Source organism: Paraburkholderia sp. UCT70 (genome assembly GCF_050434085.1).
Lineage (GTDB): Bacteria > Pseudomonadota > Gammaproteobacteria > Burkholderiales > Burkholderiaceae > Paraburkholderia > Paraburkholderia tuberum.
Map to the genome: position 1 here is coordinate 512,809 of NZ_JBNPVZ010000002.1, position 115,343 is coordinate 628,151.

At 62.8% G+C, this 115,343-nt stretch carries 84 protein-coding genes, 6 tRNA genes, 6 rRNA genes, 12 pseudogenes and 1 other annotated feature (2 of these 109 only partly in view); of the genes and pseudogenes, 64 read left to right on the forward strand and 44 right to left on the reverse strand.

The features are described from left to right. Positions 1 to 1,022: pseudogene (locus OKW41_RS04630) on the reverse strand (porin); it reaches 114 nt to the left of the window's first position. Between the two features lie 271 nt (positions 1,023 to 1,293). Between OKW41_RS04630 and OKW41_RS04635 the strand changes: the two are divergent. Continuing rightward, positions 1,294 to 1,650: a transposase gene (locus OKW41_RS04635; protein ID WP_429445029.1), complete on the forward strand. Its 357-nt coding sequence runs from the start codon at positions 1,294 to 1,296 to the stop codon at positions 1,648 to 1,650. A gap of 18 nt (positions 1,651 to 1,668) precedes the next feature. Here the strand turns inward: OKW41_RS04635 and OKW41_RS04640 are convergent. After that, positions 1,669 to 2,016: pseudogene (locus OKW41_RS04640) on the reverse strand (Crp/Fnr family transcriptional regulator); the annotation flags it as partial. A 111-nt stretch (positions 2,017 to 2,127) separates the two neighbouring features. On the opposite strand from OKW41_RS04640, the gene OKW41_RS04645 reads away from it, so the two are divergent. Next, a complete protein-coding gene (locus OKW41_RS04645) occupies positions 2,128 to 3,762 on the forward strand; it encodes an acyl-CoA synthetase (RefSeq protein WP_429571711.1) in 1,635 nt (544 codons plus the stop codon). Positions 3,763 to 3,843: 81 nt separating this feature from the next. Here the strand turns inward: OKW41_RS04645 and OKW41_RS04650 are convergent, their stop codons facing one another. Next, positions 3,844 to 4,482: a LysE family translocator gene (locus tag OKW41_RS04650; protein WP_429571712.1), complete on the reverse strand. Its 639-nt coding sequence runs from the start codon at positions 4,480 to 4,482 to the stop codon at positions 3,844 to 3,846. Positions 4,483 to 4,971: 489 nt separating this feature from the next. On the opposite strand from OKW41_RS04650, the gene OKW41_RS04655 reads away from it, so the two are divergent. Next, on the forward strand, positions 4,972 to 5,238 hold the full coding sequence (locus OKW41_RS04655; protein WP_429445035.1) for an H-NS family nucleoid-associated regulatory protein: 267 nt from the start codon (positions 4,972 to 4,974) through the stop codon (positions 5,236 to 5,238). 94 nt (positions 5,239 to 5,332) lie between these two features. Here the strand turns inward: OKW41_RS04655 and pcaG are convergent, their stop codons facing one another. Continuing rightward, entirely contained in the window at positions 5,333 to 5,920 is a 588-nt protein-coding gene (gene pcaG / locus OKW41_RS04660; RefSeq protein ID WP_429445037.1) for a protocatechuate 3,4-dioxygenase subunit alpha, read from the reverse strand. 3 nt (positions 5,921 to 5,923) lie between these two features. Beyond that, complete coding sequence (pcaH, locus tag OKW41_RS04665; RefSeq protein WP_429571713.1) at positions 5,924 to 6,628, reverse strand: protocatechuate 3,4-dioxygenase subunit beta; 705 nt, start codon at positions 6,626 to 6,628, stop codon at positions 5,924 to 5,926. Between the two features lie 112 nt (positions 6,629 to 6,740). Here pcaH and pcaQ point away from each other — a divergent pair, with 112 nt between their 5' ends. Then, entirely contained in the window at positions 6,741 to 7,763 is a 1,023-nt protein-coding gene (pcaQ, locus tag OKW41_RS04670; protein ID WP_429571714.1) for a pca operon transcription factor PcaQ, read from the forward strand. 272 nt (positions 7,764 to 8,035) lie between these two features. Then, the gene (locus OKW41_RS04675) at positions 8,036 to 9,163 is read left to right on the forward strand and encodes a 4-hydroxyphenylpyruvate dioxygenase family protein (protein WP_429571715.1); all 1,128 of its coding nucleotides are present in this window, start codon (positions 8,036 to 8,038) and stop codon (positions 9,161 to 9,163) included. Positions 9,164 to 9,220: 57 nt separating this feature from the next. Here OKW41_RS04675 and OKW41_RS04680 read toward each other — a convergent pair whose 3' ends face one another. Continuing rightward, positions 9,221 to 10,153 carry a LysR substrate-binding domain-containing protein gene (locus OKW41_RS04680; RefSeq protein WP_429571716.1) on the reverse strand — a complete coding sequence of 311 codons (933 nt, stop codon included), beginning with the start codon at positions 10,151 to 10,153 and terminating at the stop codon, positions 9,221 to 9,223. Between the two features lie 125 nt (positions 10,154 to 10,278). On the opposite strand from OKW41_RS04680, the gene OKW41_RS04685 reads away from it, so the two are divergent. Both OKW41_RS04685 and OKW41_RS04690 read left to right on the forward strand, forming a co-directional pair. After that, positions 10,279 to 11,316, forward strand: coding sequence for a DUF1338 domain-containing protein (locus tag OKW41_RS04685; RefSeq protein ID WP_429571717.1), 1,038 nt, complete (start codon positions 10,279 to 10,281; stop codon positions 11,314 to 11,316). 102 nt (positions 11,317 to 11,418) lie between these two features. Beyond that, entirely contained in the window at positions 11,419 to 14,352 is a 2,934-nt protein-coding gene (locus tag OKW41_RS04690) for an FAD-binding and (Fe-S)-binding domain-containing protein (RefSeq protein ID WP_429571718.1), read from the forward strand. Positions 14,353 to 14,375: 23 nt separating this feature from the next. On the opposite strand, the gene OKW41_RS04695 is transcribed toward OKW41_RS04690, so the two are convergent. Both OKW41_RS04695 and OKW41_RS04700 read right to left on the reverse strand, forming a co-directional pair. Beyond that, a complete protein-coding gene (locus tag OKW41_RS04695) occupies positions 14,376 to 15,011 on the reverse strand; it encodes a helix-turn-helix domain-containing protein (protein ID WP_429571719.1) in 636 nt (211 codons plus the stop codon). 197 nt (positions 15,012 to 15,208) lie between these two features. After that, positions 15,209 to 16,030, reverse strand: a complete 822-nt coding sequence (locus tag OKW41_RS04700; protein ID WP_184036292.1) for an isocitrate lyase/PEP mutase family protein — start codon at positions 16,028 to 16,030, stop codon at positions 15,209 to 15,211. A 261-nt stretch (positions 16,031 to 16,291) separates the two neighbouring features. Between OKW41_RS04700 and OKW41_RS04705 the strand changes: the two genes are divergently transcribed. Then, positions 16,292 to 16,603, forward strand: a complete 312-nt coding sequence (locus OKW41_RS04705) for a hypothetical protein (protein ID WP_184036295.1) — start codon at positions 16,292 to 16,294, stop codon at positions 16,601 to 16,603. A gap of 188 nt (positions 16,604 to 16,791) precedes the next feature. Here OKW41_RS04705 and OKW41_RS04710 read toward each other — a convergent pair whose 3' ends face one another. The 3 genes from OKW41_RS04710 to OKW41_RS04720 all read right to left on the reverse strand — a co-directional run bounded on the left by OKW41_RS04710 (position 16,792) and on the right by OKW41_RS04720 (position 19,645). Next, positions 16,792 to 17,100: a DUF4148 domain-containing protein gene (locus tag OKW41_RS04710; RefSeq protein ID WP_184072160.1), complete on the reverse strand. Its 309-nt coding sequence runs from the start codon at positions 17,098 to 17,100 to the stop codon at positions 16,792 to 16,794. Positions 17,101 to 17,296: 196 nt separating this feature from the next. Beyond that, a complete protein-coding gene (locus OKW41_RS04715; protein ID WP_429571720.1) occupies positions 17,297 to 18,391 on the reverse strand; it encodes an aldose epimerase family protein in 1,095 nt (364 codons plus the stop codon). 33 nt (positions 18,392 to 18,424) lie between these two features. Next, positions 18,425 to 19,645 carry a XylR family transcriptional regulator gene (locus OKW41_RS04720; RefSeq protein WP_090808461.1) on the reverse strand — a complete coding sequence of 407 codons (1,221 nt, stop codon included), beginning with the start codon at positions 19,643 to 19,645 and terminating at the stop codon, positions 18,425 to 18,427. 270 nt (positions 19,646 to 19,915) lie between these two features. On the opposite strand from OKW41_RS04720, the gene xylA reads away from it, so the two are divergent. From xylA to OKW41_RS04750, 6 genes are all read left to right on the forward strand, one after another. Further along, positions 19,916 to 21,238: a xylose isomerase gene (xylA, locus tag OKW41_RS04725; RefSeq protein ID WP_429445058.1), complete on the forward strand. Its 1,323-nt coding sequence runs from the start codon at positions 19,916 to 19,918 to the stop codon at positions 21,236 to 21,238. 130 nt (positions 21,239 to 21,368) lie between these two features. Continuing rightward, on the forward strand, positions 21,369 to 22,397 hold the full coding sequence (gene xylF, locus OKW41_RS04730) for a D-xylose ABC transporter substrate-binding protein (protein ID WP_429445060.1): 1,029 nt from the start codon (positions 21,369 to 21,371) through the stop codon (positions 22,395 to 22,397). Positions 22,398 to 22,492: 95 nt separating this feature from the next. Continuing rightward, a complete protein-coding gene (gene xylG / locus OKW41_RS04735) occupies positions 22,493 to 24,052 on the forward strand; it encodes a D-xylose ABC transporter ATP-binding protein (protein ID WP_429445062.1) in 1,560 nt (519 codons plus the stop codon). Continuing rightward, complete coding sequence (locus OKW41_RS04740) at positions 24,049 to 25,248, forward strand: sugar ABC transporter permease (protein WP_429445064.1); 1,200 nt, start codon at positions 24,049 to 24,051, stop codon at positions 25,246 to 25,248. Before xylG ends, OKW41_RS04740 begins: the two co-directional genes overlap by 4 nt. Before the next feature lie 291 nt (positions 25,249 to 25,539). Beyond that, on the forward strand, positions 25,540 to 27,810 hold the full coding sequence (locus OKW41_RS04745) for a molybdopterin cofactor-binding domain-containing protein (protein ID WP_429571721.1): 2,271 nt from the start codon (positions 25,540 to 25,542) through the stop codon (positions 27,808 to 27,810). Positions 27,811 to 27,865: 55 nt separating this feature from the next. Then, complete coding sequence (locus OKW41_RS04750) at positions 27,866 to 28,327, forward strand: (2Fe-2S)-binding protein (RefSeq protein WP_429571722.1); 462 nt, start codon at positions 27,866 to 27,868, stop codon at positions 28,325 to 28,327. 214 nt (positions 28,328 to 28,541) lie between these two features. Here the strand turns inward: OKW41_RS04750 and OKW41_RS04755 are convergent, their stop codons facing one another. The 6 genes and pseudogenes from OKW41_RS04755 to OKW41_RS04780 form a co-directional block, all read right to left on the reverse strand. Beyond that, positions 28,542 to 30,119, reverse strand: coding sequence for an efflux transporter outer membrane subunit (locus tag OKW41_RS04755; RefSeq protein WP_429571723.1), 1,578 nt, complete (start codon positions 30,117 to 30,119; stop codon positions 28,542 to 28,544). Continuing rightward, positions 30,116 to 31,123 carry an efflux RND transporter periplasmic adaptor subunit gene (locus OKW41_RS04760; RefSeq protein ID WP_429571724.1) on the reverse strand — a complete coding sequence of 336 codons (1,008 nt, stop codon included), beginning with the start codon at positions 31,121 to 31,123 and terminating at the stop codon, positions 30,116 to 30,118. The genes OKW41_RS04755 and OKW41_RS04760 overlap by 4 nt, the downstream gene beginning before the upstream one ends. Next, positions 31,120 to 31,329, reverse strand: a complete 210-nt coding sequence (locus OKW41_RS04765; RefSeq protein ID WP_018424227.1) for a DUF1656 domain-containing protein — start codon at positions 31,327 to 31,329, stop codon at positions 31,120 to 31,122. The genes OKW41_RS04760 and OKW41_RS04765 overlap by 4 nt, the downstream gene beginning before the upstream one ends. Positions 31,330 to 31,398: 69 nt before the next feature. Then, positions 31,399 to 33,501, reverse strand: a complete 2,103-nt coding sequence (locus OKW41_RS04770; RefSeq protein ID WP_429571725.1) for an FUSC family protein — start codon at positions 33,499 to 33,501, stop codon at positions 31,399 to 31,401. Between the two features lie 6 nt (positions 33,502 to 33,507). Continuing rightward, positions 33,508 to 34,212, reverse strand: a complete 705-nt coding sequence (locus OKW41_RS04775) for a MarR family winged helix-turn-helix transcriptional regulator (protein WP_429571726.1) — start codon at positions 34,210 to 34,212, stop codon at positions 33,508 to 33,510. Between the two features lie 254 nt (positions 34,213 to 34,466). After that, positions 34,467 to 34,941: pseudogene (locus OKW41_RS04780) on the reverse strand (ATPase domain-containing protein); the annotation flags it as partial. Positions 34,942 to 35,168: 227 nt separating this feature from the next. Here OKW41_RS04780 and OKW41_RS04785 point away from each other — a divergent pair. Then, positions 35,169 to 35,609, forward strand: coding sequence for a hypothetical protein (locus OKW41_RS04785; protein ID WP_429445079.1), 441 nt, complete (start codon positions 35,169 to 35,171; stop codon positions 35,607 to 35,609). 13 nt (positions 35,610 to 35,622) lie between these two features. On the opposite strand, the gene OKW41_RS04790 is transcribed toward OKW41_RS04785, so the two are convergent. Further along, a complete protein-coding gene (locus OKW41_RS04790; RefSeq protein ID WP_429571727.1) occupies positions 35,623 to 36,240 on the reverse strand; it encodes a histidine phosphatase family protein in 618 nt (205 codons plus the stop codon). Between the two features lie 269 nt (positions 36,241 to 36,509). Between OKW41_RS04790 and OKW41_RS04795 the strand changes: the two genes are divergently transcribed. The 8 genes from OKW41_RS04795 (at position 36,510) to OKW41_RS04830 (ending at position 44,760) form a co-directional block, all read left to right on the forward strand. Further along, positions 36,510 to 36,731, forward strand: a complete 222-nt coding sequence (locus tag OKW41_RS04795) for a CbtB domain-containing protein (RefSeq protein WP_184011521.1) — start codon at positions 36,510 to 36,512, stop codon at positions 36,729 to 36,731. Positions 36,732 to 36,742: 11 nt separating this feature from the next. Beyond that, positions 36,743 to 37,483 carry a CbtA family protein gene (locus OKW41_RS04800; protein ID WP_429571728.1) on the forward strand — a complete coding sequence of 247 codons (741 nt, stop codon included), beginning with the start codon at positions 36,743 to 36,745 and terminating at the stop codon, positions 37,481 to 37,483. 601 nt (positions 37,484 to 38,084) lie between these two features. Then, positions 38,085 to 39,615: ribosomal RNA gene (locus OKW41_RS04805) — 16S ribosomal RNA — on the forward strand. A gap of 79 nt (positions 39,616 to 39,694) precedes the next feature. Next, positions 39,695 to 39,771 (forward strand) — tRNA-Ile (locus OKW41_RS04810). 53 nt (positions 39,772 to 39,824) lie between these two features. Continuing rightward, positions 39,825 to 39,900: transfer RNA gene (locus tag OKW41_RS04815), tRNA-Ala, on the forward strand. 366 nt (positions 39,901 to 40,266) lie between these two features. Continuing rightward, positions 40,267 to 43,148, forward strand: a 23S ribosomal RNA gene (locus OKW41_RS04820). A gap of 253 nt (positions 43,149 to 43,401) precedes the next feature. After that, positions 43,402 to 43,515: ribosomal RNA gene (gene rrf, locus OKW41_RS04825) — 5S ribosomal RNA — on the forward strand. The 16S, 23S and 5S rRNA genes sit together here with 2 tRNA genes alongside, the layout of an rRNA operon. A gap of 201 nt (positions 43,516 to 43,716) precedes the next feature. After that, positions 43,717 to 44,760 (forward strand): transporter, encoded by a 1,044-nt coding sequence (locus OKW41_RS04830; RefSeq protein WP_429571729.1) that lies wholly within the window; start codon positions 43,717 to 43,719, stop codon positions 44,758 to 44,760. A 132-nt stretch (positions 44,761 to 44,892) separates the two neighbouring features. On the opposite strand, the gene hmpA is transcribed toward OKW41_RS04830, so the two are convergent. Next, positions 44,893 to 46,074 (reverse strand): NO-inducible flavohemoprotein, encoded by a 1,182-nt coding sequence (hmpA, locus tag OKW41_RS04835; RefSeq protein WP_429571730.1) that lies wholly within the window; start codon positions 46,072 to 46,074, stop codon positions 44,893 to 44,895. A gap of 138 nt (positions 46,075 to 46,212) precedes the next feature. Here hmpA and norR point away from each other — a divergent pair, with 138 nt between their 5' ends. The 15 genes and pseudogenes from norR to OKW41_RS04910 all read left to right on the forward strand — a co-directional run bounded on the left by norR (position 46,213) and on the right by OKW41_RS04910 (position 65,814). Further along, complete coding sequence (gene norR, locus OKW41_RS04840) at positions 46,213 to 47,808, forward strand: nitric oxide reductase transcriptional regulator NorR (protein ID WP_429571731.1); 1,596 nt, start codon at positions 46,213 to 46,215, stop codon at positions 47,806 to 47,808. Between the two features lie 218 nt (positions 47,809 to 48,026). Beyond that, positions 48,027 to 48,869 carry an FAS1-like dehydratase domain-containing protein gene (locus OKW41_RS04845; protein ID WP_429571732.1) on the forward strand — a complete coding sequence of 281 codons (843 nt, stop codon included), beginning with the start codon at positions 48,027 to 48,029 and terminating at the stop codon, positions 48,867 to 48,869. A gap of 18 nt (positions 48,870 to 48,887) precedes the next feature. Next, positions 48,888 to 50,051 carry an acyl-CoA dehydrogenase family protein gene (locus tag OKW41_RS04850; RefSeq protein WP_429571733.1) on the forward strand — a complete coding sequence of 388 codons (1,164 nt, stop codon included), beginning with the start codon at positions 48,888 to 48,890 and terminating at the stop codon, positions 50,049 to 50,051. A gap of 16 nt (positions 50,052 to 50,067) precedes the next feature. Beyond that, positions 50,068 to 51,246 (forward strand): CaiB/BaiF CoA transferase family protein, encoded by a 1,179-nt coding sequence (locus tag OKW41_RS04855; RefSeq protein ID WP_429445093.1) that lies wholly within the window; start codon positions 50,068 to 50,070, stop codon positions 51,244 to 51,246. Positions 51,247 to 51,261: 15 nt separating this feature from the next. Then, positions 51,262 to 52,650, forward strand: a complete 1,389-nt coding sequence (locus OKW41_RS04860) for an MmgE/PrpD family protein (protein ID WP_429571734.1) — start codon at positions 51,262 to 51,264, stop codon at positions 52,648 to 52,650. After that, entirely contained in the window at positions 52,647 to 53,465 is an 819-nt protein-coding gene (locus OKW41_RS04865) for an HpcH/HpaI aldolase/citrate lyase family protein (RefSeq protein ID WP_429571735.1), read from the forward strand. The genes OKW41_RS04860 and OKW41_RS04865 overlap by 4 nt, the downstream gene beginning before the upstream one ends. A gap of 107 nt (positions 53,466 to 53,572) precedes the next feature. Beyond that, on the forward strand, positions 53,573 to 55,192 hold the full coding sequence (locus tag OKW41_RS04870; protein WP_429571736.1) for a glycoside hydrolase family 43 protein: 1,620 nt from the start codon (positions 53,573 to 53,575) through the stop codon (positions 55,190 to 55,192). A 48-nt stretch (positions 55,193 to 55,240) separates the two neighbouring features. Beyond that, entirely contained in the window at positions 55,241 to 56,539 is a 1,299-nt protein-coding gene (locus OKW41_RS04875; RefSeq protein WP_429571737.1) for an MFS transporter, read from the forward strand. 43 nt (positions 56,540 to 56,582) lie between these two features. Next, positions 56,583 to 57,013 (forward strand): annotated as a pseudogene (locus OKW41_RS04880) (LysR substrate-binding domain-containing protein); the annotation flags it as partial. A 298-nt stretch (positions 57,014 to 57,311) separates the two neighbouring features. Beyond that, positions 57,312 to 58,694 (forward strand): MFS transporter, encoded by a 1,383-nt coding sequence (locus OKW41_RS04885; protein ID WP_429571738.1) that lies wholly within the window; start codon positions 57,312 to 57,314, stop codon positions 58,692 to 58,694. A 114-nt stretch (positions 58,695 to 58,808) separates the two neighbouring features. Next, positions 58,809 to 59,720: a LysR family transcriptional regulator gene (locus OKW41_RS04890; RefSeq protein ID WP_429571739.1), complete on the forward strand. Its 912-nt coding sequence runs from the start codon at positions 58,809 to 58,811 to the stop codon at positions 59,718 to 59,720. Between the two features lie 172 nt (positions 59,721 to 59,892). After that, positions 59,893 to 61,392, forward strand: coding sequence for an L-piperidine-6-carboxylate dehydrogenase (gene amaB, locus OKW41_RS04895; RefSeq protein WP_429571740.1), 1,500 nt, complete (start codon positions 59,893 to 59,895; stop codon positions 61,390 to 61,392). Between the two features lie 156 nt (positions 61,393 to 61,548). Further along, complete coding sequence (locus tag OKW41_RS04900; protein WP_429571741.1) at positions 61,549 to 62,721, forward strand: NAD(P)/FAD-dependent oxidoreductase; 1,173 nt, start codon at positions 61,549 to 61,551, stop codon at positions 62,719 to 62,721. A gap of 152 nt (positions 62,722 to 62,873) precedes the next feature. Beyond that, positions 62,874 to 64,083, forward strand: a pseudogene (locus OKW41_RS04905) (PLP-dependent aminotransferase family protein). 627 nt (positions 64,084 to 64,710) lie between these two features. Next, a complete protein-coding gene (locus OKW41_RS04910) occupies positions 64,711 to 65,814 on the forward strand; it encodes a YjgN family protein (RefSeq protein WP_429445108.1) in 1,104 nt (367 codons plus the stop codon). 330 nt (positions 65,815 to 66,144) lie between these two features. Here OKW41_RS04910 and rpoD read toward each other — a convergent pair whose 3' ends face one another. Beyond that, positions 66,145 to 68,142, reverse strand: a complete 1,998-nt coding sequence (gene rpoD, locus OKW41_RS04915; RefSeq protein ID WP_429445109.1) for an RNA polymerase sigma factor RpoD — start codon at positions 68,140 to 68,142, stop codon at positions 66,145 to 66,147. Positions 68,143 to 68,876: 734 nt separating this feature from the next. Between rpoD and OKW41_RS04920 the strand changes: the two genes are divergently transcribed. The 5 genes from OKW41_RS04920 to rrf (OKW41_RS04940) all read left to right on the forward strand — a co-directional run bounded on the left by OKW41_RS04920 (position 68,877) and on the right by rrf (OKW41_RS04940) (position 74,306). Beyond that, positions 68,877 to 70,407: ribosomal RNA gene (locus tag OKW41_RS04920) — 16S ribosomal RNA — on the forward strand. 79 nt (positions 70,408 to 70,486) lie between these two features. After that, positions 70,487 to 70,563, forward strand: a tRNA-Ile gene (locus OKW41_RS04925). A 53-nt stretch (positions 70,564 to 70,616) separates the two neighbouring features. Further along, a tRNA-Ala gene (locus OKW41_RS04930) sits at positions 70,617 to 70,692 on the forward strand. A 366-nt stretch (positions 70,693 to 71,058) separates the two neighbouring features. Then, positions 71,059 to 73,940 (forward strand): 23S ribosomal RNA (locus OKW41_RS04935). A 252-nt stretch (positions 73,941 to 74,192) separates the two neighbouring features. Continuing rightward, positions 74,193 to 74,306: ribosomal RNA gene (rrf, locus tag OKW41_RS04940) — 5S ribosomal RNA — on the forward strand. Positions 74,307 to 74,478: 172 nt separating this feature from the next. On the opposite strand, the pseudogene OKW41_RS04945 reads toward rrf (OKW41_RS04940), so the two are convergent. Next, positions 74,479 to 75,691: pseudogene (locus OKW41_RS04945) on the reverse strand (IS3 family transposase). Positions 75,692 to 75,796: 105 nt separating this feature from the next. On the opposite strand from OKW41_RS04945, the gene tnpA reads away from it, so the two are divergent. The 5 genes from tnpA to OKW41_RS04970 all read left to right on the forward strand — a co-directional run bounded on the left by tnpA (position 75,797) and on the right by OKW41_RS04970 (position 79,037). Next, complete coding sequence (tnpA, locus tag OKW41_RS04950; RefSeq protein WP_429445113.1) at positions 75,797 to 76,207, forward strand: IS66 family insertion sequence element accessory protein TnpA; 411 nt, start codon at positions 75,797 to 75,799, stop codon at positions 76,205 to 76,207. Then, the gene (gene tnpB / locus OKW41_RS04955; RefSeq protein WP_429445115.1) at positions 76,201 to 76,548 is read left to right on the forward strand and encodes an IS66 family insertion sequence element accessory protein TnpB; all 348 of its coding nucleotides are present in this window, start codon (positions 76,201 to 76,203) and stop codon (positions 76,546 to 76,548) included. The genes tnpA and tnpB overlap by 7 nt, the downstream gene beginning before the upstream one ends. A gap of 65 nt (positions 76,549 to 76,613) precedes the next feature. Then, positions 76,614 to 78,134, forward strand: a complete 1,521-nt coding sequence (gene tnpC, locus OKW41_RS04960; protein ID WP_429571742.1) for an IS66 family transposase — start codon at positions 76,614 to 76,616, stop codon at positions 78,132 to 78,134. 14 nt (positions 78,135 to 78,148) lie between these two features. Further along, positions 78,149 to 78,637 (forward strand): hypothetical protein, encoded by a 489-nt coding sequence (locus tag OKW41_RS04965; protein WP_429445122.1) that lies wholly within the window; start codon positions 78,149 to 78,151, stop codon positions 78,635 to 78,637. A 31-nt stretch (positions 78,638 to 78,668) separates the two neighbouring features. Further along, on the forward strand, positions 78,669 to 79,037 hold the full coding sequence (locus tag OKW41_RS04970; protein ID WP_429571743.1) for a calcium-binding protein: 369 nt from the start codon (positions 78,669 to 78,671) through the stop codon (positions 79,035 to 79,037). 234 nt (positions 79,038 to 79,271) lie between these two features. Here OKW41_RS04970 and OKW41_RS04975 read toward each other — a convergent pair whose 3' ends face one another. Then, positions 79,272 to 79,733, reverse strand: a complete 462-nt coding sequence (locus tag OKW41_RS04975) for a hypothetical protein (protein ID WP_429446906.1) — start codon at positions 79,731 to 79,733, stop codon at positions 79,272 to 79,274. A gap of 44 nt (positions 79,734 to 79,777) precedes the next feature. Beyond that, positions 79,778 to 80,125 carry a hypothetical protein gene (locus OKW41_RS04980; protein WP_429573437.1) on the reverse strand — a complete coding sequence of 116 codons (348 nt, stop codon included), beginning with the start codon at positions 80,123 to 80,125 and terminating at the stop codon, positions 79,778 to 79,780. Here OKW41_RS04980 and OKW41_RS04985 point away from each other — a divergent pair. From OKW41_RS04985 to dhaL, 4 genes and pseudogenes are all read left to right on the forward strand, one after another. Beyond that, positions 80,076 to 80,420 (forward strand): annotated as a pseudogene (locus OKW41_RS04985) (M20/M25/M40 family metallo-hydrolase); the annotation flags it as partial. The gene OKW41_RS04980 and the pseudogene OKW41_RS04985 overlap by 50 nt on opposite strands. Beyond that, positions 80,417 to 81,907 (forward strand): M81 family metallopeptidase, encoded by a 1,491-nt coding sequence (locus OKW41_RS04990; protein WP_429445125.1) that lies wholly within the window; start codon positions 80,417 to 80,419, stop codon positions 81,905 to 81,907. The pseudogene OKW41_RS04985 and the gene OKW41_RS04990, both read left to right, overlap by 4 nt. Positions 81,908 to 81,985: 78 nt before the next feature. After that, positions 81,986 to 82,062: transfer RNA gene (locus tag OKW41_RS04995), tRNA-Val, on the forward strand. A 278-nt stretch (positions 82,063 to 82,340) separates the two neighbouring features. Next, positions 82,341 to 84,044 (forward strand): dihydroxyacetone kinase subunit DhaL, encoded by a 1,704-nt coding sequence (dhaL, locus tag OKW41_RS05000; RefSeq protein ID WP_429571744.1) that lies wholly within the window; start codon positions 82,341 to 82,343, stop codon positions 84,042 to 84,044. Positions 84,045 to 84,120: 76 nt separating this feature from the next. On the opposite strand, the gene OKW41_RS05005 is transcribed toward dhaL, so the two are convergent. The 5 genes from OKW41_RS05005 to OKW41_RS05025 form a co-directional block, all read right to left on the reverse strand. After that, a complete protein-coding gene (locus tag OKW41_RS05005; RefSeq protein WP_143037237.1) occupies positions 84,121 to 84,255 on the reverse strand; it encodes a hypothetical protein in 135 nt (44 codons plus the stop codon). A gap of 36 nt (positions 84,256 to 84,291) precedes the next feature. Further along, positions 84,292 to 85,347 carry a permease gene (locus tag OKW41_RS05010; protein WP_429571745.1) on the reverse strand — a complete coding sequence of 352 codons (1,056 nt, stop codon included), beginning with the start codon at positions 85,345 to 85,347 and terminating at the stop codon, positions 84,292 to 84,294. Positions 85,348 to 85,372: 25 nt separating this feature from the next. Beyond that, a complete protein-coding gene (mnmH, locus tag OKW41_RS05015) occupies positions 85,373 to 86,440 on the reverse strand; it encodes a tRNA 2-selenouridine(34) synthase MnmH (protein ID WP_429445131.1) in 1,068 nt (355 codons plus the stop codon). 117 nt (positions 86,441 to 86,557) lie between these two features. After that, positions 86,558 to 87,616: a selenide, water dikinase SelD gene (gene selD, locus OKW41_RS05020; protein WP_429571746.1), complete on the reverse strand. Its 1,059-nt coding sequence runs from the start codon at positions 87,614 to 87,616 to the stop codon at positions 86,558 to 86,560. Between the two features lie 280 nt (positions 87,617 to 87,896). Then, positions 87,897 to 88,334, reverse strand: a complete 438-nt coding sequence (locus OKW41_RS05025) for a beta-xylosidase (protein WP_429445134.1) — start codon at positions 88,332 to 88,334, stop codon at positions 87,897 to 87,899. Positions 88,335 to 88,439: 105 nt separating this feature from the next. On the opposite strand from OKW41_RS05025, the gene fdnG reads away from it, so the two are divergent. The 8 genes and pseudogenes from fdnG to OKW41_RS05065 all read left to right on the forward strand — a co-directional run bounded on the left by fdnG (position 88,440) and on the right by OKW41_RS05065 (position 99,215). After that, the gene (fdnG, locus tag OKW41_RS05030) at positions 88,440 to 91,508 is read left to right on the forward strand and encodes a formate dehydrogenase-N subunit alpha (RefSeq protein ID WP_429571747.1); all 3,069 of its coding nucleotides are present in this window, start codon (positions 88,440 to 88,442) and stop codon (positions 91,506 to 91,508) included. Between the two features lie 9 nt (positions 91,509 to 91,517). Continuing rightward, positions 91,518 to 92,441 (forward strand): formate dehydrogenase subunit beta, encoded by a 924-nt coding sequence (fdxH, locus tag OKW41_RS05035; protein WP_429445138.1) that lies wholly within the window; start codon positions 91,518 to 91,520, stop codon positions 92,439 to 92,441. After that, positions 92,438 to 93,094 (forward strand): formate dehydrogenase subunit gamma, encoded by a 657-nt coding sequence (locus tag OKW41_RS05040; RefSeq protein ID WP_429571748.1) that lies wholly within the window; start codon positions 92,438 to 92,440, stop codon positions 93,092 to 93,094. The genes fdxH and OKW41_RS05040 overlap by 4 nt, the downstream gene beginning before the upstream one ends. Positions 93,095 to 93,218: 124 nt before the next feature. Continuing rightward, a complete protein-coding gene (fdhE, locus tag OKW41_RS05045; protein ID WP_429571749.1) occupies positions 93,219 to 94,220 on the forward strand; it encodes a formate dehydrogenase accessory protein FdhE in 1,002 nt (333 codons plus the stop codon). Between the two features lie 44 nt (positions 94,221 to 94,264). After that, positions 94,265 to 95,713 (forward strand): L-seryl-tRNA(Sec) selenium transferase, encoded by a 1,449-nt coding sequence (gene selA, locus OKW41_RS05050; RefSeq protein WP_429571750.1) that lies wholly within the window; start codon positions 94,265 to 94,267, stop codon positions 95,711 to 95,713. Positions 95,714 to 95,726: 13 nt separating this feature from the next. Then, positions 95,727 to 97,640 (forward strand): selenocysteine-specific translation elongation factor, encoded by a 1,914-nt coding sequence (gene selB, locus OKW41_RS05055; RefSeq protein ID WP_429571751.1) that lies wholly within the window; start codon positions 95,727 to 95,729, stop codon positions 97,638 to 97,640. A gap of 59 nt (positions 97,641 to 97,699) precedes the next feature. Continuing rightward, positions 97,700 to 97,792: transfer RNA gene (locus tag OKW41_RS05060), tRNA-Sec, on the forward strand. A 168-nt stretch (positions 97,793 to 97,960) separates the two neighbouring features. Beyond that, positions 97,961 to 99,215, forward strand: a pseudogene (locus OKW41_RS05065) (tyrosine-type recombinase/integrase). Between the two features lie 735 nt (positions 99,216 to 99,950). Here the strand turns inward: OKW41_RS05065 and OKW41_RS05070 are convergent. The 14 genes and pseudogenes from OKW41_RS05070 to OKW41_RS05135 all read right to left on the reverse strand — a co-directional run bounded on the left by OKW41_RS05070 (position 99,951) and on the right by OKW41_RS05135 (position 111,247). Continuing rightward, complete coding sequence (locus OKW41_RS05070) at positions 99,951 to 100,124, reverse strand: hypothetical protein (protein ID WP_184062866.1); 174 nt, start codon at positions 100,122 to 100,124, stop codon at positions 99,951 to 99,953. Between the two features lie 49 nt (positions 100,125 to 100,173). Further along, positions 100,174 to 100,335: pseudogene (locus tag OKW41_RS05075) on the reverse strand (IS6 family transposase); the annotation flags it as partial. 72 nt (positions 100,336 to 100,407) lie between these two features. Beyond that, positions 100,408 to 100,788, reverse strand: coding sequence for a BON domain-containing protein (locus tag OKW41_RS05080; protein ID WP_429445153.1), 381 nt, complete (start codon positions 100,786 to 100,788; stop codon positions 100,408 to 100,410). 29 nt (positions 100,789 to 100,817) lie between these two features. Further along, the gene (locus OKW41_RS05085) at positions 100,818 to 101,951 is read right to left on the reverse strand and encodes a porin (protein ID WP_429571752.1); all 1,134 of its coding nucleotides are present in this window, start codon (positions 101,949 to 101,951) and stop codon (positions 100,818 to 100,820) included. Between the two features lie 201 nt (positions 101,952 to 102,152). After that, positions 102,153 to 102,647, reverse strand: a complete 495-nt coding sequence (locus OKW41_RS05090; protein WP_429571753.1) for a YbhB/YbcL family Raf kinase inhibitor-like protein — start codon at positions 102,645 to 102,647, stop codon at positions 102,153 to 102,155. A gap of 311 nt (positions 102,648 to 102,958) precedes the next feature. Beyond that, positions 102,959 to 103,635 (reverse strand): annotated as a pseudogene (locus OKW41_RS05095) (SDR family NAD(P)-dependent oxidoreductase); the annotation flags it as partial. Positions 103,636 to 103,775: 140 nt separating this feature from the next. Continuing rightward, positions 103,776 to 104,936, reverse strand: a complete 1,161-nt coding sequence (locus OKW41_RS05100; protein WP_429571754.1) for an acyl-CoA dehydrogenase family protein — start codon at positions 104,934 to 104,936, stop codon at positions 103,776 to 103,778. Next, on the reverse strand, positions 104,933 to 106,741 hold the full coding sequence (locus OKW41_RS05105) for an acyclic terpene utilization AtuA family protein (protein ID WP_429571755.1): 1,809 nt from the start codon (positions 106,739 to 106,741) through the stop codon (positions 104,933 to 104,935). Before OKW41_RS05105 ends, OKW41_RS05100 begins: the two co-directional genes overlap by 4 nt. Then, positions 106,726 to 107,490: an enoyl-CoA hydratase-related protein gene (locus tag OKW41_RS05110; protein ID WP_429445165.1), complete on the reverse strand. Its 765-nt coding sequence runs from the start codon at positions 107,488 to 107,490 to the stop codon at positions 106,726 to 106,728. The genes OKW41_RS05105 and OKW41_RS05110 overlap by 16 nt, the downstream gene beginning before the upstream one ends. Continuing rightward, entirely contained in the window at positions 107,487 to 108,734 is a 1,248-nt protein-coding gene (locus tag OKW41_RS05115) for a CaiB/BaiF CoA transferase family protein (RefSeq protein ID WP_429571756.1), read from the reverse strand. The genes OKW41_RS05110 and OKW41_RS05115 overlap by 4 nt, the downstream gene beginning before the upstream one ends. Positions 108,735 to 108,757: 23 nt before the next feature. Then, positions 108,758 to 109,306 (reverse strand): 2,4'-dihydroxyacetophenone dioxygenase family protein, encoded by a 549-nt coding sequence (locus tag OKW41_RS05120; protein WP_429571757.1) that lies wholly within the window; start codon positions 109,304 to 109,306, stop codon positions 108,758 to 108,760. Then, complete coding sequence (locus OKW41_RS05125) at positions 109,303 to 110,073, reverse strand: cupin domain-containing protein (RefSeq protein WP_429571758.1); 771 nt, start codon at positions 110,071 to 110,073, stop codon at positions 109,303 to 109,305. The genes OKW41_RS05120 and OKW41_RS05125 overlap by 4 nt, the downstream gene beginning before the upstream one ends. Then, a complete protein-coding gene (locus OKW41_RS05130) occupies positions 110,070 to 110,336 on the reverse strand; it encodes a hypothetical protein (RefSeq protein ID WP_429571759.1) in 267 nt (88 codons plus the stop codon). Before OKW41_RS05130 ends, OKW41_RS05125 begins: the two co-directional genes overlap by 4 nt. A gap of 98 nt (positions 110,337 to 110,434) precedes the next feature. Beyond that, a complete protein-coding gene (locus tag OKW41_RS05135) occupies positions 110,435 to 111,247 on the reverse strand; it encodes a GntR family transcriptional regulator (protein WP_429445173.1) in 813 nt (270 codons plus the stop codon). Positions 111,248 to 111,493: 246 nt separating this feature from the next. On the opposite strand from OKW41_RS05135, the gene OKW41_RS05140 reads away from it, so the two are divergent. The 4 genes from OKW41_RS05140 to OKW41_RS05155 all read left to right on the forward strand — a co-directional run bounded on the left by OKW41_RS05140 (position 111,494) and on the right by OKW41_RS05155 (position 113,797). Next, positions 111,494 to 111,886 carry a transposase gene (locus OKW41_RS05140; protein ID WP_429571760.1) on the forward strand — a complete coding sequence of 131 codons (393 nt, stop codon included), beginning with the start codon at positions 111,494 to 111,496 and terminating at the stop codon, positions 111,884 to 111,886. A 72-nt stretch (positions 111,887 to 111,958) separates the two neighbouring features. After that, positions 111,959 to 113,053, forward strand: coding sequence for an IS630 family transposase (locus tag OKW41_RS05145; protein WP_429573349.1), 1,095 nt, complete (start codon positions 111,959 to 111,961; stop codon positions 113,051 to 113,053). Continuing rightward, entirely contained in the window at positions 113,050 to 113,292 is a 243-nt protein-coding gene (locus OKW41_RS05150; RefSeq protein ID WP_429451353.1) for a DUF6429 family protein, read from the forward strand. The genes OKW41_RS05145 and OKW41_RS05150 overlap by 4 nt, the downstream gene beginning before the upstream one ends. Continuing rightward, the gene (locus OKW41_RS05155) at positions 113,234 to 113,797 is read left to right on the forward strand and encodes a transposase (RefSeq protein WP_429571761.1); all 564 of its coding nucleotides are present in this window, start codon (positions 113,234 to 113,236) and stop codon (positions 113,795 to 113,797) included. The genes OKW41_RS05150 and OKW41_RS05155 overlap by 59 nt, the downstream gene beginning before the upstream one ends. A gap of 203 nt (positions 113,798 to 114,000) precedes the next feature. Here OKW41_RS05155 and OKW41_RS05160 read toward each other — a convergent pair. Both OKW41_RS05160 and OKW41_RS05165 read right to left on the reverse strand, forming a co-directional pair. Then, positions 114,001 to 114,327: pseudogene (locus tag OKW41_RS05160) on the reverse strand (ATP-dependent helicase); the annotation flags it as partial. A gap of 235 nt (positions 114,328 to 114,562) precedes the next feature. Further along, positions 114,563 to 114,700, forward strand: a sequence feature (23S ribosomal RNA rRNA prediction is too short). 84 nt (positions 114,701 to 114,784) lie between these two features. Next, positions 114,785 to 115,343, reverse strand: a pseudogene (locus tag OKW41_RS05165) (porin) (it continues 623 nt past the right edge of the window).

Genomic DNA, 115,343 nt, shown 5'->3' on the forward strand with positions numbered 1-115,343 from the left:
GCGCTTCGACAGCGCGTACTCGGCCAGTGCGACGAACGTGTAGCGATAGCCACTGCCGAGCTGACCAGCGCCGATCGCCGCGTTCGACAGGTGGTCGTAGTACGCGGCGCCCGTCAGCGTCAGCGCGCGCGTGGCCTGCCACGTGACGCCGGCGAACGGTCCGTTGTCGATGCGGCCCGAGCCCTTGACGATATCGACGCCCGGCACGAGCGTCTGCTGCGCGAGCGCGCTGTCGACGAAGCCGGTGTCGTCCTTCGAATGCAGATAGCCGACGTACAGCTTCGTCGAGCTGAACGCATAGGCCGCGTTCGCGTTGAAGATGGTCTGCTTGTGATTGCTGTTGTCGCTGTTCTGCTGCACGCCGGCCGCGACCGCTAGCGGACACCCGTACGACAGCGTGAAGCCGTACATGTTGCCCGCGCCGAGATGGCCTGGCACCTGGCCCGAGAAGCCGCCGTCGCCGGTCGATTCCGAGTTCGTGCCGAATGAGTACATCGCGGCCACCGTCAGGCCTTTGAACGTGCCCGTGTACTTGATCGCGTTATCGGCGTAAAGCCCCGCGCCGAGCGCGCCAGGCAGCCACGAGTTCTCGTTGTAGTTGCCGACCGTGAGCGGGTCGTAGGTGTCGCCGAGCAGGTCGAACAGCGGCGTCTTCTGGCGACCGAGCGTCAGCATGCCGTACGGACTGCTGACACCGACGTACGCGTTGCGGTCGAAAATGCGCCGGCTATCCGAGGCCGAGCCGTCCTGCAGGTTGATGCCGCTTTCCAGATCGAAGATCGCCTTGAGACCGCCACCGAGGTCTGCCGAGCCGCGCAGACCCCAGCGGCTGTTGGTGATCGCGCCGTTCGTCATGTACAGACGATCGTCGTTTTTGGCGTTCGCGTCGTCAGATAGCGCACGCTGACGTCGGCGACGCCATACAGCGTGATCGAGCTTTGTGCCGAAGCTTGTTCGGACGTCACGGCAAGGGCGCCGCCGCCGACGAGCGCGGCGGTCTTGATAAAGCGGATGGGTCTCAAAGGATTTCCTGCGTGTGGAGAGATTTTCTAGTTCGGACGCGGCGCGCGCCGAGTGGGGCGGCGCCGGGCGCGCCGATGATAGATCACCGTCCGCGCGGCGCCATCGCCGCTATCGCGCAATAACCTGTCGCCATTTTTGACAATTGCGCCGTTCCTGGTGACAAAAATTGACTTTCTCCCAGGCAAGCTTCAAGTAGTCTCGAGCGAATTGACGTATCGACACGACTTTCGGAGCGACGCCGGCACGCGTTTTACGCGTGCGCTTTCACGCATGAATAGTCCATCTTCCGAATCCATCGCGACCTCGCCAGTCGTTCAGGAGCTGACCGACGAGCAATGGCAGCGGGTCGCGCCGCTGTTACCTGAAACCTTGCATGATGACGGCCCGCGCCGTGGTCGTCCGCCGATCGAAATTCGCCACGTGCTCAATAGCGTGATGTGGGTGCTGCACGCGCGCGCGCCGTGGAGCGCAATGCCCGAGCACTACGTTCCGTACCAGACCGCGCATCGCTACTATCTGCGCTGGAAAAAAACGGGCGTGTTGAGCGCGATCATGCTCGCGCTGTTCAAGACCGACGACGCTCTCGAAACGCGCGCGACGCGCAAGGGCGGCGTGCGCGCCGGGTAGCGAGCGCCAGTCGCGTCGCTAGATCTGTTCCCGCCCGTACGCAGCCAGCCGCTCGAGATCGAGCACCTCGATCCGGTTATACGACAGTCGCAAAATCCGCAGCTTCTCGAGGTTCTGCAGCGCCTGATTGATGCGCTGCCGCGACACTCCCGCGAGCAGACCGACTTCTTCCTGTGAAATCGCCAGTGTGCGACCCGTGTCCGGATACAGATTCGGATTGAACAGCTGCGCGAGCGATTGCGCGACGCGTGCGTCCACGTCGAGCAGCCGGGTGTTCTGGATCGACGCGATGAATTCCCCCATCCGGTTGTTCAATTGCCGGATCACGAAGCCCGTGAACGGCAGACTCGAATCGAGCAACGCATATTTGAATGACAGACAGTTCTTGACGACAATTGCTAGGCTAGGCCCCTGGTTCATTCATAGAACACGGTCACAACAATCGGCGGCGCGGCTCGCGCCTCAGGAGACGAAGCAATGACACAGCACATGTTCGACGAAGGCCTCGGGCGGCGCGAGGCCAATTACGTCCCGTTGACGCCGATCGATTTCCTCGTGCGCGCAGCGCAAGTGTATGGCGAGCGGCTCGCGATCGTCCATGGGGAGATCCGCCGCAACTGGCGCGAGACCTATGAGCGTGCGCGGCGGCTCGCGAGCGCGCTGCACGAGGCCGGCATCGGCCGCGGCGAGACGGTCGCCGCGCTGCTGCCGAACATCCCGCCAATGGTCGAGGCGCACTTCGGCGTGCCGATGGCCGGCGCCGTGCTGAATACACTGAACACGCGGCTCGACGTCGCGACGCTGCTGTTCATGCTGCGCCACGGTGAGGCGAAGGCGCTGATCGTCGACACCGAATACGGCGAGTTCGCGCATCGCGCGGCGCTAGAATTCCCGAAGCTCCGCGTGATCAGCGTGGCCGACGCGCAGCCCGCCGACGCCGCGCAGTTCATTCGCGCGACGGACTACGAGCAGTTCCTGCAAACCGGCGACCCTTCCTTCGAGTGGACTCCGCCCGCCGACGAATGGGACGCGATCGCGCTGAACTACACATCGGGCACGACCGGTGACCCGAAGGGCGTCGTCTACCATCACCGTGGCGCATATCTGAACGCGCTGAGCAACATCCTCGAATGGGACATGCCGAAGCACGCGGTCTATCTGTGGACGTTGCCGCTGTTCCACTGCAACGGCTGGTGCTTTCCGTGGACGGTGGCCGCCCGCGCGGGCGTCAACGTCTGTCTGCGCAAGTTCGACGCGAAGACCGTGTTCGAGTTGATTCGCCGCGAACACATCACGCATTACTGCGGAGCGCCGATCGTACAGAGTTCGCTCGTGAATGCGCCGGCCGAATGGCGCGGGGGCATCACGCATCGCGTGTCGACGATGGTCGCGGGCGCCGCGCCACCGCCCGCGGTGATCGCGAAGATGAAGCAGATCGGCTTCGATCTGACGCACGTGTACGGGCTCACCGAAACCTACGGGCCGGCGGCCGTCTGCGCGAAGCAGGACGAATGGGACGCGCTCGACGATCAAATCCGCGCCGACCTGACCGCGCGCCAGGGCGTGCGTTATCACCTGCAGGCGGCGGTCGCGGTGCTCGATGCGGACACGCTCGCGCCGGTGCCGGACGACGGCGAAACGATCGGCGAGATCATGTTTCGCGGCAACATCTGCATGAAGGGCTATCTGAAGAACGAGCGCGCGACCGAAGCGGTTTTCAAAGGCGGCTGGTTCCATACCGGCGATCTCGGCGTGCGGACGGCCGACGGCTATATCCGCATCCGCGACCGCAGCAAGGACATTATCATTTCGGGCGGAGAGAACATTTCGAGCATCGAGGTCGAGGACACGCTGTACCGGCATCCCGCGGTGTCGGTGGCGGCGGTGGTCGCGATGGCCGATCCGAAGTGGGGCGAGGTGCCGTGCGCGTTCATCGAGTTGAAGGAAGGCGCGCAGGTGACCGAGGAGGAAATCATCGCGCACTGCCGGCTGTTTCTGGCCGGCTACAAGTTGCCGAAGGCGGTGCGCTTTGGCGAGTTGCCCAAGACGTCGACGGGGAAGATCCAGAAGTTCGAGTTGCGCGCGCGGATCAAGGCGGAGGGGAAAGGGTAACGCGCCGCGACTACCGCTGATTCAGGGCGGCGCGAGTGGCGCGCATCGAGTCACGACGGTGCGCGCCGCTTCGTGTTGCCGTCAAATTCCCACCTTGTGCGCGTTAAAAATCAGCCGCAGGCCCAGCGCGGTCACCGCGCTCGCGGCGATGCGATCGATCCACGCCTTCCAGCGCAGATAGATTTCGCGCGGCCGTTGGCTCGAAAAGCACAGTGCGACGATCGTGTACCAGCCCGCCTCGATCGCGAAGATCGCCGGCGGCAGCGCGAAATAGCACCACACCGGCGGATGCTGCGGCAGCAGCGCAGCGAAGATACTGCCGTAATAGACAGCCGTTTTCGGATTGCTGAGCTGCGTGCTCAAGCCGATCCAGAACGACTTGCGCGGATTGCCGCCGGTGCCGGTTCGCGTTTCGCTGAACGCGAGCGGCTTCGCGGCGCCGCGCCAGATTTTCGACGCCAGATAGACCAGGTAGACGCCGCCGGCCACTTTCAGCCCGACGTAGAGCCATTCGACCGTCGCGAGCAGCGTATAGAGCCCGAGCAGCGCGATGCCGCTAAAAAACACACCGCCGATACCCATGCCGAGCGCTGTCGCGAGACCGTCGCCGCGCGACAGACCGATCGCATTGCGTGCGACGATGACGAAGCTGGGCCCCGGACTCATCGCGCCCAATAGCAGCGCGGCGAGGATCGTGAGGATGGCGGTCGAGGAGGGCATGGTCGTGTCTCCTGATGTCGGGCTGATGCCAGAAGTTCTGGCGAATACCGAGTCTCGCATTGTCCGCCAATCGCGCGGCGGAAGCCACGAATACCGAAAACTCGGAAGCCGCGCAATCAGTACAATTAGAAAAAGTTCTTTGCTGCGGCCAAAATACATCGAATGCTAGAATGACTTTCCATACGCGGAAGCTCCCTCGTCACGACGAAGCGACGCACGACGCGAAACACGGGCGCAATTCGAGCCACGCCGTTTTTTCGAGTAGCCGATTCGCTTGATCCCAGCGCTTCAACTCAGGCGCTTTACTTCAGGCGCTTTAATTCAGGATCTGACAGGCATCACTTGCAAATGCGGTTTTTCACGCATTTGCATGGATCGCGTGAATTCGTCGAATTGCTTCCATTCAAATTGAATTACGCACGAGCCTCGCGTTGTTATGCGAGTTGCCCGTTTGTCTAATGCCAGCAAGAGCTGCGACACCAATACGTTATGAAACAACGAGAAGGACAACAACGACTGTTCGAACGCGACGAGAACCTGCGTGAGCGCATGATCGCGTGGATCCGCCGACGCATGGACGACCACGGCATCACACTCGAAGCGCTGGCCGAATCGCTCGAAGCCGATGCGAACGCCGTGGCCGCAGTGCTGTATCGCGACGCGTTCGGTAACACGTGGGACGGTCGCGGCGATAAACCGACGTGGCTCGCGCGCGCGATTCACGCCGGACAAAGCATCGATCATTTCCGCTGCTGAGCGCGCAGGCGCACCGCGAAACGCCCGCGCGAAAAAAAGCCCGCGCAAGGCGGGCTCGATCTTTACTGCTCGGAGTCTCGCGACGAATCGCGCATCACAGGTCGAAAAACACGGTTTCCTGATCGCCCTGCATGTGGATGTCGAAGCGATACACGTTGGCCGTACCGGCAACGCGGCGCGCGATCAGCGTATTACGGCGCTCGGCCGGCACCGACGCCAGCACGGTGTCCTGCTCGTTCGCCTGCGCTTCGTCCTCGAAATAGATGCGGGTGAACGTGTGCAGCAGCATGCCGCGCATCGTCAGGATTACGTCGATGTGCGGCGCTTCGTGCGGATTCGAGCGGCCCGGCTTCACCGTCTCGACGATGAAGCGCTTGTGCGGATCCGTGCCCGTACCGACGCGCGCAAAGCCGTGAAAGCCGGTCTTCAGGATTTCTTCGCGCGATTCCGGATAGTGGCCGCTCGAGTCGACTTGCGACATCTCGATCATCGCGTCGCCGATCACCTTGCCGTCGCCGTCGAACACCTGACCGACGATCGTGATGTGCTCGCCGGCCGCTTCCATGTCGGCCAGAACGTTCGTGAACAGGCTCTTGAAGTCGAAATCGTATTGCTGCGGGCAAAGACCGTAGGCGAAGTACGGACCAACGGTTTGCGAAGGCGTTTGCTTGAGAGTCGTCATGGCTTAGCGCTCCATCGGGGTTTCGTTCGGGCCGCGCAGCACGATGTCGAAATCGTAGCCGAGTGCGTAGGCCTCTTGCGTGGTGTCGAGCGAGAACTTCGAGATCATGCGTTCACGGGCGCGCTCGGGCGTGCCCTGGTAGATCGGGTCGAATGCGAGCAGCGGATCGCCGGGAAAGTACATCTGCGTGACGAGACGCGAGCCGAAGTGGTCGCCGAACAGCGAGAAATGGATGTGCTGCGGACGCCAGGCGTTCGGATGGTTGCCCCACGGATACGCGCCCGGCTTGATGGTCATGAAGCGGTAACGACCTTCGTTGTCGGTGATGCAGCGGCCCGCGCCGAGGAAGTTCGGGTCGAGCGGCGCGTCGTGCTGGTCGGCCTTGTGCACATAGCGGCCGGCGGCGTTCGCTTGCCAGACTTCCACCAGCGTGTTGCGCACCGGGCGGCCGCCTTCGTCGAGCACACGGCCCGTCACGATGATGCGCTCGCCGAGCGGTTCGCCATTGCGCACCGCGTTGCGGGTCAGGTCGCTGTCGAGCGGGTCGAGGTCGTCGGTGCCGTAGACCGGCACGCGCTGGTCGCGCAGCCGTTCCTTCAGCGGAATCAGCGGACGCGACGGACCGCGTTTGACCGACGAACCGTACGGCAGATAGATGTACTCGGGATGGGACGCGAAATCTCGCGGCGAAAGAATTGAATCTTCCATGAGGTGTCTCCGTTGGAGGAATCGGGGGGATGCGACGTTATGACTCGCACTTTATACAAAGCGTGCGGTTATGAAAAATGACGTTTTTGCCCGTTTCGTATAACCTTCCGTTATGCAACGCAGTCTCGCGGATAGCCGCGTCAAATTCCGTCATCTCCAGTGCTTTCTGGCCGTCGCGCAGTTCGGCAGCGTCCAGCGGGCGGCGGACAGTTTGTCGATCACGCAGCCGGCGGTATCGAAGACGGTCGCCGAGCTGGAGACCATTCTCGGCGTGAAGCTGTTCGAGCGCGGCCGTCACGGCGCGGTGCCGACGCGCGAGGGGCAGCTTTTCATGCCGCACGCGAGCGCCTGCGTGAGCGCGCTGCGCCAGGGCGTCGATCTGCTTGCGCGGGCCGAGGGCGCCGCCGCCGCGACGCTCGAAGTCGGTGTGCTGCCCACTGTCGCCGCGGTGCTGGTACCGCCCGTGCTGAGACAGTTCGCGACGCAGTGGCCGCGCGTGATCGTGCGCCTCGCGACCGGCGCAAATCCGGAATTGCTCGAACGCCTGAAAGCGGGTTCGATCGAATTCGCGATCGGCCGCCTCGCGGACCCGGAGCGGATGGTCGGCCTGAGTTTCGAGCAACTGTTTACCGAGCCGCTGATCGCGGTCGTGCGCGCCGGGCATCCGCTGGCGCAAGGGAAGGCCTTGCCCGCCACGTCGCTGGAGGAATTTCCGGTCGTGCTGCCGCCGTTCGGCACGCTGATCCGCCAATCGGCCGAGAGCCTGCTCGGCGCGTGGGGCGTGCCGCCGTTGTCGGCGTTCGTCGAGGTGTTGTCGGTATCGACGGGGCGCGCGCTGACGCTCGAAAACGGCGCGGTGTGGTTCGTGCCGCAAAGCGCGGTCGAATACGAACTCGCGCACGGCATGCTGGTGCGCTTGCCGCTGCCGTTTGCGGGCACCGGCGAGCCGGTGGGGCTGATTCGTCGCTCGGATACGCAGCCGTCGACGGTGGGACGCGCGTTCATCGAGGCGGTGCGCGAGGTCGCGCGGGGCAGAATGGCGGCGATGCCGGGCAAGGATGCGGGCAAAGGCATCGGTAAAACCGTTGGCAAAACGGCGCGCAAAGGCAGCCCAGGGGACGCGCCGCTCGACTGATACGCGCGCCTCTCGCACGCCTGCCCGCGAGCACCAGTGGCGTGCCGTTCGGCATATGAACCAACCAGTACAAAAGGAAGGTTGCGGACGCCCCGCGACCCGGTGTAAAAACACGGTGCGAAAGCCGCCGCAGCCCGTTGTTCCTGCGGCACGCCGCGTGCACGCCACGAGCGAGCACGCACCACGCAGCCCCTCGCGAACGACCGGAACACGTCGCGCCGGAACCCGGAAAGACCGGCTTCCGCATCGAAAGACCGTACAAGGAGATTGCCATGCCCAGCGACTTGCCCACGCCAGAGGCCGCGCAGCGCGCCGTGTTGGCGCCGCAGCACAATCCGCTCGGCACGGCGGGCCTCGAGTTCGTGGAGTTCGCCGCGCGCGATCCGCAGGCGCTCGGCGAGACTTTCACGCGGCTCGGCTTCAAGGCGATCGCGCGTCATATCAGCAAGGATGTGACGCTGTATCGCCAGGGCGAGATGAATTTCCTGATCAACGCGGAGCCCGATTCGTTCGCAGCGCGCTACGCGGAAGAATACGGGGTCGGCATCTGCGCGATCGGGATTCGCGTCGCCGACGCACAGCGCGCGTTCGAACGCGCGGTGGAACTCGGCGCATGGGAGTTCGAGGGCGAACGCCTCGGTGCCGGCGAACTGCTGATTCCGGCCATTCAAGGCATCGGCGATTCGCACATCTATTTCGTCGATCGTTGGCGCGGGCGAGGCGGTCAGCGCGGCGGCCTCGGCGATATCTCGATCTTCGACATCGACTTCCGGCCCATCGAAATCGACACAGCCGAAGCCGATCTGAATCACGCGGGCAGCGGCCTGATCGCGGTCGACCATCTGACGCAAACCGTTGGCGAAGGCCGCATGCAGGAATGGATCGACTTCTATCGCGACCTGCTGAATTTCCGCGAGATCCACGAGCTGCACGCCAACTGGCATGTCTCGGCGGAATCGCGCGTGATGGTGTCGCCGTGCGGCGCGATCCGCGTGCCGCTGTACGAGGAAGGCACGGGCCGGACCAACCTGATGCACGAGTATCTGCCCGATCATCCGGGCGAAGGCGTGCAGCACATCGCGCTTGCCACCGACGACATCTTCGCGTGCGTCGAGCGTCTGCTCGCGAACGGCGTCGAATTCGTCGAGCCGCCGCCGCGCTACTACGAGCAGCTCGATGCACGTTTGCCGGGCCACGGGCTCGATGTCGAGCGACTGCGGCGCACGCATGTGCTCGTAGATGGCGAGATCGGCGCGGACGGCGTGCCGCTGCTGTTTTTCCAGACCTTCGTGCGCCGCCGCGCCGGCGAGATTTTCTTCGAGATCGTGCAACGCCAGGGACATCATGGCTTCGGCGAAGGCAATCTCGCCGCATTGGCCCAGGCGCGCACCGGCAGCTGAACACTGCGCGTAGTCGCATGCGTGATTGGATCACTCACGCATGCGGCTTTCGTCACCTCACGCCCCCTCGGGCCGCTCCACCAACTCCGGATAAATCGCGCCGTATGCGGCGGCTTCGCGCAGCAGCCACTCGCGGAAACTCGCGAGCGGCTTGCCGTGACTCAACTCGGTCGGATAGACAAGGTAGTACGCGGCCTCGGCGAGCGCGGGTGTGTCGAACGGAATCACGAGACCGAACTGCTGCAACTGCGTGTCGACGAAAAAGCGCGGCACCAGCGCGATGCCGAGTCCGGCCGCGGCAGCGCTGATCAGCATCGTGTGCAGTTCGTAGCGTACGCCCTGCATCGTGCGGTTGTCGTCGACGCCGAGATTCGAGAACCAGGTCGCCCAGCCGTCGGGTCGCGTCGTCGAATGCAGCAGCGGATAGTTGAGTAGTTCGGCGACGTTGCGGACCGGCCGCTTCAGCAGACTCGCTGCGCAGACCGGCACCACTTCCTCGCGGAACAGAAAATCGGCCGACGTACCCGGCCACGTCGGCTTGCCGTAGTGAATTGCCGCTTCGAAATGCGTCTCGGCGAACGGGAACGTCGCGGTACGCACGCCCATGTTCACGCGCACGTCCGGGTATTGTTCATTGAATGTGGCCATGCGCGGAATCAGCCATTGCGATGCGAACGTCGGCAATACCGCGAGTTCCAGATAGCCGCCGCCGCTGCCGTGCGCGATGATCGATAGCGTGTCGCGATCGAGGTGTTCGAGCGAGCGTCGCACCTGCGCGCTGTAGACCTTGCCCGCGCGCGTCAGCACCACGCGTTGCTTGACGCGCACGAACAGCCGCACGCCGAGATTGCTTTCGAGCGTATTGATCTGTCGCGACACCGCGCTTTCGGTGAGGAACAGTTCGCGCGCCGCATGCGTGAAGCTCTCGTGCCGCGCGGCGGCTTCGAATGCGAGCAGCGCGCCCATGTTGGGAATCTTGAACTTTCGCACGTTAATTCCAAAAACGCATCAAGTGGCGAGTTTATCTCGCTTTACGGGGGCGCAGCGCATTCTGAATAATCTCGCCCGTTAGGAGGCGCTCGTGCAGCGCTCAACGTATAGCGTGGAGAAGCCGGATGCGAAACTTGAAGAATGCGAACGTCGAACAACTGCTGGTGAAGCTGCTGGGCGCGGAGAAAGCCGCGCGCCTTTTTGCGACGCTGAATCATCCGCGTGTGTTGAACGAGTGGGAAAGCGGCAGCGTCACGCGCGCCGAACTCGCACAGGCGATGAACATGGCGCTGTTCGACGATCTGCTCGCGCGCTCGGAAAACGGCCGCCGCTATACGGAGGAAACCGTCGCCGCCGGCGGCAGTGTGTACTTCGATCATGGCGCGCTGCGCACCGTGCGCTGGCCGCACAGCGGCGCGCTGCCGCCCGGCGAGGCCGCGTTCGCGCGCATCCTGCGGCCGCTCGGCTTTCGGATCAACGGCCGTTACCCGCTCGATCGTCTCGGCATGACCGGCCGCGCGTGGGCGCATGAGGACGCCGCCGACGAGATCGCGCAGTTCTTCGTCAGCGAACTGCACCCGGAGCGTTTTTCCGCGGCGTTTCAGCAGGCGGTGACGAACGTGATCGGTGCCTCGCGCGATCCGTTGACGCCGCGCGCCCATGGCCTCTTGTGGGAACTCGAACGCGATGGCGTGCTGCCGCTCGATGCGGCGCAGGAGTTGCTACCGGTGATCGTCGGTGTGTTCGCGCGTCAGCACGAGATGCCACGCGAAGCCGATTACGAAGTATTGTTGAAAGAATCGGCGGAGATGGCGTGGATCGCGACCGAAGGTAACGCGTTCAATCACGCGACCGATCGCGTCGCGGACGTCTTCAAGCTGTCGGACGAACAGAAGGCGAAGGCTCGGCCGATGAAGCCCGAAGTCGAGCATTCGCGTTCCGGCCGCGTGTTCCAGACCGCGTATCGCGCGGATGTCGTGCAGCGTGAATTTCGCGCGGCCGACGGCAGCGTCGTCACGCGCGACGTGCCGGGCTCGTTCTACGAATTCATTACGCGCAAGCGCAGTTTCGATCAGGACGCGCGCCGCTGGGAAACGGACCTGCGTTTCGACGCGGGCAACGCACAGGGCATCTTCCGGATGACCGCGAGCCAGGCGGCCTGAGCGCATACGGCGGCGCGAGCGCCGGCATCGCAGACGAGGTGCGCAGTGGGGACGTCATTGTCATTGGATGAAGAGCGGCGGGTTGGCGCGCAGCGGGGCGCTTTGAATGAACCGCGTGTCGCCACGTCTTTCTCGGCCAGCGCGGAGCTATTGCAGGTGCTCGAAAGCGACCTGCGCCAGCACGTGCGCGGCGAGGTGCGATTCGATCAGGGTTCCAAAGCATTGTACGCATCGGATGCGTCGAACTATCGGCAAGTCCCGCTCGGTGTCGTGGTCCCGGCCGATCTCGACGATCTGCTCGCAACGCTCGCCGCATGCCGTCGCAACGACGTGCCGTTTCTCGCGCGCGGTGGCGGCACGTCGCAGAACGGCCAATGCGTAAACGTCGCGGTCGTGGCCGATGCGAGCAAGTATCTGAACCGCGTCGTCTCGATCGATCCGCTTGCGGGCGTCGCGGTCGTCGAGCCGGGCGTCGTGTGCGACTCCTTGCGCGATGCCGCCGAACAGCACGGCCTCACGTTCGCGCCCGATCCCGCCACGCATAGCCGCTGCACGCTCGGCGGCATGATCGCGAACAACTCGTGCGGCGCGCATTCGGTGATGGCCGGTAAGACCGTCGAGAACATCGAAGCGCTCGAAATCGCGACCTTCGACGGCGCGCGTTTCTGGGTCGGCCCGACCTCCGAGGAAGAACTCGAACGCATCATCGCGGCGGGTGGCCGTCAAGGCGAAATCTACGCGGCGCTCAAGCAACTGCGCGACACGTACGCCGAACGGATTCGCGCGAAATTCCCGCAGATCAAACGGCGCGTGTCGGGCTTCAATCTCGATCAACTGCTGCCGGAAAACGGCTTCAACGTCGCGCGTGCGCTCGTCGGCAGCGAAGGCACGTGCGCGGTCACGTTGCAGGCGAAAGTGAGGCTCGTGAAGAGTCCGGCCAGGCGCGTGATCGTCGTGGTCGGCTTCACCGACATCTATACGGCGGCGGACGCGGTGCCGCATTTCATGCGCTGCGGGCCGATCGCAGTCGAGGGACTCGACCGCGCGATCATTCGCGGCTTGCAGGTGCGCGGCCTGAAGAAGGACGAGATCGCACTGCTGCCCGAAGGCGATGCGTGGGTCGTGCTCGAATTCGGCGCGGACACGCAGGACGAGGTGCTGCAACAGGCACGCGACGCCGCCGCGTATTTCCAATCGGGCGCGGCCGGGCCGCAAATCTCGACGATGCTCGTCGAAGATCGCGCCTTGCAGGCGAAGGTGTGGTCGATTCGCGAGACGGGGGCGTCGGCGGTCGCGTTGTCAGTGGATCGCGACAAGCCCGATCCGGTGGTCGGCTGGGAAGACGCGGCGGTCGATCCGATGCGGCTCGGCGATTATCTGCGCGCGTTTCAGGCGCTCGTCGATCGCCATGGCTACGAGACGAGCCTGTACGGCCATTTCGGCGACGGCTGCGTGCACGCGCGCATCACGTTCAATCTGCGCAGCGCGGAAGGTATCGCGACGTGGCGCGGGTTCTTGCGCGAAGCGGCGGAACTGGTGGTCGAATTCGGCGGCTCGCTGTCGGGCGAACACGGCGATGGCCAGGCGAAGGCCGAGTTTCTGCCGATCATGTACGGCCCCGAGCTGATGCAGGCGATGGAGCAGTTCAAGGCGATCTGGGACCCGGCGAATCGTCTGAATCCGGGCAAAGTCGTGCATGCATACCGCGCCGACGAAAACCTGCGCATGGGCCCTACGTACAAGCCGGTGACGCTGCATACGAAGCTCGCGTTCGCGAGCCAGGAAGGCGACGGCTTTCAGCGTGCGATCGAACGCTGCATCGGCATGGGCAAATGCCGCTCGCTCGAAGGCGGCACGATGTGTCCGAGCTATCGCGGCACGCGCGAGGAAAAGTGCTCGACGCGCGGGCGCGCGCATCTGTTCTGGGAAATGCTGCAAGGCGACGTGATCGCCGATGGCTGGAACAGTCGCGAAGTGAAAGAAGCGCTCGATACCTGCCTCGCATGCAAGGGCTGCAAGTCCGATTGCCCGACGCATACGGATATGGCGTCGTACAAGGCGGAGTTCCTTTCTCACTACTATGAGAACAATCGTCGGCCGCGTCAGGCGCTGTTCATGGGACGGATCGGCGAATGGGCACCGTGGGCCGCGCGTTTTCCGCGCGTGACGAACTTTCTGACGACGGCGCCCGTTTTGTCCGCGCTCGGCAAATGGATCGCGGGTGTGGCGCAGACGCGTGCGTTGCCGCGGTTCGCCGCTGCAACTTATAGACGGAGTGCGTCGTCGCAAGCATCCGCGATTCATGCGTTCGGCGGCGACGCAAAGAAGGTGATCCTGTGGGTCGATACATTCAACGACCACTTCACGCCCGAGATCGCGCAGGCCGCCGCTGAGGTGCTCACGCGACTCGGCTGGCACGTCGTGTTACCGAAGAAACGTTTGTGTTGCGGGCGTCCGCTGTACGACTTCGGCCTGCTCGAACGCGCGCGCGAGCTGCTCACGCATATCGTCGACGACCTCGCGGACGACATCGCCGCCGGCGTGCCGCTCGTCGGTCTGGAGCCTGGCTGTCTATCGGTGTTCAAGGACGAGTTGCTGAAGCAACTCCCCGATCACGCGTTGGCGAAGAAGCTGTCCGCGCAAACGTATCTATTTGCCGATTTCGTCGCGCGTCAGCCGTTCGAGTGGCCGACGCTCGCGGCCGATGTGATCGTGCATGGCCATTGTCATCAGAAGGCGCTATTCGGCATGCAGGGCGATACGGCGTTGCTGAACAAGCTCGGCGTCAGATGGAAGCTGCTCGATACCGGCTGCTGCGGGATGGCGGGATCGTTCGGCTTCAACATCGAGCATCACGCGTTGTCGGAAAAGATCGGCGAGGACATGTTTGAGGCCGTGCGCGACGCTATGGCGGCGAATGCGGAAACGATCGTGCTGACCAACGGCTTCAGTTGTCGCGAGCAGATCGAACACGGCACAGGGCGACACGCACTGCATATCGCGCAACTCGCGCAACGGGCTCTGGCGGCGCGCTGAGTGCGCGCGCCGTGCAGGGCGCGCTATTTCTTCGCTGACTCGTTCGCGGCAGGCGGTGTATGCGGAAGGTCCGCATTGGTCGCCATCCACAACACTTCGGCGTCTTCCTCGCTGGTCGACACCGCCGCGTGACCCGTGCGGCTGTCGAAGTAGAGGCTGTCGCCCGCGTTCAGATGTGTCGGCGCGTACAGCTCCGAATAGAGGCACACGCTGCCGGTGATCACGTAGAGAAACTCCTCGCCTTCGTGGCGGCCCCAGTCGTCGAATGCATCAAGCGTGTGCGCCGAGATGCGGATGCGAAACGGCAGCATCGCCTTGTGGGCCAGGTCGGTGGCGAGCAACTCCATCTGATAGCCGCGATAAGCGTGGCGCTGGCCTTCGTTCTTGCGTGTCAGCGCGCGCCGGCCGCTCGCGCTGACTTTCGGCGTCGAGCCGAACAGTTCGCCAATTTCGATCTTCAGGCCCAGCACGATTTTTTGCAGCACGTCGAACGTGGGGGACATCAGGCCGTTTTCGACTTTCGACAGCGTCGAGCGCGAGACACCGCACAGGCGGCTCGCGGTTTCGAGCGTCAGATCCTGCGCTTGACGGGCGGCGCGCACGCGCCGGCCGAGATCGGTGGAGGACGTGTCGGCGGATTTGGTGAGGTGGGTGTCCATGAGGCTTGCTGCTGGTCGGGTATGCGCTTGATCGGGCGAATAATGTTTCCGATCATAACATTTGGCGTGACCGGGGCCTTTGTGCGCCGATTCAGGCGTTCGAGCGCTTTTCTCATCGGAAACGTCGTGGCATTTCCGATGAGTTCGACGCAGCGTGGCGATCTCACGTTGATGAGGCGTCCTTTGCGCGGCGTTTTTCACGCGCTGCGATTGAAAAGCTCATTGAGCTGCGTGCCCGCCGTCGCGCCGGTGAAGTCGAAGCGGCCATCGGCCAGCGCCTGAGCGGCGTGCATGAAGCCACCCCACGCCGCGCGCGCGAGCCCGCCGCCGACGCTGATCCGCCGCACGCCGAGCGCGGCCACGTCCTGCAACGTCAGGGTCGATGTCGAGCCGATCAGCAGATTGACGGGCTTCGGCGCGACGGCCGCGACCACCGCTTCGATCTGCTCGCGCGTCTGGATGCCCGGCGCATACAGGCAGTCGGCGCCCGCCGCCGCATAGGCCTTCAGACGCGCAATGGCATCGTCGAGATCGGGCTTGCCGGCGAAGAAATTCTCCGCGCGGCCGACGAGCAGCGTGTCGCCGCCGTTCTGATCGATCGCACGGCGGGCCGCGCTGAGCCGCTGCACGGCGACGTCGACCGGAAACAGCGGCGCGGCGGGGTTGCCAGTCGAGTCTTCGATCGACAGACCCGCGACGCCCGTTTCCACCGCGAGCGTCACACTCTCGGCGACTTCTTCCGGGTCGCGGCCGAAGCCGTTTTCGAAGTCGGCGTTGACCGGCAGATCGGTCGCGTCGACGATTGCGCGCAGGTGCGCGAGGATCGTTTCGCGCGGCAATGTGTTGTCCGCATGTCCGGTCGACCACGCAAAACCGGAACTCGTCGTCGCGAGCGCCTTGAAGCCTAGTGTATGCAGATAACGGGCGCTGCCCGCGTCCCACGGATTGGGCAGCACGAAACAGCCAGACGAGTGCAGCGCGCGGAAAGCGGCGCGTTTTTCAGCGGCGGTGCGGGGCATCGCATGTCTCCTTGGTGTGAGGGAGCGGCTCCCTCGTTGAGGGGAAAACGCCGCGCCAACTGTTGCGCAGGCGAATCGGCATTCACCAGGGGAAAGTCTATGTCCGTATCGAAACCGTGGTTGATGATATTGGTGGCGACTTTCACAGACGTTTCCAATAATTCAAAATGACGACAGGCGAAGAAGCCGGTTCAGAGATGCGAAGGGCCGCGTGGGAAGACGGCATTCGCGACGAGGTCATTTCCCCAAAGGAGGCACAACATGAACATCGCGACCCAGATGCGGTCGATCCCTGCCGTGTTGGTGCTCACGCTCGTTGGCTGCGCCGCGGGCGGCGGGAATGGCGGCGCGCAAACGCATCTGAGTGCAACGCAATGCCGCGATCTGACCGACCTCAGGAACAAGGCACCGGCCACGCACCAGCGGAGCATGAGCGAACTGACAGCGCTGCAGCAAGCGGGCTACCACCCTGAACGACGCTTTGATCCTGACTATCCGGCGAGTCTCGAGCGCGCGCAGAGGCAGGTGGACATCTGGTATCAGGCGGAATGCCCGCAGGCGCGGGCTGGGTGAATCTGCCGCGGCGTCAGAATTGGCGGTACGTTGTTAGTGCCGCATAAACGTAAAGAGCGGGCGCATGCCTTGAAAACATGCGCCCGCTTCATATCGGTTCGAAACGGCGAAAACCGCAAAGAGGGGAAAGGGCCGTTAACTCAAGAATCTTTCCTCGCTACGGACATTCGCCATACGTTCGCGACTCGTCACTGACCGTCCGGATTGACCCACATCGGATGATGGCCCGCTTGCGATGATCCGCCCATCGACGACCCATAGCCAGACGTGTCGCCTTGGCCCTTCGCTTTCATCGCGGAGACGCGTGCCTCGGCCGCCTGGATGTCCGCGGGATACTGGGCATCGAGCACGATGGCCGGGTTATAGCCAATCTGTTCGAGTTGCTGCACCTCTGCCTTGACTTCGGCCCGCGTGATCGGCTGTTCCGATTGCGCGAACGACGCGACCGGCGCAGCGATCAGGGCCGTAAGCGCAACTGCCTGGATAAGCGATTTCATGATGTTTCCCTCCGTAGTTGTCTGTCTATCCAGCACCGCTGCGATACCGGTGCCATAAGCGCAGTCTAGAGGGGGGCGAACTTGGGGAAAACCACTAGCCGACTAATTCAGTATTGCAAAGAACGGGTAGTCGGCGAGCTGTAATCTCGCCGTCGCTGGTTCTCGTAAAACAGCGCAAAAGCGGCCGTAAATCTGGTCACACACCTTTGCGCACATCGACGCGATAACTCGTGATTTGCCGATAAGTATCTCCGGGTCGCACGATCACTTCGTTCTGCCCGGTCATATTGACCTCGTTCGGGAAACCGCCCGCCTCGAGGCACAAGCCGGCGTGCCGTTGATAGCGGACACCGCCGCGTCCCGGGTTGCCGTTCAAAGCGTTGCCCGTGTAAAACTGCAAGCCCCGCTGATCGGTCGCGACGGTCAGTTCGCGTCCACTGCCCGGATCGTATGCACAGGCGACTTCGCGCAGCGGCGGCGCGTGGCCGTCGTTGCCCTTCATCGCGTTTGCCGGCGCCTCGCGCAGCACGTAGCAATGATCGAAGCCGCCGGCGCGCGCGAGTTGCGCGTGCGGCCAGTCGAGCCGGCCGCCGATCGGCGCGCTCTGCCGGAAGTCGAATGCGTTGCCCGCGACGTCGGCGAGCTTGCACGGAATCATCGTCGCGTCGACTTCGAAAAAGCGCTCGGCGTCGATCGACAGCACGTGGCCGCGAATGTCGGTACCCGCGCGCCCGGTCAGGTTGAAGTACGGATGGCTCGTCAGATTGAGCGGCGTCGGCGCGTCGGTGATCGCTTCGTAGCCGATCGTCAGCGTGCCGTCGTCGTCGAGCGAATAGCGTACTTGCACCTTCACGTTGCCCGGAAAACCGGCATCGCCTTCGGGCGACTCGAGCCGCATCAGCAACGCGCCGTCGTCCTCGGCGACCTCCCACAACGCCCGATGAAAACCGACCGTGCCGCCGTGCAGCAGATTCGGACCTTCGTTGCGATCGAGCGTGTACTCGATGCCGTCGAGCGAAAAGCGCGCGCCCGCAATGCGATTCGCCCAGCGGCCGATCAGTCCGCCCATGTAGGTCGAGGCCGCCACGTATTCGGCGGGCGTGTCGTGACCGAGCAGAATATCGCCGAGACGTCCGGCGCGGTCCGGTGCGTGCCACGAAACCAGCGTCGCGCCGAGGTCGCTGATGGCGACTTTCATGCCGTGCGCGTTGCGCAACGTGTAAAGCCGTACGCGATCGCCGCCCTGCAGCGTGCCCCACGGCTCGGAAGAGAGTTGTGCGATGCTGATCATGTGGTCAGTGCGAAGAAAAAATAGAAAGCATGCTCAGCCAGCGGTTTTGGTCTTCGGGCCCACGCGCTCCTGGTATTCGCGCGGCGTGCAGCCGAGTTCGCGGCGAAATACCGCGTACATGTATTGCAGCGACGTGAAGCCGCAACGGATCGCGACTTCCGCGCTCGACGCATCGCGTTTCGCGAGCAGCGACTTCGCGACGTCGAGCTTGTGGCGCAAGATCTCCTGATGCACGGTGCACTGACGCTCGCGCCGGAAATACTCTTCGAGCGACGAACGCGACACGCCCACATAGTCGGCCACCTGCTCGGTGCGGATGCCCTGGCACGCGTACTGGCGAATGAAATGGCGGGCGCGCATCACGTAAGGACTCGCGAGCGGCTGATGCCGCGTCGATTCGAGCACGTTGATGCCGACCGGCGGCACCAGAATGCGGCGCCCCGGAAAGCGCGCGCCGTGCAGCATCTGATGCAGGATGTGCGCGGCGGTACGGCCCATTTCCTCGGTGCCCTGGATCACCGACGACAGCGGAATGCGCGTCAGCGTACGCGTGAGCGGATCGTTGTCGATGCCGATGATCGCGACTTCCTCGGGCACCGGAATGCCCGCGATCAGACATGCCTGCAGCAAATGCCGCGCACGCGCGTCGGTCACCGCGATGATGCCGACCGGCTTCGGCAGTTGCCGCAGCCAGGTGGTCAGCTGTTCGATGGCCTGGTTCCAGGACGGCGCGCTCGTCGACAGACCGCGATAGATCTCGCTATCGATCTGCGCCGCGCTGCGTCCGTCGGCGCTGCGCAGATGCGCGAAGGCGAGTTCGCGCTGTTGCGCCCAACGGTTTTCCTGCGCCTGCGGCAGGCTGTACAGCGCGAAGTTTTCGAGGCCCGCGCCGATCAGGTGCGTGTACGCGAGCGACACGAGCTTGCTGTTGTCGGTCGCGATATAGGGTAAATCCGGGGGGTACTGCGTCGGATCCTCGTACGACGAACCGACCGCGACCACCGGTAGTGGACAGTCGCGCAGGGCTTCGTCGACGGCGGGATCGTCGAAGTCCGCGATGATGCCGTCGCCGTCGAAGCGCTGGATACCCGCGAGCCGGCAGCGGAAGTCTTCTTCGAGGAAGAGATCCCATGCGACGCGCGTCGACAGAAGGTAGTTGCCGATGCCGGTGATGATCTCGCGATCGTAGACCTTGTTCGCGTTGAACAGCAGCGCGATGCGATGGGTTGTCTGAGGTGCTTGTGGACGGGTCATGGCGGTGAGCGGCGGGTGGATCGATGGACCACGCGCCTTTGTCTCCATTGTGTCGGGTGCCTGGGAGCAACCCCGTTTTTAAGCGTCTGGTTATTCTAGGCGCCGAATCGCGCGACGGCAGTAAACAAACGCGCGGGCGGTAAGAAACATCAAGCGCGCTGCGCAATTTCGCAATTGCCGGCACATCGTGCAAGCGGCAGCATGGCGTCACTTTGTCGGCCTGCGCGGCTTCTCGCGTGGGTTGCAATGCAGCACACATTGGAGACGCCGATGTCCTACTTCGAACACATTCCAGAGATTCGTTACGAAGGCCCGCAATCGGACAACCCGCTCGCGTACCGTCACTACGACAAAACGAGGAAGGTACTCGGCAAGACGCTCGAGGAACATCTGCGTATCGCCGTCTGCTACTGGCATACCTTCGTATGGCCCGGCGTCGATATCTTCGGTCAGGGCACGTTCCGGCGGCCGTGGCAGCAACCCGGCGACGCAATGGAGCGGGCGCTGCAGAAGGCCGACGCCGCGTTCGAATTCTTCTCGAAGCTCGGCACGCCGTACTACACGTTCCACGATACCGACGTCGCGCCCGAAGGCGCGAGCGTGAAGGAATACAGCGAGAACTTCCTGCGCGTGTCCGACTACCTCGCGCGCAAGCAGCAGGATACCGGTGTCAAATTGCTGTGGGGCACCGCGAATCTGTTTTCGCATCCGCGTTACGCGGCCGGCGCCGCGACCAATCCGAATCCGGAGGTTTTCGCCTTTGCGGCGACCCAGGTGCGTCATGCGCTCGACGCGACGCTGCGCCTCGGCGGCGAAAACTACGTGTTGTGGGGCGGCCGCGAAGGCTACGACACACTGCTGAACACCGACCTCGTGCGCGAGCGCGAGCAGTTCGCGCGCTTCCTGCACATGGTGGTCGAACACAAGCATCAGATCGGTTTCAAGGGCGCGCTGCTGATCGAGCCGAAGCCGCAGGAGCCAACCAAACATCAGTACGACTACGACGTCGCGACCGTGCACGGCTTCCTGCTGCAGCACGGCCTCGACAAGGAGATTCGCGTCAACATCGAGGCGAATCACGCGACGCTCGCGGGGCACTCGTTCCATCACGAGATTGCGACCGCATTTGCGCTCGGCATCTTCGGTAGCGTCGATGCGAATCGCGGCGATCCGCAAAATGGCTGGGATACCGACCAATTTCCCAACAGCGTCGAGGAACTCACGCTGGCCTTCTACGAGATCCTGCGCCACGGCGGCTTCACGAGCGGCGGCATGAACTTCGATGCGAAGGTGCGGCGCCAGAGTGTCGATGCGGAAGACCTGTTTTATGGCCACGTCGGCGCGATCGACAACCTCGCGCTCGGCCTCGAACGCGCCGCGGTGCTGGTCGAAAACGAGCGCCTCGAGCAGTTCAAGCGGCAACGCTACGCGGGCTGGGATGGCGAGTTCGGCCGCAAGATCCTGTCCGGCGACTACTCGCTGTCGACGCTTGCGGCGGACACGCTGGCGCGCGATCTGAATCCGCGGCATGTGAGCGGGCAACAGGAACAGATGGAAAACATCGTAAATCAGGCGATTTATAGCGGACGTTGAATAAAGATCGCGCGGCCACGTCGACCGCGCGCACCAGCAAGCTGTGGGTTGTCGCTTGTCCGAGTCTGCGGCTCGCAGCGCAGACCGATACGTCCGGTATTCCGGCTATCACTACATAAAGGAGACATCAATGAAATTCGCAATGCGTCGTAACGTCCTGAGTTCGCTGTTGTGCGGCGCGGTACTCGCCAGCCTGTCGCTCGCCGCGCCGCTCGCGCACGCCAGCAAGGCTCATCCGGAAATCGGCTTCTGTATCGACGATCTGCGCGTCGAGCGCTGGTCGCGCGATCGCGACTATTTCGTCGCCGCGGCGGAAAAGCTCGGCGCGAAGGTGTCGGTGCAATCGGCCGATGCGAGCGAAGAGCGTCAGATCTCGCAGATCGAAAACCTGATCTCGCGCGGCGTCGACGTGATTGTGATCGTGCCGTTCAACTCGAAGACGCTCGGCAACGTCGTGGCCGAAGCGCGCAAAGCGGGCATCAAGGTAGTCTCGTATGACCGCCTGATTCTCGACGCCGATATCGACGCCTATATCTCGTTCGACAACGAGAAGGTCGGCGAGATGCAGGCGCAGGGCGTCTATGACGTGCGGCCGAAGGGCAACTACTTCCTGCTCGGCGGCGCACCGACCGACAACAACGCGAAGATGCTGCGCCAGGGCCAGCTGAAGGTGCTGCAACCGGCGATCGACAAGGGTGACATCAAGGTGGTCGGCCAGCAGTGGGTGCCGGAGTGGAGCGCATCGACCGCGCTGCGCATCATGGAAGACGCGCTGACCGCGAACAACAACAAGATCGACGCAGTCGTCGCGTCGAACGACGGCACCGCTGGCGGCGCGATCCAGGCGCTCGCCGCGCAGGGCCTCGCGGGCAAGGTACCGATCTCGGGTCAGGATGCCGACCTCGCTGCCGTGAAGCGCGTGGCGGCCGGCACGCAGACGATGACGGTCTACAAGCCGCTGAAGCTGATCGCGGGCGAAGCAGCGAAGCTGTCGGTCGCGCTTGCCAAGGGTGACAAGCCGGCGTTCAACGCGCAATACGACAACGGCAAGAAGAAGGTCGATACGGTGCTGCTGCAGCCGACCAAGCTGACGAAGGCGAACCTCGACACCGTCGTGAGGGACGGCTTCTACACGCAAGAGCAACTCGCGAGCAAATAACACGGAGACGGGCCCTATGTGAACGCCACGCTCCCGGGTCATGGCGCCCGGGAGCGTGATCGAACATCGGCCCAACTTGCAGCGAGACATAGCGAATGACGCAACCTCTTCTGACGATGCGCGGCATCGTCAAAGCTTTTTCCGGCGTGAAGGCGCTCGACGGCATCGATCTGACCGTATCGCCGGGCGAATGCGTGGGCCTGTGCGGCGAAAACGGCGCGGGCAAATCGACGCTGATGAAGGTGCTGTCCGGCGTGTATCCGCACGGTACGTGGGATGGCGAAATAACCTGGGAAGGCGAGACGCTGAAGGCCGCGAGCGTGCGCGACACCGAACGCGCGGGCATCATCATCATCCACCAGGAACTGATGCTCGTGCCGGAGTTGTCGGTCGCGGAAAACATCTTTCTCGGCAACGAAATCACGCTGCCCGGCGGCCGCATGAACTACGCGGCGATGTATCAGCGCGCCGACGAACTGTTGCGCGAACTCGGCATCAGCGGCATCAACGCCGCGCAGCCCGTGATGAACTACGGGGGCGGCCATCAGCAGCTGATCGAAATCGCGAAGGCGCTGAACAAGCGCGCGAAGCTGCTGATCCTCGACGAACCGTCGTCGTCGCTGACCGCCTCCGAAATCGCGATTCTGCTCGATATCGTGCGCGATCTGAAACGGCGCGGCATTGCCTGCGTGTACATTTCGCACAAGCTCGACGAAGTCGCCGCCGTCTGCGACACGATCAGCGTGATTCGCGACGGCCGTCATGTCGCGACCGAGCCGATGCACGCCCTGACGACCGAGCGGATCATCTCGCTGATGGTCGGCCGAGAGATCAAGAACCTGTTTCCGCGCGAGCCGCATCCGATCGGCGACGTGATCTTCGAAGCGCGCAACGTGACCTGTTTCGACGTGACGAATCCGCGCCGCAAGCGCGTGGACGACGTGTCGTTCTCGTTGCGGCGCGGCGAAATACTCGGTGTCGCCGGGCTCGTCGGCGCGGGCCGCACCGAACTGATGCAGGCGATTTTCGGCGCGTATGCAGGCATCAGCGAGGCGCACGTCATGCTCGACGGCAAGCCGCTGAAAATTCGCGCGCCAATCGACGCGATTCGCGCCGGCATCGCGATGGTGCCCGAGGATCGCAAACGCCACGGCATCGTGCCCGGCATGAGCGTCGGTCATAACATCACGCTTGCGGTGTTGCAGCGTTTCGCGTCGGGCGGACGTATCGATTCCGCGGCCGAACTCGACACGATCCAGACGGAAATGAAGCGGCTTTCCGTGCGCGCCGCGAATCCGATGTTATCGATTGCAAGTCTGTCGGGCGGCAATCAGCAGAAGGCCGTGCTCACGCGAATGCTGCTGACCAACCCGACCGTGCTGATTCTCGACGAACCGACACGCGGCGTCGACGTCGGCGCCAAATACGAGATCTACAAGCTGATCTTCCAGCTGGCGCAGCGCGGCATGTCGATCGTGATGGTGTCGTCCGAATTGCCGGAAGTGCTTGGCATCAGCGACCGAGTGCTCGTGATCGGCGAAGGCGAGTTGCGCGGCGACTTCATCAACGACGGTCTCACGCAGGAAGACATTCTCGGCGCCGCGATCCGCCCCGTGCACCTATCTTCGAACCCAACCGCAGCGAGTGCCGCATGACTCCCGAAGTAACTTCCCAACGCACCGACAACGCCGCGCCGCGAGGCGCATTCGGCGGCACGCAACGGATCCAGCAACTGTTCGCGCGCTACAAGATTCTCGCGCTGCTGATTGCCGTCGCCGTGATCTGGATTTTCTTTTCGGCGCTCACGCACGGCGCGTTCGTCACGCCGCGCAATCTGTCGAATCTACTGCGGCAGATGTCGATTACCGGCATGCTCGCGTGCGGCATGGTGTTCGTGATCATCGCCGGTGAAATCGATCTGTCGGTCGGTTCGCTGCTCGGTTTGCTCGGCGGCGTCGCGGCGATTCTCGACGTGAACCGGCACTGGCCGATCGGCGTGACGATTCCGGTCGTGTTGCTGCTCGGCATCGCGGTCGGCGTGTTCAACGGCTGGTGGTCGACGTATCGGCGCGTGCCGTCGTTTATCGTCGGGCTCGGCGGCATGCTCGCGTATCGCGGCATTCTGCTCGGCATTACCGGAGGGTCGACGATCGCGCCGGTGTCGGACAGCTTCGTGTTCGTCGGCCAGGGCTATCTGCCGCGGCTCGCCGGCGACACGCTCGCCGTCGTGCTGTTCCTGCTGCTGGCATTCCTGACGATCCGCCAGCGCGCGAATCGGCAGCGTTATCAGTTGCGCGTCGTGCCTTTCTGGCAGGACGTCGCGAAGGTGATCGGCGCAGGGGCGATTCTCGCCGGCTTCATCGCGATGCTCGACAATTACGGCGGCATTCCGGTGCCGGTGTTGCTGCTGCTCGCGCTGCTCGGGGTCTTCACATGGATCGCGACGCAGACCGTGTTCGGACGCCGCATCTACGCGGTCGGCTCGAACCTCGAAGCGACGCGGCTGTCGGGTGTCAACACCGACCGCGTGAAGCTCGCGATCTTCGCGCTGATGGGGCTGATGTGCGCGTTTGCCGGCATCGTCAACACGGCGCGGCTCGCGGCCGGTTCGCCGTCGGCGGGCTCGATGGGCGAACTCGACGCGATCGCCGCGTGCTTTATCGGCGGCACCTCGATGCGCGGCGGCTCCGGCACCGTGTATGGCGCGCTGATCGGCGCGCTCGTAATGGCGAGCCTCGACAACGGCATGTCCATGCTCGACGTCGACGCGTACTGGCAGATGATCGTGAAGGGCGGCATCCTCGTGCTGGCCGTGTGGATCGACGTGGTGTCGGGTTCGAACCGCCGTTGATCCGGTCGCATGATCGCCTGATTGAATCAAGCGCAGGGTTCGCGGTGTGCCGGCGGTGACTTACGCCGGCACACCGCCGCCTCTGCGCGGACGCAGTTAATGAAACACCCCACGACTTTCCCCCGCCGTTTTCAGTCCCCGCCTTCCCACGCCGCACGGCCGCTCGAGGTTCACGCGCGCATTTAAGTCTCACGCTCGCCGATTCGTCTTATTACTATTCGCAGACAAAGACGGGGTGCATCGGCGCTGTCGCCGCTTTCCTACCATCGAGCCAGCCGAGCGAGCCATGCCATGTTGACGCGCAGAACCTTTCTGCTTGGCGGCGCCAGTGCGTTGGGCGGGCTGCTGGTCGGCTGGGCCGTGCTGCCGCCGCGGCAGCGCCTGATGACGTCGACGCCGCTGCCGACGCAAGGCACTCAGGTTGGGCTAAACGGCTGGGTCAAGATCGACGCCGACAACCGCGTGACGATCATGGTGCCGAAGGCCGAAATGGGGCAGGGCATCCATACGGGGCTTGCGATGCTGCTCGCCGAGGAGCTCGACGCCGACTGGCCGCAGGTGCAAGTCGAAGCGGCGCCGATCGACCGGATCTACAACGCGGTGCAGGGTATCGTCGACGATCTGCCGTTTCGCCCCGACGACGACAGCTACATCCGCCGCGGCACCGTGTGGATCACGAGCAAGGCAGTGCGTGAGATCGGCACGATGATGACGGGCGGCTCCTCGAGCATGAACGATCTCTGGACGCCGATGCGCGAGGCCGGCGCGTCGGCGCGTGTGATGCTGATCGAGGCGGCGGCCGAACGCTGGGACGTGCCGGTCCGCGAATGCCGCGCGGAAAAGGGCTACGTGCTGCACCCGTGGGGGCACAAGGCGACGTTCGGCGAGTTGTCGTCGATGGCCGCGCGCCAGCCGCTGCCGCGCAGCGTCGTCCTGAAGCAGCCGGCCGACTTCAAGCTGATCGGCCAGCCCGTGCGGCGCATCGAAGCCGCGTCGAAAATCGACGGTGCGGCGCGCTTCGGCATCGACGTGTTGCCCGACGGTTTGGTCTATGCGAGCGTCGTGATGTGTCCGACGCTCGGCGGCACGGTCGCGCATTTCGACGCGACGCCCGCGCAAAAGATGCGGGGCTTCATCAAGGCGTTCGCCGTGCCGCCGTACGCGGGCGGCACCGGCGGCGTGGCCGTGATCGCGGACAACGCGTTTCGCGCGATGAGCGCGGTCGAGGCGATCAACGTGACCTGGCATGACGGCGCGGCCGCGAAGGTGTCGAGCGCGGCGGTAGACCGCCGCCTCGTCGAGACGCTCGACCATACGGACGGCCACGTGTATTACCACGTCGGCAACGTCGACAACGCGATGAGTCGCGCGGCGCGCACGATCGAAGCGGTCTATCACGCACCGTATCTCGCGCATGGCGCGGTCGAGCCGCTGAACTGCACGGTGCAGGTCGCGGACGGCGCAGCGACCGTCTGGGTGTCGACGCAGATGCCGCGGCTGGCGCGGCATCATGCGGCGAAAGTGCTCGGCCTCGACGTCGATCTCGTCGATGTACAGACGCAGCTGTTGGGCGGCGCGTTCGGCCGGCGCCTCGAACTCGATTTCGTCGCGCAGGCCGCGGCGATCGCGCGCGAGGCCGATGGCCGTCCGGTGCAAACCATCTGGTCGCGCGCGCAGGACTTCACGCACGACTTCTACCGGCCCGCATGCGCAGCATGGTTTCAGGCCGGCTTCGACGAGCACGGCAAGCTGGTCGCCTGGCACGCGAAGTCGGCGGGTCAGGCGATCGTGCCGGATGCGCTCGCGCGTTACTACGGCGTGCCGCACATCCCGATCGACAAGACCACCTGCGAAGGCGCGTTCGATCAGCCCTACGAGTGGCCGGCCGCGCGCGTGTCGCACAAGATAGTCGAATTACCGGTGCCGATCGGCTTCTGGCGTTCGGTCGGCCACTCGCATCAGGCCTTCTTCACCGAGAGCTTCACCGACGAAGCCGCCGCCGCGGCCGGCCAGGACCCGATCGCGTTTCGCGCGATGCTGCTCGCGCAGCATCCGCGTCATCTGGCGGTCCTGAAGCGTGTCGAGAAGTTGTCCGACTGGGGGCGTCCGCTAAAACCCGCCGCCGATGGCGCGCGTCGCGCTCGTGGCGTCGCGTTGCACGAGGCGTTCGGCAGCGTGGTCGCGCAGGTCACGGAGGTGTCGATCGGCGCGAACCGGCAGATTCGCGTGCATCGGGTGGTGTGCGTAATCGATTGCGGCTTGCCGGTGAATCCGAATCTGATCCGTCAGCAGATGGAAGGCGGCATCGTGTTCGGGCTGTCGAGCGCGTTGCAGAACGAGATCACAATCGTCAACGGCCAGGTGCAGCAGAAGAACTTCGTGGACTTTCCGGTCGTGCGGATGAACGGGTGCCCTGCGATCGAAGTCGACATCATGCCGAGCCAGTTGCACCCGCAAGGTGTCGGCGAGCCGGGCGTGCCGCCGATCGCGCCGGCGGTGGGCAATGCGGTGTTCGCACTGACGGGGCAGCGTTTGCGGACGCTGCCGTTGCGGCTTGCATGACGGACGGTGGATGAGCAAAAGCTTGCGGTGTAGCGCGGCGACTCAGGAGGCAAGCATGGCGGTACTGAATATCAACGGACGCAAGGTGAAGGTCGATGCCGATCCGGACATGCCGCTGCTATGGGTGCTGCGCTGCGATCTCGGCATGACCGGCACCAAGTTCGGCTGCGGCGTGGGCATCTGCGGCGCGTGCACGATCAATCTCGACGATGCCGCGTGCTTCGCGTGCCAGACGTTGATGTCGAGCCTGCATACGCAGAAGATCACGACGATCGAGGGTTTGCAGGGACGCGAATCGCAGGCGCTGAAGGCCGCGTGGATCGAACTCGATGTGGTGCAGTGCGGCTATTGCCAGAGCGCGCAATTGATGGCGGCTTGCGCGTTGCTGAAGCACAAGCCCGATCCGACCGATGCCGACATCGACGACGCGATGACGCCGGTGGTGTGCCGTTGCGGCACGTATCCGCGGGTACGGGCGGCGATACATCAGGCGGCGGCGAAAGTGCGGAACAGCTAGCCGCTCTTGCGCGCCGCCGCCCGCCCAACTCGATTAGCCAACATTTCGACCACCGCAACCACCGCGGTGAAGATACCGATGCATCCGCCCAACGTGACTACACCCTGCATGAATGGCGACATACGAGACCCCGTAGCGTGAAGTGGTGTCACGTATTTAACCGAAAGTGAAAGCAAAAAGAAAGATTCTAAAAAATAAATCGTAAGACGACCGATCAAGGCGCTTTCGCAGTTGCGGCCGTCGACGCTCCCGACTTCGCGGACGGCTTGGCCGCGACAGGTGTTGCCTTCAGCTGCGGCCGCGTTTCACCCGGCGTGCTTTGCCCGCCAACTTCCCACCCGCCGCCCAGCGACAGGAACAGATTGACCTGATCGATCGCCACCTGGCCCTCCGCCGCCGCGAGCTGCGACTTCGCGGCCGTCAGCGTGCGCGTCGCGTCGAGATCGGAGATGAACGACTCGCGCCCGGCGCGATACAGCCGATGCGTTTCATCCGCCGATTGCGCCGCCGACGTCAGCGCCGCGCGCAGCGATTCGGCGCGCGCGTAATCGGACGCGTAGGTCGCGAGGTTGGTCTCGGTTTCGCGCAGCGCGGTCAGCACCACGCCGTCGAACTTCGCGAGCGCGACCTGGCTCGACGCTTCGGCTTCGTGGACCCGTTGGCGCGCGCCATTGGTCGGGAAGGTCCAGCTGATCAGCGGACCGAAGGCCCAACGCGCTGTCGGCGAGGTGGGAATGTCTTCCAGAATGCCGGTGAAGCCCGCCGACGCGCCAATGCTGATGCTCGGATAAAGCGCTCCGGTCGCGACGCCGATGCGCGCCGTCGACGCCGCGAGCTGACGCTCGGCTTCGTGCACGTCCGGGCGTCGCCGCAGCAGCCCGGCGCCGTCGCCGATCGGAATCGGCTGGTGGATTTGCGGCAGCCGGTCGCAGGCGAGCACGGCCGGCGGCAATTGCGACGGCGCCTGGGCGAGCAGCATCGCGAGCCGGTATTGTGCGATCTTGCGGCGCGCGGTGTAGCGCGGAATGTCGGCCGTCAGAGTCTCGACCTGAGTCTGGCCGCTCGTGACCGCGGTCTGGTTTCCGCGTCCCGCGTCGCGCAGACGGCGCGACACGTCCACGCGCTCCTTCTGTAGCGCGAGCGATTGCTGCGCGATGCGCAGCTCCTCGGCCGCCGAGCATTGTTCGACGTACGAGCGCACCACGTCCGCGACGACAGTGATGCGCGCGAGGTCGCCCGCGGCTTCCACGGCCTCGGTGTCCGCCGCCGCCGCCTCGACGCCGCGGCGCAGCTTGCCGAACAGGTCGATTTCGTACGAGACGTTGATGCCCATGTCACCCAGGTTGGCGACCGGCAGTTTCTCGAAGAGCAGGAATTGCTCGGCCGATTCCTGCGCGCGCTGGATCGCCACCGACGCGTTGCCCGAAAAACCGCCCTGCGCTTGCGCTATGCCCAGCGCCTCGCGCGAGCGCGCGAGATTCGCGGTCGCGACGCGCAGGTCGGTATTCGATTTCAACGCCTGGTCGACCAGACCGTTCAGCACCGGATCGTCGTACAGCTTCCACCAGACGGTCGGCAGATTGAGGGTTGACGTCAGCTTGGGATCGGCGCCCTCGATCGCTCCGTTCGCGAGCGGGGCATTGACGAGCGCCTGTTTCGGCAGCGTGTAGTTCGGCCCGACGTTGATGCAGCCGTTCAGCGCGACGGTGAGCGGCAACAACGGCAGCAGCGGCAGCAGTGGCAGCAGCGGCAAGCGCGGCGCCAGCGAGGACAAGGTACGCACGAACTTCATTGCGACGCGCCCGACGGTGCGGTGCCCGACCCAGCGGACCCGGACGCCACCGACGAACCCGGCGCCACCGGCGCAGCCGAAGCGGCGACCGTGCCAGATGCGCCACCCGTGCCCGACACGGCTCGTCTCCTGAGCGGCGACAGGTCACGCACCGACACCGTCGCGGTACGCCCCGCGATCAGGCGGAAATCAGCCGGCACTTCATCGAGCGCGACCCGCACCGGAATGCGCTGCGCGAGCCGCACCCAGCTGAACGCCGGGTTCACGTTCGGCAGCAGATTGGCGCTTTGCGTGCGGTCGCGGTCTTCGATACCGGCGACGATGCTCTGCACGTGCCCGCGCAGCGGCTTCGGCTCGCCCATCACGATGATGTCGACCGGCTGGCCGATGTCGATGCCGCGCAGCTTGGTTTCCTCGAAGTAGCCGTCGACGCGGAACGAATGCATGTCGACCACCGCGACCACCGCGCGGCCGGCCGCGACGAATTCGCCGGCGCGCGGCGCGCGGTCGTTCAGATAGCCGTCGACCGGGCTTTTGATCCTCGAGCGCTCGAGGTTCAGCTTCGCGGTGTCGATCGCGACGTTCGCGTCGGCGAGCGCGGCTTCGCCCGCGTCGACGCGCGAACGGCTTTCTTCGAGTACTTCGGCGGCGACGAGGTTGCCGAGCTGACGATTGCGCGCGTATTCGCGGCGCGCCTGATCGAGCGTCGCGCGGCGCTGCTGCGCCGTTGCCTCGGCCTGTCGCAATGCGAGCGTGTAGCGCGCCTGATCGATCCTGAACAGCACCTGGCCCTCCTTGACCTGCTGGTTGTCCATGACCTCGACCGACGAAATCAGCCCCGACACGTCGGGCGCGACCTGGATCACATCGGCGCGTACGCGCCCGTCGCGCGTCCACGGCGCGAACAGGTAGTAGTCGACGAGTTTCCACAGCACGAATGCTGCGACCACTACGACGATCAGGGTCAGCAGGATCTGACCGACGGAGAACCAGGTTTTTTTCACGTTATTAGTCTGTGCGAAACGACGACGACAAGGCCCAGCACCAGCACATAGACACCGAGATCGAAGATGGAGCGATGCCAGACGAAGCGGTAAAAGCCGGTGTAATCGAGCGCGGTGCGAATGCCGAGGTTGATCAGATACGCAATCAACATCAGCACCAGCACGGCCGGTACGAACACGCCGAAGATATCGATTTCACCGATCATCGCGGGAACTGGGAAAAGGGGGGGCGGGGTGGGCAAGCGGGCGCAAGCAGGGGCGCAAGAATGGGTGCGTCACGCGGCGGCCTCCGGTTCGGTCGGCGTTGGTTTCGTGAGGGTCGCCGGAAACAGCGAAAGACGCAAGCCGACCAGCGCGTGCAGCGCATCGCGCAACTGACGCGCCGAGGTCTTCGAGGTCTCGGTCGGCGCCGCGGCGTTGGCGAGCCCCTGCGCGGTGACGCGCGCGACGGCCACGTCGATCAACGACATCAGGCTGTCCGGCACCGGCTCGCGGTGGCGTCGATCGATGCAGCTCTCGTAGTATGTACGCACTCCATCGAGGACATGGTCGATCGCGCCGGCCGTTTCGCCGCCGAGCTTGCGTGTGAGGCGGCGCAGGTCCAGCGCGTTGAACCCGATGCGCAGATCGCGGAAGCTCTCGATCGACGGATGGCGATAATCGTCGGTGGCCGCGAGGCGCGGGATCAATTGCATCAGCCGATCGAGCATGCGCGCGGCGAGATTGCGCGGATCTTCGATCGGCCGCGTCGACGCGGTCAGCGCGACGTCGGCCCAGCTCGAGCGCAACAGGCGCGCCGCGGCCAGCTCGGCGCCGAATGGGCGCGTTGCACGGGTCCACAGGTATGCATAGAGCAGGCCGGAGAGGCCCGCGAGGTTTGCGTTCAGGAACGTCAGGAAGTTCGCGTCGTACGCGTCCTGAATGCTGATGAAGGTGGCCGTGTTCACCGCGACCAGCACCGTCACCATGTTGAACTGCGGACGCGGAATCAGCGTGCCGACCAGAATGAACGGCGCGGCGAACAGGACTACCAGCATCGGGAAGTCGTGCACCTGTGGCAGCACGACGAACAGATAGAGACCCGCGGCCACGACGGCGACGCCAGTCGCGAGGAAGAAGCGGAACACGAACGGCGCGGGCTCGTCGAGCGCGGCGAAGAAGCAGCAGGCGACCGCCGCGAGCGTGACCGCGCTCGCGCCGTCGTTCCAGCCCGAGCCGATCCACAGCGCGCACGCGAGCACCACAGCCGCGGCCGCCGACACGGCCGCGAACAGCATCATGCCGCGATCGTAGAAGCGCGCGGTGCCGCCGAGTCGCCAGTGACGGAAATGCGGCCGCCACGAACCTTCCTCGCGCGTGATGATGATGCGCAGCGAGCGGCAGTCTTGCCACACGTCGATCACTTGCCCCAGGCGCCACAGTGCATTCGACAGCAGCGCGCCGTCCCAATGCGTGAGCGCGGCGGCGGGCGGGTGCATCGCGGCGACGCGCGCGCGCAGCGCGTTGGCGGTCTCGTCCGCGTGATAACCCTCGCTCGGCGCGGGCAGCGGTTGGTTGAACCACTTGATGACGTCGTCGATCAGCGTCTGAAGTCCTTCGGGCCAGTGTTGCGGGCCGTTGTTGTAGAGCGCGAGCAGCGGATCGGCGAGCGACGACATGATCGGCAGCAGCAGTTGCATGCGGCCACGTAGTTCATGCGCGCGCGCGAGGACGTCGGGCCGCGTGTGATCGTAGGCGAGCTGGCTCAGCAGCAGTTCGAGACCGTTGATCGTGCTCGCGAGTCGTTGCCGAGCGCCGGAAATCGCCGAGCTTGCGATGCGGCCCGACAGCGTTTCGGTCGCGTAGAACGCGGCGTCGCGAAACCATGCGTCGGTGCGCTCGATGATCGTCGGCGCGAGCCGGCTCGGAAACACCGCGCTGCCGACGATGCTCGCACAGACGATGCCGAGAATGATCTCCTCGGTCCGGCTCACGGCGAGATCGAAGACGCCGGTCGGATTCGTCACCGACGGCAGCGCGATGATCGGCATCGTATAGGCGGCCAGCATGAACACGTAGCTGCGCGCGGTGCGGTCGGACACCGCGAGGTAGAGCATCGTGCCGGTCCACGCCGCGACGATCACGCTGAACAGGTACGGCGATTCGACGAACGGCGGCACCAGCAGCACCGCGCCCGACGCGCCGAGCGCAGTGCCCAGCGCACGATAGATCGCCTTCGAGCGGGTCGCGCCGACGAACGGGTTCGACACGATGTAGACGGTCGCCATCGCCCAGTACGGCCGCGGCAGTTCGAACGCGAGGCCGATGTAAAGCGCGAGCATGGCCGCGGCGAACGTTTTGACGGAAAACAGCCAGTCGCGGAGAGTGGGATAGACCATAAACCGTTACGCGGAATCTGCGTTGTGCGGCGCGGTGGCTCGCGCGCCGCGCTTGGTGGACTTGCGCGCCTTGGCGGTGCCGCGTGATTTGCCGGCCGTTTTGGCAGCGCTTTTGCCGCTCGTCCGTTTGACCTTGCTGGCAAGCGCCTCGCCTTTGGCGGGCTCGCGCTTCGCCGACGAGGTGCGCTTCGTGGCCTCGTGCCTGACCGATTCCGGGCGCACGGGCTGCGCGCGTTCGTGACGCGTGTCGCGCTCGACGCTTCCCGGTTCGGCGCGTCCAGCGGCATCGGCCGTGAATGCGTCGAGCACGCGCAGGGCGGCTTCGAGATCGTCGCGCGATACGCCTTTGAGCGCCTGCGCGCGCAACTTGACCAGCTCCTCTTCCATCTTCGCGGTGACGGCGCGGCCTTCGTCGGTCAGTACGACGGTCTTCGCGCGGCGGTCTTCGGGATCTTCGTCGCGGCGCATCAGGCCGGCCGCGCACAACTGGTCGAGCAGCCGCACGAGGGACGGCCCCTCGATGCCGATGTGATCGGCGAGCGTGACCTGACGCACCGCCGAGCCGAGCCGGCTCGCGGTCAGAAGCGGCGTCGCGCACGCTTCGGATACGTTGAAGGCCGCGAGCACACCATGACTCGTGCGCCGCCACTTTCTGGCGGCGACGACCAGCGTGCTGCTGACGGTGCGGCGCAGGGCATCGAGATTCGACATGGCCGGTATTGTATTTCCAAAATATTCGTTAGCAAACTATTGAATTGGAAATCGTGGCCGAACCGGAGGAGTCTGCGGCGCGAATGCGACAGCGGCATTAAATCGGTGGCCAGGAGGTGGGTTTACAGAATCGTTGGGTGTGCAGTGCGCCGCGATTTAATGGGCATTTTGATGCAAGTGGTCTACTTGATTTACTTGAGCTTGATTCAGGCGAGCAGCCGAACGGTGCGAGGATGAGGACGCTGCTCCATCGCTCACTGTCCTGACGTATCGATCAGATGGTTCGTCGCGCCGAGCATCGCGGTGCTGCCGCGATACAAGGGCAGCCCCGACAGCACGCCCTCGAAGTCGCGCAGCGCTTCGCCGACCTCGACGCCTTCGGTGCCGAGGCGGAACTGGCGGATCGTGCGTTCATGATCGTTCGCGCGGCTCTTGACGGCGGTTATTGCCGTCAGCACTTCGCCGTGGTGCTCGAAATAGCGGAACAGGTATCGTGAAACGGCTCAGATCCCGACCATGGCTCGCGCCGATCGCGAGCAGTTCAGCACGGGTTTCGGACAGCGCGATATAAAGGCCGGTCTGCCCTTCGTGCAGGCCCTTGAGTAAGAATTGCAACGCGAGGGTGGTCTTACCCGTGCCTGGCACACCCTCCACGAGGTACATGCGGTTCGGCGTAAGACCACCGCCCAGGATGTCGTCGATGCCTTCGATGCCCGACGATATGCGGGCGGGGGTAGGGGCGGCGGTAGTGGTCGACATGATGGTTGAGATGACGTCGGCAGTGGCTTTGATCGAAACGGGCGCGATGTCACGGCCGGTATGGCGCTACGCAATTTGTGTGCCGTCGTGCATTGCCTGCGTGCTCGGGCCTCGCGCGCATGGGCATGAAGCGTGCTGTTAAAGGTGGCTCGCTGCGAGTTGTTCTTCAGCAGCACTTTGGAAGCTTCACGCACACCATGAAAACCTATCGACTTTCCGCTATCGCGCTTACCGCGGCATCGCTCGTTGCGCTGCTGCCGGTCAGTGCATCCGCCGACGATAGCCCCAGACCTTGCGGTGCGCTCAAACGGATCGTGGCCGCGGCGCCGGACGGCTTCGCCTCGCTGACACCCGACGACGGCAAAGGCGTTGCGCAACCTTATGGCGATGACGCGCAATGTTCGGCCGCGCATCGAAGTTTCCAGTGCACGTGGACGCCGCATCAGGCGGCGGGCTCGAACGCGGATGCATTGGAAGCGGTCGCGGCCGACGTCGCGTCCTGCCTGCCCGATGCAACGCACGATCAGAATTCGCCGGGACGTCAGCACTTTTATCTCGGCGCGAAGGATCGACGCACCGAAATCACGCTGACGCCCGAGGGGGCCAACCGGTTGCGGCTCGTGGTGTCGGGCAGGTAAGCGGCGGTGCCGTTCAGGCGGTGGCGGGCCACCACGACCAGCCGCGTCGCGAGTGGCGTAATTCGACGACCGACAGCGGCGCGATCTCGATGCGACAGAACACGGTTGGCGATGCGCCGAGGGCGTGCACGATTGCCGCTCGCAGCAGAGTCGCGTGGGTGATTGCGACGATGGTTCGACTGTGCGCAAAGGCCGCGAAGCTTGCTTCGTTGACGGCATTGCATGAACGCACATCTGCCTGCTGCGCGTCGAGCCATTCTCCAACCCGCTGCACGAGTTGACCGAACGATTCGCCGCCGGGCGGCGCGGCGTCGGGCTCGCGTATCCAGGCGGCGAGTTCGCGGGGCGTTTCGTCGGCAATGTCCGCGAGGCGCTGGCCGCGCCATTTGCCATAGTCGATATCCGCCAATGCGTCGGCAGGCGTGGCGCTCAGACCGAGAGCGGCGGCCGTTTCGCGCGCGCTGGCGGCGGGGCTGGTGAACACGGCGCCGTCGGCGGGAAGCGCGAGACGCGGTCGCGCCGCTTCGGCTTCGGCGCGACCGCGCGCGTCGAGCGGATCGTCGGCAGGGAAGCGGCCCGCGCGCTGCGCGGCCGTTGCCGCGTGGCTCACCAGTAGTAGTCGCGTATCCATTTTCTTTGCGTTGGCGCTCCATTTGCACTTGCCTGCGAGGTTTCATCGGTTCGCGGCGAGCGTTGCGAGGTAACCCTCGCCGTCACGGAAGCCGCAGTTTAGCGCGTAGAATGGTGGCACTGCGAAGCACGGAAGCCGGTGAGAGCCCGGCGCGGTCGCGCCACTGTAATCGGCATTGCAATCCACAAGAGCCGAAAGCCAGACCTGAGCTTCGCACCATTCCTCTGCAATCGACTTTCGGGGCGCGTCACCCCCAGGAGATGTCCATCATGACCGAAGCTGTTCTTGATCGCGCTGCGCAACCGGCGGCCCAACCCACTCCCATTCCTTTGCGCGAACTGCTGCCGTGGGTCGTGTTCGGCGGCTTGCTGCTGTTGCTCGCGCTTTACTTCGTTGGTGCGGAACAGGGCGCGACGTCGCTCGTGCCCGGCATGTACGTGCATGAGTTCGTGCACGACGGCCGCCATCTGCTCGGCTTTCCCTGCCACTAACGGAGTTCGACATGGTAGGTAAATTGTTGGTGCGCGGGATGCTCGCGGGCATCGTCGCGGGCTTGCTCACGTTCGCGTTCGCGCGAATCGTCGGCGAACCACAGGTCGATCATGCCATTTCATTCGAAGAAAAAGCGGCCGCCGCGCGCGGCGATGCGCCCGAGCCCGAAATCGTGAGCCGTCAGACGCAGGCTGGCCTCGGCCTGCTGACTGGCGTGGTCACGTATGGCGCGGCATTTGGCGGCCTGTTCTCGCTGGTGTTTGCGTATGCGTATGGACGCGCGGGTACGTTGAGCGTGCGCGCGCTGTCCGCGTGGCTCGCGCTTGGCGCGTTCATGACGCTCGTGATCGTGCCGAATATCAAGTATCCGGCTAATCCGCCGTCGATCGGTGATCCGGAGACGATCGGCACGCGCACGGGCCTGTTCTTTCTGATGATCGCGATTTCGCTCGCGACGATGGTGTTTTCGCTGAAGGTGCGGCGTCGCGCGGCGGCGAAGCTGGGTGCGTGGAACGGTTCGATCGTCGCGGGGCTCTTGTTCGTTGTGGTCATCGCGGCCGTGCAACTGTCGATGCCGGTCATCAATGAAGTGCCGGCCGCGTTCCCGGCTGTGCTGCTGTGGAAGTTCCGCGTCGCGGCGATCGGCATGCAGGTGGTCATGTGGACGACGATCGGGCTGCTGTTTGGCGCGATGGTCGAGCGCAGCGCTTTTATGCGTACGAATGCGCGGGTGACGATGAAGTCCGCCTGATTGTGACGGTGACACGTGGCCGCGCAAGCGGCCATGCTTCGCGCGCAACGCGCGAGAATGGTTTTGGATCAAGCACTTGCCGCGGTTGTGGAGCGGTTATCCACAGCCTTGCAAACATTTTCTGTGGAAAAGCTGCTTAACGGCTTTTCGCAACTCCACTCATCTCTTCCTTTCGCCGCGGCGCTCCGGAGAATTCAATTGGAAGCCTAACTAATTCAGGTTGCACGCGGCGCTGCTCAATTTTTAAGCTCTTCAACTTTTTAAAATAAATTGTGAGAAGGGTATTGACGCGTTGTCGACCGCTCTCCATAATCCCGCTTCTCTGCTGCAGACGCAGCGACGCAAACGAAGCAGTGCCGGGTAGTGGTGGTTCAGGCGCGGCGGGTTTGGCGGACCGATCTTTAAAAACTAACAGTCGATAAGTGTGGGCGCTTGATGCGGAATGCGGCGGCGGATTCTGTGGAATCTGCTGTCAGGCAGAAGTATCAGAAGCCTCACACAGTATTGGAGGAAGGTTTGTCTGTCGGAAGACGGATCAATCATCGTCAGTACGTTGAGTGAGCGACCGGGTTCGAGAGAGCCCGAAAACAGTAACAGGTTTGAACTGAAGAGTTTGATCCTGGCTCAGATTGAACGCTGGCGGCATGCCTTACACATGCAAGTCGAACGGCAGCACGGGGGCAACCCTGGTGGCGAGTGGCGAACGGGTGAGTAATACATCGGAACGTGTCCTGGAGTGGGGGATAGCCCGGCGAAAGCCGGATTAATACCGCATACGCTCGGGAGAGGAAAGCGGGGGATCGCAAGACCTCGCGCTCAAGGGGCGGCCGATGGCAGATTAGGTAGTTGGTGGGGTAAAGGCCTACCAAGCCGACGATCTGTAGCTGGTCTGAGAGGACGACCAGCCACACTGGGACTGAGACACGGCCCAGACTCCTACGGGAGGCAGCAGTGGGGAATTTTGGACAATGGGCGCAAGCCTGATCCAGCAATGCCGCGTGTGTGAAGAAGGCCTTCGGGTTGTAAAGCACTTTTGTCCGGAAAGAAAACCTCGTGGCTAATATCCGTGAGGGATGACGGTACCGGAAGAATAAGCACCGGCTAACTACGTGCCAGCAGCCGCGGTAATACGTAGGGTGCGAGCGTTAATCGGAATTACTGGGCGTAAAGCGTGCGCAGGCGGTGCTGTAAGACCGATGTGAAATCCCCGGGCTTAACCTGGGAACTGCATTGGTGACTGCAGCGCTGGAGTATGGCAGAGGGGGGTGGAATTCCACGTGTAGCAGTGAAATGCGTAGAGATGTGGAGGAACACCGATGGCGAAGGCAGCCCCCTGGGCCAATACTGACGCTCATGCACGAAAGCGTGGGGAGCAAACAGGATTAGATACCCTGGTAGTCCACGCCCTAAACGATGTCAACTGGTTGTCGGGCCTTCATTGGCTTGGTAACGTAGCTAACGCGTGAAGTTGACCGCCTGGGGAGTACGGTCGCAAGATTAAAACTCAAAGGAATTGACGGGGACCCGCACAAGCGGTGGATGATGTGGATTAATTCGATGCAACGCGAAAAACCTTACCTACCCTTGACATGTATGGAATCCTGCCGAGAGGCGGGAGTGCCCGAAAGGGAGCCGTAACACAGGTGCTGCATGGCTGTCGTCAGCTCGTGTCGTGAGATGTTGGGTTAAGTCCCGCAACGAGCGCAACCCTTGTCCCTAGTTGCTACGCAAGAGCACTCCAGGGAGACTGCCGGTGACAAACCGGAGGAAGGTGGGGATGACGTCAAGTCCTCATGGCCCTTATGGGTAGGGCTTCACACGTCATACAATGGTCGGAACAGAGGGTTGCCAAGCCGCGAGGTGGAGCCAATCCCGGAAAACCGATCGTAGTCCGGATCGCACTCTGCAACTCGGGTGCGTGAAGCTGGAATCGCTAGTAATCGCGGATCAGCATGCCGCGGTGAATACGTTCCCGGGTCTTGTACACACCGCCCGTCACACCATGGGAGTGGGTTTTACCAGAAGTGGCTAGTCTAACCGCAAGGAGGACGGTCACCACGGTAGGATTCATGACTGGGGTGAAGTCGTAACAAGGTAGCCGTATCGGAAGGTGCGGCTGGATCACCTCCTTTCCAGAGCTGTGCATTCACTGCACTCAAGTGCTCACGCTTATCGGCTGTGGTTAATGGAAGCAACGCAGACAGACATCAGGGGTCTGTAGCTCAGCCGGTTAGAGCACCGTCTTGATAAGGCGGGGGTCGATGGTTCGAATCCATCCAGACCCACCACGGTCTTGTCTGGTGAGCTGAAGGGCTGGGGCCGCTGGAATAGCTGTGGGACTGGGGGATTAGCTCAGCTGGGAGAGCACCTGCTTTGCAAGCAGGGGGTCGTCGGTTCGATCCCGTCATCCTCCACCAATCCTCAATGCGCAGGGTTCTGCCTGAAGGCAGAGCGTTGCGCATTGGCGATTGAGCCAGTCAGGGCGGTATGAGGCACAGGCTTCATACCGGCTGCCGTTCTTTAACAATCAGGAAGAAGTAGTAAAGAGATTCACGAAAGCATACCTGGAGATGGGTGTGTGAGTAGGTGAATCAGGGTTGTGATTGTATCGATGTATTTTAAAGGTGATCGAAAGATTGCCTTGGAATACGGCGCAACACGAATACTCAACCTGTAACGGAACGTGAATGGTCGACTCCTTTGGGAACCTGTCCCCTCCGGGGATGGGACCAGAGTAAGCGCTAAAGCGCTAACACTGGTCGACAGAGACACACCCGTTATAGGGTCAAGCGAACAAGTGCATGTGGTGGATGCCTTGGCGATCACAGGCGATGAAGGACGCGGTAGCCTGCGAAAAGCTCCGGGGAGCTGGCAAACGAGCATTGATCCGGAGATGTCCGAATGGGGAAACCCACTCCTAATGGAGTATCCGTAGCTGAATCCATAGGCTGCGTGAGGCGAACGCGGTGAACTGAAACATCTAAGTAACCGCAGGAAAAGAAATCAACCGAGATTCCCAGAGTAGTGGCGAGCGAAATGGGATCAGCCTGTACACGTTATCTGTATTGTTAGTCGAACGCTCTGGAAAGTGCGGCCATAGCAGGTGATAGCCCTGTAGACGAAAACAGCATGGAAGAACTGGGTGTACGAGAAGTAGGGCGGGACACGTGAAATCCTGTCTGAAGATGGGGGGACCATCCTCCAAGGCTAAATACTCGTGATCGACCGATAGTGAACCAGTACCGTGAGGGAAAGGCGAAAAGAACCCCGGGAGGGGAGTGAAACAGATCCTGAAACCGCATGCATACAAACAGTCGGAGCCTCTGCGAAGGGGTGACGGCGTACCTTTTGTATAATGGGTCAGCGACTTACATTCAGTGGCGAGCTTAACCGATTAGGGCAGGCGTAGCGAAAGCGAGTCCGAACAGGGCGTCCAGTCGCTGGGTGTAGACCCGAAACCAGGTGATCTATCCATGGCCAGGTTGAAGGCACGGTAACACGTGCTGGAGGACCGAACCCACTAACGTTGAAAAGTTAGGGGATGAGCTGTGGATAGGGGTGAAAGGCTAAACAAACCTGGAAATAGCTGGTTCTCTCCGAAAACTATTTAGGTAGTGCCTCGTGTATCACCTTCGGGGGTAGAGCACTGTCATGGTTGTGGGGTCCATTGCGGATTACTACGCCATAGCAAACTCCGAATACCGAAGAGTGCAATCACGGGAGACAGACATCGGGTGCTAACGTCCGGTGTCAAGAGGGAAACAACCCAGACCGCCAGCTAAGGTCCCCAAATATGGCTAAGTGGGAAACGAAGTGGGAAGGCTAAAACAGTCAGGAGGTTGGCTTAGAAGCAGCCACCCTTTAAAGAAAGCGTAATAGCTCACTGATCGAGTCGTCCTGCGCGGAAGATGTAACGGGGCTAAGCCATATACCGAAGCTGCGGATGCACAGCAATGTGCATGGTAGGAGAGCGTTCCGTAAGCCTGCGAAGGTGCACTGGAAAGTGTGCTGGAGGTATCGGAAGTGCGAATGCTGACATGAGTAGCGATAAAGGGGGTGAAAGGCCCCCTCGCCGTAAGCCCAAGGTTTCCTACGCAACGTTCATCGGCGTAGGGTGAGTCGGCCCCTAAGGCGAGGCAGAAATGCGTAGCTGATGGGAAGCAGATTAATATTTCTGCACCATTGTGAAATGCGATGGGGGGACGGATCGCGGAAGGTTGTCCGGGTGTTGGAAGTCCCGGTCCTTGCATTGGAGAAGGCGCTTTGGCAAATCCGGGCGCGGAATTCAAGGGTGCGAGGCGAGTCGCTCAGGCGACGAAGCAACTGGAAGGGGTTCCAGGAAAAGCCTCTAAGCTTCAGTTTCACAGTGACCGTACCGCAAACCGACACAGGTGGGCGAGATGAGTATTCTAAGGCGCTTGAGAGAACTCGGGAGAAGGAACTCGGCAAATTGGTACCGTAACTTCGGGATAAGGTACGCCCTCATAGCCTGACTGGCCTGCGCCAGAAGGGTGAAAGGGTTGCAATAAACTGGTGGCTGCGACTGTTTAATAAAAACACAGCACTCTGCAAACACGAAAGTGGACGTATAGGGTGTGACGCCTGCCCGGTGCCGGAAGATTAAATGATGGGGTGCAAGCTCCTGATTGAAGTCCCGGTAAACGGCGGCCGTAACTATAACGGTCCTAAGGTAGCGAAATTCCTTGTCGGGTAAGTTCCGACCTGCACGAATGGCGTAACGATGGCCACACTGTCTCCTCCCGAGACTCAGCGAAGTTGAAGTGTTTGTGATGATGCAATCTCCCCGCGGCTAGACGGAAAGACCCCATGAACCTTTACTGTAGCTTTGCATTGGACTTTGAACCGGTCTGTGTAGGATAGGTGGGAGGCTATGAAGCGTGGACGCCAGTCTGCGTGGAGCCGTCCTTGAAATACCACCCTGATCTGTTTGAGGTTCTAACCTTGGCCCGTGATCCGGGTCGGGGACAGTGCATGGTAGGCAGTTTGACTGGGGCGGTCTCCTCCCAAAGTGTAACGGAGGAGTACGAAGGTACGCTAGGTACGGTCGGAAATCGTGCTGATAGTGCAATGGCATAAGCGTGCTTGACTGTGAGACTGACAAGTCGAACAGGTGCGAAAGCAGGTCATAGTGATCCGGTGGTTCTGTATGGAAGGGCCATCGCTCAACGGATAAAAGGTACTCTGGGGATAACAGGCTGATACCGCCCAAGAGTTCATATCGACGGCGGTGTTTGGCACCTCGATGTCGGCTCATCTCATCCTGGGGCTGTAGCCGGTCCCAAGGGTATGGCTGTTCGCCATTTAAAGAGGTACGTGAGCTGGGTTTAAAACGTCGTGAGACAGTTTGGTCCCTATCTGCCGTGGGCGCTGGATATTTGAAGGGGGCTGCTCCTAGTACGAGAGGACCGGAGTGGACGAACCTCTGGTGTACCGGTTGTCACGCCAGTGGCATCGCCGGGTAGCTATGTTCGGAAGAGATAACCGCTGAAAGCATCTAAGCGGGAAACTCGCCTTAAGATGAGATATCCCCGGGGCTTCGAGCCCCTTGAAGGGTCGTTCAAGACCAGGACGTTGATAGGTCAGGTGTGCACGTACAGTAATGTACTGAGCTAACTGATACTAATTGCCCGTAAGGCTTGATCCTATAACCGGTGTGTTTTGCGGTCAGCGTGAGCGCTTCAGCTGTCGGCCGGAGTTAGTGCTTCAGCACTTACTCCGGGCCCATGCAAAGCGCTTACCCGGACCCCACCCCCGAAGGGGGCAGGAACACGCACACGGTTGAGATCGGTGTTGTGCCAGAAACAACACAACCCCCCACCCGAATCCTTTACGCTTCTTCCCGATTGGCTGTGGCGCAACCGGTTGACTCCAACCCTGCGACGCAGCAACCCGTCATGCCTGATGACCATAGCGAGTCGGTCCCACCCCTTCCCATCCCGAACAGGACCGTGAAACGACTCCACGCCGATGATAGTGCGGATTGCCCGTGTGAAAGTAGGTAATCGTCAGGCTCCTCCCCAGTCAGAAACCCCACCCGCCGCGGTGGGGTTTTTGCGCTTACGCGGCCGTCATCGGCAGAGATGACGTTTCGGAGACAATTCAGCCGCCACAATTCGACAATACGACGCCGGAAAGTGCGCGCGTCAACTCTCTTTCAATTGTTCGCGCTATGCTCACGTATTCCTTTCGGAAGCGCTGGCATCGAACGACCTATGAAATCAGATCTGGCAATGCAAACCTACGGCGCGGATTCGTCGGGTATGGTCTGCGATTTCCGGTTTTCGCCGACGCTCGCCGGGCGGCCGATCGACGCGGACGAAGTCATCGACCGGTTCCGCGAGCGCGAGGACGATGCCGGCACTAGCGCGACGGACGCTGGCGAGTTTCTATGGCTTCATTTCAATCTCGCGCATAGCGCGAGCGAGCGCTGGATGCGGTCACAACTCGATCTGCCCGAAACCTTTTTCGACGCCTTGCGCGAAGGCTCGCATTCGACGCGGATCGAGCACGCGGACGGCGCACTGCGCGCGGTCGTCAACGACGTCATGTTCAACCTCGAATTCATCCCGTCAGAAATCGCGACGCTGTGGATCTACGCACATAAGCGGCTCATCGTGACGGCGCGGCTGAAGCCGCTGCGCTCGGTTGACCGTTTGCGCGCGTCGGTGCGCGAAGGTGAAATATTCAGGTCACCTGCCGAACTGCTAGTTCATCTGATGCGCGACCAGGCCGACCTGCTCGTGCAGATCGTCCGCCGAACCAGTGCCGACGTCGATCGAATCGAGGATCGCTTTCTGTCGCAACGGCCGACGCAAAACCGCCTGGACCTCGGCGCGATGCGCCGCACGCTGACACGCCTGCAACGCATGCTGGCACCCGAACCGGGCGCGATTTTCCGCTTGCTGGCGAGGCCGCCTCGCTGGCTTCATGCGGAAGACGTGCAAGATCTGCGTGAATCGACGGAGGAGTTCTCGGTCGTGCTTTCGGACGTAGCGGGATTGATCGAGCGGGTCAGATTGCTGCAGGAAGAAATCACCTCGCGCCTCGAGGAGCAGAACAACCGGACGCTATTTACGCTGACGCTGGTCACGGTGCTGGTGATGCCGATCAATATCGTCGCCGGTTTCTTCGGCATGAACGTCGGTGGCATTCCGCTCGCCGAGAACAAGCGTGGCTTCTGGCTGATGGTAGTGCTGGTCGCCGGTTTTACCGGGCTGACGGGCTGGTGGGCGTTTCGCCGCAGGAGGGAGCGCTAGAAGGCGCAGCAGATTTGGCCCGCTTTTTACGAGGCCAAACCGCCGGCGTGATCGAAGCCCGAACATGCCCGTCTTCGAATGCGCTTCGCAGCGATTCAAAGAGGGCAAGTACTCGTCGATTACTCGAGTGCGTTATTCGAGCGCGGCAGCCGGCCCAAAGAACTCATAACGGCTCTGCGATTCCGGCACGCCGATCGTCTTCAGGCCTTTCTTGATCGCCTTCATGAACGCGACGGGCCCGAGGAAATACACGTCGACATCGCGCGTTTCCGGCAACCACTTCTTCAGATTCGCTTCGTCGACGTAACCGACCGCGTGCGCTTCGGCATCGCCATCACGGCGCTCCTCGTAGCAATAGAAGCGCTTCAGTTGCGGATGGCGTGCGGCCAATGCATCGATTGCGCCGCGGAATGCATGCACGCCACCATGACGGGCCGCGTGAATGAAATGCACCGTACGATTGGTCTTCAGCGCGGCCTCCAGCATCGCCATCGTCGGCGTAATGCCAACACCGCCGCTGATCAGCACCAACGGCTTGTCGCCAGGTTGCAGCGTAAATTCGCCGGACGGCGCGAACAGCTCGAGCGAGTCGTTTTCCTTGATCTGCTCGTGCAGATACTTCGACACGGTGCCATTCGGTTCACGCTTCACGCTGATGCGATATTCGCGGCCATCGCTCATTGCGGACAGCGAATAGTTGCGACGCACTTCTTCGCCGCCGATCACCAGACGCACGCCAATGTACTGACCCGGCTGAAACGCGAGCAATTCGCCGCCGTCATCGGGACGCAGATAGAACGACGTGATCTCGTCGCTTTCACGCACTTTGCGCGCGACGCGGAACAACCGCGTGCCGCGCCAGCCGCCGGGCGCTGCTGCGCTTTCGGCGTAGATCTTCTCTTCGAGGCCGATCAGCAGATCGGCGAGTTGTTGATACGCGGCGGCCCACGCTTCGATCACGGCGTCGGTTGCGACGTCCGCGCCGAGTACTTCGCGAATCGCGCGCAGCAGACACTTGCCGACGATCGGATAGTGCTCAGGCTGCACGTTCAGCGACACGTGCTTGTTGATGATCTGCGCGACTAGCCCGCCCAACTGCTCGAACTGATCGATATGGCGCGCATACATCAGCACGCCGTTGGCCAACGCGCGCGGTTGCGCGCCGCTTGCCTGATTGGCTTGATTGAACATCGGGCGCACTTCCGGATGCTCGCTGAGCATCAGATTGTAGAAGTGCGTGGTGAGCGCCTCGCCGCCGCTTTCCAGGAGCGGCACGGTTGCTTTGATGATGGCGCGGTGTTCGGCGGATAGCATGTTTTTAAGTCCTGGTGAGAGTCTGAGTGAGCGTCTGTCTATCAGCGAATGTCACAGCCGGTTTCGGCAGACTGCCTTTACGATCCACGATTCGTGCCAGGTATAAAATGCATTTAGATCAACGATCTGGCAATTAACATGGTTCATTCGACCCTAGTCGAAAAGACTCGACCCGCAGTCGATCTGACTACAGGGGCGGTCCTCGATGTTCTTACCCCGCTGATTCTCGACCTGTCGCGCGAGCTGTCCGAGCGCGAGCGTTATCGGCGGCTGCTCAGCGCGCTGCGCTCGCTATTTCCGGGCGACGCGGCGGCTCTGCTACGCCTCGAAGGCGATACGCTGGTGCCGCTCGCCATCGACGGCTTGAGCAGCGATACGCTCGGGCGGCGTTTTCGCGTCGCCGAGCATCCGCGCTTTCAGGAGCTGCTGGCCCAGCCAGGGCCGACGCGCTTCGCCGCCGATTCCGGTCTGCCCGATCCCTACGATGGCCTCGTCCAAGGCATGGCGGCCGGGCACCTCGAAGTGCACGACTGTCTGGGGTGCCCGCTGTTCATCCGAGGCGAGCCTTGGGGCTTGCTCACGCTCGACGCACTCGACCCGGCGCGCTTCGACACACTCGACATGGCCTCGCTGCAGGCGTTTCTCGGCCTCGCGGCCGCGACCGTGAGCGTCGTCGAACGCATCGACGCGTTGGCGCGCAATGGCGAGGAGGCGCAGCGCCGCGCGGAAGCGTATCGGCTGGCGAGCAGCGAGAGCCGGCGCGAGCTGATCGGCAGCAGCGACGCGCATCGCCGCATGATCAAGGACATCGAGGTGGTGGCCGCCAGCGATCTGACCGTGCTCGTCACCGGCGAGACCGGCGTCGGCAAGGAACTTGTCGCCAATGCGATCCACGCGCTGTCGCCGCGCGCGAACAAGCCGCTGATCAGCCTGAACTGCGCGGCGTTGCCCGATACGCTCGTCGAGAGCGAACTGTTCGGGCACGTGCGCGGCGCGTTTTCGGGAGCCTCGGCGGATCGACGCGGCAAGTTCGAACTCGCGGACGGCGGCACCATTTTCCTCGACGAAGTCGGTGAGTTGCCCCTCGCGGTGCAGGCAAAGCTGTTGCGCGTGCTGCAGAACGGCCAGTTGCAGCGCATCGGCTCGGACCACGAACACAGAGTCGACGTGCGGCTCATCGCCGCAACCAATCGCGACCTCGCCGAAGAAGTGCGCGCGGGCCGCTTTCGCGCCGACCTCTATCATCGCCTCAGCGTGTATCCGCTACGCGTACCGCCGTTGCGCGAGCGTGGCCGCGACGTGCTACTGCTGGCGGGCTTCTTCCTCGAAGACAATCGCTCCCGGCTCGGTTTGCTGAGCCTGCGCCTTGCGGCTGACGCGCAGGCCGCATTGCTGCACTACTCATGGCCCGGCAATGTGCGCGAACTGGAGCATCTGATCGGACGCAGTGCACTGAAGGCGTTGGCGGCCAATCGTGAGCGCCGCCGTATTCTGACGTTGACGGCCGCGGACTTCGCGTTGCCGGACGCACAAGATCATGAAGCCAATCAAATCGCCACGCAGAGCGAGGAAAGCGAGACGAAAGACTTTCGCAGCGCGGTCACCGAGTTCGAACGCAATCTCGTTCTCGAAGCGCTGATCCGCAACAGGCAGAACTGGGCGGCGGTCGCGCGCGAGCTGGGGCTGGACCGGGCGAATCTGAATCGGCTGGCTAAACGGCTCGGGCTCAAATAAGCGAACAGGCGCAGGGGTGCCGTCGCGGCCCGGCACTAAGGTCAAGCCACATCGAACCGCCGATCGCGCTGACAACAGATCGTCAGCGCCGCTCGCTGGGCTCAACGTCTTAACGAAAAACAAAGGCCCGCTTCGGAAAATCGAACTTCGCGGAACGCCGCGCGTCGGTCATAGTGGGCCCTCACGAGGATCAACACACTGAATCTGGAGACTCCGTCATGTCCGCTGCCCCAGAGAAACTCGACGATTGGCTCAACAAGCAGGCGGTGGCCGAAGACGACATCACCGCGTTTCCATTGAAGGCGCTTGCCGCCACGCTCGATCGGGAGGAAAACGGTAACACCGTGCCGCCGTTGTGGCACTGGCTGTACTTTCTGCCGGTCACGCCGCTATCCGAAGTCGGTCCCGACGGACATCCGAAGCGTGGCGGTTTTCTGCCGCCCGTGTCACTGCCGCGCCGCATGTGGGCTGGCGGCCGGCTCACGTTTCATGCGCCGCTGAAGATCGGCGAGCATGCGCGGCGCACGTCGACGATCGCCAATATCGAGGACAAGACCGGCCGCTCGGGCCGCCTCGTGTTCGTCACCGTGCAACATACGATCGAAGTCGATGGTGAGTTGAAGCTCGAAGAGGAGCACGACATCGTCTATCGCGACGCGCCGCAGGAGGGCACGCGGCCGCAACAGCCGGCGCCCGCGCCCGAAGACGAAACATGGCGCCGCACGATCGACGCCGATGCCGTGATGCTGTTGCGCTACTCGGCGCTGACTTTCAACGGCCATCGCATTCACTACGACCATCCTTATGTCACGCAGGTCGAAGGCTATCCGGGCCTCGTCGTGCATGGCCCGCTGATCGCGACGCTGCTGATCGATCTCGTGCGCCGAGAACTGCCGCAAGCGACGCTGCAAAGCTTCGCGTTTCGCGCGCTTCGCCCCACGTTCGCGGACCAGCCGTTCACGGTATGCGGCAAGCCCGCCGCCGACGGCAAGACCATCGACCTGTGGGCGAAGGACCACGAAGGTTATCTGACCATGCGCGCGACCGCCGCGCTCGCCTGAATTCCGCGAGACTCGACTATGCAAACCACGCAACACGATTCGTTCCAGGACATTCGCGAGGCCGTGCGCGATCTGTGTCAGCAGTTTTCCGGCGAGTACTTTCGCAAGATCGACGAGGCGCGCGGCTATCCGGAAGAGTTCGTCGACGCGCTGACGAAGGCCGGCTGGCTCGCCGCGCTGATTCCGCAGGACTTCGGCGGCTCGGGGCTCGGGCTCACGGAAGCGTCGGTGATCATGGAGGAGATCAATCGCGCGGGCGGCAACTCGGGCGCGTGCCACGGGCAGATGTACAACATGGGCACGCTGCTGCGGCACGGTTCGGAAGAACAGAAGCGCAAGTATCTGCCGAAGATCGCGAACGGCGACCTGCGTTTGCAATCGATGGGCGTGACCGAACCGACCACCGGCACCGATACGACGAAGATCAAGACGACCGCAGAGCGGCGCGGTGACCGTTACGTGATCAACGGTCAGAAGGTGTGGATCTCGCGCGTGCAACACTCGGACCTGATGATTCTGCTCGCACGCACCACTTCGCTCGCGGACGTGAAGAGGAAATCAGAGGGCATGTCGATCTTCATCGTCGATCTGCGCGAGGCGATCGGTCATGGCCTGACCGTGCAGCCGATTCTGAACATGGTCAATCACGAGACCAACGAGCTCTTTTTCGACAACCTCGAAATTCCGGCCGAGAATCTGATCGGCGAGGAAGGGCAAGGCTTCAAATACATTCTCGATGGCCTGAACGCGGAGCGCACGCTGATCGCCGCGGAATGCATCGGCGACGGTTACTGGTTTGTCGATAAAGTCACCGAATACGCGAAGGAGCGCGTCGTGTTCGGCCGGCCGATCGGACAGAACCAGGGCGTGCAGTTTCCGATCGCGCGCTCGTTCATCAACGTCGAGGCAGCGAGCCTGATGCGCTTCGAAGCGGCACGTCGTTTCGACGCACATCAACCGTGCGGTGCGCAGGCGAATATGGCGAAGTTGCTCGCGGCGGATGCGTCGTGGGAAGCGGCCAATGCGTGCCTGCAATTTCACGGCGGCTTCGGCTTCGCGTGCGAGTACGACATCGAGCGCAAGTTTCGTGAAACGCGTCTGTATCAAGTCGCGCCGATATCGACCAATCTGATTCTCTCGTACGTGGCCGAGCATATCCTCGGGCTGCCGCGTTCGTTCTGACCCGCTGGCGGACATCATGAGACCACTCGACGGTATCAAGGTCATCACGCTCGAACACGCGATTGCCGCGCCGTTCTGCACGCGTCAACTGGCCGATCTCGGGGCGCGCGTGATCAAGATCGAACGGCCCGGCGTCGGCGATTTCGCGCGCGGCTATGACGAACGTGTGCATGGGCTGTCGTCGCACTTCGTGTGGACCAATCGCTCGAAGGAGAGTCTTTCGCTAGACCTGAAGCAGCCAGCGGCGGCCGAGATTCTCGATGCGTTGGTTGCCGATGCCGACGTGCTCGTGCAGAACCTCGCGCCAGGCGCGGCCGAACGGCTTGGCCTCGGCTACGACACATTGAGCCACAAGTATCCGAAGTTGATCGTCTGCGATATTTCCGGCTACGGCGCGGACGGTCCGTATCGCGACAAGAAGGCGTACGACCTGCTGATTCAAAGCGAGTCCGGCTTCCTGTCGATCACCGGTTCGCCCGGCGCGCCAGCGAAAGCGGGCTGTTCGATCGCCGATATCGCGGCGGGCATGTACGCGTATTCGAACGTCCTGAGCGCGCTGTTGCAGCGTGGGCGCACAGGGCGCGGTTGCCGCATCGATGTATCGATGCTCGAGAGCATGGTCGAGTGGATGGGTTATCCGCTCTACTACGCGATCGACGGTCAGTCGCAGCCCGCGCTTGCGGGCGCCGCGCATGCAACGATCTATCCTTATGGCCCGTTTCCCGCTGGCGATGGCAAGACGGTCATGCTTGGCCTGCAGAACGAACGGGAATGGAAGCTGTTCTGCGAGCGCGTGCTCGAACAGCCTGAACTGGCAACCGACGAACGCTTTGCATCGAACTCGAAACGCACTGCGGCGCGCGACGCCTTGCGCGAGGTGATCGTCGCGGCGTTCGCGAAGCAGAGCGCGGCGCACGTGATCGATCGACTCGATGAGGCAGGCATCGCGAACGCGCAGATGAATACGCTCGCCGACGTGTGGGCGCATCCGCAACTGAAGGCGCGCGAGCGCTGGCAGGAAGTCGGCACGGCAACGGGGACGATACCCGCATTGCGGCCGCCCGGTCTGCCTTCCGACCTCGAGCCGCGAATGGACCCTGTGCCCACGCTTGGTCAACATACGGAAGCAATTCTGCGTGAGCTTGGCTACGACAATGGGCGTATCGACGCGCTGCGCGCGGCGGGCACGATCTGATTCGGTAACGACCCCATGAACGACCATCCCAGTCTCACGCTTGCCACTTTCGCCGCGCAACTCGACTTCCACCGCATCCCGCACGGGGTCGTCGAGCGTACCGTCAACCTGTACGTCGATTGGCTCGGCTCGGCGCTGGCAGGCAAAGGCGCGCGCCCGGTCGAGACGATCGCGCGGTTCGCACGCACGGCAGCGGGGGCGACGAACGAGGGCCTCTGCGAGGTGCTGATCGACCGCGGTCGCACCACGCCGTATTTCGCCGCGATGATCAACGGCGCGGCATCGCATTTCGCCGAACAGGACGACGTGCACAATGGCTCGGTGTTTCATCCGGCGACCGTGGTGTTTCCGGTTGCGCTCGCGTTGGCACAGGCAAAGCGAGCGTCGGGGCGCGACTTCATCGCGGCGGCGGTGGCGGGATACGAGGTCGGCATTCGCATCGGCGAATTTCTCGGGCGCTCGCACTACAAGGTGTTTCACACCACGGGCACGGTCGGCACGGTCGCGGCCGCGGCAACGGCAGGACGCTTGCTGGGTTTGTTGCCGTCGCGGATGCTCGATGCGTTCGGCTCGGCGGGCACGCAGGCGAGCGGCCTATGGGAATTTCTGCGCGACGCCGCCGACTCGAAGCAACTGCACACCGCGATGGCCGCCGCGAACGGCCTGATGGCCGCGCAACTCGCCGCCGACGGCTTCAAGGGCGCGACGCACATTCTCGAAGGCGCCCAGGGCATGGCCGCGGGCATGTCGAGCGACGCCGATCCGGCGCGCCTCGTCGATCGGCTTGGCAGCCGCTGGGCGACCGCGGAGACGTCGTTCAAGTATCACGCGGCGTGCCGCCATACGCATCCGGCCGCCGATGCGCTGCTCGCCGTCGTGCAGACGCATCGTTTCGCGCCGCGCGACATCGCGAAGGTCGTCGCGCACGTGCATCAAGGCGCGATCGATGTCCTCGGTCCCGTGGTCGCGCCGCGCAGCGTACATCAGGCGAAGTTCAACATGGGCACAGTGCTCGGGCTGGTCGCGCATCACGGCTATGCCGGCGTGACCGAATTCGAGCGGGGTTTCGACGCGAGCGAGATCGCCGCGTTTCGCGACAAGGTCACAATGGCGCTCGACGCTGAAGTCGACGCCGCCTATCCCGCACGCTGGATCGGCAAGGTCACGGTGACGACGACCGACGGCCGCGTGTTCGATGGGCGTGTCGATGAGCCGAAGGGCGATCCAGGCAATACCTTGTCGCGCGACGAGATTGCGACGAAGCTGCATCGGCTGGCGGCGTTTTCGGGTGCGGCTAGCGAAGAGGAGGCGGCGCAACTGCTTCGCCGCGCATGGCATATTGCCGAAGAGAAGCAGATTGGCTCGGTATTCGATGCAACTTCGCGCACGATGGTGGCGGCATGAGCGCGTTGCCCCGGTCGTATCTGTTCGTGCCTGGGAATCGGCCTGAGCGGTTTGACAAGGCCTATGCGGCCGGCGCGGATGCGGTGATTCTCGATCTGGAAGACGCGGTGCAGCCGGATCAGAAGGTGCCGGCGCGTGCGGCGGTTGTGGCCACGGTGTCGGCTAACGCATCGCGGGCCGCCTGGGTGCGTATCAATGGCTCGGATACGCCATGGTTTCCAGATGACGTTGCGGCGCTCGTTGGGCAGACCGGCGTCGCCGGAATCGTGCTGCCGAAGGCTGAGACGCGCGAACAGATCAACGCGGTGCTGGCGAACGCGCATCCGGCGTTGAGCGTGCTGCCGATTGTCGAAACTGCGCGCGGGTTCGCGAATCTTGCGGAGTTATGCAGCGCGCCGCGCGTGCTGCGTATCGTATTCGGTACGCTGGATTTTCAGATCGATCTCGGCATCGATGGGGATGGCGAGGAGTTGCATCTGTTTCGCTCGCAGATCGTGCTTGCGTCGAGGCTGGCTGGCATTGGTGCGCCGGTGGATGGCGTGTCGACGACCATTACCGATGCTGATGCGGTGCAAGCTGATGCGCGGCGCGGCCGGCGGTTCGGTTTCGGCGGCAAGCTTTGCATTCATCCGAAGCAGATCGAGCCGGTGCATCGCGCGTATGCATGGAGTGACGCCGAGGTGGAGTGGGCGCAACGGGTGCTTGCGGTTGTCGAGGCGAGCCATGGCGCCACGGTTGCCGTGGATGGGAGGATGGTCGATATGCCGGTGATTCTGCGGGCGCGGAGGGTTGTGGGCGATTCCGAAAGCTTCTGACAATGCGTTTTTCCGTCGCGCCTTCATTTCGACGGAAAGTCTCGGTGTCGCAACGTTGTCGATAAAGAAGATCTGTTCCTCTCAGCACGTCAAAAAATACCCTCCCGATGAGTACTATTCAAAATCCAGTTCTGCGCGGCTTCAACCCGGATCCTTGCGTGTGCCGTGGCAAGGATGCGTGGTATATCGCGGTTTCAACGTTTGAATGGTATCCGGGCGTTCTCATTTACGAATCAAAAGATTTCGTCAACTGGGAACTCAAGGCCACGCCTCTCGACAGGCTATCGCAATTGAACCTGATCGGAGAGCAGCCGTCCGGAGGCATATGGGCGCCAGCCCTCTCCTATCACGACGGTCTTTATTGGCTCGTCTATACCGACACCAAGGCATGGAAAGGCGAGCAGAAGATCTCCCCGCTTCGTGACATGCACAACTACCTCGTAACCGCCCCGGACATCACCGGACCCTGGTCGGAGCCCGTGCATCTCGTGTCCGGTGGATACGATCCATCCCTGTTCCACGACGAATCTGGCAAAAAGTGGCTCGCCTATATCCGGCGCGATTTCAGAGGTATCTACGAAGACCTGTTCGTCGGAATCGTTCTGCGGGAATACTCGGTGCAGGAGGAAAAGCTGATCGGCGAAGAGCACGTCATCTATAAAGGCGCCAACCTGAAGACCGATTACTTCATGAAATGTCAGATCTACGAGGCTCCGCATTTGCTGAAGAAGGGAGACCGGTACTACCTGACCACAGCGGAGGGGGGCACAGGCTATACACATGCAACGTGTGTATCCAGGTCCCGCGACATTTTCGGTCCATACGAGCTTCATCCTGATACGCCGATGCTCACGTCGCGCGACGCGAATGGACGGATTCAGCGGACCGGCCACGGCAATCTGGTCGAGGGTCCCAACGGCCAGTGGTACATGACGTACCTCGGATCGAGACCAATCGATGCGCACACGAAGCGCTCGCCGCTAGGCCGTGAAACCTGTGTCGCACCTATCGAATGGCATGCCGACTGGCCCCGCCTCGCCAGTGGCGGAGTGGTTCCCGCCGAATCTTTTGCGATCGGCTCGGATATCGAGCAAAGGCTCGACAGCAGTTGGACGATCGATTTCGGACAACGTGCCGCGCTGCCCCTGGAACTGCAGAGTCTGCGCATCCCCATCGGCGACGACTGGTGCAATCTTCACGAACGTCCGGGCTATCTGCGGATAAGGGGGCAAGAGTCGCCGACTTCGCGGTTCCATCAAAGCTTGTTGGCCTGTCGCATCCGTGACTGGCAGTTCGAAGTCGAAACCGCGCTGGAATTTTCACCCAAGTCATATTTGCACATGGCTGGGCTCATGGCGCGTTACGACGAGAACACCTTCTACTATCTGTTCGTCACGCGCGACGACGACGGCACAAAAATCCTGTCCTACATGGAAATGGATGCCGGCAGCTTCGCCTACAGCAATCGACTGGCGACGCTGCCCGAGGCCACCGGGATCGACCTGCGGATTCGCGTCGTGGACGCGAAACTGCGCTTCTTCTATCGCTTGACGCACGGTGACTGGAAGGACCTTGAACTGGAAAAGGATTTCACGAAACTCAGCGATGAATATGCAACCCCCATCGGCTTCACGGGGGCATTCGCAGGTATCACCGTCAACGACATGCTTGGCTTTCGCGAGCCTGCCGATTTCAAGTCGTTCTCTTACCGCCAATTGATCGGCTAAAGCTCGGATTTCGTGTCATCGCTGTCATTTAATAATAAGGAAGATCTCATGCGCTTTCGTTGGAGACATCGCTACCTCGTGCTGCTTATTTTGTTCGCAATTTATCTGCTCTGTTACATGGACAGAATGATCATGGCAGCGGCTATTCCATTCATTGCGTCCGAGTTTCATCTGTCCGCGATGGAAATGGGTGGAATCCTGAGCGCGTTCTTCTTCAGCTACGCGCTATGTCAGATCCCGGCTGGCCTGCTTGCAGACAGATTCGGTCCGCGGCTGATGACGACGATCGGCATCACCTGGTGGACGATTTTCACCGCGCTTACCGGGCTGTGCAATTCGCTCGCCTTGATGCTGGTGGTGCGGGTCGCGTTCGGCATCGGCGAAGCGCTCTTTCCTCCCGCCGCGTTCAAGGCACTGTCGGCGTGGTTCCCAAAGCGCGAAGTGGGACGGGCAACCGGGCTGATGATGACCACTAATGCGCTGGGACCCGCATTGGCGCCACTGTTCGTGGCGGCCGTGATGGCCGCGTGGGGATGGCGCGCGATTTTCACGAGTCTGTTCATACCCGGTGTCGCGATGGCCGTATTCGGCTGGATCTATATCAGAAACAGCCCGAAAGACAGCAAGCACGTTTCGAAGATCGAATTGGAGGAAATCGGTACCAGCGAAAAGTCTTTGTCTGCCTCTGCCGGCAAAGCGGATTTTGCTGGTTTGGTGAAAACGCCGCTGGTCTGGTGGTGCTTCGTCACCTTGTTCGTCTTCAGCATCGCCTCGTGGGGCATCATGAGCTGGTTCCCGACGTATCTGCTGAAAGCGCGCGGCCTTTCGACGGCCAGAATGGGCATTATGGCGTCGGTGCCATTTCTCGTCGGCACGATTGCCTATTGCATCACGGGCTTTCTTTCCGACAAGTTCTTCCGCAATCGTCGCGAATCGCTTGTCGTCCTCGGCTGCGTCGTGGCCGCCATCTTTGCCTATCTGACGGCCCATGCGGAGACCGCGGAAACGGCGGTATTCTTTCAGACGATCGGCTACTTCTTCTCAACCATGGCCGGCTGTTCGCTGTACACCATCCCGAACGTCGCGCTGCCGAACAAGGTCGTCGGGTCGGCAATCGGCTTTGTCAATGCGGCGGGTCAGCTGGCAGGATTTCTTTCCCCGCTGATCGTCGGTTACATCCTGACCAGGACGAATGACGACTTCAATGTCGTATTCCACCTCTTCGTCGGCTGCTTCTTGTTGGCTTCGGTTTCCGCCTGGTTCATCAATACGAGGACGGACCTCAGCGACTCTGCCACGCGGAGCGCCGGCGCAGAAGTGCCCGTGCAGAACCGGACAGCGGGATAAATGGCGCGACGGGGCTTGAGCCGGCGATAATTGCGGCTCAGTCACCGGCTTTGGGCAACGACTCGATCAGTTCATGGATGCGTATCCTGAACTCGAAATCGAGTTCATCGCGCGCGACCATTTCGACGATCTCGTTCTCGAGGGCTTTGACCTTGCGCTGCGGTTCGGCGAGCCGAGGACATCGACTCTCGTCGCACGCAAGCTGTTCGACACGGTCGTGGTGACGGTCGCCGCGCCGTCGTACATCGCGCGACTGGGGCGGCCGGCAAAGCAGGAAGTTCTCGAAGGCCCGAGCCACCGATGCCTGGAATTCCGTAATTCGGAGACAGGAAAGAGGGGCGGTTGATCAATCTCTTTCCCGACTGGGCTGACGAGCGCTATCCCCTCTACGCGTGCTATCGGTCACGGCATCACATGCCGGCGAAGACGCGTGCCTTTCTGGACTTAGTTGTCGAGTTGGCGAACGCTCACTAGCGAGCGGCCGTTACACAAACGGCTTGCATTAATCGACCTCGATGCGCTGCCGCCTTTCGGGTATGCAAATCGCTTCTTTACCATTCCCTTAATCAAACCGGAACACTCACCTCCAAAAAGCCCAATTCCCACCCCACGTCACCTGTCGCACTCTTGAAGCCAACGGCCCTGCACGATCCGACAACGGCCGTTCAGCGCTCTGCCCCGAGCCGCCGCATCGAACGAAGGCGGCCTCGCAGAACTATTCCGCGCTTGCACCTCTCGCCCGCGCGCAGCCTAAAAAGACAGGAGACACAATTTGCCAGCCCCCATCAACTCCGGCGCACGCCTCGACCGCCTGCCGATCACCCGCTTCCACTGGAACATCCTCGGCCTGATCGGCGCGGGTGCTTTCCTCGACGCCTTCGACATCTATCTCGCCAACGGCGCGCTCGCGGCGATGGTCAAAACCGGCTTCACCGATCTCCGCCTCGGCTCGTTCTTCATCTCCGCGACCTTCATGGGCATGATGATCGGCGCGGGGCTGGCAGGCTATCTCGGCGACCGCTTCGGTCGACGCTATTCGTATCAGGCCAATCTCGCGATCTTCGGCATCGCATCGCTCGCCGCCTGCTTCGCGCCGAACATCTACTGGCTGATCCTGCTGCGCTTCGTCATGGGCATCGGTCTTGGCGCCGAACTCGTGGTCGCGGCCGGCACGCTGTGTGAGTTCGTGCCACCCGCCACACGCGGCCGCTGGACCGCGCTGCTCGCGCTGATCATCAACTCCGGTCTGCTCGGCGCGACCGCAGTCGGCTATTGGGTAATTCCACATCTCGGCTGGCGCTACATGTTCGCGATCGCGGGGGTTGGCGCGATGGTCGTGTGGTTCCTGCGGCATCGGATGCCGGAGTCGCCGCGCTGGCTCGAAACGGTCAGCCGGCTCGAAGAGGCGGAGGCCACCGTCTCGGCAATCGAGCGACAGGTCGAGGCGCGCGTCGGCAAGCTGCCGCCGGTTTCGCGCGTGGTCAGTCACGAGGTGCCGGCCGCGCCGTTCTCGGCGCTGTTCGCGCGCGGCATGATCGGCCGCACGCTGCTCGCCGCGCTGACCTGCATGGCGATCAACATGTCGCTGTACGGTTTCGTCGCGTGGCTGCCGACGTTCTTCGTCAAGGAAGGTCTGACCATCGTGCAGTCGCTCGGCTTCGTGCTGCTGATGTCGTTCGGTGCGCCGGCCGGCGCTGTCGTCGGTTATTTCGTGACGGACCGCCTGGGGCGACGCAACGGCATCGTGCTGTTCTCGCTTGCAACGATCGTGCTCGGCTTCGTCTACGTGCAGATGCGCGCGCCAGTGCCGATCGCGGTCGTCGGTTTCGCGCTCGTCACGACGATCTACACGGTCTGCACGCTCGGCCTGTTCGGCTATATCCCCGAGCTGTTTCCGACCGCGCATCGCTTGCGCGGCACCGGCGTGGCCGGCACGTGCGGCCGCGCGGCGTCGATGTCGACACCCTACGTCGCGCTGCTGCTCTACACGGAGTTCGGCGTGACGGGTGTGCTGACGATGGTCGGTGGCGTGCTGTTGTTGCTGAGTATCGCGATTCTCGCGCTGCGCATCGAAACGAGTCAGCAGACGCTCGAAGAGATTTCGCTCGATGCCGAGCTGATACCGCAAGCGGAGATGATGCGAGAGTCGGCTTAAGCCGTGCGCGCATCAAGGTGATCTGTCGATTCGGATCTTTCCCCGGCTAAATTTTCACTGTACCCGGTTAAGATGAAAGTTTGCTTTGCGCATGCTTCGCTAGCAGCTTTCATCATGCACTTCGATTTCGTAGATTTACGCCTGCTCCTGCATATCGCCGACACGCGCAACCTCGCGCGTGCGGCGGAGCGTTCGCACCTGTCGGCGCCGGCCGCCAGCAACCGGGTCAAGAATCTCGAGGAGCAGCTCGGCATCAAGCTGCTCTATCGAACCAGCCAGGGCGTGACGCCGACACCCGCGGGCGAAGCCTTCGTGCATCACGCGCGGCTCGTGCTCGAACGCGTCGAGCATCTGGCCGGCGACATGCAGGAGTATGGCGAGGGCATCAAGGGCCACGTGCGCATCTGGGCCAACACGACCGCGATCAGCGAGTTTCTGCCGGCCGTGCTGAGCCGTTTCCTGCGCGATCACCCGGACGTGAACATCGATCTGCGCGAAGTGCTGAGCGGCGAGATCGTCAAGGGCGTCGCCGACAGCGCGACCGATATCGGGATCGTCGCGGGCAATGTGCATGCCGAGCATCTGCAGATGCTGCCATATCGCGACGATCGGCTCGTGCTGGTTACGTCGTGCGAGCATCCGTTCGCGAGACAAGCGTCGATCGATTTTTCGCAGGTGCTGAACGCGAACTTCGTGAGCCTGCCGACGTCGAGCGCGATTCACGCGTTCATCACGAGTGCCGCCGATGCGCTCGGCGCGCGTCTCAAACTTCGCATCCAGGTCGGCAACTTCGAGGCCGCGTGCCGGATGATCGAGGCCGGTGTCGGAATCGGCATCGTGCCGGAGTCGGTCGCGCTGCGGCACAGAAAGACGATGCAGATCGCGATCGTCGGCCTGAACGATCCGTGGGCCGTGCGCAAGCTGAAGATCTGCGTGCGCAGTCTGAAGGACTTGCCGCCGTTCGCGCGTGTGCTCGTCGACCGGTTGATGGCGGTGCTGGAGGAGGATGGCGGGCCAGATGCTTGACGCGCGAGCGTGACACCCGCCCGAAGTCTGACGAAGTTTCCTTCTGGAAACAGCGCCCCCCCTTTTGTCAACCGGTATTTCACTCCCCAAGCATCTTCTTGCCGCCACAAAAACCCGCGTGTATAGTTTCCGAACTTACTCTTGTTTCGTATCGGAAATTAAAGGGGTTCACATGGACGCGTCCACTATCCTCGCCCATCTCGGCATTGCCCAAGCCTCGCAAGCCGGCGATATCGCCGTTCATTCGCCGATCACCGGCGAGCTCATCGGCCGTGTGGCCAGCCAGACGGCGGTCGAGGTCGACGCGGCGCTCGCCCGGGCCAAAGACGCGTTTGCCGTGTGGCGTAACGTGCCGGCGCCGCGCCGCGGCGAGCTGGTGCGGCTGCTCGGTAATCGGCTGCGCGAACAGAAGCAGGCGCTCGGCAGCCTCGTCTCGCTGGAGACGGGCAAGATCCTGCAGGAAGGCATGGGCGAAGTGCAGGAAATGATCGACATCTGCGATTTCGCGGTCGGTCTGTCGCGTCAGTTGTACGGTTTGACGATCGCGTCCGAGCGCCCGGGTCATCGGATGGCGGAGTCGTGGCATCCGCTCGGCACCTGCGTCGTGATTTCGGCGTTCAATTTCCCGGTGGCGGTCTGGTCATGGAATGCGGCGCTCGCGCTGGTGTGCGGCAACGCGGTGATCTGGAAGCCGTCGGAAAAGACACCACTCTCGGCGCTGGCCGTGAACAGGATTCTCGAAGACGCGCTGAAGGAATTCGGCGACACGCCAGCCGGCCTGGCCGCGTTGATCAACGGCGGACGCGACGTGGGCGAAAAGCTCGTGGCCGATCCGCGCGCGTCGATCGTCAGCGCGACGGGCAGCACGGAAATGGGTCGCAAGGTTGGCGTCGAAGTGGCGAAGCGCTTCGGCCGCTCGCTGCTCGAACTCGGTGGCAACAACGCCGGCATCGTCACGCAGACGGCCGACCATGAACTCGCGATGCGCGGCATCCTGTTCTCGGCGGTCGGTACGGCCGGTCAGCGCTGCACGACGTTGCGGCGTCTGTTCGTGCACGACAGCGTGTACGAGAAGACCGTCGAGCGTCTGAAGCAGTTGTATAGCCGCGTGCCGATCGGCAATCCGCTCGAAAAGGGCACGCTGATGGGGCCGCTGATCGACCGTCAATCGTTCGACCGCATGCAGGAAGCGCTGCAGCAGGCGAAGGCCGAGGGCGGCAAGGTGTTCGGCGGCGAGCGAGTCGAAGTGAAGGGTTATGAGGGCGGCTACTACGTGCGTCCGGCCATCGTCGAGATGCCGTCGCAAACGTCGGTCGTGCTGAAGGAAACGTTCGCGCCAATTCTGTACGTGCTGCGCTATGCCGATTTCGCCGATGCGGTCGAGGCGAACAATGCAGCGCATCACGGCTTGTCGTCGTGCGTGTTCACGAGCGACCTGCGCGAAGCGGAACGCTTCCTGTCCGCTTCGGGTAGCGACTGCGGCATCGCGAACGTCAATATCGGACCGAGCGGCGCGGAGATCGGCGGTGCGTTTGGCGGCGAAAAGGAAACGGGCGGCGGGCGCGAGTCGGGTTCGGATGCATGGAAGGCTTATATGCGTCGCGCGACCAATACCGTGAACTACTCGTCGGCGTTGCCGCTTGCGCAGGGTATCGACTTCAATCTCGACTGAGCGCGCAAGTGTGACGTCGTGAACGATGGCGGCGCATCGCGTTGATGCCGGTGCGCCGCCGTCGCCGTCCGGCGCGCCACAGCCGCGCGTTCCAGATAGCAATCCGTTTGCGCCGCCCGGCGTTCCGGAGCGGCCACGTTACTCGTGGAGTAAGACGTGAGTTCGAAAGTCGTGATCGTCGGCGGTGGGGTGATCGGCAGTTCGATTGCGTATTTCTTGCGGCTGTCCGATCCGACAGTCGGCGTCACGGTAATCGAGCGCGATCCGACCTATGCGCGTTCGTCGTCGGCCTTGTCGGCGGCGTCGATCCGGCAGCAGTTTTCTACGCCGCTTTCCATTCAGATGTCGCTGTTCGGCATCGAGTTTCTTCGCTCGATCGGCGAGCGGCTCGAAGTCGACGGCACCCGGCCCTCGATCGATCTGCACGAAGGCGGCTACCTGTTTCTCGCGACACCTGCCGGTGAAGCGACGCTGCGCGAGAATCACGCGCTGCAAAAAAGCCTCGGCGCGGATATCAGCCTGCTCGACACGCATGGCTTGCAAACGCGCTTCCCTTGGCTCAATACCAACGACCTCGTTGCCGGCGCTTATGGCGAAAGCGGCGAGGGCTGGTTCGACGGCTACGGTTTAGTACAGGCGCTGCGCAAGAAAGCGCAGGCGCTCGGCGCGCGCTATGTCGCGGCAGACGTCACCGCGCTCCATCGCGAGGGCAATCGCGTCACGCATGTACAAACCGCTGACGGTGAGACCTATGCTTGCGACGTCGTCGTCAACGCGGCCGGCGCATGGTCGCGCAAGGTCGCACAGATGGTCGGCATCGATCTGCCCGTCTATGCGCGGCGGCGCAGTATCTTCAACGTCACGTCGCCGGCAAAGCTTGAACGCTGTCCGCTGCTGATCGATCCGAGCGGCGTGTACTTCCGGCCTGAAGGCAATTCGTATATTTGCGGCACGTCGCCGTCGGCCGATAACGATCCCGACGATCTACCGCTCGATGAAGTCGATCACGTGCTATTCGACGACGTGATCTGGCCGACGCTCGCCAATCGCGTGCCGCAATTCGAGGCGCTGCGCGTGCAGAACTGCTGGTCCGGCTATTACGAATACAACGTGCTCGATCAGAACGCGATCATTGGCCATCACCCGGATATCGATAACTGCATTTTCGCGAACGGCTTCAGCGGCCACGGTTTGCAGCAAGGGCCAGCCACCGGACGCGGCATCAGCGAATTGATTCTGCATGGCCGCTATGCGACGCTCGATCTCAGTTCACTAAGCTTTACGCGCGTGCTCGAAAACCGGCCGATCATCGAAAAGAACGTGGTGTAGCGCCTTATATGGCTCGATGCGCGGGTCATGCGAAAAACGCAATAAGTAGTGCGTAGATATCGTTTGCCGCAGAGCCCGCCGATGGCCACAATCGACGCCGATTGTCTTCGACATTCCAATCGATATCACACGAAAGGCAGGCGGCCGTCATCATGTTCTCATTCAATTCCGCATTCGAAGCCCCGAGCGGCTCGCCGATCCGCGAGCTGTTCAAATACCTCGCGCGGCCCGGCATGATCTCGTTTGCCGGCGGCTATCCGGCGAGCGATCTGTTCGACCGTGCAGGACTCGATGCCGCGGCCGCGCGCGCCTCGCAACAGCCGACGCTGTGTCTGCAATACGGCCCGACCGATGGCATCGCGATCCTCAAGGAACAGCTCGCGCAGCTGATGGCACGGCGCGGCACGCCATGCGCGCCAACAGACCTGCTGGTGACGACCGGTTCGCAACAAGGATTCGATCTGTTTGCTGCGCGTGATGGTCGCGCCCGGCGACGTCGTGCTCGTCGAGCAGCCCGCGTATCCGGCCACTTTGCAGGCGCTGAAGCTGCAACAGGCCGACGTCGTCACGGTGCCCGTCGATCAACACGGCCTCGACGTGGCGAAGCTCGCCGCGGTGCTCGAGACGGGCACGCTGCGTTGCGCTCCCAAGCTGCTGTACACGGTGCCGACGTTCGCGAATCCGACCGGCGCGACGTTGTCGCTCGAACGTCGAATCGTATTGTTGAAACTGGCGGCGCGTTATCGGTTCGTGATCGTCGAAGACGATCCGTATGGCGATCTGCGTTTCGATGGCACGGCAGTGCCTTCGCTTTTCGCATTGAGCGAGCAGGTGCCCGGTTCACGCGACTGGGTCGTGCATTTATCGAGTCTGTCGAAGATCGTCGCGCCGGGTTTGCGTGTCGGCTGGATGGTCGCGCACGCGGAGATCGTGCGGCGATGCGTGGTCGCCAAGCAGACCGTCGATCTATGCAGCGCGCCCTGGACCCAGGCGATTGCCGCCGAGTACCTCGCGAGCGGCGGGTTGGAGCGGCATCTGCCACGTATTATCGATGCGTATTCCGTCAAATGCCGCGCGCTATGCGATGCGCTCGACACGCATCTCGCGCGGCACATCGTATTTCATCGTCCGGCCGGCGGCATGTTCGTGTGGGCGCGTCTGAACGCGGCACGCGATGCGTCCGACTATCTGCGCGTGTGCATCGAACAGAACGTGATGTTCGTGCCGGGTGTCGCGTTTTACAAGGACGCGGCCGATAGAGCTGCGCTGCGCCTGTCGTTTGCCGCGCCGGGTGTGGAGGAGATTGAAACCGGCGTGCACCGAATGAACCGCGCGCTCGAGCAGTACTTCGACGAGCAATAAAATCCTGATTGCATCAACACAATCAGTGGAATGCGGCAGATTACCCGGCGAGCATCTAATGTGCAGCCGGGTTTTTTTATCCAAATGCCATAAATTGTGGCGATTTAACAGAATTCACCGCATTCCTTATTAATCGCGAATCGCGTTGAGTTCGAATACGCAATCGTTTTCGTCCGCGCGGGCCTTCTATGAGACCGACCGTGGCAAGCCGCAGATGAGGTCGTCCGGGATTGCCACGTCGAACGGCGCGTACGCGCGAGTGGCCCCTCAAATGATTGCCCCCAATGAAATCGTTATTGCATGCCTTAATTTCAAGATTATGCAATTCGAATAAATTCGGGCGTTACCAAATCTTGTAATGGAAGTGGTCGATTTATATGCGGAAATGCCATTTATAAAGATAAGAAACCGTGTAATTATCGTGCTTGCCGGCCGGCTTCCGTTTTGCGTGATTCCCGGAATGTCTGAAAGACAGGTTTTACACGGGTTCGCGCCACACGAGTCGGCCTTCGCACGGGAAAGCATCGTCGCCCGTCGCGTTCGCCCATGCATGCCGCATATGAGTGCCGCAGGAGAATGCGTGAGTGGGCCACAAAAACGTTAAATTGAGGAAAAGAGGGCAACGCAATGAATTCACTCGACGAGAAGCGGCCGCTGCTGATCTACGACGGCACGCTCGGCGACCTCTACGGCATTTTTTTCAGAAACCTTGTGCTGCAAATCGTGACGCTCGGTATTTACCGCTTCTGGGCGACCACGAACAACCGCCGCTATGTCTGGTCGCGCATGCGGTTTCAGGACGAGCGCTTCGAGTACACGGGCACCGGGGCGGAGCTATTCAAGGGCTTTCTGTTCGCGATTGTGGTCGTGTTCAGCGCGGTGTTCGCGGCTGGCGCGCTAAGCGTGGTCTTGCGCATGCTGACGAAAAGCGCGGCACTCGGTTCGCTGCCTGTCATCGCGTTGTATCTGCTGATCGTCGTGTTCGCGGCGGGTGCGTTTTTCGGCGCGCAGCGCTATCGGCTGAGCCGGACGCAGTGGTGCGGTATTCGCGGCGGCATGACCGGCTCGGCGCTCGGCTTCGGCGTGCGCGCGTTGCTTTACGCGCTGTTGTGCGTTGTCACGCTTGGCCAGATGACGCCGTGGTCATCGATGCGTCTAATGGAGTGCCGCATCAACGCGAGCAGCTTCGGTAGCCTGGCGCTTCGCTTCAAGGGGCGCGCGTGGGTCGTTTACGGTCTGTTCCTCGTTACGTTCGTCGGCGTGGTCGCGTTGTTCGCGGTGCTGTTCATGGTATTTCTGAAGGGCGCTCTCGCATCGATGCATGTCGGCCACGTGCCGGGGGCGAGTACGGCGCCGTCGCGGGCCGCGCTCGGATCGCTGTTTTTGTTTTATGCGCTGTTCTCCATCGGCACGATGCTGATCCGCGGCTTCTATGTCGTCGCGCTGACGCGCCACGTGATGGGCAATACGTCGCTCGGCTCGCAATTGCATTTCGGCAGTAACGTCAGCGTGGCGCGTCTGCTCAGTTTGCAGTGTGGCAACCTTGCGATCATCGTGTTCACGCTCGGCCTTGGGGCGCCAATCGTGCTGCATCGGCTGATGCGCTTTGCCGTCGACACGCTGCAGGTTTCCGGCTACCTCGATCCGCATATGCTGGGGCAAAGCACCGTGGCGGCGCCGCTTACCGGCGAGGGCATGCTGAATCTGCTCGATCATGGTGGCGCCTTCTGAGATTGGACTCGCGTTGAGAGCGCGGCAATGGACGGCGGTTCGCAAGATGTGCGGCAAGCAACGAGACACGCGACTCATCTCAGGCGCGAGCGCGAAACGCAGTACGCTCAATGAGTTAGCGCAGTCATGCGCAGGTTGTCCACAAGCTTGTTCCCAAAATCTGTGGACAACAGGGGGAAGCGAAGCGGAGAATTCGCGCCTGAAGAATGGTGGAAAAGTACAGCACAAAAGCAAACAGCGGGACTCACCGTCGACCGGTTCATCCCGCTGCTTGTGTATGACGATGTGGGCGGCTTGCCGTGCAGCGCGCACGGCAAGCGTGGCAAACGCTTATCGGTCGAGGAACGACTTCAGACGGTCCGCACGGCTCGGATGCATGAGCTTGCGCATCGCCTTGCTCTCGATCTGACGGATCCGCTCGCGGGTCACGTCGAACTGCTTGCCCACTTCTTCAAGCGTGTGATCCGACTTCGTGTTGATGCCATAGCGCATGCGCAGCACCTTCGCTTCGCGCGGGGACAGCGAGTCGAGCGCGTCGTCGATCGCGGCACGCAGGTCGGCCTGCATCGCGGCATCCGCCGGCGACGATACGCCAGCGTCTTCGATCATGTCGCCCAGCGTCGCATCGCCGTCGTCGCCGACCGGCGTTTCGAGCGATACGGGTTGCTTCGCGATCTTCAGAATGCCGCGCACCTTCTCTTCCGACAGTTCCATGCGTTCCGCGAGCACCGCAGGATGCGCTTCCTGGCCGGTCTGCTGCAGGATCTCGCGCGAAATGCGGTTCAGCTTGTTGATCGTTTCGATCATGTGCACCGGCACGCGGATCGTGCGCGCCTGATCGGCGAGCGAACGAGTGACGGCCTGACGGACCCACCACGTCGCGTACGTCGAAAACTTCCAGCCACGACGGTATTCAAACTTGTCCACGGCCTTCATCAGACCGATGTTGCCTTCCTGGATCAGGTCGAGGAACAGCATGCCGCGGTTCACGTACTTCTTCGCGATCGAGATCACGAGACGCAGGTTCGCCTCGATCATCTCGCTCTTGGCCTTGCGCATCTTCGATTCGGCCGCGACCATCTGGCGGTTGATTTCTTTCAGATGCTTGAGCGGCAGCGACACCGTCGCTTCGATGTCGATCAGCTTCTGCTGTTCGGACTGGATGGCCGGCAGGTGACGCTCGAGCGCCGCACCATAGGTCGACGCGCCGGTGCGCGCGGCACGCTCGGTCCAGCCGAGGTCGGCCTCGCTACCCGCGAACGTTTCGATGAACTTCTCGCGCGGCATGCCGGCCTTCGAGACGACAATCTGCAAAATGTTGCGCTCGATCGCGCGCACTTGCGCGACCTGGCGCTGCACGTCGCCGCACAGACGGTCGATCGTGCGTGCGGTGAAGCGGATCTTCGCGAGGTGCTGCTGAATGTCTTCGCGTGCGCGCAGATAGGCCTTCGACGTGACGTCGCCGCGCGTGTGCGACGCGTTCATCTGGTCGTACAGAATGCCGACCTGGGCGAAGATTTCGAGGCAGTCGCTCGTGAGCTGCTTCAGGCGAGCTTCGTCCGCCGCCGACGAATCGGCCGGACCGACGTCGTCGTCTTCTTCGTCTTCCCTGTTTTCGTCGGCGTTGCTGTCTTCATCGGCATCCGTGTCGGCGCTCGCGACTTCTTCTGCGGCGGCCGTCTCTTCATTCAGGCCGTCGACGAGTTCGTCGATGCGCAGCTCGCCGTCGACAACCTGCTGCGCGCTCGCGAGGATCGCGGAGATCGCGAGCGGGCACGCGGCGATCGCTTGCACCATTTCGTGCAGGCCGTCTTCGATGCGCTTCGCAATCGCGATTTCGCCTGCGCGGGTGAGCAACTCGGTCGCGCCCATTTCGCGCATGTACATACGCACGGGGTCGGTGGTGCGGCCGAACTCGGAGTCGACGGTCGACAGCGCGACTTCGGTTTCCTCGTCCGCCTGGTCGTCCGACACCACGGCGGGGGAATTCGAGTTGAGCAGCAGCGTTTCCGCGTCAGGGGCCTGCTCGTAGACCTGCACGCCCATGTCGCTGAACGCGCTGACGATGCTGTCGATCGCGGCGGTTGCGGTGAAATTGTCGGGCAGGTGGTCGTTGATCTGCGCGTGGGTCAGGTAGCCTTGCTCTTTACCCAGCTGGATCAGTGCGCGCATCAGGCGCTGGCGTTCTTCGGCTTGTTGCGGCAGCAGCTCGGCTGCCACGGGAATCGCTTTGCCGGCGCCCTTGCCTTTGGCCGAACGGCCGGACGGAACTTTGGCAGTGAAGGCGGCGGTGTCGTGTTGCGAATCTTCGCGATCAAAAGGGTTCACGTAATTTCCTCTAGAGGCTTCGCTATGAGACGCAAGACGCTACCGTCAGGCGTTTCGAGCAGGGCTCAGCATCACCTGATGTGACTCAACGCGGTTGTTGGGCTGTGCTCTGGGGAGCAAAAAAGATGAGCCCGCTCGAAGCGGGCCGATGGATATGCGAAATTTTGCGCGGCTCGCATTATATACGAGCTTGGGGGTTCGCGCTCATGGGTGCACATCAAATCATCGCCGCTGTTGTCGCAGGCATGCGTGAGGCTACGCAGGTGCATAGTCCGTGGCCATGCGCGCGTCGTAACCTAGATAGGGGCGAGTTGCTCCTTGCGCAAGGGGGCTCCATGTCGTTTTCCTGTATATGGAGTCGTATCCTCGCATGCTGTCCCCAAATGCTGTCCCCCAAAAGAAATTCGCAGAAGGGTATTGACGTGTTGTCGACCGCTCTCCATAATCCCGTTTCTCTGCTGCAGACGCAGCGACGCAAACGAAGCAGTGCCGGGTAGTGGTGGTTCAGGCGCGGCGGGTCTGGCGGACCGATCTTTAAAAACTAACAGTCGATAAGTGTGGGCGCTTGATGCGGAATGCGGCGGCGGATTCTGTGGAATCTGCTGTCAGGCAGAAGTATCAGAAGCCTCACACAGTATTGGAGGAAGGTTTGTCTGTCGGAAGACGGATCAATCATCGTCAGTACGTTGAGTGAGCGACCGGGTTCGAGAGAGCCCGAAAACAGTAACAGGTTTGAACTGAAGAGTTTGATCCTGGCTCAGATTGAACGCTGGCGGCATGCCTTACACATGCAAGTCGAACGGCAGCACGGACTTCGGTCTGGTGGCGAGTGGCGAACGGGTGAGTAATACATCGGAACGTGTCCTGGAGTGGGGGATAGCCCGGCGAAAGCCGGATTAATACCGCATACGCTCGGGAGAGGAAAGCGGGGGATCGCAAGACCTCGCGCTCAAGGGGCGGCCGATGGCAGATTAGGTAGTTGGTGGGGTAAAGGCCTACCAAGCCGACGATCTGTAGCTGGTCTGAGAGGACGACCAGCCACACTGGGACTGAGACACGGCCCAGACTCCTACGGGAGGCAGCAGTGGGGAATTTTGGACAATGGGCGCAAGCCTGATCCAGCAATGCCGCGTGTGTGAAGAAGGCCTTCGGGTTGTAAAGCACTTTTGTCCGGAAAGAAAACCTCGTGGCTAATATCCGTGAGGGATGACGGTACCGGAAGAATAAGCACCGGCTAACTACGTGCCAGCAGCCGCGGTAATACGTAGGGTGCGAGCGTTAATCGGAATTACTGGGCGTAAAGCGTGCGCAGGCGGTGCTGTAAGACCGATGTGAAATCCCCGGGCTTAACCTGGGAACTGCATTGGTGACTGCAGCGCTGGAGTATGGCAGAGGGGGGTGGAATTCCACGTGTAGCAGTGAAATGCGTAGAGATGTGGAGGAACACCGATGGCGAAGGCAGCCCCCTGGGCCAATACTGACGCTCATGCACGAAAGCGTGGGGAGCAAACAGGATTAGATACCCTGGTAGTCCACGCCCTAAACGATGTCAACTGGTTGTCGGGCCTTCATTGGCTTGGTAACGTAGCTAACGCGTGAAGTTGACCGCCTGGGGAGTACGGTCGCAAGATTAAAACTCAAAGGAATTGACGGGGACCCGCACAAGCGGTGGATGATGTGGATTAATTCGATGCAACGCGAAAAACCTTACCTACCCTTGACATGTATGGAATCCTGCCGAGAGGCGGGAGTGCCCGAAAGGGAGCCGTAACACAGGTGCTGCATGGCTGTCGTCAGCTCGTGTCGTGAGATGTTGGGTTAAGTCCCGCAACGAGCGCAACCCTTGTCCCTAGTTGCTACGCAAGAGCACTCCAGGGAGACTGCCGGTGACAAACCGGAGGAAGGTGGGGATGACGTCAAGTCCTCATGGCCCTTATGGGTAGGGCTTCACACGTCATACAATGGTCGGAACAGAGGGTTGCCAAGCCGCGAGGTGGAGCCAATCCCGGAAAACCGATCGTAGTCCGGATCGCACTCTGCAACTCGGGTGCGTGAAGCTGGAATCGCTAGTAATCGCGGATCAGCATGCCGCGGTGAATACGTTCCCGGGTCTTGTACACACCGCCCGTCACACCATGGGAGTGGGTTTTACCAGAAGTGGCTAGTCTAACCGCAAGGAGGACGGTCACCACGGTAGGATTCATGACTGGGGTGAAGTCGTAACAAGGTAGCCGTATCGGAAGGTGCGGCTGGATCACCTCCTTTCCAGAGCTGTGCATTCACTGCACTCAAGTGCTCACGCTTATCGGCTGTGGTTAATGGAAGCAACGCAGACAGACATCAGGGGTCTGTAGCTCAGCCGGTTAGAGCACCGTCTTGATAAGGCGGGGGTCGATGGTTCGAATCCATCCAGACCCACCACGGTCTTGTCTGGTGAGCTGAAGGGCTGGGGCCGCTGGAATAGCTGTGGGACTGGGGGATTAGCTCAGCTGGGAGAGCACCTGCTTTGCAAGCAGGGGGTCGTCGGTTCGATCCCGTCATCCTCCACCAATCCTCAATGCGCAGGGTTCTGCCTGAAGGCAGAGCGTTGCGCATTGGCGATTGAGCCAGTCAGGGCGGTATGAGGCACAGGCTTCATACCGGCTGCCGTTCTTTAACAATCAGGAAGAAGTAGTAAAGAGATTCACGAAAGCATACCTGGAGATGGGTGTGTGAGTAGGTGAATCAGGGTTGTGATTGTATCGATGTATTTTAAAGGTGATCGAAAGATTGCCTTGGAATACGGCGCAACACGAATACTCAACCTGTAACGGAACGTGAATGGTCGACTCCTTTGGGAACCTGTCCCCTCCGGGGATGGGACCAGAGTAAGCGCTAAAGCGCTAACACTGGTCGACAGAGACACACCCGTTATAGGGTCAAGCGAACAAGTGCATGTGGTGGATGCCTTGGCGATCACAGGCGATGAAGGACGCGGTAGCCTGCGAAAAGCTCCGGGGAGCTGGCAAACGAGCATTGATCCGGAGATGTCCGAATGGGGAAACCCACTCCTAATGGAGTATCCGTAGCTGAATCCATAGGCTGCGTGAAGCGAACGCGGTGAACTGAAACATCTAAGTAACCGCAGGAAAAGAAATCAACCGAGATTCCCAGAGTAGTGGCGAGCGAAATGGGATCAGCCTGTACACGTTATCTGTATTGTTAGTCGAACGCTCTGGAAAGTGCGGCCATAGCAGGTGATAGCCCTGTAGACGAAAACAGCATGGAAGAACTGGGTGTACGAGAAGTAGGGCGGGACACGTGAAATCCTGTCTGAAGATGGGGGGACCATCCTCCAAGGCTAAATACTCGTGATCGACCGATAGTGAACCAGTACCGTGAGGGAAAGGCGAAAAGAACCCCGGGAGGGGAGTGAAACAGATCCTGAAACCGCATGCATACAAACAGTCGGAGCCTCTGCGAAGGGGTGACGGCGTACCTTTTGTATAATGGGTCAGCGACTTACATTCAGTGGCGAGCTTAACCGATTAGGGCAGGCGTAGCGAAAGCGAGTCCGAACAGGGCGTCCAGTCGCTGGGTGTAGACCCGAAACCAGGTGATCTATCCATGGCCAGGTTGAAGGCACGGTAACACGTGCTGGAGGACCGAACCCACTAACGTTGAAAAGTTAGGGGATGAGCTGTGGATAGGGGTGAAAGGCTAAACAAACCTGGAAATAGCTGGTTCTCTCCGAAAACTATTTAGGTAGTGCCTCGTGTATCACCTTCGGGGGTAGAGCACTGTCATGGTTGTGGGGTCCATTGCGGATTACTACGCCATAGCAAACTCCGAATACCGAAGAGTGCAATCACGGGAGACAGACATCGGGTGCTAACGTCCGGTGTCAAGAGGGAAACAACCCAGACCGCCAGCTAAGGTCCCCAAATATGGCTAAGTGGGAAACGAAGTGGGAAGGCTAAAACAGTCAGGAGGTTGGCTTAGAAGCAGCCACCCTTTAAAGAAAGCGTAATAGCTCACTGATCGAGTCGTCCTGCGCGGAAGATGTAACGGGGCTAAGCCATATACCGAAGCTGCGGATGCACAGCAATGTGCATGGTAGGAGAGCGTTCCGTAAGCCTGCGAAGGTGCACTGGAAAGTGTGCTGGAGGTATCGGAAGTGCGAATGCTGACATGAGTAGCGATAAAGGGGGTGAAAGGCCCCCTCGCCGTAAGCCCAAGGTTTCCTACGCAACGTTCATCGGCGTAGGGTGAGTCGGCCCCTAAGGCGAGGCAGAAATGCGTAGCTGATGGGAAGCAGATTAATATTTCTGCACCATTGTGAAATGCGATGGGGGGACGGATCGCGGAAGGTTGTCCGGGTGTTGGAAGTCCCGGTCCTTGCATTGGAGAAGGCGCTTTGGCAAATCCGGGCGCGGAATTCAAGGGTGCGAGGCGAGTCGCTCAGGCGACGAAGCAACTGGAAGGGGTTCCAGGAAAAGCCTCTAAGCTTCAGTTTCACAGTGACCGTACCGCAAACCGACACAGGTGGGCGAGATGAGTATTCTAAGGCGCTTGAGAGAACTCGGGAGAAGGAACTCGGCAAATTGGTACCGTAACTTCGGGATAAGGTACGCCCTCATAGCCTGACTGGCCTGCGCCAGAAGGGTGAAAGGGTTGCAATAAACTGGTGGCTGCGACTGTTTAATAAAAACACAGCACTCTGCAAACACGAAAGTGGACGTATAGGGTGTGACGCCTGCCCGGTGCCGGAAGATTAAATGATGGGGTGCAAGCTCCTGATTGAAGTCCCGGTAAACGGCGGCCGTAACTATAACGGTCCTAAGGTAGCGAAATTCCTTGTCGGGTAAGTTCCGACCTGCACGAATGGCGTAACGATGGCCACACTGTCTCCTCCCGAGACTCAGCGAAGTTGAAGTGTTTGTGATGATGCAATCTCCCCGCGGCTAGACGGAAAGACCCCATGAACCTTTACTGTAGCTTTGCATTGGACTTTGAACCGGTCTGTGTAGGATAGGTGGGAGGCTATGAAGCGTGGACGCCAGTCTGCGTGGAGCCGTCCTTGAAATACCACCCTGATCTGTTTGAGGTTCTAACCTTGGCCCGTGATCCGGGTCGGGGACAGTGCATGGTAGGCAGTTTGACTGGGGCGGTCTCCTCCCAAAGTGTAACGGAGGAGTACGAAGGTACGCTAGGTACGGTCGGAAATCGTGCTGATAGTGCAATGGCATAAGCGTGCTTGACTGTGAGACTGACAAGTCGAACAGGTGCGAAAGCAGGTCATAGTGATCCGGTGGTTCTGTATGGAAGGGCCATCGCTCAACGGATAAAAGGTACTCTGGGGATAACAGGCTGATACCGCCCAAGAGTTCATATCGACGGCGGTGTTTGGCACCTCGATGTCGGCTCATCTCATCCTGGGGCTGTAGCCGGTCCCAAGGGTATGGCTGTTCGCCATTTAAAGAGGTACGTGAGCTGGGTTTAAAACGTCGTGAGACAGTTTGGTCCCTATCTGCCGTGGGCGCTGGATATTTGAAGGGGGCTGCTCCTAGTACGAGAGGACCGGAGTGGACGAACCTCTGGTGTACCGGTTGTCACGCCAGTGGCATCGCCGGGTAGCTATGTTCGGAAGAGATAACCGCTGAAAGCATCTAAGCGGGAAACTCGCCTTAAGATGAGATATCCCCGGGGCTTCGAGCCCCTTGAAGGGTCGTTCAAGACCAGGACGTTGATAGGTCAGGTGTGCACGTACAGTAATGTACTGAGCTAACTGATACTAATTGCCCGTAAGGCTTGATCCTATAACCGGTGTGTTTTGCGGTCAGCGTGAGCGCTTCAGCTGTCGGCCGGAGTTAGTGCTTCAGCACTTACTCCGGGCCCATGCAAAGCGCTTACCCGGACCCCACCCCCGAAGGGGGCAGGAACACGCACACGGTTGAGATCGGTGTTGTGCCAGAAACAACACAACCCCCACCCGAATCCTTTACGCTTCTTCCCGATTGGCTGTGGCGCAACCGGTTGACTCCAACCCTGCGACGCAGCAACCCGTCATGCCTGATGACCATAGCGAGTCGGTCCCACCCCTTCCCATCCCGAACAGGACCGTGAAACGACTCCACGCCGATGATAGTGCGGATTGCCCGTGTGAAAGTAGGTAATCGTCAGGCTCCTCCCCAGTCAGAAACCCCACCCGCCGCGGTGGGGTTTTTGCGCTTACGCGGCCGACTTTGCGCGCTGTATCCGTCAGCGCACCCCGTCTTGAGCGCAAGTACGCGCGGTGCGAAGGTGTAGCCATCGTAACGACGGAGTGGATTTGCCCCTGTACCTCCGGACACCGCCTCACACTTGAGTTGATGAATCGGTCCTGCGCCTGAACTCGCGTGGCGAGCGGTACTTCAGCGCGCTATGAGGGTGTTGCTCGTTGTAATGCTCGAACGCGACGGCGAGATTGCGCGCTGCGGTTGCGGCATCTGGCTTCGGCATGAAGGCGACATAGTCACGCTTCATCGTTTTCACGAAGCTTTCTGCCATGCCGTTACTTTGCGGGCTGCACACCGGTGTGGTCAACGGTTTCAAACCAATGTCAGACGCAAAGGTCCTGGTTTTCTCCGCCGTGTAGCCTGAGCCGTTGTCCGTCAGCCGTTCAATTTCAGCCGGTGCCTTCGAGACGTTGCCAAAGCGCTTCTCGACGGCTGCCAGCATGACGTCACGCACACCACGTCGCCACTGTGGCCACCAGTTGTCGCCACCCAGCTCATCGCTTCACGGTCACAGCAATCCAGAGCGAACGTGACACGCAGCGGCTCACCGTTGTCGCAACGAAACTCAAAGCCGTCCGAGCACCAGCGCTGGTTGCTCTTCGCCACCGCGACCTTGCCATCGTGCCGGCGCTGCGGGCGTCGAGGGAGCGCTTTGCGCTGTAGCAGGAGGCCGTGAACGCGCATTACCCGGTACACCCGTTTGGCATTGACGGGGGCCGCGCTCTGATTCTCCCGCTGCCGACGCAACATACCCCAGACCCGGCGATAACCATAGCTCGGCAGGTCAGTGACGGTCAGCCGTATTTCTTCGACCAGCCCGGCATCGTCCATCTTCCTGGCGCTGCGTCCCTCCTGCCAGTCGGCTGGACGTGCAAGCCTTGCCGCCACGTTTGAGCGCGCTACACCGAGAACGTCGCAGACCTGCTTCACTGCTCGTCCCCCGGCAAAGAGGGTGGGCGCGCAATCCATTTTCGCGACTTCGCCACCTCCACCGCCTCACGGCGAATCTCGTTCTCCATTGTCTTTTTGCCGAGCAGTCGCTGGAGTTCCCTGATTTGCTTCAGCGCATCGCTCAGCTCCGACGCTGGTACGACTTCCTCGCCGGTACTGACAGCCGACAGGCTGCCATCCTGATACAGCGTGCGCCAGTGAAACAGCTGGTTCGGATTCACGCCGTGCTGGCGTGCAACCATCGAGACCGACTTGCCCGGCTCGAAACTCTCTCTCACCATCGCCAGCTTCTCTTCGGCCGACCACCGCCGCCGGCGTTCCGGTCCCGTCAACACTTCCATCACTTCTTTTTGTTGTTAGTCAAAAACAAAGTCGTATGCCTACCCGCCATTTTTAGGGGGAAACTGTGTCCGGCGATTCAGGAGACCGCTCCACGGAGCAATGCGATGGAGAACACCACGGGAGAGACTGTATCGACGGGCACGCGACGGCCTCGGCAGGGTGAGGCGTTCTGGCGAGAGATGGTCATGGCTTGGAAAGGAAGCGGACTTGGCGAGCGTCGCTTCTGCCGTGAGCAGGGACTTGCCGTCAGTACGTTCGGTCTGTGGCGCAAGAGACTGTCGAGCCTGGAGCATGAAGCCGAGCGTCCGCTGGCGCTCACCGTTGACGCGGCGTTCGTCGTTTCCCATGCGGGCATCGGGGCGCCTCCAGCGGTGCCATCACCGACAGTGGACACGTCGTCTACGCGTGATCGGGTGATGCTGTCACTCGCCGGAGTTCGCATCGAACTGACGGACGCGCACGCCGAGCGCATTGTGCGCTTCGTGCTCGGGCAGCCTGGAGGTGCGCGGTGCTGATCGCCGCCGACGTTCGTGCCTACATCTGCCGTGATCCGGTCGACATGCGCAAGTCGATCGACACACTGTCGTATCTGGTCGAACCGCTTCTTGCCCAGAAGCCGGCTTCTGGCAATCTGTTCGTGTTCATTGGTCGGGACCGCACGAAGGTCAAGTGCCTGTATTGGGATCGCACCGGTTTCGCGCTCTGGTACAAGCGGCTTGAACACGGACATTTTCCATCACCGTCGTCACCCGCCCAACGCGGCTTCACGCTCGCTGAACTCAGCGCCTGGCTGGAAGGCATCGAGATCCCGGCGCGCGAGCCGCATTGTGCCGTCGCGGTGACGCGCGTGAGCTGACTTTGCTCTCGCCTGCGTAGATACGACGCTGCGGCATCTTGTAAACGTCGCGCGAGTTGGGCATCATGACAGGCATGCCGCCCTCTGCCATCACTGTCGCGGAATTGCCGGTCGAGCCCGATGCGCTGCAAGCCTTCGCGCTCGAACAGAACCGGCTGGCATGCGTGCTTTGGGAGCAACTGGAAACACTGCAACACCAGATTGCCCAGGCGAACCGCGCTCGCTTCGGGGCGAGTTCCGAGCGGCCGGCGGGCCAGGCGGAGCTGTTCGATGCCGCGAGGGAGTTACCCGTTCCGCCCGAGCCCGCCGAGGTTCCGGTCACGGGCCACACCCGCAAGGGACGTCCGGCCCTGCCGAAGGACCTGCCGCGCACGCGCATTGAATACGATCTGAGCGACGAACAGAAGGCGGCATTCGATTCGCTCGAACGCAACGGCGAAGAGCGCAGCGAGACGCTGCACTACGAGCCATCCAGGCTCACCGTCATTGAGCATATCCGCTTCAGGTACGCGGCAAAGAAGGTTGGCGAGTCGACCATCGTGACGGCCAGCGCCCAGCCGTCGCCGCTGCCGAAGAGCAACGCGAGCGCGAGCCTGCTGGCTAACATCCTGGCCAACACCTACGTCGATCATCTGCCATTGAACCGGCAGGAGATGCGCTATGCACGACGTGGTGTGCACCTGCCCCGCGCAACGTTGTGCGAATGGAAGCTGGCGGCAGCCGAACTGCTCGAAGTGCTGCTGCCACCGCTACGGGCTCACCAGTTGCAGGCGCCTCGCATGCACGTGGACACGTCATTGCCATTGCTCGAGAAGGGTCGCAAGGCCACACGCACCGCGCGATTATGGGGATACCTGGGCGCCGGCCAACGTGAGAAGAACGGCATCTGGGTCGACCATCCGCGGGCGGTCGTGTTCGAGTTCGCTGAGTGGCGCGCGGGTTCGCATCCGCTACGGTACCTGCAAAGGTACAAAGGCTATCTGCAGGCCGACGCATACAGCGGACATGACGCGCTCTACGAAACCGGCGCCATCGTCGAGGTCGGATGTTGGGCCCATTGCCGCCGACGCTTCTTCGAAATCGCGAAGGTGCAAAGCAAACCAGGACTTGCCGCGCAGGCGCTGCAGTGGATCGCGCAGTTGTATGCGATCGAGTCGCGGATCAAGGACCAGACGCCTGACCTCAAATATGCGGCGCGGCAAACTGAAGCACTGCCGCTACTTGCGCTGTTCCAGCAATGGCTGGAAGGCAACGTCATCGGCTTGCCGGCTCAGGCGCCGCTTGCAAAGGCCTTCGGCTATGCGTTACGTCACTGGCCGGCGCTCGTTCGCTACACTGAGAGCGGCATCCTGCTGCCGGACAACAACGCGCTCGAGCGGCAAATCAGACCCATTGCCCTCGGAAGGGCGAACTGGCTGTTCGCGGGCTCGCCGCGCGGCGCCCGCGCGACCGCCACGATGTATTCGCTGCTCGGCACGGCTCGCCTGAACGGTTTCGAGCCGTACGCATGGCTCAAGGACACGCTCGAGAAGCTGCCGTCGCATCCTGTCAATCGCGTGCACGAACTGTTGCCGCTCGCCCGTTAAACGCCCTCACATTCATGGACATTCTCGACTCACTTCGGCAGGCGCCCAGCGCCGAACTCTATCGCCTTTATCTCGCCGTCGGAAAAATGCTCGATGATCCCCGACGCATTCTGGAAGTACGGCAGCGCCTGCACCTCGGCATGGCTATCAGTTATATCGCCGACAACCCGCTGGCCCCTCCATTGCAGGGAACCGTCGTTGAGCTTCGGCAAACACAGGCGGTCGTTCAGGACAATGCGAGCCGGCGCCGCTGGGCGCTACCGTACGCGGCGATCATTGCCGATAGCGCAGCCCCGATTCATCCTGAACCGGCACCGCCACCGCGCGCACAACGCGAAGAGTTCTTCGTCGGCGACACCGTCGGTTTCACGGACAAACACCTGAGCGAGCGTGTCGGCACCATCGTCAGACTCAACTCGAAAACGGCCTCGATTGCCGTGACAGATTCCGAGGGGCACTGGCGCGTTTCCTACGGCCTGCTGCGGCGTATCGTCGATCTATAGCCCCTATCAACACCGGTCGGAAGACAACATCATGGCCAAGCCCAGGATCGACGCAAAACGTGAACATCGCATTGAGATGGAAGTGGTGGTCGACGCCTATACCGAGGAAGAGCGGGCGATGTCGTGGTACTGCTATCTGGAAGAACAGCTCTCGTTTCCATTCGAGGCCGGCGTTCGCCAGGCAATGGCCTCTTCACCGCTGCACCCGAGTGAACACGTCTCGGTCACCGGACTCGCTCATGAAGACCTGTGTCGGGTTGGCATCTTCGTCCGGGTTCGGTGGGGCCAACGTGAGGTGGTGGCACCCCTGGCTCAGATCACCCCCGTGAACAGCGATAAACCGACACGACTCGCCGTCGCTGACTGGCACTACTGGCACGATCAAGGTTACGCGTTCTGACATCCAGCGAGCCGTCGCACTGCCGCAGCGGGATCTCGCTCACCTCGTCCTGATCTCTCGCAGCGTTGTTGGTCTCGTACTAAATTCCAACTTCTGACGGGTTGCGCTGATGGATACTGCGCGCTTCACTACTTTCCGATCCGCGACGCATCCGCGTAACCCTGCGACTTCCGACGCGGTCGTCCAAAATCCGTGTCCTTCTGGCTCGGCCGGCCAGCACCTCCTCCAAACACGCTAAGCCCGCTTACGCGCCGGCGCTCGATCGGATCCCCCTGCGATAAAGCGGTCGAGTCTTTCGCTGGCCTCCGTAATCGCCCAAAGCGGAGCGCGATGCAGCTGCCGATCGTAGCTCGTTGCGATCGATGCAAAGAGCGCGAATCCCGCTTCGTCCAGCTTCCATTCGTTGCGTTCCCGACCTCCGTCGAACACCATCGCCGAGGCGCGGTTCGCGGCGTGGAGCTCTTCGTGGCTCATCGAGCCAAAGCCGGCATCAGCGAGGTAGCTGGTCAACAGCATGATCTGCGTGACCGTCTGCGCATCGCTCTTCGTACCGCGGCCGCGGCGCAGTGCGTCGAGCGACAGATGAACTCGCAACGCGAGATCGTCGGCGATCTGGCGCGCGATGGGCAACAGCATGGCTTTGGCATGCCGCGCGCGGGCGGCGCCAGTGTTGCGGAAAGGAATTGGTTGTGCCATGGAGATCCGAGGGGTTTGCCTGAGCACATGCAATAACGGCGCGCTTAGCAAAAGGTTGAGCCTTCATTGCGTTTTAGCCACTTCCTTCGACGAAAACGTTTGCTGACGGCCACTTGCACGCAGATTGCCGGCACGTCGCGGCGGCCGTCGTCGAGCGAATTGGCACCTACATCGCCCGCGATGCGCCGTTCACTCCCCACGAATCCAGCGGCTTTGCTTCCTATGCTTGCCCACGGAACGGCGTCGCGCCGCATTGCCACCTCGCGCTCGTCCGGCCATCTACCTCGGCGAAACCTCTCTATCATGACGATTGGAACAACCTCGGCCAGCAAGCCGGACGCCGCCGCCACCAGCGCGAGCGGCAGCTTGGACGCCCCCATCACCATCGACATCGAGCAGGTCGTCTACTTCCCGCCGCAGCCATTCGCCGCGCAATGGATCGCCGAGGTCAGGCAGAGCGCGGAGCGGCTCGGTGTGTCGTCGATGGACGTGATCAGCGGCGCGGGCCACGACGCCGCCTATCTCGCGCGCGTCGCACCCAGCGCGATGATCTTCGTTCCCTGCAAGGACGGCATCAGCCACAATGAAATCGAGGACGCGCGCGCCGATCATCTGCAAGCCGGCTGCAATATGCTGCTGCAGGTGATGCCGAGCGCGGCGTCGAGAACGGGGAGCATGCGCGCATGAAGATCCTGATCGCACGAATGAACCACGAGACCAACACGTTCTCGCCAGTAGAGACCCCGCTGGCCGCATTCGGCCGCAACGGTCCGAGCTACGGCCGCGCCGCGTTCGACGAAAACAAGGGCATGCAAACCGCGATGGCCGCGTTCATCGACGCCGCCGAGCGCGTGCATGCCGAAATCGTGACGCCGATCTCCGCCATGGCGAATCCGAGCGGGCCGGTCGACGCCGCCGCCTACGATGCGATCTGCGACGCGATCGTGGCAGCCGCGACGGGCTGCGACGCGGTGATGCTCGATCTGCACGGCGCGATGGTCGCCGAGAACTCGACCGACGGTGAAGGCGATCTGCTCAGTCGCGTGCGTGCGTCGCTGCCGCACGCGCCGATCGCGGTCGCGCTCGATCTGCATGGCAACGTCACGCAAAGAATGATCGACAACGCCGACGTCATCGTCAGCTTCAAGACCTATCCGCACGTCGACATGTACGAGACTGGCGCACATGCTGCGCGCTTGCTGTTCGACATGATCGAGGGCCACGCGAAGCCGGTGATCGCGTGGCGTCAGCCGCCGCTGCTCACGCACACGCTGCGCAGCGCGAGCGTTGACGGCGCGATGAAACGCGCGCTCGATGCCGCGCGCGCCGCTGAGGCCGACGGCATGCTCGCGGTGTCGGTGCTGGCGGGCTTCTCGCTCGCCGATATCGAAGCGCCATGCATTAGCGTCGTCGTCGTGGGCAATGGCGAGCGCGCGGATGCGGAGGCGGTCGCCGAGCGCATCGCGCGGCAGATCTGGGACGAGCGCGACGATTTCGTCTATCGCAGCGCGCCGCTTGCCGAATCGGTCGCGCGGGCGGCGTCGCTGGCACGCGCCGCCGATAAACCGGTGCTAATGCTCGATCACGGCGACAACTGCATGTCGGGCGGCACGTGCGACACGATGGATTTGCTCGAGGAAGCGTTGAGGCAGGGCCTCGAAGGCATCGTCAGCGGGCCGTTGTGCGATCCGCAGGCGGTCGCGGCCCTGGCGGCCTCGGGTGTCGGTAGCACGGTCACGCTCGCGATCGGCAACAAGCTCACAAACGATGCATTGCCCTCGCGTTCGCCGCTTGCCATGACCGGCGTCGTGCGCGCGCTGACCGACGGCGAATACGTGATCAGCGGCCCGACCTACACCGGCCAGCGCGCGTACATGGGGCGCGCGGCAGTGCTCGACACCGGCACGGTGAAACTCGTCGTGACCGAACGAACGCATGAGCCGTGGGATCTCGGCGTGTTCGAGAGCGTCGGCATCGATCCGCGCCGCGCGCGTTTTCTGCTGCTCAAATCACGCATGTATTGCCGGCCGGTTTTCGTGCCGATCGCGGAGGCACTCGTCGAATGCGATAGCCGCGGCGTCACGAGTTCGGACTATGGTCTGTTCAGCTTCGAGCACGTGAAGCGGCCGGTTTATCCATTGGACCCTCACACCGAATGGACCGCGACGAACTGATCAACATGCATGCGTTTCGATAAATCGCGGCAAGGGCTTGTGCAGTCCGCATGGAGTCTCTATAATTCGCGCCTCTAAAGGCTCGTAGCTCAGTTGGTTAGAGCACCACCTTGACATGGTGGGGGTCGTTGGTTCGAATCCAATCGAGCCTACCAACGCATCTGTGACGTAGACGAAAGCGGTTCCGCTTTCGTCTACGTCCCTGTCAAATCCATCCAGCCGTTCCCTCAGTTTCGCCGTTCGGCATCACGTCCCCTTCGTTTTCGTTGTCCGCTCGTGGCTCGTGCACATTCATGCGCGCTCTCTCGCTGTTGCGTCGTCGTTCGACAATGCGCGATACAGTTAGACCTTCCGCTTTCGCCGCCGACCCGACTGCCGTTCCCATCGCGTCTTCGATCATGCGATGCCAGCAGCATCCAACGGAGCTGACGCAATGAAGAAGCTCATCAACGATGTGTCCACCGTGGTCCCCGATATGCTCGACGGGCTCATCGCGCTCAATCCCGAACTCTCGCTGTTGCAAGGCGGCACGATCGTCTTGCGTGCCGATGCCCAGGCCGTGGCCGCGCGCGGCGAGGTCGCGCTGATCTCGGGCGGCGGCTCGGGCCACGAGCCCGCGCACGGCGGCTATGTGGGCCACGGCATGCTGAGCGCGGCGGTGGCCGGCGAGATCTTCACCTCGCCCTCCACCGACGCCGTGCTCGACGCGATACGCGCCGTGGCCGGCCCCGCGGGCGCGTTGCTGATCGTCAAGAACTACACGGGCGACCGCTTCAACTTCGGCCTCGCGGCCGAAATCGCGCGCGCCGAGGGCATCCTCGTTGAGATGATGATCGTCGCCGACGACGTCGCGTTGAGCGCGAGCGGCGATCACGCGGGCCGTCGCGGACTCGCGGGCACAGTGTTGGTTCACAAGATCGCGGGCGCGGCGGCCGCGCGCGGTTTGCCGTTGGCCGAGGTCGCGCGGCTCGCTCGGGAAGCGGCCGCGTCGCTCGGCACGATGGGCGTCGCGCTGGCGCCGTGCACGGTGCGGGCCGCGGGCAAGCCGGGCTTCGCTCTGGGCGATGGCGAAATCGAATGGGGCCTCGGCATTCATGGCGAACCCGGCGTGGCGCGCGGCGCGCTGGAGCCGGCCGACGCGATCGTCGGCAAGCTGCTTGCAAAGATCGTCGACGATCTCGCGTTGCAGGCGGGCGAGCGCGTCGCGCTGCTCGTCAACAATCTGGGTGGCACGCCGCCGAGCGAACTCAACGTGGTGGCTGGTGCCGCGCTGCGCGAGCTTGCCGGGCGCGGCATCGAAGTCGCGCGCGCGTGGGCCGGCACATTCCTGAGCGCGCTCGAAATGGCCGGCGTCTCGCTGACGCTGCTGCGTATCGATGACGAACGGCTGAGCCTGCTCGACGCCGCCTCACAGACGAGCGCATGGCCTGCGCTGAGCGGCCGCGTCGCGCAGATCGCGGTGCGTGCGGCGCCACCCGCGCCGCAAAGCGCGAGCGGCGCGACGCTCGCGCGTGACGCGACGCTGCGGCGCGCGATCGAAGCGGTCTGCGAGTGCCTGCTGGCAGCCGAGCCGACATTGACCGAAATGGACCAGCGCGTCGGCGACGGCGACCTCGGCATCAGCCTCGCGCGCGGCGCACGCGCGGTGCAGCTCGAGCTCGATTCCTATGCGTCAGCAACCACCCCGGGCGCGGTATTGCGCGGCATGTCGGCGACGCTGCGGCGCGTGGTGGGCGGCACGTCGGGTCCGCTGTACGCGGTGATGCTGCTGCGCGCGGCGGCCGCGCTCGAACAGTCGGGCGGGACCACCGCACGGCAATGGGCGACGGCGTTCAGCGCCGGTGTCGATGGGTTGATGGAACTGGGGGGCGCGAGGCCGGGCGATCGGACGATGGTCGATGCGCTGAGGCCCGCTGCCGACGCGCTGCACGACGCACTCGCTCAGGGAGCGTCGACGGATGCCGCATTGCGGGCCACCGTCGAGGCGGCATGCGATGGCACTTCTCGTACCGCATCGATGCATCCGCGGCGCGGGCGTTCGAGCTATATTGGCGAGCGCGCGCTCGGTCATATGGACCCGGGCGCGCATGCGGTCGCATTGTGGCTCGCGGCGATTCGCGACGCGCTTCCCGATTAGGCGCAGGCGGACGCGAACGATACGGCGAGCGCAAGGGACGAGCGCACTTTCGCAGCAGGGAAAAACTACGCCGCCGTCACGGCCGCAGCAGATCGAACCCCGCGAACGCCACGACGCCGCTCAGTGCGATCAGCGCCACCGAGTGCTGTCCAAGGTACAGCAGCCCGGCAGCGGACCAACACGTGACAGCGAATGCGGCAATACGTTTCATGCTTCCTTCTTCTACGACTCGAACTCAAAAACCGACTCAGAAGCCCAGCGTAACGGCCAGCAATCCACTGACGACACCGCACACCACCACTGCACAGGCCACCACCGTCAGCACGCGCCGCGGAAACGACCGCGCGAGCATCGCGAGCGACGGCACGCTGACGAGCGGCAGCGTCATCAGCAGCGCGCCGGCGGGGCCGGCGGCCATGCCGAACGACAGCATCGCCTGAATGATCGGCACTTCACCCGCGGTCGGAATCACGAACAGCGTGCCGGCGATCGACAGCGCGATGATCCACAGCAGGCTGTTGTCGACGTCCGGGCCGATGTGCGGAAACAGCCACGCGCGCGCCGCGCCGAGAATCAGCACGAGCGCGATGTATTCCGGCACGAGCCGCAGCGTCATGCGCCCCAGAATCGTGATCCAGCGCGAGAACGCGGTGCCTGGATTGTCGGCGCTGACCAGTTGCGCGACGGCCTCTCGCGACGCTTGCGCTTCCTGCGGCGTAACCATGCGGTTCACGACGTAGCCAAGGCCGAACACCATCAGGATGCCGAGCGCGAGGCGCAGGCCCATCCACTGCCAGCCGAGCACGAAGCCCATGAAGATCAGCGTAGCGGGATTCAGCGCGGTATTACCGAGCCAAAAAGCAATCGCCGCGCCCGGCGCCGCTTCACGCGCGCGCAGGCCCGCGACGACGGGCGCCGCGCAGCAGGTGCACATCATGCCCGGCAACGACATCAGGCCGCCTTTGACGACGCTGTTGAAGTCGGCACGGCCGAGCGCGCGCGCGACCCATTGCGGCGGAATCAGCGCCTGTACCGCGGAGCCGAGCAGCAGGCCGAGCACCATCGCCTGCCAGATTGCCTTGCCGTAAGCGAGCGCGAAGTCGATCGCGGCCTGCCATGAGGCCGCCGGCGCGCTCGTGGACGTGCCCATCAGGATCGACTTGCCGATCGAATGCTGGCTCGCGGCGACGAACGCGCGGTTGTAGTACGGAAACCACTTCACATAGAAGAGGCCGACGACGGCGATCAGCAGAAATACGATCCAGCCAAGCGGGACGCGGGGTTGCCGAAGGGTTGATTGCATGATTGTTGTTGAATGTCGTTGTGGATCAACCGACGACTAGCGTGCGGGTATCGAGCTGCGCGAGCAGCATTTTTGCCTGCTCGACGATGTCGGCGTCGTTCGGGCGGAAATCGAGTTGCAGCGCGTCCGGCAACTGCTCGAAATGCTGGCCGCTGCTGCGCGCGTATGCGGGATCGTAGTGCCGTTCGATCAGTTCGCGCGCGAGCTCGGCGCGCCGGTTCTCGTCGACGAGCCGCAGCCAGCCCGTGATCCGCTCGCGGCTGTGCAGACCGATCAACCGTTCCAGCTGTCCTTTGAAGTAATCGGGATGCTCGAACAGATGCGCGTAATCCTGCAGCAGAAACGCCGCGCGGTCCTCGCTGCTCGAGCGCACCTCGACGCACGCGCCGCGATGAAACGTTTCGAGCAGCGCAAGCGGCAGCGTGACGGAGCCGATGCGCCGGCTTTCCGCCTCGACGAACACCGGCCGGTTCACGTCGAAGTCGCGCAGCGCGGTGACGAGCAGCGTGTCGAAACGCTTTTGCGACGGCTGCGCCACGCCCGCATACGCGCCGAGCAACGAGCCGCGATGCGAGGCGAGCGCCTCGAGGTCGAGCGTTTGCGCGCCGGCCTCATGCAGCGCCGACAGCAGCCGCGTCTTGCCGCTGCCGGTCGGGCCGACGAGCGCGATATAGCTGAAACGGCGCGGCAGGGTTTCGAGCCTCTCCAGCGTGGCGCGCCGGTAGCTCTTGTAGCCGCCGTCGAGTTGCCGCGCCGACCAGCCGATCATGTTGAACAGCGTCGTGACCGAGCCCGAACGCTTGCCGCCGCGCCAGCAGTAGATCAGCGGGCGCCAGTTGCGCGGCCGGTCGGCGAACGTGGTTTCCAGATGATGCGCGATGTTGCGCGCGACTAACGCCGCGCCGAGCCGCGTGCCCTCGAACGGCGACACCTGCTTGTAGGTCGTGCCGACCAGCACGCGTTCCTCGTTGCTCAGCACTGGCGCGTTGGTCGCGCCCGGAATATGGTCTTCCTCGAACTCGAGCGGAGTGCGAACGTCGACGATTTCATCGAAATCGCCGGCTTTGTCGAGGCTGACTAGAAGACTTTTCAAGGGAGTAGGGACAAAACGGACCGCGGGAAGACAGAAATTATCGCATGGGCGGCTCGTTCGGGCCGGTTATATGCGTCCTTCCCGGGGTTCTCCAGTGACGTCCTTCGGCCACCTACCTCAGATGACTTCGACCCGCGCTTCCCCGCTCACCAGCTCGCCGATCACCCGTGCGTCGGCAAAGCCATCGGCGCGGAACAGCGCGAGCACTTCGTCTACCGCTTCGGGCGAGCACGACACCAGCAGCCCGCCCGACGTCTGCGGATCGGTCAACAACGCGCGGCCGACGGACGGCAAGGTGGCGGGCAGCACCACGTCGTGGCCGTAGGCATCCCAGTTGCGGCCCGATGCGCCGGTGAAAATGCCTGCTTGCGCGAGGCTCGCGACGTTCGGCAGCCACGGCAGGTCCGCGTAGCGCACGCGCGCGGTCAGCTTCGAGCCGCGCGCGAGTTCCAGCGTGTGGCCGAGCAGGCCGAAGCCGGTGATGTCGGTTAGCGCATGCACGCCGTCGAGCCGCGCCAGCTCGGCGCCCGGCCGGTTCAGCTTGGTGGTTGCGCCGATCATTGCCGCGTAGCCGGCCTCGTCGAGCCGGTCTTTCTTCAGTGCCGCGGACAGAATCCCGACGCCGAGCGGCTTGCCGAGGATCAGCACGTCTCCGGCCTGGCCGCCCGCGTTGCGCTTGATGCGCTTCGGATCGACGATGCCCAGCGCGACGAGGCCGTAAATCGGCTCGACCGAATCGATCGAATGGCCGCCCGCGACCGGGATGCCTGCTTCCGCGCAGACCGATTCGCCGCCTTTCAGCACGGCCGCGATCACGTCGTGCGGCAGCACGTTGATCGGCATGCCGACGATCGCGAGCGCCATGATCGGCTTGCCGCCCATCGCGTAGACGTCGGAGATCGCGTTGGTCGCGGCGATGCGGCCGAAGTCGAATGGATCGTCGACGATCGGCATGAAGAAATCGGTGGTCGCGACGATCGCCTGGTCTTCGTTGAGCTTGTAGACGGCGGCGTCGTCGGCGGTGTCGTTGCCGACCAGCAGATCGGGGAAGAATGGCAGCGGCGCGCTGCGCTTGAGCAGATCGGCGAGCAGGCCGGGCGCGATCTTGCAGCCGCAGCCGCCGCCGTGCGACAGGCTCGTCAGGCGGGGCGACTGGCTTGCTTGAACTTGGGTCATGGGGGCGAGAGTTGGGGTTCGTCGAATGACCGCATTATGAGGGTTGTTTTCACACTGTGCAGCGTCGGCACGGGCGCAAACCGGCTCTATGCCGAACCCGTTTCGAACCCCGTTTTGCCGAGCGATAAACGGCCGCGTAAAAAATACTAATGCCGAAGGAAATGCAAGCGGCATGTACGCGCGATGAAACGAATTCTTTACGCTACAACGCAATTCCGCGGCACCGCGCGAATTGATCGGCGTCGACAATTAACAAACCAGTTATCGAGATTCCAGAACCTCAATTATTGCTGCCCGCGCCGGTCCCATACAGGCCATTGTTAAATCCGCCAGCCCCTTCGGGTTTTTGTCCTTGACCGGTGGTTTTGCCGCGCGCGCTACCCTGCCCGCTGTCTTTCGACTGAGGTTTTTGCGATTCATGAACCGCCGAAGCAGCCGGTTCGGGCGTCGAACCCATCGCGGACGAGCGGCTTTCCATTTGCGAAGAGCCGCGCGGCTGGGGAATCTGCGCGAAGCTGCGCGGGCTCGAGGCCAACAGCGCGGCGCCGAGGAGCGCCAGCGAGGCCGCGCCGCGTGCCGCGCGACAGGAGAAAGTCGGGGAGTTCATAGGAGCGCAATAATCCGCCGATAAGGTCAATGGGAGTCCCGATTCGCGGATGCAGCATGAACGGTGCCCAGCAGCGGGAATAAATCGTGCAGGCAGCGTGCCGCCCTTCATTCAAGTGACTTTCGCATGTCCCATTTACCGGGGTGGCGAATACGATGCATGTCGCGAAACGGCATCTATAATCAATTTTGTCCCCAAAAGAGCCGAGGCCATGCAATGACGCAAATGACTCGGCGACAATTCCTGAAGGTCTCTGCCACGACACTTGCCGGATCGAGCCTGGCCCTGATGGGCTTCTCGCCGACACCCGCGCTGGCCGAAGTCCGTCAGTACAAATTGTCGCGTGCGACTGAAACCCGCAACACCTGCCCGTACTGTTCGGTGGGCTGCGGCATCCTGATGTACGGTCTTGGCGACGAGGCCAAGAATGTGAAGACGAGCATCTTCCACATCGAGGGCGACCCCGACCATCCGGTCAATCGCGGCACGCTGTGCCCGAAGGGCGCGAGCCTGATCGACTTCATCCATAGCCCGAGCCGTCTGCGCTATCCCGAGTACCGCGCGGCCGGGGCGAGCGAGTGGAAGCGCATCTCGTGGGAAGACGCGCTAGACCGCATCGCGAAGCTGATGAAGGAAGACCGCGACGCGAACTTCGTCGAGACGACCGAAGACGGCAAAAAGGTCAACCGCTGGCTGACTACCGGCGTGCTCGCGGCATCGGCCGGCAGCAACGAGGTGGGTTATCTGACGCACAAGACTGTTCGCAGTCTTGGCATGCTCGGATTCGACAATCAGGCGCGTGTCTGACATGGCCCGACGGTGGCAGGTCTTGCCCCGACGTTTGGCCGTGGAGCGATGACGAACCATTGGGTCGACATCAGAAACGCGGACGTGATTCTCGTGATGGGCGGCAATGCGGCCGAGGCCCACCCATGCGGTTTCAAATGGGTCACCGAAGCCAAGGCGCACCGCAAGGCGCGCCTGATCGTGGTCGACCCGCGCTTTACGCGTACGGCGTCGGTCGCGGACTACTTCGTGCAGATCCGCACCGGTACGGACATTGCGTTCCTCGGCGGAGTGATCAACTACCTGCTGACGAACGACAAGATCCAGCACGAGTACGTGAAGAACTACACGGACATGCCGTTCATCGTGCGTGAGGATTTCGCGTTCAAGGACGGCCTGTTTTCCGGCTACAACGCCGAGAAGCGCAGCTACGACAAGACCTCGTGGGACTACGAGCGCGGCGACGACGGCTTCGCCAAGGTCGACCCGACGCTGCAGGACCCGCGCTGCGTCTATCAGCTGATGAAGCAGCACTACTCGCGCTACACGCCCGAGCAGGTCGAGAAAATCTGCGGCGTGCCGAAAGAGAAGTTCCAGCACGTGTGCGAGATGCTCGCGTCGACGTCGGTGCCTGGGCGCGCGGCCACGATCATGTACGCGCTCGGCTGGACGCATCACTCGATCGGCTCGCAGATCATCCGCACCGGCGCGATGGTGCAGCTGCTGCTCGGCAACATCGGCATCGCGGGCGGCGGCATGAACGCGCTGCGCGGCCATTCGAACATCCAGGGCCTGACGGATCTCGGCCTGATGTCGAACCTGCTGCCGGGCTACATGACGCTGCCCATGGAAGCGGAGCAGGACTTCGACGCCTACATCGCGAAGCGCGCCACGCAGCCGCTGCGGCCGAACCAACTGAGCTACTGGCGCAACTATCGCGCGTTCCACGTGAGCTTCATGAAATCGTGGTGGGGCGACAAGGCGACCGCCGAAAACAACTTCGCTTTCGACTATCTGCCGAAGCTCGACAAGTCCTACGACCTGCTGCAAGTCTTCGAGCTGATGAATCAGGGCAAAATGACCGGCTACCTCGCGCAGGGCTTCAACCCGCTTGCCGCCGCGCCGTTCAAGGCGAAGAACGGCGCGGCGCTGGCCAAGCTGAAGTGGCTCGTGATCATGGATCCGCTCGCGACCGAAACGTCGGAGTTCTGGAAGAACCACGGCCCGTTCAATGACGTCGACAGCGGCTCGATCCAGACCGAGGTGTTCCGTCTGCCGACCACCTGCTTCGCCGAGGAACGCGGCTCGCTCGTTAGTTCGAGCCGGGTGCTGCAGTGGCACTGGCAGGGCGCGGACGGTCCCGGCGAAGCGAAGAGCGACCTCGATATCATGGCGGGGCTGTGGCTGCGTATTCGCGACGCTTATCGCAAGGACGGCGGCAAGTATCCCGATCCGATCCTGAACATGAGCTGGCCGTATGCGAACCCGGAAAGCCCGACGCCCGAAGAACTCGCGATGGAGTTCAACGGCAAGGCACTCGCGGACGTTACCGATCCGAAGGACACGACCAAGGTGCTCGCGAAGAAGGGCGAGCAGCTCGCGAGTTTCGCGCTGCTGCGCGACGACGGCTCGACCTCGAGCGGCTGCTGGATCTTCTGCGGCGCGTGGACCCAGGCGGGCAACCAGATGGGCCGCCGCGACAACTCGGACCCGACCGGCATCGGCAACACGCTGAACTGGGCCTGGGCATGGCCGGTGAACCGGCGGGTTCTGTACAACCGCGCGTCGTGCGACCTCAGCGGCAAGCCGTTCGATCCGACGCGCAAGCTGATCGCGTGGAACGGCAGCAAGTGGTCGGGCGCCGACATTCCGGACTTCAAGGTCGACGAGCCGCCCGAAAACGGCATGAATCCGTTCATCATGAATCCGGAAGGGGTCGCTCGGTTCTTCGCGCGCGAGAATATGGTGGAAGGGCCATTCCCCGAGCACTACGAGCCGTTCGAAACGCCACTCGGCTACAACCCGCTGCATCCGGACAACAAGTTGGCCGTCAGCAATCCGGCGGCGCGCGTGTTCCCGGACGACAAGGCCACCTTCGGCTCACACGAGAACTTCCCGCACACGGCAACCACCTATCGTCTGACCGAGCATTTCCACTACTGGACCAAACACGCGCATCTGAACGCGATCATCCAGCCCGAGCAATTCGTCGAGATCGGCGACGACCTCGCGAAGGAGATCGGCGTGGTGGCCGGCGACCGGGTCAAGGTGAGCTCGAACCGTGGGCATGTGGTTGCCGTTGCGGTCGTGACGAAGCGGATCAAACCGCTGATGATCGAAGGCAAGAAGGTGCAGACCGTCGGGCTGCCGCTGCATTGGGGCTTCATGGGAGTCGCAAGGCCGGGCTATCTCGTCAATACGCTGACGCCCCCGGTGGGCGACGGGAATTCGCAGACACCGGAATTCAAGTCGTTCCTCGTCAAGGTCGAAAAGGCATAAGGAACAGAGATGGCACTGCAATCACTGGACATCAGACGCGTTTCGGCCACCACCACGCAGCCGCCGGTGATTCGCGAGCCGGCCACGGGCACGGTCGCGAAGCTCATCGACGTGTCGAAGTGCATCGGCTGCAAGGCGTGTCAGACGGCTTGCATGGAGTGGAACGATCTGCGCGACGAGATCGGCGTGAACGTGGGCGTCTACGACAACCCGCCCGACCTCACCGAGAATTCGTGGACCGTCATGCGGTTTGCCGAGTACGAGAATTCTGCCGGCGATATCGAATGGCTGATCCGCAAGGACGGCTGCATGCACTGCGAGGACCCGGGCTGTCTGAAGGCCTGTCCGTCGCCGGGCGCGATCGTGCAGTACACGAACGGCATCGTGGATTTCCACCAGGAGAACTGCATCGGCTGCGGCTTCTGCATCGCCGGCTGCCCGTTCGACATACCGCGTATGTCGAAGCAGGATCGCCGCGTATACAAGTGCACGCTGTGTTCGGATCGTGTGGCGGTCGGCCAGGAACCAGCCTGCGTGAAGACCTGCCCGACCGGCGCGATCATGTTCGGCACCAAGGAGGACATGAAGCAGCAGGCCGAGGACCGCATCGTCGATCTGAAGGAGCGCGGTTTTCAGAACGCTGGCCTGTATAACCCGGCCAAGGTCGGCGGCACGCATGTGATGTACGTGTTGCACCACGCCGACCGGCCGTCGCTGTATCACGGCCTGCCGGACGATCCGCGCATCAGTCCGCTGGTCTCGTTGTGGAAGGGCATAGCCAAGCCGATCGGGCTCGCCATAATGGGGATCGCCGCGCTCGCGGGCTTCTTCCACTACACGCGCGTCGGCCCGAACGAGGTGTCCGAGGCCGACGAAGCCGCAGCCGTCAAGGAAGCCGAAGAAGCACGCCGTTCGCGGGAGGGTACGCAATGAACCACTCTGAGCACACCGACTTCACGGACGTAACGGGCAACCGCCTGATCGTGCGCTATACACCGAACGAGCGCACGAATCATTGGATCACCGCGATCTGTTTCATCCTGCTTGCGCTGTCCGGTCTCGCGCTGTTCCATCCGTCGATGGCGTTTCTGTACGTGGTACTCGGCGGCGGGCAGTGGACGCGGATTCTGCACCCGTTCATCGGCTGCGTGATGTTCATCTCGTTCCTGATTCTTGCGTTGCGCTTCTGGCATCACAACTATCTGGACCAGGCGGATATCCAGTGGATGAAGCAGATCGGCGACGTGCTGAACAATCGCGAGGAACGCCTGCCCGCAATCGGCAGGTACAACGCCGGGCAGAAGCTGCTGTTCTTCGTGATGGTGATCTGTATGCTGCTGCTGTTGCTGAGCGGCATCGTGATCTGGCGGCGCTACTTTTCGTTCTATTTCCCGATTGGTGTGATCCGGCTCTCGGCGCTCGTGCATGCCGTGACGGCATTCCTGCTGATCGTCGGCATCATCGTGCATATCTATGCGGCGCTGTGGGTCAAGGGCTCCATAGGTGCGATGACGCGCGGCACCGTTACCTATGGCTGGGCGCGCAAGCATCATCCAAACTGGTTCAGGGAAATCATCGGCAAGTAAAGTATGCTCAATCGGCGCTGCCCCAGCGCATGTTTCAATGCGCCGCACGCAGCGCCCCTCCCACCGGGCCGCCGCGCCTCGTCGATGACGGGCGGCGGCCCTTCAGTTTTCAGAGGTCGATATCTTGACTCAACGCATTCTCGAAGCCGCCGACATCGAGTCGCTCGATCCCTCGGCAATACCCCGAATCCGCATGCCCGAGCGGCTCGCGGTGTTCGCGCCGCGCGCCGCGCGCCTGCGTCAGCTCGCCTCGCGCGGCAATCCGATCGCCGGCTACCTGCGGCTGATGGCGGCGCTCGCCGATGCGCAGCAGGCGGTGCTCGCGCACTTCAAGGCCCAGCCACCGAGCCCCGAGCTGATCGCGAGCGCGCAGCAGTATTCGATGCCGCTGATTCCGGCGCTGTCCGGCGCGCGCGATCCGGCGTGGCGCGACGTGCTGCTACAACTGCTCGACAGGATCGAAGCGGCGGGTCCCCCGTGGACGCCGCCGCTCGTGGCGTTGTTCGCGCGCCTGCGCTCGCTCGACGTCGCCGCGCTCGAAGCGCAGGCCGACGCGATCTTCGCGCAGCGCTTCGCCGACGTCGAGCCGGCGAGCGCGCCGTTCATCATGGCCGCGCTGCAGGTCGTATGGACCGACCTCGCCGCCGACATCGACAAGCGCGCCGTACCGTACCTCGACACACCGGGCCTGTGCCCGGTGTGCGGCTCGCATCCGGTGGCGAGCACGCTGCGCATCGGCGGCGCGTACGACAACTATCGCTATCTGCAATGCGGATTGTGCGCGACCGAATGGCATATGGTCCGTAGCAAATGCTCGAACTGCGATTCGACGAAGGGCATCGCGTACCAGGTAGCCGGCTCGCCCGACGCCGACGCAGCCGCGCGCGAGGCCGAATCGAAAAACGCCGCGCTGAAGGCGGAGTCGTGCGACGAATGCCATACTTACCGCAAGATCGGCATTCAGGCGAAGGACTACGAGTTCGATCCATTCGCGGACGACCTCGCGAGCCTCACGCTCGATCTGCTGATGGGCGCGGAAGGTTACCGGCGCGCGTCACCGCATCCATGGCTGTGGCCGGAGCAGACGGCCGGCGCGGCCGAAACGGAGGGCGACGAGTCGGCCTGACGGCGACCTGACCGGACGCAAGTTCAAAACGACAAGGATTGCTCGTGAGCGATGTGAGCAGCTCGGCATTGCGCGCGCTGATGGCGCGCGTGCCGTCGGTGGACAAGGTGTTGGCGTCGGAAGAATTCGTGCCGCTCATCGGCGCATACGGCCGCACCCAGGTACTCAACGCGCTGCGCGACGCGCTCGATGCGTGGCGCATCAGTGCGCAATCGGGCGATGCGGCGGCCAACCCGACGGTGAGCGCGCTCGATACCGCGCAGCTGCATGCGACGGTCGCCGCGGCGCTGCTCGCACGTAACGCGTCGCGGCTGCGCAGCGTGTTCAATCTGACCGGCACCGTGTTGCACACGAACCTCGGCCGCGCGCTGCTGCCCGATGAGTCGGTGCGCGCCGTGATGAGCGCGCTCACGCAACCGGCCAACCTCGAGTTCGATCTCGCCACCGGCACGCGCGGCGACCGCGACGAACTGATCGACGATCTGATCTGCGAGCTGACCGGCGCCGAAGCGGCGACCATCGTCAATAACAACGCCGCCGCGGTGCTGCTCACGCTGTCCGCGCTCGCGGCGAAGAAGGAAGTGGTGGTGTCGCGCGGCGAACTCGTCGAAATCGGCGGCGCGTTTCGCATTCCCGACATCATGAGCCGCGCGGGCGCGAAGCTGCGCGAAGTCGGCACGACGAACCGCACCCATCTGAAGGACTATGAACAGGCGATCAACGCGCGTACCGCGCTGCTGATGAAAGTCCACGCGAGCAACTATGCGATCAGTGGCTTCACGAAGGAAGTCGGCATCGAAGAGATCGCGCCGCTCGCGCACGCGCGCGGGCTTGCGGTCGCCGTCGATCTCGGCAGCGGCACGCTCGTCGATCTCGCCGAATGGGGCTTGCCGCGCGAGCCGACGGTGCGCGAGACCGTCGCGGCCGGCGCCGATCTGGTCACGTTCAGCGGCGACAAGCTGCTCGGCGGCCCGCAGGCCGGGTTGATCGTCGGGCGGCGCGATCTGATCGCGAAGATCAAGAAGCATCCGCTGAAGCGCGCACTGCGGGTCGGCAAGCTGACACTCGCGGCGTTGGAGCCTGTGCTCCAGTTGTATCGCGCGCCGGAGAAGTTGACGGAGCGGCTGACCACGCTACGGCTCCTCACGCGGGCCGCCGAAGATATTCACGCCGCCGCGCAGCGCGTGTTACCGGCGCTACAGCATGCGATCGACGCGCGCTACAGCGTGGCCGCGGAGCCGATGTTCAGCCAGATCGGCAGCGGCGCATTGCCCGTCGACGTGCTGCCGAGCTATGGCCTCGTCATCAGAATGACCGACGGCAAGCGCGGCGGCCGTCATCTGCTCGCGCTCGAAAAGCAGTTGCGCGAGATGGCGCGGCCGGTGCTCGGCCGGATCGCGGACGACGCGTTGCGGCTCGATCTGCGCTGCCTCGAAGCCGCCGACGAAGCACAATTGATCGCACAGCTGATCGCGCAACCGAAAAGCAACTGAAGGACGGGCACGCATGATCGTCGGTACTGCTGGGCATATCGACCACGGCAAAACCAGCCTCGTGAAGGCACTCACCGGCGCCGACACGGACCGGCTCAAGGAAGAAAAAGCGCGCGGCATTTCGATCGAGCTCGGCTACGCGTACGTGCCGCTCGACAACGGCGACGTGCTCGGTCTGATCGACGTGCCGGGCCACGAAAAGCTCGTGCATACGATGACCGCGGGCGCGAGCGGCATAGACTTCGCGCTGCTCGTAATCGCCGCCGATGACGGCGTGATGCCGCAAACACGCGAACATCTGGCGATCGTCGAACTGCTCGGCATCCGGCGCGGCGCAATCGCGTTGACGAAAGTGGATCGCGTCGACGACGAGCGCCTGCGCGAAGTGCGCGATGAAGTGAGCGCGTTCGTCGCTGGCAGCGTGCTGCGCGACGCGCCGGTATTCGGTACCTGCGCGACACGCGCGGGCGATGCGGGCGTCGCCGCGCTGAACGCGCATCTGCGCGAGCAGGCCGCCGCATGGCGCATGAAGCGTGACGACGGCCTGTTCCGCCTCGCCGTCGATCGCGTGTTCACGCTCGCGGGGCAGGGCACGATCGTCACCGGGACCGTGGTGGCGGGCAGCGTGAGCGTCGGCGACACGATGGTGCTCGCGCCGAAAAACGAATCGGTGCGCGTGCGCAGCATCCACGCGCAGAATCGCCCCGCCGAAACCGGTCGCGCCGGCCAGCGTTGCGCGCTGAATCTGGCGGGCATCGAGAAGAGTGCGATCGAGCGCGGCGACTGGATCGTCGATCCGCGACTGTCGCAAGCGAGCGAGCGCGTCGACGTCGCGTTGACGCTGCTCGCCGACGCGCCGCACGCGCTCGAACATTGGGAGCCGCTGCACGTGCATCTCGGCACGCAGCATCAGGTTGCGCATGTCGCGCTGCTCGAAGGCGACACGCTCGCGCCCGGTCAGCGCGCGCGCGTGCAACTCGTGTTCGAGCGGCCGGTGTGCACGGTGCCGGGCGATCGCTTCGTCGTGCGTAACGCTCAGGCCAATCGCACGGTGGGCGGTGGGCACGTGCTCGATGCGTTCGCTCCGGCGCGCAAGCGGCGCTCGCCGGAGCGCTTCGGCTGGCTCGACGCGATGCAGTCGCTGCTCGACACCGGCTCACTCGACGCGCTGTTCGCTCGCGCGCCGCACGGTTTGTCGCGGGCGTTGCTGGAGCGCCTCACGGGGATGCCGGCAGCCGCGCTCGCGTTGCCCGCCGCGACTCGCACGATCGAACTGCCGGGCCATGACGCGCTGCTGGTCGCGGACGCGACATGGCACACGCTCGAGCGGCGCCTGACGAGCGCGCTCGCGCAATACCACGAGCGCTCGCCCGACGAACTCGGCCCGGACGTGTCGCGCTTGCGGCGCATCGCGGCGCCACTGGTCGACGACGCGCTGTGGCGCGCGCTGGTCGACGTTGCGGCGGTGCGTGGCGAGCTCGTCAGACGCGGACCGTGGCTGCATTTGCCCGGCCACGCCGTGACGCTCGACGCCGCCGATCAGGCGCTTGCCGCGACGCTGCTGCCCGAGATCGAGGCGGGGCGTTTCGATCCGCCGTGGGTGCGCGAGCTCGCGAATGCGCACGGTGTGCCGGAGGAGCGCGCGCGTCAGTTGCTGCGCAAGCTCGCGCGTCAGGGCGAGCTGTTCCAGGTCGTGCATGACCTGTTCTATCACCAGCAGGTGATTCGCGAACTTGCGTCGATCGCGGCGGCGGAGGCGCACAAGAGCGGCGGCACCGTGGCGGCCGCGCCGTTTCGCGACGCGACCGGGCTCGGCCGAAAACGCGCGATCCAGCTTTTGGAGTTCTTCGACCGGGTTGGGTATACTCGCTTCCACCGTGGCCTGCACCTCGTGCGCACGGATAGCCGCTGGCTCGATCTGCCTTGATCTGCCTTGATCTGGCTGGCGGTCTGTTTCTATCGGGCACGCGTCATTCAATCACCGTAGGAAGGCATTCGTATCCGGTGGTGCGGCTGGGCTTCAAACCCAGTTGAGGGCGTCAGACGCTCTCAGGTCGGTTCGACTCCGGCTGCCTTCCGCCCCATAGGCCTTCCCGGGCATTCCGATATCTTCCGAAAACGTTCTCTAGGCCGCTGATTTTAAAGCGGTTTATGGGTAACGGCGTGCTTGCTGATTCCGGTGAGGTCCCACACAATTTACACACGAAGTATGGGTAGGAAGATGGGGTAAGTGGGTAGGAGGGAATCATGTCAGGACGACAGTTGCACCGGCTCAGCGCACTGCGGATCGCGAAGGAGGTGGCCCCGGGCCATTACGCCGACGGCGGTGGTCTCTATATGCAGATCGCGGACAGTGGCGCGCGTTCGTGGGTGTTCCGGTTCAGGCTTGACGGCCGCCTGAGGGAGATGGGCCTCGGTCCGGTTTCGCGAGTCTCGCTTGGCGAGGCGAGGAAACTGGCCGCCAGCTACCGCGAGATGGTCAGGGACCAGATTGATCCCATCCTCGCGCGGCGCGAGCAGCAGCGCCGACAGTTGCTCGATATCTCGGCGGGATGCCAACGTGACGTTCCGTGAGGCAGCCGAAGCGTTCATCTGCGCGCGGGAGCGCGAGTGGCGAAACCGCAAGCATGTCCAACAGTGGGGTAATACGCTCAAGAGCTACGCATACCCGGTGATCGGCGAGGTTCGGGTGCGCGATATCGACACCGCGATGATCGTGCGGATTCTCCAGCCGATCTGGACGAAAAAGGCGGAAACCGCGCGCCGGGTGCGGGGCCGTATCAAGGCCATCCTCGACGCCGAGACTATCATGGGCCACCGCACCGGCAGCAACCCGGCACGGTACGTTGACCATTTGCAACTCGTATTGCCGCGCTCGAAGAAACGCTCACAGGTAAGACATCATCCCGCGCTGCCCTGGGAAGAACTGCCCGGGTTTATTCGCGAACTGGAGCAGCGCCCCAGACGTGCAGCACGGGTCCTGCACCTGCTTATCCTCACAGCCACTCGCACGAACGAGGTCCGCTTTGCGCGGCCGGAGGAGTTCGACCTCGCCAACCGTATCTGGTCAATACCCGGCGACCGGACGAAAAGTGGCCGGCCGCTTCGCGTGCCGCTTTGTGAACGGGCCGTCGACATCGTCCGCAGCGCGCTGCCGCGGGCGGAATACGGCTACCTGTTCCCGGGCTGCAAGGAAGGTCGCCCATTGTCGAACATGGCGATGCTGACTCTGCTGAGGCGCATGTCGCGGGACGGGATCACTGTGCATGGTTTCCGGTCGACGTTTCGCGACTGGGTGGCCGAATGTACGGAATACCCGGATTCACTCGCCGAAGAAGCACTGGCTCACATCATCGTATCGCAGACGGTAGCGGCCTACCGGCGTCGCGACCAGCTTGAGCGTCGGCGCCTGATGATGGAAGACTGGGGAAGGTATAGCGGCAAAGCGCAGGAGAGCACTGTGCCAACGGCGTCGGCGGTATCAGAAGCGTTCGCTGCATAGTTGCTGTTCGAACACGGAGAAAGCCGGACCATTCGACAGGTTTCTTTCGATCGTTCATTGAGCATTACTGACGGGCAGGCAGTCGCAGGGGACTTTGTCTTCGTGTGGAGAAGCATTTCCTGCGTGGGGTGCCGGTGGTCGGAGGTTCAAATCCTCTCGCCCCGACCAATAGATATAAGGCTCTCACGGCTTCGGCTCTGAGAGCCTTTTTCGTTTGGGGCGATTTTGCCCCCACGTTTGCCCCCACAAGACGGATGGCTCTCGCGGGAACAAAGCGGAATTTTGGGTCGCGTCGAGGGGCCGGCCGCGTTCGCTGCTCACGAGATTGAGACTCGTATATCAATGCGCGAACTGTGCTCGCGACAACCTGTTTACTGGTAACGCAGTCCCATTTCTGACGGCTTGGGGGCTGCCAGCGGTCCAACTGTAGGGCGGCGGAGCAGCAGTTCATTCGCTTAGGAAAACCAGGAATGCGCGTTGGATACTAGTACGGCCTATCGATAACAGCCTGAGGGAATCTCTATGAGCGGATGCGATTGCAGCTTATGCGTCGAAAAGGACACTGCAAGGTGGTGGATCGCTGCTCAGATCGAAACATCGACTAGGCTCCTATAGGTTTATCACTCCGCAGAGCGCAGCGCTGTTCGATCACTCCCTCTCCGCCAGAAACGGCGGCAAACCCCGCAGAGTCTGGGCCTAACCGCATTTTGTTTTTGCGCGATCCACACAACGACATCAAGTCATAGCCGGATTCTGGCGGACCTTCTTGTATGTCGGTCCAATGCATGGACCGAACTTATGTCCGGTCGCCGACAAGACGTTGATGACGTGTGCTTTATTAGCCACCATCGTCAACTCCAACGCAGCGACGATGCCGTACAACTCGCCCTTAATGTTGACGTCGACCATGCGATCGCACTCCCCTACGTGCAAGCGGTCAAGCGTCGAGCGAGCGAGGCGTGAGTTGATCGACCCAAACGCCGCGCTCAGCCAACATGTCTTCAAGGTGCCGTAGGTTCAGCGGATAGGCCACGTACCAGCGCACGCAAGTCAGAATCACGTCCAGCGGATAATGCAGGCGTTTGAGCACTCGGGCCACCACCGGATTCATCGTCTTCATCGAGCTTTCAGTCGTTCATGTCGTTCCGCACATCATAGCGGACCGGCCTTACTGCAACAGAACCGCCATAGCTTACTGGCCGCCGAACGGTTTCTCGACCGTCAGCTTGGTGGTCACGGAGATGACGCCCGGGACGCCCTTGGTGATTTCGGCCACCTTGTCGATCTGCGATGGGTCGACGACCGTCCCGTAGAGGGTGACTGCACCGCCCTTCGCGACGACACTGATGTTCCCGGCGTTGATCTCCTTGTGCTTCACGATGGCCGAATAGACCTTGCGGCGCAGTGCGCGACTGGCCGCCCGGTCCGATTTGGCCGCCGGTGCGGCCGACGCCGCCGTCGCGGCGCCATTCGACGCCGCGCTCGCTGCGCCTGACTGCGCCGAGACGTGAACCGATGCCAGCGCGAGCAATATGCCACCGGCCATCCTGAGTGCCATGTTGGTTGTGCTCATTCGATGCTCCGATTGTCGTGGTTCACGGGTCAGAAAGCGTGACGGATGCCGATCATTGCTGCGGTGCTCGACGTTCCTTCCGGAACCGGCGCAGCGTATACGATCGTCTGGCTCATGTTGCCCCGGTTGTTGACGTACCCGACCTGTGCGTAGGCGAGGGTGGTCTTGGACAGGTTATATTCGGCGCCCACCGCGAACAGATTCGACTGGTTGGACGAAAAATTCCGGTCCCTCAGGTAATAGAAGCCCGACGTGGCCTTGAAGAATGGGGTGAACTGGTAGCCGAGGCCAGCGGAGATCATCTCGAAGCTGTCTTGACTGCTTTTCGCCGGATTCTTGCCCATGCCGTACGACGTCGACACGGAAACATTGTAAAACGTGTATTGCGCGCCAACGTACCAGAACCGGTTGTTGTTCAGGCCTGTCGCCGGGGTCACGGCACCGTTGGGCGCAAACGGGTTGGCATCGTGTCCGTTGTAGTACACCCCCGCCACGTTGAGGCCGTAGTTCGAATACTTGAGCACGGCCGACTCGCGCGTGCCGCCTTGAAACTTCCCGGCGACGCCGCCCGGCGCGTACTCGAGCGCAAGCGATGCGCCGTAGAATTTCGGCGACTGGTAGACGATCGCATTGTCGTCATACAGCGCGCCGATCGAGCCGTTCGTGCTGGTGCCCGGCCAGCCCGCGGCCTGGTTCAGGCCGAGCCATGCGGTCAGGATGCTGCCGAAGTATTGGGCGTTCCGTACGTCGGTGTCCGCCATCGCATAGATCATCGGCAGGATCTGCCGGCCCAGGTCGAGCGTGCCGTACGGACTCGACACGCCCACCGTCGTCTGCTGGTTGAACATCGCGGTGGCGGTCGGTGTGTCGGCCAATCCGGCCCTCCCGGTGGGTGTGTCGAACGACCCCTGCAGCTTGAAGTTGACCTTGTAGCCGCCGCCGATGTCCTCGGTGCCCTTCAAGCCCCAGAGGCTCGCATAGATGCCGCCGTCCTTGAGCTCGTAGACATGCCCGAGATTCACCTTCGACTGAAAGTTGCTCGCGTTCGCGCTCTGATACAGGAACCCGGTATCGAGTATGCCGTACAGCGTCACCGACGATTGCGCGTGTGCTGCGCTCGCGAACACGACAAGCGCTGCAGCGCCACTCCACATCGATTTCATTTCCGTCTCCTAATTGTTTTGCAATCGCGGGACACTTCCGGCAGGCGTACGGCTAGTGCTGGAATGAAACTGGGCCGGGCGTTTCTACCGGCATCGAGTGGGCAGGAAGCAGTCCCCATGCTTAGATCGTGCTCCTCGATTCGGGCAGATGGCCCTGGGGCTGCTGGCGAGCGGTTCAAACAGTGACAGCAAGGCGCACCCTCACCGGTTGTAGAGGCCGGTCAGGGTGGCCGTAGCGAGCGTGTTCTGGTAGATCACGAAGCGCACCACCGCGTTGGGCGCGTTGGCCGGCGGCTCCAGCTTGCGCACACCCAGCGCGTGCACGGTGAAGATATAGCGGTGCGCCGGCAAGCCCTTGGGCGGGCAGGGACCGCCGTAGCCGGTGGCGCCGTAATCGTTGGTGGCCTGAGTGCCGCTGGCGCCCAGGTCAGTGGCGTCGGGTGAGCCTATGCCTGCGGCGAGCTGGGTGACGGACGAATCGATATCGAACAGGATCCAGTGCCAGAAGCCGCTGCCGGTGGGTGCGTCCGGGTCGTACAGCGTCAGGGCGAAGCTCCTCGTGCCTGCCGGCGCGCCGTGCCATTGCAGCGCGGGCGAACGGTTCTGGCCGGTCCCGTCGAAGCCATCGAACTCATGCACCAGTTGCAGCCGTTCCTGATCCTTGAATTCAGGCGATATCACTGTGAAGATGCTCACGCCATTTCCTTTGATTTACTTGATTTGATAACCAGGAAAGCTGCATCGCCTGGATGCGCCCCGGAACCGATGCACTTATTTGTCATGGCGCGGCATCCTCCAGCTGCGCCACGGCCTCCCCACGCACGACACGTTCGGCGGCGGACGATTATTCAATCGTGTCTGCCCCATTGATTCCGTTATGCGGACAGGTCCGCGATAACCCGGGCATAGGCGGCGCCCATTTCCGTCACTGTCGGATTGCGGCGCAGCGTCAGGCCGCCATTGACCTGCAGGTTCTGTCCCGTCATGAAGCACACGTTGCTTGCCAACCACAAAGCCGCTTCGGCGACGTCGTCCACAGTGCCAATACGTCGGAGCGGATAGCCGGCCTCGAAGGCCCCAATATTTCGGGGATGTCCAGCGCGTCACCCGACATCGGCGTGCGAGTGACGCCAGGAGAGATCGAATTGGCGCGAATTCCGAGATGGCCAAAGTCGTTGGCCACACAGCGCACGACGTGGTCGGTGCCAGCCTTGCTGCCCATATAGGCGGCGTGGTTCTCAAGCATGATCGTCGCGGTCGCGGGCGAGATCATGATGATCGAGCCCCCCGGCGTCGGATTTTGCCTCATCGCTTTCACGAGCACCTGCATGAACTGAAAGGGCCCCTTGAACTGGAGATCCATCATCGCCTGCAGTTCATCCTCACTCGTCTCTTCGAACGGCCGGAGAAGTCCCCAGCCCGTGGCGTTGATGCCGACATCGACGTGGCCGTAGCGCTCGTGCGCGAAGGCGACGAGGGCTCCGACGTCTCCCTTGCGCGTGAAATCGCAAAGCCGGCTGGCGCCTCCGATTTCGCTTGCCAGGTGATCCAACGGCTCCGCGCGTCGTCCAGCCACAATCACGCTGGCGCCTTCGCCGGCGAAGCGTCGGGCAATGCACTGCACCATGTTGCCTTGGCCGGCGGCGCCGACGACGATCACGACCTTACCCTCAAAACTCTTCATGAAACTGTCCTCCCGCAAGGTTCATCCTCATTTCGCAGTCTCCAGGCTCGGGTTTGTCGACCGTCGCTGATTGATCCCGTTGGTGTCGTCGGGCATGCCTCTGCCACGCCCTGGATGCGGTTTGTCCCGCGCGGCGCGGGTCAGTACGACTTCGGCAGCCCGAGCGCCTGCTCGGCGACGTAGCACAGCGCGAGCTCCTGGGTCACCGGTGCGAGCAGCGTTAGCACACTTTCGCGCAGGCCGCGCTCGACGTGGTACTCCTTCGCGTAGCCGTGGCCGCCGTGCGTACGCACCGCACGCAACGACGTCTCGAAACTGGCCTCGGCCGCCAGGTACTTGGCCGCCGTAGCCTCGACACCGCAGGGCTTGCCGGCGTCGTAGAGCGCCGCCGCCTTCCACATCAGCAATTCGGCCGATTGCAGGCGCATCCAGCATTCCGCCAGCGGATGCTGGATCGCCTGGTTCTTGCCGATCGGCCGGCCGAACACGACGCGTTCCCTGGCGTAGTCGGTTGCCCGCGCCAGCGCGGTCTCAGCGGCGCCTAGCGCGGCAGCCGCGATGAGGACGCGCTCCGGATTCAGGCCGTGCAGCAGGTACCTGAAGCCCTGGCCTTCGTCGCCGATGCGATCCTCGACGGGGATCTCCAGCCCGTCGATGAACAGTTCGTTCGAGTCCACTGCCTTGCGCGCCATCTTGTCGATCTCGCTGATACGCACATGCGAACGGTCGAGGTCGGTGTAGAACAGCGTGACGCCGTCCATCGGCCGCGCGCATGCCTCGATCGCCGTCGTGCGGGCCACCAGCAGGATCTTGTTGGCGTGCTGCGCGGTCGAGGTCCAGACCTTCTGGCCGTGGACGATGTAGCGGTCGCCCGCGTGGCGGGCGAAGGTTCTGACGCGTGTGGTGTCGGAACCGACGCTGGGCTCGGTCACGCCGAAGCAGGCGCGATCCGAACCGTCGATCAACGGCGGCAGCATGCGCCGCTTTTGCGCCTCGCTGCCGAACACGACCACCGGCTGCGGGCCGAACAGGTTCAGATGTACCGACGACACCGCCGCCGAGCCGAGCTTGCCGATCGTGCGCATCACCATCGCAGCCGCGGAGATGCCGAGGCCGGCGCCGCCGTGTTCCTTGGGCATGGTCACGCCGAACCACCCGCCGCGAGCGACGGCGTCACAGAACTCGCTGGGCCAGCGTCCATCGCGGTCCCGCTCGAGCCAGTAATCGGCGCCGAAGTCGGCGCAGCGGGCCTCGACGGCGTCGCGGATTGCAAGCTGGTCGTCGGAGAAGTCGAAATTCATGCGGGGCGCTCCTGCAGCAGGTCTGCGGGGACGTCGACCGGCATGTCGAGCAGCATCTGCGCCATGCCCTTGCCGAGCGGGTCGTTGCGCAGCGACGCAATGCCGCCGCCGCCCAGCGCCCGTTCGCAGACGAGGTTGATGGCATGGATGCCGGGCAGCTCGTAACGGTGGACCGGCCCCTGCACCAGATGGCGGAGGTACTCCGCGACGCGTTCTGGCGTCACCTGGTCTTGCAGCACCGGCAGCAGGGCCGGATGCCGCGCGATGAGGCCGATGTTGGAGGTGTCGCCCTTGTCGCCGCTGCGTCCGAGCGCGATTCTCACGAGCGGCACGGTCTGGCGTGGGCCCGCGGGCAGCGCACCCTCGATGGGCGCCAGCGGTCCGGGCGCGACCTGCGCTTGCGGTGGCGGCAACGTCACGGCGAATGTCGTCTCGCCGAGCGTGACCGTCGGCGTCACCTGCGCCTTCGGAATGAGCCAGGCGAACTGCCGCAGCACCGGCGACACCGAGGGACGGCCACCGGCACCGGTCGTGCCGGGCGACCAGGACGTGCCGGGTGCGGCTAACTCGCGGCTGAACATCTCCAGTGCGCGCCGGTCGGCATGCCTCACCGTCAGGCGCAACACAACTTCGCGTGTCGGCAAGGGGCGAGCATGCGGCCCGTAGGCTGATTCCGTGCCGAGCAGCTCGATATGGGTGGCCAGGAAATCCGCGAACCCGCTCTCGTGCAGCAGCCGGCGGCCGCGCTCGAGCAGCGCCTCGCCCGTGCGCTTGGCCTTCGCTGTGGCGTCGATCCCGACGATGGTGAGCTGCCCGGACACCTTGAAGCCCGCCGGCGCGGTGGCGCTGACCTTGTAGGTGCCGGTTGGCGGGCGGCCGCGCGCGCCGGTCACGAGCACGCGATGCGGCCCGGCCTGCTCCATGCGCACCTGGCGGAAGTCGCAGGTTACGTCCGGAAGCAGATAGTTGGCCGGATCGCCTATCTCGTACAGCAGTTGCTCCCCGACGGTTGCGGGCGTGACGAGGCCGCCGGTGTCTGCGGGCTTGGTGACCACAAAGCTGCCGTCTTCGCGGCACTCGACGATCGGATAGCCGATGTTCGCCCAGTCCGGCACGCTGGCCCAGTCGGTGTGCAGGCCGCCTGTCGCCTGGCAGCCGCATTCGATGATGTGGCCGGCCAGGCTGCCGGCGGCGAGCCGGTGGAAGGCGTCGGCCGCCCAGCCGAACTCGTGCATCAGCACGCCGAGGGTGACCGCACTGTCGACGCAGCGGCCGGTGATGACGATGTCGGCGCCCGCGGCCAGGGCCCGCGCGATGGGCAGTGCGCCGAGATAGGCATTGGCCGTCACCAGGCGCTCCGGCATAGGCTCGCCGCTGGTCATTTCGACCGTGCCGGCCGCTCGCATCGCGGCGGCAAGCGGGAGCACGTCGTCCCCTTCGACGATCGCGACCCGCACCGCTACGCCGAGTTCGTCGGCCAGAGCCCGCACCGCCGCGGCGCAGCCCCTCGGATTCACGCCGCCGGCGTTGCTGACGATGCGGATGCCCTGCTCGACGGCCTGCTTCAGCACCGAGCGCAGCGCCACCGTGACGAAGTCGATGGCGTAGCCTTCCTCCGGCCGCTTCATGCGCGCGCCCGCGAGGATCGACATGGTGAGCTCGGCGAGATAGTCGAACACGAGGTAATCGATGGCGCCGCAGCGCACCAGCTGCAGCGGCCCGAGGCTGCTGTCGCCCCAGAAGCCTGAGGCGCCACCTATGCGCACAACCTTGCCCGGCGTCGACGATGTCAGTTGCCCGTCCATTGCGGTTTCCTCTTTTCCTTGAATGCGGCCAGGCCCTCGCGCGCGTCCTGGGTCAGGGCCAGCAGGCCGATCTGCCCTTCGCCGAAGGCGATCGCCTCTTCGAAGGACATCGAGCGCATCGCCTTCATCGCATACATGCCGCGCCGCAGCGCGGTAGGTGAGTTGGCGAGCAGCCGTGACAGCAGGCGCTCGAGCGCAGCGTCGAGGTCGTCAGCCACCTCGTTCACCAGTCCGATCTCGCGTGCCCGCGCCGCGTCGATGGGCTCGCCCGTCAGGCACAGCTGCGCCAGGCAGCGCAGCGGCAACTGGGCCTGCAGCACGGCGAGCACCTGCATCGGGAACACGCCCACCTTCACCTCGGGCAGGCCGAAGCTCGCGTGCCGGGCCGTGATGGCGAGATCGCACATCGCGAGCAGGCCCATGCCGCCGGCCATGCAGGCGCCGTTGACCCGCGCGACGAGCGGCACGTTCAGCGTGCGGGCCGTGCGCAGCAGGTCGGCGTAGGCGCTGGTCGGCGTGGCGTAGTCGAACGCGAAGGCATCCCCGCCCAGGTCGGCGCCGGCGCAGAACGCCTCGTCGCCCGCACCGGTGAGCACCACCGCGCGAATCGTCTCGTCAGACCGGGCGCGATCCAGCGCTTTCTGCAAGGTGCCGATCACTTCCGCGTTGAGCGCATTCCGGCGCTCCGGACGGTCGATGGTGAGAATCAGCCGCCCGTCCTGCCGGCTGCCGTGCACGACCTCGCTCATGCTTCGACTCCCGTTGACTCGCTGCACGCCGCCACTTGCGTCACGCCCTCCTGCGCCATCTCGCGGATCTGCTGCGGCGAGTAGCCGGCCTCGGCCAGCACTTGCGCGCTGTGCTCACCCAGCAGCGGCGGCGGGCGCAGCGGCGGCAGCGAGGTTTGCGGCCATTCGCTGGGCACCGCCATGGTTCGCAGCATGCCTTCGGTGGGATGCTCGAACTGCTGGAAAAACCCGATGTCCTGCAGGTGCGGATCGTCCATCAGCGACTCGAAGGTGTGCACCGGCAACACCGGGATGCCGAGCGGCTCCAGCAGCTCGCGCCATTGCTGCGTGGTCTGCGCTTTCAGCTTGTCGGCGAGGATCTCGTACAGCGCCTCGACATGCTGGGTGCGCGATTCGCCGTCGGCAAACCGCGGGTCGCTGTTGAACCGCTCGGCCTCGCCGACCACGCGCATGAAGGCCTGCCACTGTTCGTCGGTGTAGACGACGAGGCACACCAGGCCGTCCTGCGTTGCGTACGGCCGCCGCTGCGGGTTGAGCAGCCGCGGATAGCCGAAGCCGCCGCGCGGCGGGATGAACGTGTGGCCGTACAGATGATCGCCCAGCATCATCTGCGCGGTGGTCTCGAACATCGGCACGTCCACCGCCTGCCCGCAGCCCGTGCGCTCGCGCGCGAGCAGGGCCGCGCAGATCACGCCGAACGCGTACAGGCCCGTGGCCCGGTCCGAGAGGTTGAGCGGGACATAGCGCGGCACGTCGGAACCGGCCCGCACGCTGGCCTCGGGGATCGCGACGGCCGCCTGGATCAGGTCGTCGAAGGCGCGCGAGTCCGCATAGCGGCCGCGCTGGCTGAAGCCGAAGGTGCCGACGTAGACGATGCGCGGGTTCACCAGCCGCAGCGCCTCGTAATCCAGCCCGAGGCGCTGCATCGCCTGCGGCCGCACGTTGTAGACCAGCGCGTCGGCCGTCTGCGCCAGCTTCAGCAGCGCTTCCTTGCCGGCAGGGCGCTTGAGGTCCAGCATGACGCTGCGCTTGTTGCGGTTCAGGTTGAGGAACAGCGGGCCGGCGCCCGAGCGCCCGCCGGGACCGGTGGCGCGCAGCATGTCGCCGCCGGGCGGCTCCACCTTGATCACGTCGGCCCCCAGGTCGGCCAGCATCTGCGTGGCCGAAGGTCCCATGACGACTTCGGTGATGTCGATGATGCGCAGGCCGGCCAGCGGCCCACCCTGGTTCGAGTCGTTGCTCATTCTGTCCGTGCTCCTCTTTCCGCTCACGAACCGGCCACGTCGGCGCCATTGCCGCGGATGTAGGGCACCGGTCCGATGCCGCGCGCCGTCGCGAGGGCCTCGATCGCGTACCGGATCGAGACCGCGTCATTGAGCGAGTGGAACGTGCCGTCATCGTTGAAGCTCACTTGCGCGCCTTCGATCCAGGCGATGGTGATGGTGTCCTCGGTGTTGTCCTCGGGGGTGTAGAAGGTGTGCGCCGAGCCGCCCGGCTCGTACAGGTAGGAGCCTGCCGTCTGCCGCTGCTCGGGGTACTCGCGATACGCCCAGCAGCCCTGGATCGTCCACACTTGCGCCGTACCGGTGTGGTAGTGAATCGGCAGCGAGCAACCGGGTTCCAGGATGGCCATGAAGACCCACTCGCCGCGCTCCAGGTCCAGGCGCAGCGGCTTGATGTGGATGCCCGGAAAGACATCCCTGATCAGCGGGATCTGCTCGATGTTGACGGTCAGAAGTTTGTCCTGGGGCAGGGCGGGCAGCGGCAGCGGGACGCCGGTGGACGTGGTGGGCGGCGCGAGAAGTCTTGCGTTCATGCGTTGTCTCCGGTTGCTAGTGGATGTAAGGCAGTCGATGGAAGCCGCCCTTTGATAAGGAAGCCGGACGCAGGCTGCTCCGGCAAACAGCGCAGGGAGGCAGCGGCCCCGCGCGGAAGAAACAGGAAGTCGCCCGGGGTGAGACCGAAGTCCTGCCCGTCGACACGTGCGTCGATCCGTCCGTCTTCGACGTAGAGAACCTGCTCGGCGTCAGGCTCCGTGGTGCAGACCGATGCGCTGCCGGCAGGCATGCGCAGCGCCGCAATGTCGACCCAGCGCGCGCCAGCGGTCTCGCGGTCGATGAGGGGAACCGTGCCGGTGGCGGCGTCGCCGGCGGCAAGCACGCGCACCTTGCCGTGAGCAGGCGCGGCGGCAGCGCCGTCGGGTTCCGTGATCGTGTGCGCCGGGTTCTCGCCATAAGGCGGCGTATAGACGACCAGCACACGCCCGGGCTGGTCGCTGGTCACGCGAAACGAATGGAACACGCTGGCCGGCACGTAAGCCCAGGTCCCGGGCTCCATCGCTTCCACGATGCCCTCCGCCCCCGACTCGCCGGTTCCCTCGATCATGTAGGCGCATTGCTCCAGGTGGGGATGCGCGTGCGGCCGCGCGCCGTGCGATTTCATGATCGTGCCGACCAGCACTTCGAGCGCCGTCGCGCCGACAGTCTCGGGGCCGATCACGCGCACGTTAGAGGTGCCGGTATGGTTCGCCGGCGCGTAGGCGGCAAGATCGGCCGCCCTGACCACGGTAGGTACGGGCTTCATTCGGGCTGGCTCCATGCGGTCTTGAGCTCCGGGGCGGCGGCCTGCGCCGCCGTGAAGCCGGAGGCATTGGGATGATTTTCCACGATGACGGGCTTGCCCTTGCTGGCGGGCAGCGATTGGTCGAGCACGCGCGCCCTGGCGTCCCGTCCGCTTCCGACCTGAAAGGGAACGATGATCTTGATGGGCTTGGCCGGATAAGGGGCCACCGCCATCGCTTGCGGCTCAAGGACGGGGGTAGCCAGGAGGAAGAGAAGGTTCCGCATGCGCATCGAGCTCCACTCAGGACTCAACTTCAGGGACTTAAACCTAAATGCCTAATGTTAGTAGTTTAGGCATGCGCAAAGCGGCGTCAAGTACGGGCTTACCCGACAGCCCGCCGCTGCGGCTCGGTGATCCCGGGCACGGTTTTCAGGGCGGACGCGGGGAGGTCGATCTCGGAGACGTAGCGGTCTCCCCGATACCAGGTAACACCGGCGTACAGCACGTTGCCTTTGCCGTCAACCAGGCGCCGCGACATCTTCGCGACGGGCGAGGCAAACGGAATCTTCAGCATGTCGCACAGGGGAAAATCCGCGGGTATCACGGTCACGCGTTGCCGCAAGCGTTTGCAGCGCGCGCCCAGTTCGTCGAGCACCGCGGCGAGCAGCTTCCGCTTCCTGGCGATGTCCCTGGGCAGCGATTCGAAAACCGACGTCGGCACATAGATTTCGGCGTAGCAGAACGGCTCGCCGGAATAGGAGTGCAGCTTGCGGACACAGACGTATTCGTCGGCCGACCGGCCATCCGGTCCGAGCAGTTCTTGTGGCACAAGGGTGCGGCGCCGGACTTCGAGTATCTCGAAGGCAAGCGCCTGCGGTGCGGCGAAGGGGTTGTTGATCACCTGTTCGAGGTCGCCCGTGACGGCGGGCAGCGCTGCAACGTGGGTCCCGACGCCCCGCTGGCTGCGGATCAGCCCTTCCTTGGAAAGCAGCTCGTATGCTTGCCGAACGGTGATGACGGCGACGCCCAGGTCGTCCGCGAGTTGCGTGATCGGCGGCAGCTGCGTGCCGAGCGGGTAATCGCCCTTCGCAATTCGGTGCCGCAGCAGGGACGCCAGCCGGTGATATTGCGCAACGCCGCGCTCGGCTGGCAGCTCCGGCTGCTCGGTCCCAAGGGGTCGCTCATCCGCCATCATATAAATCCTAATTAACCAACTTTCGAATTATATGTCAGCGATGGGCGAGCAGTCGCTCGCGTTTCTCGCACATTCACATGACATATTTACTCAGCAAGCGGTGATTCGCTCATCGAGACCGTCTCGTGCCTTACAACTGGTTGCGGGTTTTCGACGACCGTGGAATTTGTCTGCAAGCCGCGTCAGGACTGGATTTCAGGTCAGAGTAGCCAGATCGGCTAAAGTCCAGATTTCTGGACGCAGCGAATGACCCGAAGCCCATACTGGCAAGAGATTCCAACAAGATTGCGCCTGGAGCAGTTCGAGCAATTTGTCTGGCCGCATCTGAGCCTGGGCCGTCGCGGACCTCCCCCCACGCTGGCCTTGCACAAGGTCTTCAACTACATCCTGCAGGCGCTGTACATGGGTTACCAATGGAAGATGCTGCCGATCGACAGGAATGCAGAAGGTCACCCTGAAATCCACTGTACGCGCATCTACCGCACGTTTCGTCGCTGGCAGGCCGATGGTTGCATCGATGCCATCTTTTCGGGCTCGGTGCAGCAACTTCATCAGGACCAGCTGCTTGACCTTTCGGTCATCCACGACGACGGCACCACGACGGCGGCGAAGAAAGGCGGCGACAATCTAGTGTCGTGAGTTAAAAATTCATTGAAATATGTTCGCTGCGTACTAAAGTGTCTTGTGTAGCACTGGTATGAGGACGTGGCGATGAGCGGAAGACCTAAGGCGGAGCTCGTACTGAGCGAATCGGAGCGCGAACAGCTTAAAGCGTTGACGATGCGACGCAAGACGGCGCAGGCGTTGGCTTTGCGAGCACGCATCGTGCTGGCCTGTGCCGATGGCATGGACAACCGGATAGTTGCAACGAGACACCGTGTGAGTCAGCAGACCGTTTGCAAGTGGCGGGCGCGCTTCGTTGCAGATCGTCTGGATGGATTGCTCGACGCGCCGCGCCCGGGCGCGCCCCGAACGATCGGTGATTCGCGCGTCGACGCAGTGATCGCGAAGACGCTCGAGTCTGTGCCTGCGGGGGCCACGCACTGGAGCACGCGTACGATGGCGCGCGAGATGAATCTCTCGCAAACGGCGGTGAGCCGAATCTGGCGTGCTTTCGGGTTGCAGCCGCATCGGCAGGAGACCTTCAAACTTTCCAGCGATCCGCTGTTTGTCGACAAGGTGCGCGATATCGTCGGGCTTTACCTCGATCCGCCGCTCAAGGCCATGGTGTTGTGCGTGGACGAAAAGAGCCAGATTCAGGCGCTGGATCGCACGCAGCCAATCCTGCCGTTGGCACCGGGCATTCCCGAGCGGCGCACCCACGATTACATGCGCCACGGCACGACCACGCTGTTCGCCGCATTAGACATCGCCACCGGTGAAGTGATCGGGGAGTTGCACCGGCGCCATCGCAGCAGCGAATTTCTGCAGTTCCTACGCACGATCGAAGCCAACGTTCCGCAGTCGCTGGACGTGCATCTGGTGATGGACAATTACGGCACGCATAAGACGCCTTCGATCAAGGCATGGTTTGCTCGCCATCCTCGCTTCCATGTTCATTTCACGCCGACCTCGGCGTCGTGGCTCAATCAGGTTGAACGATGGTTCGCCACGCTTACAGAGAAGTACCTTCGACGCGGCACGCATCGTTCGACCCGCCAACTCGAAGACGCCATCCGCCATTACCTTGAGGGCTACAACGCAGATCCTCATCCCTTCGTCTGGAGCAAGTCGGCCGACGAGATCCTGACCAGCCTTGAACGGTTTTGTATGCGGGTCCAGAAGGCCGAAGGACGCGCGCGATGAATATCAATACCGATTCGATCGACGAAGCCGTCCTCGCACTTCTCTATCTGACCCTGCACGATCACAACCGGGCATGGAAGGGCTTCGACTGGGATGTGTTGAATCGGCTCTACGAACGAGGCCTCATCGGCGACCCGGTTAATAAAACGAAGTCTGTCATCTTCACGGAAGAAGGATTACGTGAGTCCGAGCGGCTCTTTAAGCAGCATTTCGTCATCGCTGACTCTACAGGACGTTAATGCAACGAACTTACAACTCAGGACACTAGGGTATAGCGGGCACAAGCATCTGAAGGGCGACAAGGTGGTGGCCTTGTGCGATCGCAACTGCAACGTCATTGCTCCATTCATCAGCGCTCCCGGTAACCGCAACGAATCACCGCTGTTGCGCGACGCGCTGCCCAGCCTTACCGCCATGGCCCGCGCCATTGGCGCGGACCTGCACGGTTCAATCGTCAGCCTGGATGGCATTTACGACTGCAGGGCCAACCGCAAGGCGATCTTCAATCGCGGCACGACCCCTAACATCCCCGAGAATCCGCGCGGAAGCAAAATACCGAAGCGGGGCCGCAAGCAGCGCTACGATCCGGCCATCTTCGAGGAGCGCTTCAGGACCATTGAACGGGTCTTCGCCTGGGAGGACAGGTTCCGCCGTCTGCTGCTGCGCTTTAAACGCATCAGTGACGTTCACTACGCGTTCAAGACGCTTGCCTATACGATGATTAACCTGCGCCACTACTGCTGAACCAGCGCGGGGCTCGCACTTCACTGACTGCGGCACGCGCCGTGATTGCTCACGCCTGTTGCATTCGCATTCCTGATCATAATGCAATCTCCGATATCGAGATGCCAGTCGTTTTTCACAACGATGTTCCTGGCTTCGCACGATTACCAACGGTCATCGTAGCTCTTCCGTTCGCAATGGACGGAAACGCGCAACCAGTTGAGTCCGAGGCCATAGCGGGCAGCCAATTCGTGCGGTGGCTCGGCCGGGAGATTCAAGCGCGCGGTCAAGGCGGGAGCAACGGATGCATACGCGAGCGAATGCACCGTGCGCGCGCTGACATTCGGCGGAAAGCCGCGGCGAGCGTGCCCGGCGATTTCCTTGTTGAAGGCGAGATAGCTGCCGCGGTTACCGGCGAGATGATCGGCAACCAGCCGTAGCGTCGAAGTCTTGCCCGCGCCGGCATACGCCTTGACCTTCAGGTCGCCGCCGCCAAGAACCCCATCTACGACGGCGTGCTGTTCGGCGGTAGGCTTAAACGAATGGGGCATGGCATGTGAGGCTGAGCGAGGATGCGCGTAGTGTGCCGGAAATTCGCGTATGGGCAAGCTGTAAGGCTCCGCAAGGGACGGTCGCGACCAGGATTCGGCCATCTAGCCGTCGACGGCACGGAGCCCGGTTGGGCTGTGCCGATCGCCGTCAGGCAGAGGCCGGCCCAATAGTTGTCGTTCGCGCGACACACGAGGCCGTCATTCCAACGGCTGGTTCACTCGACATCGGACCGTCGGAGCGCCACACGGCTAGTACAAGACGAACGGAGTGGACAAACCTCTAGCATACGGGCTGTCACGCCAGTGGCATCGTCGGGTAGCCAGGTTCGCAAGAGATAACCGCTGAAAGCATCGAAGCGGGAAACTCGCCTCATCGAGAAAGGGCGCGCGGGCCGACGCTGTTGCGCTGGCCCGTGCACCCGACGCGGGGTCCGCGTCGGAGGGTATGAACGCGTCTTTAGAACATCGTGCGAAGTCCGATTGCCACGCCCACCTGATTGGTCCGGCCAATGGTGTTGGTCGGAACGCCCTGGCCGTTGACCCCGCCCGGGTAGTCGGCGGAGAAGGCGCCTGTGCCGCGCGCGAAGTCCGTGATCCCGTAGACTTCCGTGCGCTTCGTGAACGAGTATTCGGCGAGAACGGTAGCCGATTGGTTCACCCCCCTGCCGAGCGTGCCGTCGAGCAGTTCAGCATTGCGCGTCTGCCCGTAGTAGTAGGCGAACGTGAACAGCAGCGCAGGCATGGCGTGCCAGTTCGCACCGACGTAATAGGTGTCGTCGATACGGTTGGGGCTGCCACCCTTCAGTGTCGGCGCGCCAGATTGCTGCATGTTGCTGTCAGTCAAACCAGTCTGATCCTGCCCCCGCAGCCAGCCGGCCAGGAGGCGGATGTCGTGGGTGACCTGAAACGCGCCGCTGATGTGCAGGAAGTTGGTCTTGGCGCCATTGATTGAGCTGCCGACACTGGTGCCAACCGAAGAGCCAGTCGCAGATGTCGGAACGGAGACCTGGTGGAAG

What these genes read in the sequence shown, in the direction of transcription:
- OKW41_RS04685 (WP_429571717.1), top strand. Translation starts at nt 10,279, where the DNA reads ATGCGAAACTTGAAGAATGCGAACGTCGAACAACTGCTGGTGAAGCTG.
- OKW41_RS05140 (WP_429571760.1), top strand. Translation starts at nt 111,494, where the DNA reads ATGACCCGAAGCCCATACTGGCAAGAGATTCCAACAAGATTGCGCCTG.
- xylG (WP_429445062.1), top strand. Translation starts at nt 22,493, where the DNA reads ATGACGCAACCTCTTCTGACGATGCGCGGCATCGTCAAAGCTTTTTCC.
- OKW41_RS04740 (WP_429445064.1), top strand. Translation starts at nt 24,049, where the DNA reads ATGACTCCCGAAGTAACTTCCCAACGCACCGACAACGCCGCGCCGCGA.
- tnpC (WP_429571742.1), top strand. Translation starts at nt 76,614, where the DNA reads ATGACAGGCATGCCGCCCTCTGCCATCACTGTCGCGGAATTGCCGGTC.
- OKW41_RS05010 (WP_429571745.1), bottom strand. Translation starts at nt 85,347, where the DNA reads ATGCAATCAACCCTTCGGCAACCCCGCGTCCCGCTTGGCTGGATCGTA.
- xylF (WP_429445060.1), top strand. Translation starts at nt 21,369, where the DNA reads ATGAAATTCGCAATGCGTCGTAACGTCCTGAGTTCGCTGTTGTGCGGC.
- OKW41_RS04645 (WP_429571711.1), top strand. Translation starts at nt 2,128, where the DNA reads ATGACACAGCACATGTTCGACGAAGGCCTCGGGCGGCGCGAGGCCAAT.
- OKW41_RS04705 (WP_184036295.1), top strand. Translation starts at nt 16,292, where the DNA reads ATGAACATCGCGACCCAGATGCGGTCGATCCCTGCCGTGTTGGTGCTC.
- tnpA (WP_429445113.1), top strand. Translation starts at nt 75,797, where the DNA reads ATGGAGAACACCACGGGAGAGACTGTATCGACGGGCACGCGACGGCCT.
- OKW41_RS04800 (WP_429571728.1), top strand. Translation starts at nt 36,743, where the DNA reads ATGGTAGGTAAATTGTTGGTGCGCGGGATGCTCGCGGGCATCGTCGCG.
- OKW41_RS05070 (WP_184062866.1), bottom strand. Translation starts at nt 100,124, where the DNA reads ATGGTCGACGTCAACATTAAGGGCGAGTTGTACGGCATCGTCGCTGCG.
- OKW41_RS04870 (WP_429571736.1), top strand. Translation starts at nt 53,573, where the DNA reads ATGAGTACTATTCAAAATCCAGTTCTGCGCGGCTTCAACCCGGATCCT.
- OKW41_RS05110 (WP_429445165.1), bottom strand. Translation starts at nt 107,490, where the DNA reads ATGAGCGAGGTCGTGCACGGCAGCCGGCAGGACGGGCGGCTGATTCTC.
- pcaG (WP_429445037.1), bottom strand. Translation starts at nt 5,920, where the DNA reads ATGACGACTCTCAAGCAAACGCCTTCGCAAACCGTTGGTCCGTACTTC.
- pcaH (WP_429571713.1), bottom strand. Translation starts at nt 6,628, where the DNA reads ATGGAAGATTCAATTCTTTCGCCGCGAGATTTCGCGTCCCATCCCGAG.
- amaB (WP_429571740.1), top strand. Translation starts at nt 59,893, where the DNA reads ATGGACGCGTCCACTATCCTCGCCCATCTCGGCATTGCCCAAGCCTCG.
- fdxH (WP_429445138.1), top strand. Translation starts at nt 91,518, where the DNA reads ATGGCACTGCAATCACTGGACATCAGACGCGTTTCGGCCACCACCACG.
- OKW41_RS04855 (WP_429445093.1), top strand. Translation starts at nt 50,068, where the DNA reads ATGAGACCACTCGACGGTATCAAGGTCATCACGCTCGAACACGCGATT.
- OKW41_RS04635 (WP_429445029.1), top strand. Translation starts at nt 1,294, where the DNA reads ATGAATAGTCCATCTTCCGAATCCATCGCGACCTCGCCAGTCGTTCAG.
- OKW41_RS04745 (WP_429571721.1), top strand. Translation starts at nt 25,540, where the DNA reads ATGTTGACGCGCAGAACCTTTCTGCTTGGCGGCGCCAGTGCGTTGGGC.
- OKW41_RS05150 (WP_429451353.1), top strand. Translation starts at nt 113,050, where the DNA reads ATGAATATCAATACCGATTCGATCGACGAAGCCGTCCTCGCACTTCTC.
- dhaL (WP_429571744.1), top strand. Translation starts at nt 82,341, where the DNA reads ATGAAGAAGCTCATCAACGATGTGTCCACCGTGGTCCCCGATATGCTC.
- OKW41_RS04890 (WP_429571739.1), top strand. Translation starts at nt 58,809, where the DNA reads ATGCACTTCGATTTCGTAGATTTACGCCTGCTCCTGCATATCGCCGAC.
- OKW41_RS04850 (WP_429571733.1), top strand. Translation starts at nt 48,888, where the DNA reads ATGCAAACCACGCAACACGATTCGTTCCAGGACATTCGCGAGGCCGTG.
- OKW41_RS04755 (WP_429571723.1), bottom strand. Translation starts at nt 30,119, where the DNA reads ATGAAGTTCGTGCGTACCTTGTCCTCGCTGGCGCCGCGCTTGCCGCTG.
- OKW41_RS04975 (WP_429446906.1), bottom strand. Translation starts at nt 79,733, where the DNA reads ATGGCACAACCAATTCCTTTCCGCAACACTGGCGCCGCCCGCGCGCGG.
- pcaQ (WP_429571714.1), top strand. Translation starts at nt 6,741, where the DNA reads ATGCAACGCAGTCTCGCGGATAGCCGCGTCAAATTCCGTCATCTCCAG.
- OKW41_RS04910 (WP_429445108.1), top strand. Translation starts at nt 64,711, where the DNA reads ATGAATTCACTCGACGAGAAGCGGCCGCTGCTGATCTACGACGGCACG.
- OKW41_RS05040 (WP_429571748.1), top strand. Translation starts at nt 92,438, where the DNA reads ATGAACCACTCTGAGCACACCGACTTCACGGACGTAACGGGCAACCGC.
- OKW41_RS05145 (WP_429573349.1), top strand. Translation starts at nt 111,959, where the DNA reads ATGAGCGGAAGACCTAAGGCGGAGCTCGTACTGAGCGAATCGGAGCGC.
- OKW41_RS04830 (WP_429571729.1), top strand. Translation starts at nt 43,717, where the DNA reads ATGAAATCAGATCTGGCAATGCAAACCTACGGCGCGGATTCGTCGGGT.
- OKW41_RS04700 (WP_184036292.1), bottom strand. Translation starts at nt 16,030, where the DNA reads ATGCCCCGCACCGCCGCTGAAAAACGCGCCGCTTTCCGCGCGCTGCAC.
- hmpA (WP_429571730.1), bottom strand. Translation starts at nt 46,074, where the DNA reads ATGCTATCCGCCGAACACCGCGCCATCATCAAAGCAACCGTGCCGCTC.
- OKW41_RS05100 (WP_429571754.1), bottom strand. Translation starts at nt 104,936, where the DNA reads ATGAATTTCGACTTCTCCGACGACCAGCTTGCAATCCGCGACGCCGTC.
- OKW41_RS04990 (WP_429445125.1), top strand. Translation starts at nt 80,417, where the DNA reads ATGAAGATCCTGATCGCACGAATGAACCACGAGACCAACACGTTCTCG.
- OKW41_RS04980 (WP_429573437.1), bottom strand. Translation starts at nt 80,125, where the DNA reads ATGTCGATGGTGATGGGGGCGTCCAAGCTGCCGCTCGCGCTGGTGGCG.
- OKW41_RS05120 (WP_429571757.1), bottom strand. Translation starts at nt 109,306, where the DNA reads ATGAACGCAAGACTTCTCGCGCCGCCCACCACGTCCACCGGCGTCCCG.
- OKW41_RS04720 (WP_090808461.1), bottom strand. Translation starts at nt 19,645, where the DNA reads ATGACCCGTCCACAAGCACCTCAGACAACCCATCGCATCGCGCTGCTG.
- OKW41_RS04765 (WP_018424227.1), bottom strand. Translation starts at nt 31,329, where the DNA reads ATGATCGGTGAAATCGATATCTTCGGCGTGTTCGTACCGGCCGTGCTG.
- OKW41_RS04790 (WP_429571727.1), bottom strand. Translation starts at nt 36,240, where the DNA reads ATGGATACGCGACTACTACTGGTGAGCCACGCGGCAACGGCCGCGCAG.
- OKW41_RS04770 (WP_429571725.1), bottom strand. Translation starts at nt 33,501, where the DNA reads ATGGTCTATCCCACTCTCCGCGACTGGCTGTTTTCCGTCAAAACGTTC.
- OKW41_RS04695 (WP_429571719.1), bottom strand. Translation starts at nt 15,011, where the DNA reads ATGGACACCCACCTCACCAAATCCGCCGACACGTCCTCCACCGATCTC.
- OKW41_RS05130 (WP_429571759.1), bottom strand. Translation starts at nt 110,336, where the DNA reads ATGCGGAACCTTCTCTTCCTCCTGGCTACCCCCGTCCTTGAGCCGCAA.
- OKW41_RS05085 (WP_429571752.1), bottom strand. Translation starts at nt 101,951, where the DNA reads ATGAAATCGATGTGGAGTGGCGCTGCAGCGCTTGTCGTGTTCGCGAGC.
- OKW41_RS04860 (WP_429571734.1), top strand. Translation starts at nt 51,262, where the DNA reads ATGAACGACCATCCCAGTCTCACGCTTGCCACTTTCGCCGCGCAACTC.
- OKW41_RS05080 (WP_429445153.1), bottom strand. Translation starts at nt 100,788, where the DNA reads ATGAGCACAACCAACATGGCACTCAGGATGGCCGGTGGCATATTGCTC.
- OKW41_RS04715 (WP_429571720.1), bottom strand. Translation starts at nt 18,391, where the DNA reads ATGATCAGCATCGCACAACTCTCTTCCGAGCCGTGGGGCACGCTGCAG.
- selB (WP_429571751.1), top strand. Translation starts at nt 95,727, where the DNA reads ATGATCGTCGGTACTGCTGGGCATATCGACCACGGCAAAACCAGCCTC.
- xylA (WP_429445058.1), top strand. Translation starts at nt 19,916, where the DNA reads ATGTCCTACTTCGAACACATTCCAGAGATTCGTTACGAAGGCCCGCAA.
- OKW41_RS05025 (WP_429445134.1), bottom strand. Translation starts at nt 88,334, where the DNA reads ATGAAGGGCGGCACGCTGCCTGCACGATTTATTCCCGCTGCTGGGCAC.
- OKW41_RS04875 (WP_429571737.1), top strand. Translation starts at nt 55,241, where the DNA reads ATGCGCTTTCGTTGGAGACATCGCTACCTCGTGCTGCTTATTTTGTTC.
- OKW41_RS04865 (WP_429571735.1), top strand. Translation starts at nt 52,647, where the DNA reads ATGAGCGCGTTGCCCCGGTCGTATCTGTTCGTGCCTGGGAATCGGCCT.
- OKW41_RS05125 (WP_429571758.1), bottom strand. Translation starts at nt 110,073, where the DNA reads ATGAAGCCCGTACCTACCGTGGTCAGGGCGGCCGATCTTGCCGCCTAC.
- OKW41_RS05135 (WP_429445173.1), bottom strand. Translation starts at nt 111,247, where the DNA reads ATGATGGCGGATGAGCGACCCCTTGGGACCGAGCAGCCGGAGCTGCCA.
- selD (WP_429571746.1), bottom strand. Translation starts at nt 87,616, where the DNA reads ATGACCCAAGTTCAAGCAAGCCAGTCGCCCCGCCTGACGAGCCTGTCG.
- OKW41_RS04965 (WP_429445122.1), top strand. Translation starts at nt 78,149, where the DNA reads ATGGACATTCTCGACTCACTTCGGCAGGCGCCCAGCGCCGAACTCTAT.
- OKW41_RS04710 (WP_184072160.1), bottom strand. Translation starts at nt 17,100, where the DNA reads ATGAAATCGCTTATCCAGGCAGTTGCGCTTACGGCCCTGATCGCTGCG.
- OKW41_RS04970 (WP_429571743.1), top strand. Translation starts at nt 78,669, where the DNA reads ATGGCCAAGCCCAGGATCGACGCAAAACGTGAACATCGCATTGAGATG.
- OKW41_RS04795 (WP_184011521.1), top strand. Translation starts at nt 36,510, where the DNA reads ATGACCGAAGCTGTTCTTGATCGCGCTGCGCAACCGGCGGCCCAACCC.
- OKW41_RS04785 (WP_429445079.1), top strand. Translation starts at nt 35,169, where the DNA reads ATGAAAACCTATCGACTTTCCGCTATCGCGCTTACCGCGGCATCGCTC.
- OKW41_RS04650 (WP_429571712.1), bottom strand. Translation starts at nt 4,482, where the DNA reads ATGCCCTCCTCGACCGCCATCCTCACGATCCTCGCCGCGCTGCTATTG.
- OKW41_RS05105 (WP_429571755.1), bottom strand. Translation starts at nt 106,741, where the DNA reads ATGGACGGGCAACTGACATCGTCGACGCCGGGCAAGGTTGTGCGCATA.
- OKW41_RS04750 (WP_429571722.1), top strand. Translation starts at nt 27,866, where the DNA reads ATGGCGGTACTGAATATCAACGGACGCAAGGTGAAGGTCGATGCCGAT.
- OKW41_RS04845 (WP_429571732.1), top strand. Translation starts at nt 48,027, where the DNA reads ATGTCCGCTGCCCCAGAGAAACTCGACGATTGGCTCAACAAGCAGGCG.
- OKW41_RS04775 (WP_429571726.1), bottom strand. Translation starts at nt 34,212, where the DNA reads ATGTCGAATCTCGATGCCCTGCGCCGCACCGTCAGCAGCACGCTGGTC.
- OKW41_RS05115 (WP_429571756.1), bottom strand. Translation starts at nt 108,734, where the DNA reads ATGAGCAACGACTCGAACCAGGGTGGGCCGCTGGCCGGCCTGCGCATC.
- OKW41_RS05005 (WP_143037237.1), bottom strand. Translation starts at nt 84,255, where the DNA reads ATGAAACGTATTGCCGCATTCGCTGTCACGTGTTGGTCCGCTGCCGGG.
- OKW41_RS04655 (WP_429445035.1), top strand. Translation starts at nt 4,972, where the DNA reads ATGAAACAACGAGAAGGACAACAACGACTGTTCGAACGCGACGAGAAC.
- OKW41_RS04675 (WP_429571715.1), top strand. Translation starts at nt 8,036, where the DNA reads ATGCCCAGCGACTTGCCCACGCCAGAGGCCGCGCAGCGCGCCGTGTTG.
- norR (WP_429571731.1), top strand. Translation starts at nt 46,213, where the DNA reads ATGGTTCATTCGACCCTAGTCGAAAAGACTCGACCCGCAGTCGATCTG.